At 37.7% G+C, this 92,049-nt stretch carries 103 protein-coding genes, 1 tRNA gene and 1 pseudogene; 67 read left to right on the forward strand and 38 right to left on the reverse strand.

Going from position 1 to position 92,049, the window contains the following annotated elements; all coding sequences use genetic code 11:
* The first annotated feature begins 72 nt into the window (after positions 1 to 72).
* From tsaE to tsaD, 4 genes are read left to right on the forward strand one after another with little or no spacing between them, the layout of a single operon-like run.
* Positions 73 to 534 (forward strand): tRNA (adenosine(37)-N6)-threonylcarbamoyltransferase complex ATPase subunit type 1 TsaE, encoded by a 462-nt coding sequence (gene tsaE, locus QNJ52_RS09315; protein WP_283722409.1) that lies wholly within the window; start codon positions 73 to 75, stop codon positions 532 to 534.
* Positions 515 to 1,177 carry a tRNA (adenosine(37)-N6)-threonylcarbamoyltransferase complex dimerization subunit type 1 TsaB gene (gene tsaB / locus QNJ52_RS09320; protein WP_101035871.1) on the forward strand — a complete coding sequence of 221 codons (663 nt, stop codon included), beginning with the start codon at positions 515 to 517 and terminating at the stop codon, positions 1,175 to 1,177. The genes tsaE and tsaB overlap by 20 nt, the downstream gene beginning before the upstream one ends.
* Before the next feature lie 11 nt (positions 1,178 to 1,188).
* Positions 1,189 to 1,611, forward strand: coding sequence for a ribosomal protein S18-alanine N-acetyltransferase (gene rimI, locus QNJ52_RS09325; protein ID WP_283722463.1), 423 nt, complete (start codon positions 1,189 to 1,191; stop codon positions 1,609 to 1,611).
* Positions 1,608 to 2,615, forward strand: a complete 1,008-nt coding sequence (gene tsaD, locus QNJ52_RS09330; RefSeq protein ID WP_283722410.1) for a tRNA (adenosine(37)-N6)-threonylcarbamoyltransferase complex transferase subunit TsaD — start codon at positions 1,608 to 1,610, stop codon at positions 2,613 to 2,615. The genes rimI and tsaD overlap by 4 nt, the downstream gene beginning before the upstream one ends.
* A 394-nt stretch (positions 2,616 to 3,009) precedes the next feature.
* On the opposite strand, the gene QNJ52_RS09335 is transcribed toward tsaD, so the two are convergent.
* Positions 3,010 to 4,929 (reverse strand): ABC-F family ATP-binding cassette domain-containing protein, encoded by a 1,920-nt coding sequence (locus QNJ52_RS09335; protein ID WP_283722411.1) that lies wholly within the window; start codon positions 4,927 to 4,929, stop codon positions 3,010 to 3,012.
* Between the two features lie 151 nt (positions 4,930 to 5,080).
* Between QNJ52_RS09335 and QNJ52_RS09340 the strand changes: the two genes are divergently transcribed.
* The 5 genes from QNJ52_RS09340 to QNJ52_RS09360 all read left to right on the forward strand — a co-directional run bounded on the left by QNJ52_RS09340 (position 5,081) and on the right by QNJ52_RS09360 (position 8,493).
* Positions 5,081 to 5,713, forward strand: coding sequence for a redox-sensing transcriptional repressor Rex (locus tag QNJ52_RS09340; RefSeq protein ID WP_041636186.1), 633 nt, complete (start codon positions 5,081 to 5,083; stop codon positions 5,711 to 5,713).
* A gap of 12 nt (positions 5,714 to 5,725) precedes the next feature.
* Positions 5,726 to 5,914 (forward strand): twin-arginine translocase TatA/TatE family subunit, encoded by a 189-nt coding sequence (locus QNJ52_RS09345; RefSeq protein ID WP_099482721.1) that lies wholly within the window; start codon positions 5,726 to 5,728, stop codon positions 5,912 to 5,914.
* 60 nt (positions 5,915 to 5,974) lie between these two features.
* On the forward strand, positions 5,975 to 6,730 hold the full coding sequence (tatC, locus tag QNJ52_RS09350; protein ID WP_015912219.1) for a twin-arginine translocase subunit TatC: 756 nt from the start codon (positions 5,975 to 5,977) through the stop codon (positions 6,728 to 6,730).
* 68 nt (positions 6,731 to 6,798) lie between these two features.
* Complete coding sequence (locus QNJ52_RS09355; protein WP_283722412.1) at positions 6,799 to 7,500, forward strand: GH32 C-terminal domain-containing protein; 702 nt, start codon at positions 6,799 to 6,801, stop codon at positions 7,498 to 7,500.
* 135 nt (positions 7,501 to 7,635) lie between these two features.
* The gene (locus QNJ52_RS09360; RefSeq protein WP_101140835.1) at positions 7,636 to 8,493 is read left to right on the forward strand and encodes a MurR/RpiR family transcriptional regulator; all 858 of its coding nucleotides are present in this window, start codon (positions 7,636 to 7,638) and stop codon (positions 8,491 to 8,493) included.
* A 154-nt stretch (positions 8,494 to 8,647) separates the two neighbouring features.
* On the opposite strand, the gene QNJ52_RS09365 is transcribed toward QNJ52_RS09360, so the two are convergent.
* Entirely contained in the window at positions 8,648 to 9,496 is an 849-nt protein-coding gene (locus QNJ52_RS09365) for a VOC family protein (RefSeq protein ID WP_283722413.1), read from the reverse strand.
* A 219-nt stretch (positions 9,497 to 9,715) separates the two neighbouring features.
* On the opposite strand from QNJ52_RS09365, the gene QNJ52_RS09370 reads away from it, so the two are divergent.
* Complete coding sequence (locus QNJ52_RS09370; RefSeq protein WP_283722414.1) at positions 9,716 to 10,639, forward strand: LPXTG cell wall anchor domain-containing protein; 924 nt, start codon at positions 9,716 to 9,718, stop codon at positions 10,637 to 10,639.
* Positions 10,640 to 10,703: 64 nt separating this feature from the next.
* On the opposite strand, the gene QNJ52_RS09375 is transcribed toward QNJ52_RS09370, so the two are convergent.
* On the reverse strand, positions 10,704 to 12,395 hold the full coding sequence (locus QNJ52_RS09375; RefSeq protein WP_283722415.1) for a M3 family oligoendopeptidase: 1,692 nt from the start codon (positions 12,393 to 12,395) through the stop codon (positions 10,704 to 10,706).
* A 134-nt stretch (positions 12,396 to 12,529) separates the two neighbouring features.
* Between QNJ52_RS09375 and QNJ52_RS09380 the strand changes: the two genes are divergently transcribed.
* Positions 12,530 to 13,969, forward strand: coding sequence for a phosphate--AMP phosphotransferase (locus QNJ52_RS09380; RefSeq protein WP_219493124.1), 1,440 nt, complete (start codon positions 12,530 to 12,532; stop codon positions 13,967 to 13,969).
* Between the two features lie 195 nt (positions 13,970 to 14,164).
* On the opposite strand, the gene mroQ is transcribed toward QNJ52_RS09380, so the two are convergent.
* Positions 14,165 to 14,920 carry an intramembrane glutamic endopeptidase MroQ gene (gene mroQ, locus QNJ52_RS09385; RefSeq protein WP_283722416.1) on the reverse strand — a complete coding sequence of 252 codons (756 nt, stop codon included), beginning with the start codon at positions 14,918 to 14,920 and terminating at the stop codon, positions 14,165 to 14,167.
* A gap of 213 nt (positions 14,921 to 15,133) precedes the next feature.
* Here mroQ and groES point away from each other — a divergent pair, with 213 nt between their 5' ends.
* The 10 genes from groES (at position 15,134) to QNJ52_RS09435 (ending at position 26,274) form a co-directional block, all read left to right on the forward strand.
* Positions 15,134 to 15,418: a co-chaperone GroES gene (groES, locus tag QNJ52_RS09390; RefSeq protein ID WP_015912210.1), complete on the forward strand. Its 285-nt coding sequence runs from the start codon at positions 15,134 to 15,136 to the stop codon at positions 15,416 to 15,418.
* Between the two features lie 59 nt (positions 15,419 to 15,477).
* Entirely contained in the window at positions 15,478 to 17,097 is a 1,620-nt protein-coding gene (gene groL, locus QNJ52_RS09395; protein WP_219493121.1) for a chaperonin GroEL, read from the forward strand.
* Positions 17,098 to 17,417: 320 nt separating this feature from the next.
* Complete coding sequence (locus QNJ52_RS09400) at positions 17,418 to 18,365, forward strand: ABC transporter substrate-binding protein (protein WP_283722417.1); 948 nt, start codon at positions 17,418 to 17,420, stop codon at positions 18,363 to 18,365.
* Complete coding sequence (locus tag QNJ52_RS09405) at positions 18,355 to 19,350, forward strand: FecCD family ABC transporter permease (protein WP_256447892.1); 996 nt, start codon at positions 18,355 to 18,357, stop codon at positions 19,348 to 19,350. The genes QNJ52_RS09400 and QNJ52_RS09405 overlap by 11 nt, the downstream gene beginning before the upstream one ends.
* The gene (locus QNJ52_RS09410; protein WP_283722418.1) at positions 19,347 to 20,336 is read left to right on the forward strand and encodes a FecCD family ABC transporter permease; all 990 of its coding nucleotides are present in this window, start codon (positions 19,347 to 19,349) and stop codon (positions 20,334 to 20,336) included. The genes QNJ52_RS09405 and QNJ52_RS09410 overlap by 4 nt, the downstream gene beginning before the upstream one ends.
* A 104-nt stretch (positions 20,337 to 20,440) precedes the next feature.
* The gene (locus QNJ52_RS09415; protein ID WP_283722419.1) at positions 20,441 to 21,982 is read left to right on the forward strand and encodes an IucA/IucC family protein; all 1,542 of its coding nucleotides are present in this window, start codon (positions 20,441 to 20,443) and stop codon (positions 21,980 to 21,982) included.
* Entirely contained in the window at positions 21,967 to 23,610 is a 1,644-nt protein-coding gene (locus tag QNJ52_RS09420; RefSeq protein WP_283722420.1) for an IucA/IucC family protein, read from the forward strand. Before QNJ52_RS09415 ends, QNJ52_RS09420 begins: the two co-directional genes overlap by 16 nt.
* Entirely contained in the window at positions 23,588 to 24,769 is a 1,182-nt protein-coding gene (locus QNJ52_RS09425) for an MFS transporter (RefSeq protein WP_283722421.1), read from the forward strand. Before QNJ52_RS09420 ends, QNJ52_RS09425 begins: the two co-directional genes overlap by 23 nt.
* Entirely contained in the window at positions 24,741 to 25,856 is a 1,116-nt protein-coding gene (locus QNJ52_RS09430) for an alanine racemase (protein ID WP_283722422.1), read from the forward strand. The genes QNJ52_RS09425 and QNJ52_RS09430 overlap by 29 nt, the downstream gene beginning before the upstream one ends.
* Positions 25,857 to 25,929: 73 nt before the next feature.
* A complete protein-coding gene (locus QNJ52_RS09435) occupies positions 25,930 to 26,274 on the forward strand; it encodes an NUDIX hydrolase (protein WP_219493114.1) in 345 nt (114 codons plus the stop codon).
* Positions 26,275 to 26,282: 8 nt separating this feature from the next.
* Here the strand turns inward: QNJ52_RS09435 and QNJ52_RS09440 are convergent, their stop codons facing one another.
* From QNJ52_RS09440 to QNJ52_RS09460, 5 genes are all read right to left on the reverse strand, one after another.
* Positions 26,283 to 26,801 carry a hypothetical protein gene (locus QNJ52_RS09440; protein ID WP_219493113.1) on the reverse strand — a complete coding sequence of 173 codons (519 nt, stop codon included), beginning with the start codon at positions 26,799 to 26,801 and terminating at the stop codon, positions 26,283 to 26,285.
* On the reverse strand, positions 26,801 to 27,322 hold the full coding sequence (locus QNJ52_RS09445; RefSeq protein WP_219493112.1) for a DUF3278 domain-containing protein: 522 nt from the start codon (positions 27,320 to 27,322) through the stop codon (positions 26,801 to 26,803). Before QNJ52_RS09445 ends, QNJ52_RS09440 begins: the two co-directional genes overlap by 1 nt.
* The gene (locus QNJ52_RS09450; protein WP_144781759.1) at positions 27,319 to 27,528 is read right to left on the reverse strand and encodes a helix-turn-helix transcriptional regulator; all 210 of its coding nucleotides are present in this window, start codon (positions 27,526 to 27,528) and stop codon (positions 27,319 to 27,321) included. Before QNJ52_RS09450 ends, QNJ52_RS09445 begins: the two co-directional genes overlap by 4 nt.
* A 447-nt stretch (positions 27,529 to 27,975) precedes the next feature.
* The gene (locus QNJ52_RS09455) at positions 27,976 to 28,521 is read right to left on the reverse strand and encodes a hypothetical protein (protein ID WP_283722423.1); all 546 of its coding nucleotides are present in this window, start codon (positions 28,519 to 28,521) and stop codon (positions 27,976 to 27,978) included.
* A gap of 6 nt (positions 28,522 to 28,527) precedes the next feature.
* Entirely contained in the window at positions 28,528 to 28,896 is a 369-nt protein-coding gene (locus QNJ52_RS09460; protein ID WP_283722424.1) for a hypothetical protein, read from the reverse strand.
* Positions 28,897 to 29,022: 126 nt separating this feature from the next.
* On the opposite strand from QNJ52_RS09460, the gene QNJ52_RS09465 reads away from it, so the two are divergent.
* From QNJ52_RS09465 to QNJ52_RS09510, 10 genes are all read left to right on the forward strand, one after another.
* Positions 29,023 to 29,112: transfer RNA gene (locus QNJ52_RS09465), tRNA-Lys, on the forward strand.
* A gap of 69 nt (positions 29,113 to 29,181) precedes the next feature.
* A complete protein-coding gene (locus QNJ52_RS09470; protein WP_198550632.1) occupies positions 29,182 to 29,688 on the forward strand; it encodes a GNAT family N-acetyltransferase in 507 nt (168 codons plus the stop codon).
* A 237-nt stretch (positions 29,689 to 29,925) separates the two neighbouring features.
* The gene (locus QNJ52_RS09475) at positions 29,926 to 30,279 is read left to right on the forward strand and encodes a TIGR04104 family putative zinc finger protein (protein WP_283722425.1); all 354 of its coding nucleotides are present in this window, start codon (positions 29,926 to 29,928) and stop codon (positions 30,277 to 30,279) included.
* Positions 30,276 to 30,542, forward strand: coding sequence for a hypothetical protein (locus tag QNJ52_RS09480; protein WP_101035858.1), 267 nt, complete (start codon positions 30,276 to 30,278; stop codon positions 30,540 to 30,542). The genes QNJ52_RS09475 and QNJ52_RS09480 overlap by 4 nt, the downstream gene beginning before the upstream one ends.
* Before the next feature lie 105 nt (positions 30,543 to 30,647).
* Complete coding sequence (locus tag QNJ52_RS09485; RefSeq protein ID WP_101035854.1) at positions 30,648 to 30,851, forward strand: helix-turn-helix transcriptional regulator; 204 nt, start codon at positions 30,648 to 30,650, stop codon at positions 30,849 to 30,851.
* A complete protein-coding gene (locus tag QNJ52_RS09490; RefSeq protein ID WP_283722426.1) occupies positions 30,848 to 31,579 on the forward strand; it encodes a DUF3169 family protein in 732 nt (243 codons plus the stop codon). Before QNJ52_RS09485 ends, QNJ52_RS09490 begins: the two co-directional genes overlap by 4 nt.
* Before the next feature lie 177 nt (positions 31,580 to 31,756).
* Positions 31,757 to 32,446, forward strand: a complete 690-nt coding sequence (locus QNJ52_RS09495) for a response regulator transcription factor (RefSeq protein WP_283722427.1) — start codon at positions 31,757 to 31,759, stop codon at positions 32,444 to 32,446.
* An 87-nt stretch (positions 32,447 to 32,533) separates the two neighbouring features.
* Positions 32,534 to 33,442 (forward strand): ABC transporter ATP-binding protein, encoded by a 909-nt coding sequence (locus QNJ52_RS09500; RefSeq protein ID WP_283722428.1) that lies wholly within the window; start codon positions 32,534 to 32,536, stop codon positions 33,440 to 33,442.
* A complete protein-coding gene (locus QNJ52_RS09505; protein WP_283722429.1) occupies positions 33,439 to 34,188 on the forward strand; it encodes an ABC transporter permease in 750 nt (249 codons plus the stop codon). The genes QNJ52_RS09500 and QNJ52_RS09505 overlap by 4 nt, the downstream gene beginning before the upstream one ends.
* A 14-nt stretch (positions 34,189 to 34,202) precedes the next feature.
* Entirely contained in the window at positions 34,203 to 35,093 is an 891-nt protein-coding gene (locus tag QNJ52_RS09510) for a sensor histidine kinase (RefSeq protein WP_283722430.1), read from the forward strand.
* A 10-nt stretch (positions 35,094 to 35,103) separates the two neighbouring features.
* Here the strand turns inward: QNJ52_RS09510 and QNJ52_RS09515 are convergent, their stop codons facing one another.
* The 3 genes from QNJ52_RS09515 to QNJ52_RS09525 are packed head-to-tail and all read right to left on the reverse strand — an operon-like array spanning position 35,104 to position 37,026.
* Positions 35,104 to 36,132, reverse strand: a complete 1,029-nt coding sequence (locus QNJ52_RS09515; protein WP_283722431.1) for a sensor histidine kinase — start codon at positions 36,130 to 36,132, stop codon at positions 35,104 to 35,106.
* Positions 36,122 to 36,787, reverse strand: a complete 666-nt coding sequence (locus QNJ52_RS09520; protein WP_219493099.1) for a response regulator transcription factor — start codon at positions 36,785 to 36,787, stop codon at positions 36,122 to 36,124. The genes QNJ52_RS09515 and QNJ52_RS09520 overlap by 11 nt, the downstream gene beginning before the upstream one ends.
* A gap of 14 nt (positions 36,788 to 36,801) precedes the next feature.
* A complete protein-coding gene (locus QNJ52_RS09525) occupies positions 36,802 to 37,026 on the reverse strand; it encodes a hypothetical protein (RefSeq protein ID WP_101152050.1) in 225 nt (74 codons plus the stop codon).
* A gap of 579 nt (positions 37,027 to 37,605) precedes the next feature.
* On the opposite strand from QNJ52_RS09525, the gene QNJ52_RS09530 reads away from it, so the two are divergent.
* Together QNJ52_RS09530 and QNJ52_RS09535 are read left to right on the forward strand one after the other, a co-directional pair.
* Positions 37,606 to 38,811, forward strand: coding sequence for a DUF5780 domain-containing protein (locus QNJ52_RS09530; protein WP_283722432.1), 1,206 nt, complete (start codon positions 37,606 to 37,608; stop codon positions 38,809 to 38,811).
* Between the two features lie 389 nt (positions 38,812 to 39,200).
* Positions 39,201 to 39,560 (forward strand): hypothetical protein, encoded by a 360-nt coding sequence (locus tag QNJ52_RS09535; protein ID WP_101152052.1) that lies wholly within the window; start codon positions 39,201 to 39,203, stop codon positions 39,558 to 39,560.
* A 62-nt stretch (positions 39,561 to 39,622) separates the two neighbouring features.
* Here the strand turns inward: QNJ52_RS09535 and QNJ52_RS09540 are convergent, their stop codons facing one another.
* Entirely contained in the window at positions 39,623 to 40,381 is a 759-nt protein-coding gene (locus QNJ52_RS09540; RefSeq protein ID WP_283722433.1) for a GNAT family N-acetyltransferase, read from the reverse strand.
* Positions 40,382 to 40,486: 105 nt separating this feature from the next.
* Here QNJ52_RS09540 and QNJ52_RS09545 point away from each other — a divergent pair, with 105 nt between their 5' ends.
* Both QNJ52_RS09545 and QNJ52_RS09550 read left to right on the forward strand, forming a co-directional pair.
* Positions 40,487 to 41,020 carry a hypothetical protein gene (locus tag QNJ52_RS09545; RefSeq protein ID WP_101143840.1) on the forward strand — a complete coding sequence of 178 codons (534 nt, stop codon included), beginning with the start codon at positions 40,487 to 40,489 and terminating at the stop codon, positions 41,018 to 41,020.
* A gap of 35 nt (positions 41,021 to 41,055) precedes the next feature.
* The gene (locus QNJ52_RS09550; RefSeq protein ID WP_133433332.1) at positions 41,056 to 41,478 is read left to right on the forward strand and encodes a hypothetical protein; all 423 of its coding nucleotides are present in this window, start codon (positions 41,056 to 41,058) and stop codon (positions 41,476 to 41,478) included.
* 68 nt (positions 41,479 to 41,546) lie between these two features.
* On the opposite strand, the gene QNJ52_RS09555 is transcribed toward QNJ52_RS09550, so the two are convergent.
* Together QNJ52_RS09555 and QNJ52_RS09560 are read right to left on the reverse strand one after the other, a co-directional pair.
* Complete coding sequence (locus QNJ52_RS09555) at positions 41,547 to 42,383, reverse strand: hypothetical protein (RefSeq protein WP_283722434.1); 837 nt, start codon at positions 42,381 to 42,383, stop codon at positions 41,547 to 41,549.
* Between the two features lie 32 nt (positions 42,384 to 42,415).
* Positions 42,416 to 42,979, reverse strand: a complete 564-nt coding sequence (locus tag QNJ52_RS09560) for an STM3941 family protein (RefSeq protein ID WP_219521317.1) — start codon at positions 42,977 to 42,979, stop codon at positions 42,416 to 42,418.
* A gap of 138 nt (positions 42,980 to 43,117) precedes the next feature.
* Between QNJ52_RS09560 and QNJ52_RS09565 the strand changes: the two genes are divergently transcribed.
* The 6 genes from QNJ52_RS09565 to QNJ52_RS09590 all read left to right on the forward strand — a co-directional run bounded on the left by QNJ52_RS09565 (position 43,118) and on the right by QNJ52_RS09590 (position 49,022).
* Entirely contained in the window at positions 43,118 to 44,836 is a 1,719-nt protein-coding gene (locus tag QNJ52_RS09565) for an ABC transporter ATP-binding protein (protein ID WP_219493088.1), read from the forward strand.
* A 118-nt stretch (positions 44,837 to 44,954) separates the two neighbouring features.
* Positions 44,955 to 45,929, forward strand: a complete 975-nt coding sequence (locus QNJ52_RS09570; protein WP_283722435.1) for a hypothetical protein — start codon at positions 44,955 to 44,957, stop codon at positions 45,927 to 45,929.
* On the forward strand, positions 45,919 to 46,422 hold the full coding sequence (locus QNJ52_RS09575; protein WP_219493086.1) for a DUF805 domain-containing protein: 504 nt from the start codon (positions 45,919 to 45,921) through the stop codon (positions 46,420 to 46,422). The genes QNJ52_RS09570 and QNJ52_RS09575 overlap by 11 nt, the downstream gene beginning before the upstream one ends.
* Before the next feature lie 143 nt (positions 46,423 to 46,565).
* Positions 46,566 to 47,204, forward strand: a complete 639-nt coding sequence (locus QNJ52_RS09580; RefSeq protein ID WP_219493085.1) for a DUF2975 domain-containing protein — start codon at positions 46,566 to 46,568, stop codon at positions 47,202 to 47,204.
* An 11-nt stretch (positions 47,205 to 47,215) separates the two neighbouring features.
* Positions 47,216 to 47,431: a helix-turn-helix domain-containing protein gene (locus QNJ52_RS09585; protein WP_219493084.1), complete on the forward strand. Its 216-nt coding sequence runs from the start codon at positions 47,216 to 47,218 to the stop codon at positions 47,429 to 47,431.
* 190 nt (positions 47,432 to 47,621) lie between these two features.
* Entirely contained in the window at positions 47,622 to 49,022 is a 1,401-nt protein-coding gene (locus QNJ52_RS09590; RefSeq protein WP_101035889.1) for a dihydrolipoyl dehydrogenase family protein, read from the forward strand.
* Positions 49,023 to 49,486: 464 nt separating this feature from the next.
* On the opposite strand, the gene QNJ52_RS09595 is transcribed toward QNJ52_RS09590, so the two are convergent.
* On the reverse strand, positions 49,487 to 49,687 hold the full coding sequence (locus tag QNJ52_RS09595; RefSeq protein WP_133445756.1) for a hypothetical protein: 201 nt from the start codon (positions 49,685 to 49,687) through the stop codon (positions 49,487 to 49,489).
* Between the two features lie 73 nt (positions 49,688 to 49,760).
* Between QNJ52_RS09595 and QNJ52_RS09600 the strand changes: the two genes are divergently transcribed.
* Complete coding sequence (locus QNJ52_RS09600) at positions 49,761 to 50,069, forward strand: hypothetical protein (protein ID WP_041636178.1); 309 nt, start codon at positions 49,761 to 49,763, stop codon at positions 50,067 to 50,069.
* Complete coding sequence (locus QNJ52_RS09605) at positions 50,053 to 50,235, forward strand: hypothetical protein (RefSeq protein ID WP_050742452.1); 183 nt, start codon at positions 50,053 to 50,055, stop codon at positions 50,233 to 50,235. Before QNJ52_RS09600 ends, QNJ52_RS09605 begins: the two co-directional genes overlap by 17 nt.
* Before the next feature lie 68 nt (positions 50,236 to 50,303).
* Here the strand turns inward: QNJ52_RS09605 and QNJ52_RS09610 are convergent, their stop codons facing one another.
* Entirely contained in the window at positions 50,304 to 51,620 is a 1,317-nt protein-coding gene (locus QNJ52_RS09610) for a TrkH family potassium uptake protein (protein ID WP_219493082.1), read from the reverse strand.
* Positions 51,621 to 51,753: 133 nt separating this feature from the next.
* Here QNJ52_RS09610 and QNJ52_RS09615 point away from each other — a divergent pair, with 133 nt between their 5' ends.
* Positions 51,754 to 52,077: a TIGR04104 family putative zinc finger protein gene (locus QNJ52_RS09615; RefSeq protein WP_219493081.1), complete on the forward strand. Its 324-nt coding sequence runs from the start codon at positions 51,754 to 51,756 to the stop codon at positions 52,075 to 52,077.
* A gap of 37 nt (positions 52,078 to 52,114) precedes the next feature.
* On the opposite strand, the gene QNJ52_RS09620 is transcribed toward QNJ52_RS09615, so the two are convergent.
* On the reverse strand, positions 52,115 to 53,662 hold the full coding sequence (locus QNJ52_RS09620; protein ID WP_219493080.1) for an SLC13 family permease: 1,548 nt from the start codon (positions 53,660 to 53,662) through the stop codon (positions 52,115 to 52,117).
* A 155-nt stretch (positions 53,663 to 53,817) separates the two neighbouring features.
* Here QNJ52_RS09620 and QNJ52_RS09625 point away from each other — a divergent pair, with 155 nt between their 5' ends.
* Positions 53,818 to 54,462 (forward strand): metallophosphoesterase family protein, encoded by a 645-nt coding sequence (locus tag QNJ52_RS09625; protein WP_219493079.1) that lies wholly within the window; start codon positions 53,818 to 53,820, stop codon positions 54,460 to 54,462.
* A 40-nt stretch (positions 54,463 to 54,502) separates the two neighbouring features.
* On the opposite strand, the gene QNJ52_RS09630 is transcribed toward QNJ52_RS09625, so the two are convergent.
* On the reverse strand, positions 54,503 to 54,733 hold the full coding sequence (locus QNJ52_RS09630; RefSeq protein ID WP_101153292.1) for a hypothetical protein: 231 nt from the start codon (positions 54,731 to 54,733) through the stop codon (positions 54,503 to 54,505).
* A 156-nt stretch (positions 54,734 to 54,889) separates the two neighbouring features.
* Here QNJ52_RS09630 and QNJ52_RS09635 point away from each other — a divergent pair, with 156 nt between their 5' ends.
* The 6 genes from QNJ52_RS09635 to QNJ52_RS09660 all read left to right on the forward strand — a co-directional run bounded on the left by QNJ52_RS09635 (position 54,890) and on the right by QNJ52_RS09660 (position 60,346).
* Entirely contained in the window at positions 54,890 to 55,240 is a 351-nt protein-coding gene (locus QNJ52_RS09635) for an ArsR/SmtB family transcription factor (protein ID WP_041636518.1), read from the forward strand.
* Complete coding sequence (locus tag QNJ52_RS09640) at positions 55,230 to 57,293, forward strand: heavy metal translocating P-type ATPase (protein ID WP_283722440.1); 2,064 nt, start codon at positions 55,230 to 55,232, stop codon at positions 57,291 to 57,293. Before QNJ52_RS09635 ends, QNJ52_RS09640 begins: the two co-directional genes overlap by 11 nt.
* Positions 57,294 to 57,619: 326 nt before the next feature.
* Complete coding sequence (locus QNJ52_RS09645) at positions 57,620 to 57,889, forward strand: hypothetical protein (protein ID WP_086039170.1); 270 nt, start codon at positions 57,620 to 57,622, stop codon at positions 57,887 to 57,889.
* Positions 57,890 to 57,918: 29 nt separating this feature from the next.
* On the forward strand, positions 57,919 to 58,641 hold the full coding sequence (yidC, locus tag QNJ52_RS09650) for a membrane protein insertase YidC (protein WP_101035894.1): 723 nt from the start codon (positions 57,919 to 57,921) through the stop codon (positions 58,639 to 58,641).
* Positions 58,642 to 58,754: 113 nt separating this feature from the next.
* A complete protein-coding gene (locus tag QNJ52_RS09655) occupies positions 58,755 to 59,240 on the forward strand; it encodes a GNAT family N-acetyltransferase (protein ID WP_283722442.1) in 486 nt (161 codons plus the stop codon).
* Positions 59,231 to 60,346 (forward strand): FAD-dependent monooxygenase, encoded by a 1,116-nt coding sequence (locus QNJ52_RS09660; RefSeq protein ID WP_283722443.1) that lies wholly within the window; start codon positions 59,231 to 59,233, stop codon positions 60,344 to 60,346. Before QNJ52_RS09655 ends, QNJ52_RS09660 begins: the two co-directional genes overlap by 10 nt.
* 318 nt (positions 60,347 to 60,664) lie before the next feature.
* Here the strand turns inward: QNJ52_RS09660 and QNJ52_RS09665 are convergent, their stop codons facing one another.
* A complete protein-coding gene (locus QNJ52_RS09665) occupies positions 60,665 to 61,516 on the reverse strand; it encodes a helix-turn-helix domain-containing protein (protein ID WP_219493075.1) in 852 nt (283 codons plus the stop codon).
* Positions 61,517 to 61,875: 359 nt separating this feature from the next.
* Between QNJ52_RS09665 and QNJ52_RS09670 the strand changes: the two genes are divergently transcribed.
* Complete coding sequence (locus QNJ52_RS09670; protein WP_219493074.1) at positions 61,876 to 63,408, forward strand: M4 family metallopeptidase; 1,533 nt, start codon at positions 61,876 to 61,878, stop codon at positions 63,406 to 63,408.
* A gap of 172 nt (positions 63,409 to 63,580) precedes the next feature.
* A pseudogene (locus QNJ52_RS11570) lies at positions 63,581 to 63,718 on the forward strand (sigma factor-like helix-turn-helix DNA-binding protein); the annotation flags it as partial.
* A gap of 61 nt (positions 63,719 to 63,779) precedes the next feature.
* Here QNJ52_RS11570 and QNJ52_RS09680 read toward each other — a convergent pair.
* Both QNJ52_RS09680 and QNJ52_RS09685 read right to left on the reverse strand, forming a co-directional pair.
* Positions 63,780 to 64,154, reverse strand: coding sequence for a hypothetical protein (locus QNJ52_RS09680; RefSeq protein WP_283722446.1), 375 nt, complete (start codon positions 64,152 to 64,154; stop codon positions 63,780 to 63,782).
* Positions 64,155 to 64,261: 107 nt separating this feature from the next.
* Entirely contained in the window at positions 64,262 to 64,816 is a 555-nt protein-coding gene (locus QNJ52_RS09685) for a thioredoxin family protein (protein WP_283722447.1), read from the reverse strand.
* Positions 64,817 to 64,956: 140 nt separating this feature from the next.
* Here QNJ52_RS09685 and QNJ52_RS09690 point away from each other — a divergent pair, with 140 nt between their 5' ends.
* Positions 64,957 to 65,439, forward strand: coding sequence for a hypothetical protein (locus QNJ52_RS09690; RefSeq protein WP_101037597.1), 483 nt, complete (start codon positions 64,957 to 64,959; stop codon positions 65,437 to 65,439).
* Positions 65,440 to 65,580: 141 nt separating this feature from the next.
* Positions 65,581 to 66,810 carry an aminopeptidase gene (locus QNJ52_RS09695; protein ID WP_283722448.1) on the forward strand — a complete coding sequence of 410 codons (1,230 nt, stop codon included), beginning with the start codon at positions 65,581 to 65,583 and terminating at the stop codon, positions 66,808 to 66,810.
* A 64-nt stretch (positions 66,811 to 66,874) separates the two neighbouring features.
* On the opposite strand, the gene QNJ52_RS09700 is transcribed toward QNJ52_RS09695, so the two are convergent.
* Complete coding sequence (locus tag QNJ52_RS09700) at positions 66,875 to 67,516, reverse strand: HAD family hydrolase (protein ID WP_283722449.1); 642 nt, start codon at positions 67,514 to 67,516, stop codon at positions 66,875 to 66,877.
* Entirely contained in the window at positions 67,516 to 68,556 is a 1,041-nt protein-coding gene (locus tag QNJ52_RS09705) for an NADH:flavin oxidoreductase/NADH oxidase (RefSeq protein WP_219493069.1), read from the reverse strand. Before QNJ52_RS09705 ends, QNJ52_RS09700 begins: the two co-directional genes overlap by 1 nt.
* Positions 68,557 to 68,724: 168 nt before the next feature.
* On the opposite strand from QNJ52_RS09705, the gene QNJ52_RS09710 reads away from it, so the two are divergent.
* On the forward strand, positions 68,725 to 69,483 hold the full coding sequence (locus QNJ52_RS09710; RefSeq protein WP_211517740.1) for an NUDIX hydrolase: 759 nt from the start codon (positions 68,725 to 68,727) through the stop codon (positions 69,481 to 69,483).
* Between the two features lie 204 nt (positions 69,484 to 69,687).
* Here the strand turns inward: QNJ52_RS09710 and QNJ52_RS09715 are convergent, their stop codons facing one another.
* Together QNJ52_RS09715 and QNJ52_RS09720 are read right to left on the reverse strand one after the other, a co-directional pair.
* The gene (locus QNJ52_RS09715; RefSeq protein ID WP_283722450.1) at positions 69,688 to 70,722 is read right to left on the reverse strand and encodes a C45 family autoproteolytic acyltransferase/hydrolase; all 1,035 of its coding nucleotides are present in this window, start codon (positions 70,720 to 70,722) and stop codon (positions 69,688 to 69,690) included.
* Between the two features lie 15 nt (positions 70,723 to 70,737).
* Complete coding sequence (locus QNJ52_RS09720; protein WP_219493065.1) at positions 70,738 to 71,112, reverse strand: hypothetical protein; 375 nt, start codon at positions 71,110 to 71,112, stop codon at positions 70,738 to 70,740.
* 136 nt (positions 71,113 to 71,248) lie between these two features.
* Between QNJ52_RS09720 and QNJ52_RS09725 the strand changes: the two genes are divergently transcribed.
* Positions 71,249 to 71,419 carry a hypothetical protein gene (locus QNJ52_RS09725; protein ID WP_099483475.1) on the forward strand — a complete coding sequence of 57 codons (171 nt, stop codon included), beginning with the start codon at positions 71,249 to 71,251 and terminating at the stop codon, positions 71,417 to 71,419.
* Between the two features lie 56 nt (positions 71,420 to 71,475).
* Positions 71,476 to 71,997: a type 1 periplasmic-binding domain-containing protein gene (locus tag QNJ52_RS09730; protein ID WP_219493063.1), complete on the forward strand. Its 522-nt coding sequence runs from the start codon at positions 71,476 to 71,478 to the stop codon at positions 71,995 to 71,997.
* A gap of 10 nt (positions 71,998 to 72,007) precedes the next feature.
* Here the strand turns inward: QNJ52_RS09730 and QNJ52_RS09735 are convergent, their stop codons facing one another.
* The 6 genes from QNJ52_RS09735 to QNJ52_RS09760 all read right to left on the reverse strand — a co-directional run bounded on the left by QNJ52_RS09735 (position 72,008) and on the right by QNJ52_RS09760 (position 77,387).
* Positions 72,008 to 73,045: a hypothetical protein gene (locus QNJ52_RS09735; RefSeq protein WP_219493061.1), complete on the reverse strand. Its 1,038-nt coding sequence runs from the start codon at positions 73,043 to 73,045 to the stop codon at positions 72,008 to 72,010.
* Positions 73,046 to 73,223: 178 nt separating this feature from the next.
* Positions 73,224 to 73,637 carry a YolD-like family protein gene (locus QNJ52_RS09740; RefSeq protein ID WP_120785993.1) on the reverse strand — a complete coding sequence of 138 codons (414 nt, stop codon included), beginning with the start codon at positions 73,635 to 73,637 and terminating at the stop codon, positions 73,224 to 73,226.
* 104 nt (positions 73,638 to 73,741) lie between these two features.
* Entirely contained in the window at positions 73,742 to 74,593 is an 852-nt protein-coding gene (gene speB, locus QNJ52_RS09745) for an agmatinase (protein ID WP_283722451.1), read from the reverse strand.
* Positions 74,577 to 75,437, reverse strand: coding sequence for a polyamine aminopropyltransferase (gene speE / locus QNJ52_RS09750; RefSeq protein ID WP_283722452.1), 861 nt, complete (start codon positions 75,435 to 75,437; stop codon positions 74,577 to 74,579). Before speE ends, speB begins: the two co-directional genes overlap by 17 nt.
* A 13-nt stretch (positions 75,438 to 75,450) precedes the next feature.
* Positions 75,451 to 75,876: an adenosylmethionine decarboxylase gene (gene speD, locus QNJ52_RS09755; protein WP_283722453.1), complete on the reverse strand. Its 426-nt coding sequence runs from the start codon at positions 75,874 to 75,876 to the stop codon at positions 75,451 to 75,453.
* A gap of 2 nt (positions 75,877 to 75,878) precedes the next feature.
* Positions 75,879 to 77,387: an aminotransferase class I/II-fold pyridoxal phosphate-dependent enzyme gene (locus QNJ52_RS09760; RefSeq protein WP_283722454.1), complete on the reverse strand. Its 1,509-nt coding sequence runs from the start codon at positions 77,385 to 77,387 to the stop codon at positions 75,879 to 75,881.
* Between the two features lie 209 nt (positions 77,388 to 77,596).
* On the opposite strand from QNJ52_RS09760, the gene pglS reads away from it, so the two are divergent.
* A complete protein-coding gene (pglS, locus tag QNJ52_RS09765; protein ID WP_219493054.1) occupies positions 77,597 to 78,616 on the forward strand; it encodes a 6-phosphogluconolactonase in 1,020 nt (339 codons plus the stop codon).
* A 95-nt stretch (positions 78,617 to 78,711) separates the two neighbouring features.
* Entirely contained in the window at positions 78,712 to 79,485 is a 774-nt protein-coding gene (locus tag QNJ52_RS09770) for a carbon-nitrogen family hydrolase (protein ID WP_283722455.1), read from the forward strand.
* 32 nt (positions 79,486 to 79,517) lie between these two features.
* Here the strand turns inward: QNJ52_RS09770 and QNJ52_RS09775 are convergent, their stop codons facing one another.
* The gene (locus QNJ52_RS09775; RefSeq protein ID WP_219493051.1) at positions 79,518 to 80,888 is read right to left on the reverse strand and encodes an aldehyde dehydrogenase; all 1,371 of its coding nucleotides are present in this window, start codon (positions 80,886 to 80,888) and stop codon (positions 79,518 to 79,520) included.
* Between the two features lie 66 nt (positions 80,889 to 80,954).
* Between QNJ52_RS09775 and QNJ52_RS09780 the strand changes: the two genes are divergently transcribed.
* Positions 80,955 to 81,911: a Gfo/Idh/MocA family protein gene (locus QNJ52_RS09780; RefSeq protein ID WP_283722456.1), complete on the forward strand. Its 957-nt coding sequence runs from the start codon at positions 80,955 to 80,957 to the stop codon at positions 81,909 to 81,911.
* A 117-nt stretch (positions 81,912 to 82,028) separates the two neighbouring features.
* Here the strand turns inward: QNJ52_RS09780 and QNJ52_RS09785 are convergent, their stop codons facing one another.
* The 3 genes from QNJ52_RS09785 to QNJ52_RS09795 are packed head-to-tail and all read right to left on the reverse strand — an operon-like array spanning position 82,029 to position 83,828.
* Entirely contained in the window at positions 82,029 to 82,295 is a 267-nt protein-coding gene (locus QNJ52_RS09785; RefSeq protein ID WP_331466782.1) for a GNAT family N-acetyltransferase, read from the reverse strand.
* Positions 82,296 to 82,307: 12 nt separating this feature from the next.
* Complete coding sequence (locus QNJ52_RS09790; RefSeq protein WP_283722457.1) at positions 82,308 to 83,228, reverse strand: manganese-dependent inorganic pyrophosphatase; 921 nt, start codon at positions 83,226 to 83,228, stop codon at positions 82,308 to 82,310.
* Positions 83,229 to 83,273: 45 nt separating this feature from the next.
* Positions 83,274 to 83,828 carry a cysteine hydrolase family protein gene (locus QNJ52_RS09795; RefSeq protein ID WP_283722458.1) on the reverse strand — a complete coding sequence of 185 codons (555 nt, stop codon included), beginning with the start codon at positions 83,826 to 83,828 and terminating at the stop codon, positions 83,274 to 83,276.
* A 69-nt stretch (positions 83,829 to 83,897) separates the two neighbouring features.
* Here QNJ52_RS09795 and QNJ52_RS09800 point away from each other — a divergent pair, with 69 nt between their 5' ends.
* Positions 83,898 to 85,040, forward strand: coding sequence for a glycosyl hydrolase family 28-related protein (locus tag QNJ52_RS09800; protein ID WP_283722460.1), 1,143 nt, complete (start codon positions 83,898 to 83,900; stop codon positions 85,038 to 85,040).
* A 107-nt stretch (positions 85,041 to 85,147) separates the two neighbouring features.
* Here the strand turns inward: QNJ52_RS09800 and QNJ52_RS09805 are convergent, their stop codons facing one another.
* Positions 85,148 to 86,194 carry a nitric oxide synthase oxygenase gene (locus QNJ52_RS09805; RefSeq protein ID WP_120786003.1) on the reverse strand — a complete coding sequence of 349 codons (1,047 nt, stop codon included), beginning with the start codon at positions 86,192 to 86,194 and terminating at the stop codon, positions 85,148 to 85,150.
* Between the two features lies 1 nt (position 86,195).
* Positions 86,196 to 87,362, reverse strand: a complete 1,167-nt coding sequence (locus QNJ52_RS09810) for an MFS transporter (RefSeq protein ID WP_120786004.1) — start codon at positions 87,360 to 87,362, stop codon at positions 86,196 to 86,198.
* 107 nt (positions 87,363 to 87,469) lie between these two features.
* Here QNJ52_RS09810 and QNJ52_RS09815 point away from each other — a divergent pair, with 107 nt between their 5' ends.
* The 5 genes from QNJ52_RS09815 (at position 87,470) to purB (ending at position 92,021) form a co-directional block, all read left to right on the forward strand.
* Positions 87,470 to 88,927, forward strand: coding sequence for a nicotinate phosphoribosyltransferase (locus QNJ52_RS09815; RefSeq protein ID WP_219493039.1), 1,458 nt, complete (start codon positions 87,470 to 87,472; stop codon positions 88,925 to 88,927).
* Positions 88,928 to 89,746 (forward strand): ammonia-dependent NAD(+) synthetase, encoded by an 819-nt coding sequence (gene nadE, locus QNJ52_RS09820; protein ID WP_283722461.1) that lies wholly within the window; start codon positions 88,928 to 88,930, stop codon positions 89,744 to 89,746.
* Between the two features lie 67 nt (positions 89,747 to 89,813).
* A complete protein-coding gene (locus QNJ52_RS09825; protein WP_096075896.1) occupies positions 89,814 to 90,380 on the forward strand; it encodes a DUF2179 domain-containing protein in 567 nt (188 codons plus the stop codon).
* Positions 90,370 to 90,543 carry an NETI motif-containing protein gene (locus QNJ52_RS09830; RefSeq protein ID WP_099483455.1) on the forward strand — a complete coding sequence of 58 codons (174 nt, stop codon included), beginning with the start codon at positions 90,370 to 90,372 and terminating at the stop codon, positions 90,541 to 90,543. Before QNJ52_RS09825 ends, QNJ52_RS09830 begins: the two co-directional genes overlap by 11 nt.
* Positions 90,544 to 90,725: 182 nt before the next feature.
* Entirely contained in the window at positions 90,726 to 92,021 is a 1,296-nt protein-coding gene (purB, locus tag QNJ52_RS09835; protein WP_283722462.1) for an adenylosuccinate lyase, read from the forward strand.
* The last annotated feature ends 28 nt before the right edge of the window (positions 92,022 to 92,049 follow it).

A 92,049-nucleotide genomic window follows, 5' to 3' on the forward strand; every position in this document is an offset into this window, starting at 1 on the left:
ATGTCTTAATTTAAGTAAATTAAATGTGTTACAATAATAGATATTTAAAATAAATTGAAGTGAGTGTGTTACATGAAAATAACGATAAATTCAATTGAAGATACAGAGCGTCTCGCACAAACAATTGCGACGCTTGTTACGCGTGGGGACGTGTTGTTGCTCCATGGTGATTTAGGGGCTGGTAAGACGACTTTCAGCCAATTTTTTGGGAAAGCACTTGGTATAGAACAGAAGATTACTTCTCCTACATTTAATATTATAAAATCGTACGAAGGTAAGCTTCCGTTTCACCATATGGACTGCTATCGTCTTGAAGGTGCGGAAGATGATCTTGGATTTGATGAATATTTCTACGGAGATGGTGTCACAATTGTTGAATGGCCTGAGATGATTGAAGAATTCCTTCCAGAAGATTATATTGAGCTTAATCTTAAGTATATTGAAGATGCAAAACGTGAAATAGAGATTCAGGCGATGGGTTCTAGAGGAAATCGCTTAAAGGAGCAGATTATTGATGAAGTTACTGCATATTGATACGAGTAATCAGCCTTTATCCGTGAGTATTACTGATGGTGATAGTGTACTTGCTGAATTTAACAGTGGTATGCGTATTAATCATTCTATTACATTAATGAGTCAGATCGAGCGTTTATTAAAGTATACACAGTTAACGATGAAAGATATTGAAGGCATCGTCGTTGCTTCAGGACCAGGATCTTATACTGGTCTCCGTATCGGTGTGACAGCTGCTAAGACGTTGGCGTATACTTTGAATGTCCCTTTATATTCAGTATCTAGCTTAGCTGCGTTAGCGGCAACTGTAAGGATGCATGAATTCCTGTTAATTCCTATATTTGATGCGCGTAGAAATCATGTGTATACAGGAATGTATCGTTATAAAGGTGTTAGATTAGAACGTGTTGAAGAGGATTGTTATATTTCTATAGATGAATTAAATGCTAAATTAAAGGCCCAGCACTTACCTTATATATTCTTAGGGATGGATGCTGTGAAACTTGAAGATACGTTAAAGGGTCCTGTATTTTATTGTATTCCTAGAAGTGCTGAAATGCGTCGTTTAATTGATATAGATCATCCAGTGAATGTTCACACATTTGAACCGACATATTTAAGGATATCGGAGGCAGAACGTAATTGGCTGAACAAACAGGATTAGTTATTAGAAAGATGGAACCGGGAGATGTCCCGTCAGTATATGATATTGAGCAAAAGGCCTTTCCGAGTGGATCGTGGACATTGGATGCTTTCTATCATGAACTGGAGAAAAATGAATTTGCGCACTACTTTGTACTTGTTCTGGATGGAGTAGTGATTGGCTATCTAGGCATGTGGATTGTGGTAGATCAGGCGCAAATTACGACTGTTGCAGTGAATGAACAGTTTAGAGGATTTGGTTATGGAAAGCTATTACTAGAGTATGTAATGAACTATGCACGAATAACATGTGAAATGATGAGTTTAGAAGTAAGAGTAGAGAATAATGGAGCACGAGGACTGTATGAAAGTCTTGGCTTTACCTATGGAGGCATTAGACGCGACTATTATGGTCCTGGTGAGGATGCGAAAGTGATGTGGGTGAAATTACGATGAATAGTGAGAAAGATATAACGATTTTGGCAATAGAAACAAGCTGTGATGAGACTGCAGCAAGTGTTGTACGTAATGGCTATGAAGTATTAAGTAACGTCGTCAATTCTCAAATTGAATCACATAAGCGATTTGGTGGTGTCGTACCTGAAGTAGCGAGTAGACATCACGTTGAGAATATTACGATGGTTATTGAAGAAGCACTTGTTGAAGCGCATATGACTTGGGATGACATTGATGCTGTAGCTGTGACTGAAGGACCAGGGTTAATTGGTGCATTGCTTGTCGGTATAAATGCGGCGAAGGCATTGGCACTCGCACACAGTAAACCTCTGATACCAGTACATCATATTGCAGGACACGTCTATGCGAATCATATTGAAGAACGATTGACATTCCCGATGCTTGCACTTGTCATTTCCGGAGGACATACAGAACTTGTGCTCATGAAGGATCATATGGCTTTTGAAGTGATTGGCGAAACTCGAGATGATGCAGTTGGCGAAGCATATGATAAAGTAGCAAGAACGATAGACTTACCTTATCCGGGCGGGCCTCATGTCGATAGACTTGCTGCAAGTGGGGAAGATGTACTAGAATTTCCACGTCCGATTATGGATGATTATGATTTTAGCTTCAGTGGACTTAAAAGTGCAGTCATTAATAAACTGCACAATTTAAATCAAAAAGGGATCAGCTACAACAAAGAAGATGTTGCTGCAAGTTTTCAAGCAAGTGTTATTGATGTATTAACTACACAGACGTTTAAAGCGCTAAAAGATTATGATATTAAACAGTTACTTATATGTGGAGGTGTGGCGGCAAACCGTGGCATCCGTGCACGTATGGAAACGATGTGTGATAGCAATGATGTTAAACTATTAATACCACCGTTAAATCTATGCACAGATAACGCGGCAATGATTGGAGCAGCAGCTTATTATCAATATATTGCAGGCAAGCTTGGAACGATGGACTTAAATGGACGTTCAAATATCGATCTATAGTTACAAAGTTGATAGTAAAGTAACTGTCAGAATAAAAAGGAAGTCATCGTAATGGATGACTTCCTTTTTATTGTAAAATCATAGCATAGAAATCTAATAATTTAGAAAGAATAATGCTTCCCATACATGCACGCTATGCCTGATTTATTATAAATTAACCGATAGAATATATATTGATTAAAAAACACGAACATACGTACTTGTACACAAGTTGTTAACAAAATGTGCATAACTATATGTCAATAGTACTTTTTACACATTAAAAGCGATATGTTTTTGCTGCAAATCTGTGGATAAGTATAATAACTTTGTGGATTACTTATAATATAACATTTTTATTGTGTATAACTGTGTGAATATCTGTTTTCAGAAAATAGCGTGTATTAATGAAAAATTATCCTTCTAATGCCATTTCGATGTCTGACCATTTTTCAAGTAATTTTTCATTTTCACTATTGAGTATAATAAGTTCTTCATTGAATGTGTTTGCTTTTTCGATATCACTGAATACTTCTGGCTTTGTAAGTTCGAGTTCAATTTCATTGATACGCTCTTCGTTTGTTTCGATTTGCGTTTCCAGCTTTTCTTTTTGTCGCTCTAGCTTTCTGATCTCTTTTTGGTTCGCTTTGAATGCGTTATAGTCGTTCTCTTTATTTACGGATTTCGTTTGTTCTTCTGCTTGATGTGCAAGTATGGCCATACGTTCTTCTTCTTTTTCAATGAAGTAAGAATAGTCGCCTAGGAACATACGCCCGCCCTCTTTATCCATATGGAATACTTTCGTTGCGAGTTTGTTGATAAAATAACGGTCGTGACTGACAAAGAGCAATGTTCCTGGGTAATGGATGAGTGCATCTTCCAGTACTTCTTTCGCATCGATGTCTAAATGGTTCGTCGGCTCATCGAGTATGAGCACGTTATGATTTTCAAGGCTAAGCTTTGCGAGCTGGAGTCGAGCTTTTTCGCCACCGGATAAGTCATTGATGATTTTCTTGACATCATCTTGTACGAATAAGAAACGTCCAAGCACAGTTCTGATTTCTTTCTCAGGCATTGCAGGATAGTACTGCCATAATTCTTCCAACACGGTATTGTTCGATGAGAATTCAGCTTGTTTCTGATCGTAATAACCAATCGACAAGTTTGCACCGTAATGAACCTCTCCGGAAAGAGGCTTTAATAATTTAGCAATTGTTTTGATGAGCGTTGTTTTGCCGATGCCATTCGGGCCGATAAATGCGATTGCGTCTTGTTTAGAGACATCAAAGTTGATATTGGTTGCAAGAGGCGTTGAATAGCCGATTGCAAGATCAGTACAACGCAGTACGTCATTTCCTGTTTCTTTATCTATAGTAAAGCGCAGGTTCATTGAGTGGTCGTCTTGTTTTGGCATATCGATCTTTGTCATCTTCTCTAATACTTTGCGGCGGGACTTTGCCATGCCACTCGTCGATGCACGTGTAATATTCTTCTGTACGAATGTTTCTAGTCGTTTGATTTCAGCCTGCTGACGCTCATATTCGGCCTGCATCTTATCATAGAATTGATCACGCAGTTCAATAAATTTTGAATAGTTACCGGCATATTTCGTTACTTGTCCGAGCGCGACATCATATACTGTATTCGCAACCTTATCTAAGAAATAACGGTCATGTGAAATAATGACGATGGCACCGTTGTACGTCGTTAAGTAATTTTCCAGCCATGCAGTTGTATCCATATCAAGATGGTTCGTCGGTTCATCAAGTAATAGTAAGTCGGGATTATGAAGTAGCATCTCAGCAAGTGCGAGACGTGTCTTCTGTCCGCCAGAGAAGTTATCTATTTTCTTATGGAAGTCTTCTTCTGTGAAGCTTAATCCTGTTAAGACAGATTTGATCTTCGTTTCATATAAATAACCATCTTGTGATTCGAACTTTTGCTGCAGTCTTTCGTATTCTGCTAATTTCTCTTGATATGCATCACTCTGTGCATCTTCACTCTGTTCACTTAAGTAAGTGGCGATGTTATTTAACTCCTGCTGCATGCGCTCTAAATGTAAGAAGGGTTTCTTCATAGCCTCATAGACTGTACCTTCAGCATTTAAAGTCATCTGCTGTGTTAAGTAACCAACATTTACATGTTTAGCAATAGACAGATGACCTGAATCGTAGTCTTCAGTTCCAGCAAGAATCTTCATTAATGTCGTCTTTCCGGCACCATTTCTGCCGACAATGGCTATACGGTCATTGGATTTAACTTCAAATTTTACATTTGAGAATATATTTTCACCTGAATAGGATTTTGTTAAATTACTAGCTTGTAATAGTATCACTTTGTTCACCTCTCTTTTATTGTACAGTAGTGTGATATCAGTGGGAATCATTTATCGTTAATTCATAATTTCACATAGTCATTTATTAGTATAGATGTTATAATTATATCGATGTGAAAGTTATCACAAAAAATAGAAACGGGTGAATAGGATGTCGAAGGACCAAATCAAGATTCCTAAAGCCACTTTGAAACGACTTCCTTTATATTATCGTTTTGTTAATACGTTATATAATTCAAATGTTGAACGAGTGAGCAGTAAGGAATTAAGTGAAGGATTACAGATTGATTCTGCAACAATACGCAGAGATTTTTCTTATTTTGGAGAACTTGGCAAGAAAGGATACGGATATAACGTTAAATTCCTGCTAAATTTCTTTAAGACGACGTTACAGCAAGATATGATTACGAAGGTCGCGATTATCGGTGTCGGTAATTTAGGGACAGCACTAGTGAACTACAACTTCTCGATTAATGATAGAATGAAGATAACAGCAGCATTCGATGTGAATGATGAAGCGATTGGTCGTAAGATTGGCAAGATTGAAGTTCAGGATATGAAAGAGTTTGAGAAGGTTGTAGAAGCTACAGGGATTCAAGTCGTTATCTTAACGGTTCCAGGTAGTGTTGCTCAAGACGTCGCAAATAGAGTGACAAAAGCACAAATAAAAGGTATATTAAACTTTACACCAGAACGTTTAAATGTACCGAGCGGAGTACATGTACATCACATTGATCTCGGCGTAGAATTACAATCATTAATTTTCTTTATGAAAAATCATTAGGGGGATAAATATATGTTTTTAGGTTTAGCATTATCAGGACCAGTTGTTATATTTCTAGGAATTATCGCTTTAATTATCTTTGGCCCTAAGAAATTACCAGAGTTTGGTCGTGCCATGGGAACATCTCTTAAAGAATTCAAAGATGCAACAGATGGCATCATGAAGGATCACGAAGATAAAGATAACAAAGATATCAAATAAATTGAAATTTTAAAGCGGCGATGTAGTGCCGCTTTTTGTATGAGGAGGTCAATTCCTTACATGAATAAAGATGATTTAACAGTAGTTGAGCATTTAGAAGAACTGCGTAAACGAATTATGACAGTCTGTTACTTCTTAGTAGCAGGCGTTATCGTCGGATTCTACTTCGGAAAGCCGGTCACAAAGTACTTGACCAAGGATGATGTGCCAAAAGAAATTACTTTACATTACTTTAAAGTAAGTGATCCGCTGACAATTTATATTACAGTGATTATGTTAATTGCACTCATCTTAATCTCGCCTGTTATTCTGTATCAAATATGGGCGTTTATCTCACCCGGACTGCATCCCAAAGAAAGAAGCGCTACGTTAGCATATATTCCGATCAGTATTATATTATTCCTTGCTGGGCTATTGTTCAGTTATTATTTAGTATTTCCTTACCTCATCTTCTTTACATTAGGGCTCGCAAGCGAGATTGGTGTCAACCAGATGATTGGTGTAAGAGAGTACTTTAACGAAATGCTGCGCTTTACGCTGCCTTTCGGGTTTGTCTTTCAGTTACCGATTCTTTTACTGTTCTTAACACGACTTGGTATCGTCACACCGATGTTCTTAAGTAAGAACCGTAAGTATGCTTATTTTATTTTATTTGTCTTTGCAGCATTAATTGCACCTGCTGACTTTATGACGTATTTAATGTTCGCTGTGCCGATGTTACTGCTGTATGAAGTGAGTATCCAAATAAGCAAGATCGGCTATAGACAATATTTAAAAGGTGAACAGAAACTGATTGAAGAAGAACTTGAGAAGTAGTGACAAAGCTACTTCTTTTTTTATATTTTCTGATAGAATATAAGTAATATATTTCAAGGAGAATTATGATGAAGGAATCCCAGATAGTGCCATTAACAGAGCAGGAATTAGAGGAACTTGAAGCGCAAGTCGGCAGCAAGTTAGATATGTATCCATCACAATTGAATTATAATATTGCTGACCATGGATTCGATTATCAGCCCGTCACCTTTATGCTGGATGAACAAGACCGTTGCCTATTAATCGGCAGAATTGGTGATGTACTTGCTACACCAAGGATTGTGTCAATCGAGGACGGACAGCTAAGACAACGGCCACTGCTTTCTTCTAGTAGGCAAGGCAAACTTGAAACAGCAGAAGGTTACGCCACAAGGAAGAATGTTCGCCTGCATCCTTATGAAGGCAATAATTATGAACTTGTCGCTGAGATTATAGAGAATAATGCCTTAGAATATATACTTGAATTACGTGTTTCAAGAAAAGAGCGCACGGTATTGATCTATGACACAGAGAAAAGAATATTTACTGTGGATCGTTCGGATAGTGGTTTGATTGATGAACCCTATACAAAGTTTATTACGTTGCACGAACCATTGACAAAGTTACACTGCATTGTTCATAAACAGACGATAGAGATATTTATCAATGATGGAGAAGCAGTAATGTCCACGCGTATTAATACATCAGAATCAGCAGATGGCATTAGAACATCGGCGGTTCATGGGGATGTTTATTTGAAGCTATGGAAGTATGATTTAAAGGATGCATAAAAACATCCACAAATTTTAGAAAATTTTTGTTTTAATTGTTTTCAGCAAATAGTATATTTATACTGAAGTGAAGCTAGCGAATTGAAATTAAATAGGGCATAACATTAATTGAATAAGATGTAAGGAGCTGAAATTATGTATTCAGTATTAGGTCAAATTACAAAGATGTACGATAGCTTTACACCAGTTGAAAAAAGGATTGCCGACGTTGTCATTGAGTACCCTGAAAAGGTGGTCAACTTACCAATCAAAGAAATTGCACATCTTTCAAATACAAGTGAAGCAGCCATTGTACGCTTCAGTAAGCGTCTTGGATTATCTGGGATTAAAGTGGTTAAGGTGGAGCTCGCACGTGAACTTCACACAATTGCAGATAAAAAGGTACCGACGAAGATTGAATTAACAGACGATGAAGAAGTAATGAAAGAGAAAGTCTTCAACAATACAATTCAAGCACTTTATAATACAGAGAAGGTCATTTCTGCTAAAGTGATTGATGAAGCGGCCCAGGCAATTACAAGTGCAAAACGCGTTATGATCTTTGGCGTCGGGAACTCAAGAGTTGTTGCGACAGATTTGCATGTAAAGCTGATGAATATTGATCAGTCTGCAATTCTGGCAACAGATCTTTTATCTGCGATTACATTATTAGGACACTATGAAGCAGGAGATGTATTATTCATTACATCTGAAACAAGTAAGAATAAGGTTATTACAGATATTTGTAAATATGCAAAAGAGAAAGGGATTAAGATTATATTATTAACACAAAAGTTCTCATCTCCTGCTATTCGTATGGCGGATATTGTACTTGCGATGGCGAAAGAAGAAAATGAAATCAATTTAGGATATATGACAGTACGTACAGCACAACTTACAATTGTGGACGTACTTTATTTAAGAGTTTGTGCGTATTTAAAGGATACAGTATTATCTAATATGCAGAATTTAAATGAAACACGTAAAATTACGCACGAACAAGAGAACTTATAATATAAAAAGCTGCATGTATGTACCGAATTATCGGTGCTATACCTGCAGCTTTTTATAGATGCTTTTATTTTTTATGATGAAACGGTCCTCATTCTTCTCATAGTGCCTAAAAAGCTTGCTATATTTTTCTTAAATAATCCCATAGTTTACACTTCTAATTTTTTGTCATTATTCTAATTCCAATGCCGCTAGGGTCATATATAATATTTGAATTCTCGTCTTTTGACTGAGTTAATCCTTTTTCTGATAATGTTTCTAAAAAGTGCTGGAGGTCTTCTTCGTTCGGGATATTCAGATCAAATTTCCTTAATCCTGGATAGTCAAGACGCGCGCGCTCGGTCTGATGTTGCCATGTATTTAATCCGAGATGATGATGATACCCGGCTGTTGCCATAAATGCCGCCTGACTACCATAGCGAGTCATTACATCTAATCCAAACAATTCATTATAGAATGCAATGGACTGATTTAAATCAATGACTGATAGATGCATATGTCCGATGATTGTGTCCTTCGGCATACCATCGAATGGACGGTTATGATTCGCTTCAATAACAGCTGCATAATCCATCTCAGATGTACCCATGACGATATCACCATTTGGTTCAAACTGCCATTCATTGCTTGGCACATCTCTGTAAATCTCTATCCCATTACCTTCCGGGTCCTGCAAATAGATGGCTTCTGAAACATCATGATTGCTCGCACCTGCTAACGGATATTCAGTCTTAATGAGGTGGTAGAAAATATTGCCGAGCGCAGCACGAGAAGGAACTAATAGTGCAAAGTGAAACAGCCCTGCAGTTTGAACACGCGCATGATTCGTCTGATATAAGTAGATTAGAACGCTATCATTAACCCCAAGTGCTGAAAATGAAGGGGTATGCTCGATAATATCCATACCTAATATTTCATGATAAAACTTTACGCTGTTATCCATAAAGTTAACGTTAAGATGTACAGCACCAATATGTGTGTCTTTCGAAAAGAATTGTTTCTCCATTATTATCCCTCTTTACAATGTATTATATATATTTTATATTTGATATATTAATTATACTAAAATTTGTTAGAATTGCAAAACATTCATTTCTGGCATTAGATTTTGATATGTTTCATTTATATATGAAATGTTAAATGTGTGTAACAATGCATCCTCATCATAGAAAAAGTGTACATTCTCCATTATAATTAATCTAAGTGGAAATTGGAGGAATTAAAAATGCACAAATTTAAGGTGAAAGCTGTTGCGGCATTGGTATGTACGTTCGGTTTAACGTCGTACCATGCAGCGCTGACTGAAGCAGCAGATAACTCAGTGACAGTAGAACAGCCATCAAGTGAGCAAGTAGAATCTATAAATACCGAATCTTCATTGAAATCGACTGAAGACAAAAGTTCAGAAAGCCCGGTAATTGAAATCTTGTCTACTGAAATTATCAAGGATGATGAGACGACAGAAATGCCAACAACAGAGGCACCAACAACAGAAGCACCAACAACAGAAGCAATGACCACAGTATTACCATCCAAAGAACAGACATTAACGACAGAATTACCTTCAGTTGAAGTCGATCAACCGACTGAACGCCTAACAGCAGAATATCCCGTTACAGAACATCCAACAGCAGAACATCCAACAACAGAGGATCCAGCAATCCAAGAACCGATAGAATCACCTACAGGTGAAGAGTTTACAGATTCAGTAATAACGCCTCCACAAGATAGTGATAATCAATCGGTGAGAGAGAAGTCACCTTTAAATGAACCGTCAGCAGGCACAGTTGATATTCCTGAGTTGCCTGATACTCCGGTGAGTCCAGTAGAACCTAGTGATAGTGAGCCGGAACATCCTTCTCTTGAAGAAGATGATGATTTGCTTGGCATTAAGCCGGGAAAGTTTAAACCAACAGATGGCGAAGCGTATTATGCAGTGCTTGATAAACAAGTGTGTGACCTCGTGACACGTGAAATTGGTAAATCTAAAAAAAACCATCAAGACGAGGATTCAAAAACGACTTCAAAGCAAAAACAAAAAGTAAAAAAGCATTCTGAGCTGCCCGATACAGGTGAAAATGTCTTCATGTATGTATTAGCATCTGTGAGTTTGTTGTTATCAGGATTAATCTTATTAAGAAGATTATAACGTATCACAATGAAATAATATCCCCATCGATACAATATATCGATGGGGATATCTTTATAGTGAACTAAAAATTGCTCGTATCGATTTCATCAAGATAATCTTCAAGGAAAGTCATCGTATCTTCTAATGCACCATCTTGGAATGGAGAGCGTAAGTTTGCCGCTTCAACAATTTTATTGAATGGTAATGACCCACCAATATCACAGATGTGCAGATAATCTTTCCATGCCTCTTCAAAATCCTCTGTTGAACGTTTGAAGAACTGGAAGGCACAAACTTGTGCAAGCGTGTAGTCAATATAATAGAACGGCGACCCAAAGATATGACCTTGACGATGCCAGAATGCACCGCTTTCTAAAGACGCGATTCCGTCATGATCTTTATGCGGCAGATACTTCTGTTCAAGCTTCGTCCATTCAGCACGACGTTCTTGCGGCGTTAATTCAGGATGCTCATAGACGATATGCTGAAATTCATCAACGGCCACACCATAGGGTAAGAACTTGATGGCATCCCCGATATGTTTATATTTGAACTTATCTGGGTTGTTAAAGAAGAGATCCATCCATTTATATGTGAAGAACTCCATACTCATTGAATGAATTTCACATGATTCGTGCGTCGGCCATAAATAGTCCGGAATTAAGTCCTGTGAACGGTATACTTGAAATGCATGCCCAGCTTCATGTGTAAGTACGGTAATATCATGATCTGTTCCATTAAAGTTAGAGAAGATAAACGGCGATTTATAGTCTTGAATAAACGTACAGTAACCTCCAGCCTCTTTCCCTTTCTTCGCTTCTGCATCAAACAGTTCGCGGTCCATCATGAACTGGTAGAATTCATCTGTTTCTGCACTGAGCTCTTTATACATTTTACGACCGTTCTCTAAGATTGTTTTCCCATCATCTTTTGGTTTCTCGTTCCCTGATAAGAACACAATGTTCTCATCGTATGGCTTTAAGCTATCCCATCCATTACGCTTCATTTGAGACTGATACAAACTTTGTGCAACTGGGACAACATGCTTATGAATCTGATCACGATATCTCTTTACCATGTCGGGTGTGTAATCCACTCGGTTCATACGCACATAACCAAGTTCGATAAAGTTTTTAAAGCCCAGTTTCGTTGCGATTTCATGACGTACTTTAACGAGTCGATCATAGATTGCATCGTACTGCTCTAACTGCGCAGCACGATATTCTTCCATTGCAAGTTTCGCTTCCTTACGTACGGATCTGTCTGCAGAATCGAGAAATTGTCCCATCTGAGCGAACGTGTATGTTTCACCTTTAAATTCAATTTCTGCTGAAGCAACGAGCTTACTATATTCAGATGAGATTTTATTTTCTTTGTTCAAGAGATCCTTGATTGAATCATCGTACTGTTTCACGAACAGCTCAGCAAGATCAAACAGCTGGTCACCATAGGTTTCACGCAATTCATCTTTAAATTTACTATTTGCAAGTGCATTATAGAACTTGGATTCAATCTGAATGACTTCTCCACCATGTGCATCCAGATAATCTCGCTCTTCAGAATAAAATGCATCATTTGTATTAATTGAAGCACGCACGTAAGCAAGATTCATTGCAGTATCAAGATGCTTTCTTACTACGTTAATCTCATCAATCAGCTTTATTTGTGCTTCAGCAGATGATGCTGCTTCAAACTGTTCAAGTAACTGATTGATAGATTGGTCAACTGCATGCAAGTCAGGTCGCTCATATTTATAGTTTTGGAATGTTGTCATATAGCTGCTCCTCATTGTCTAATTTTTCTTACTATTCTAATAATAATTCAATAATCGAAATAATGAAATACAAAAATTCTTAAAAATCTGTTATTTAATAGTATAATTAAATTAATACGCTGAGGAGGGGTCATATGACGAAAATAGATAAACAGTTACAGCTTACGACAGCAGAGCTCGTAAGAAAGACACATGAAGCAGGCATTCCGGTTATGATTGTATTTGAGGGGATACCAGCTTCAGGAAAGTCACGACTATCTAACGAACTCTTGCTGACGCTTGATGCAAAATATACAAACTTCTATGCGACGAAACGTCCGGATGAAGAGTTATTACGCTATCCATTCCTGTACCCATATTGGAACAACATTCCGAAAAAAGGCGGGGTAACGCTGTTCTTTAGGAGTTGGTATGCCCAGAAGCTTGATTTTGAAGAGCATGGCTATAAGAAAGATATCATTAAAGACTATGATTTATTAACGCAGGAAATTAAAGGGTTTGAATCGATGTTGTCAGATGATGGCTATGTGATTATTAAATTTTATCTATCAGTAAATGAACAAAAGCGTCAGGAGCATATAGAGCAGACGAAGAAGAATCCATTGACACGCTGGAAAGCTCAGGAATATGAAACGAGTATTCCGACCAAAGTCTACCAGGACGGCATGATTGATTTGATGAAAGCGACAGAAGAGATTGCACCATGGACACATATCGACTATACAGAACGTGGTAAAGCAGTCAATGAAATGTACGAAGTCATCATTAAGCGACTTGAAAAAGCGCTTAAAGCTAAAGAGAAATCTAAGCAAGATGAACGAGACGGCGCCTTTACAGAAGACTTCTCAACAGACATGTTCGAGGATACGTCGGATGATATGTCTAAAGCAGAATATAAAGAACTATTACCGAAATTACAGGCGCGTATCCGTGAACTTCAATATGCACTGTATGAACGTAAAATTCCTCTGATGCTCGTATATGAAGGCATGGACGCTGCAGGTAAGGGCGGTAATATTAAACGTGTCCGTGAAAGTCTGGATCCAACAGGATACGAAGTGAATGCCATCAGTGCACCAACTGAAACAGAACTGAGCTATCACTATTTATGGCGCTTTGCGACAGATGTGCCGAGAAGCGGGCATATCGAAATCTTCGACCGCAGCTGGTATGGACGTGTACTCGTTGAACGTGTGGAAGGCTTCGCAACGAATAAAGAATGGCAGCGCGCATACGATGAGATTAATAAATTTGAGAAAGCATTGACGATAGAAGGTGCCATTGTGATTAAGTTCTTCCTTGTTCTGGATAAAGATGAACAGTTGAAACGCTTTGAAGAACGACAAGTTACCCCTGAGAAGCAATGGAAGATAACGGATGAAGACTGGCGTAACCGTGAGAAGTGGGACCTATATCTTGAAGCAAGTAAAGATATGATTGATAATACGACAACCGAACATGCACCGTGGGTAATTATCCCGGCAAACAACAAACGAGCCGCACGAATTAAAGCACTGAAAACCATCATCTCCGTATGTGAAGAACGACTGTGGAATGTGAAGAAGCTTTGGTAGTAAAAGGACGTGACACGCGCGTCCTGACCCAAAGCATAATGTGAACAACGCAAAGAAAAAGTTCTTTGTTTTCTGTGTTGTTTGCATTATGCCGAAAGGGTCAGCGAGTGGAACGCCGTAAAAAGGACGTGACACGCGTTTAGCCACGAGCAAAATCCTAAAAAATAAGCTTGAGACATTTGTCTCAAGCTTATTTTAGTTAAATAAATGCCATATAAAGTTTGCTTGCTCTAATTGTTTCTGTGCTTCAATCACTTTATCAGCGAATACAACTTGCATTAAGACGACGAATCCATTCATCAGCATATGTGCTGCGATTGGCACGATGATACGATTCGATAATACATATAAACCACTGAATACGACTGACATGCCCATATAAATGAGTGTATGATTGAAATCACTGTGCGCTGCTGAGAAGATAAAGCCGCTGATGAGTACGCTGATTGTAAAAGCAACGGCGCGGTTTCCTTTAATTAGTTCATAAAGCTCCCCGAATATAACTTTTCTGAATACGAATTCTTCCAATATCGGTCCGACAATTGCAATCAGTATAATGAATATAGGAGCTTGTTTCGCGATACCCATAATCTGCGTCGTATTCTGACTTTCCATAGGTTGATTTAATATATATGTATTGACCATGCCGAGCATCATCTGCGTAAATAATGAAATGAATAATCCTCCGATGATTAACCCGATTGTTGATAACGTATCAGTCTTAACTGAACGTTCAAGGTGTGTCTTATTTTTGATTTTCGTATTGATATAGATAACAAGAATACTTGCTACGACAAATGACCCGACGTAATATGGGATGGATTTTAAGAACGCTGCATCGTTATCAAGCCCTTGCTTAAGAAAGATACTGGTCGGTATTAATACGAATAATTGTGATCCGATATAAAGTAATACGGTAAGGATGTTAATCCATTTTCTATTATGCTTCACTTTAAAACTCCTCTAATAAATAATATCCTTATTCATTGTACCGTAACTATCCATTAATTAGAAAGCAATAAGAAAGCAATCAAATATTATTAATAAAAATAAAGTAAAATGTTTGCAATTTTGACCTTCTTTGATTATTATGAAATTATATTAGCACTACATATAAGAGAGTGCTAATATAATCATTAATGTGATTATAAGGAGGAAAAAATCGTGTTAAAACCATATGGAAATCGTGTTGTAATTCAAAAGACTGAAAGAGAGACAACGACAGCAAGTGGAATCGTCTTAACAGATTCTGCGAAAGAGAAGACAAATGAAGGGACTGTAGTTGCAGTAGGTACAGGACGCATCCTGAATAATGGTGAACGCGTTGAGATTGGTGTTAGCGTTGGTGACCGTGTCGTGTATGAGCCATTCGGCGGTACTGAAGTTAAGACTGGTGATGAATCTTATATCGTATTAAAAGAAGAAGATATTATTGCAATAGTAGAATAGCAGATAGAAGTATAGAAGATATAATTCACAAATTTATTAATAAATGGAGGAATTAACTAATGGTTAAAGAGATTAAGTTTTCTGAAGATGCAAGACGAGCAATGCTTGCAGGTGTAGATAAATTAGCAGACGCAGTTAAAGTAACACTTGGACCTAAAGGACGTAACGTTGTATTAGATAAGAAGTTTGTTGCACCTTTAATTACAAATGATGGTGTAACAATTGCGAAAGAAATTGAATTAGAAGATCCTTATGAGAACATGGGTGCAAAACTTGTTGCTGAAGTAGCGAACAAGACAAATGAAATTGCTGGTGACGGTACGACAACTGCAACGGTACTCGCACAAGCCATGATTCAAGAAGGTCTGAAGAACGTAACGAGTGGCGCTAACCCAGTTGGTATTCGTCAAGGTATCGATAAAGCAGTAGCAGTAGCACTAGAAGAACTTGCAGCAATCTCTAAAGCAGTATCAAGCAAAGAAGAAATCGCGCAAGTAGGTAGCATCTCAGCAGCTGACGAAGAAATCGGTCAGTTCATCTCTGAAGCAATGGAGAAAGTCGGTAACGACGGTGTCATCACAATCGAAGAATCTAAAGGATTCAAGACTGAACTTGAAGTCGTTGAAGGTATGCAGTTCGATCGTGGCTATGCTTCACCTTATATGGTAACAGATTCAGATAAGATGATTGCAGACTTAGAGAATCCTTACATCTTAATTACAGATAAGAAGATCTCTTCATTCCAGGACATCTTACCGATCTTAGAACAAGTCGTTCAAACATCACGTCCAATCTTAATCGTAGCTGAAGACGTTGATGGCGACGCACTGACAAACATCGTATTGAACCGTCTACGCGGAACATTCACTGCAGTAGCAGTTAAAGCACCAGGATTTGGTGACCGTCGTAAAGCGATGTTAGAAGACTTAGCGATTCTTACAGGTGGACAAGTGATTACTGACGACCTTGGATTAGAATTAAAAGACACAACAGTAGAAATGTTAGGTAACGCTAGTAAAGTTCATGTAACGAAAGATAACACAACAATCGTTGAAGGACGCGGCGATGCTTCAAACATCGATGCACGTGTTGGACAATTAAAAGCTCAAATCGAAGAAACAACTTCTGAATTCGATAAAGAGAAGTTACAAGAACGTTTAGCGAAGCTAGCAGGTGGTGTTGCAGTGATTAAAGTCGGTGCTGCAACTGAAACAGAACTTAAAGAACGCAAATTACGTATCGAAGATGCATTAAACTCTACACGCGCAGCAGTAGAAGAAGGTATCGTTGCAGGTGGAGGAACAGCATTAGTATCTATCTACAACAAGGTTGCAGCAGTTGAAGCAACAGGCGACGTTGCGACAGGTGTGAAGATCGTACTGAAAGCACTTGAAGCACCAATCCGTCAAATCGCTGAGAATGCAGGACTTGAAGGCTCAGTGATTGTTGAGAAGATTAAACACGCTGAAACAGGTGTCGGCTATAACGCTGCAACGGATGAGTGGGTAAACATGATCGACGCAGGTATCGTTGACCCAACAAAAGTAACGCGCTCAGCATTACAAAACGCAGCAAGTGTTGCGGCAATGTTCTTAACAACTGAGGCAGTAGTAGCAGAAATGCCAGAAGATAACCCAGCACCAGACATGGGAATGGGCGGCATGCCAGGAATGATGTAATTTAAACTATACCGATCATCAGAAATGATGGTCGGTTTTTTTGTTTATGGATAGTGGTTCAAGTTGGCTCGTAAAAAATAAACATGAGCCAAGATGCCCCTAAGACCAGAGTAGAGCTGCTCAAGTTGGCTCATAAAATAAAAACATGAGCCAAGTCAATCAACATCTTCCTCGCTCAAAGCTACTTCCTCAGACAACAGCCTAATCATTTGAACATGTACTTAAAAAATGTACAATTTTCGTTGACAATTTTATTTATCATCTTTACAATTGAGAAGAATTATCAATGATAATAATTCTCAATTACAGGAGGTTAAGGAATGAAAAAGTTATACATATTATTCATCACATTTATCACATTACTTGCTGCATGTGGTAATCCATCTGCATCAAAGGAAGAGAAGAAAGACGGTTCAAAGGATACAGTTTCTGTTAAACATGCTATGGGTACAACTGAAGTACCAAAAGATCCGAAGCGTGTTGTCGTGTTAACGAACGAAGGTACTGAAGCGCTTATTGCATTAGGTGTAAAACCTGTCGGAGCAGCAAATTCTTACGCTGGAGATCCATGGTATGATCACTTAAAGGATAAATATAAAGGTATCGAACCAGTCGGTAATGAAAGTGAAATCAATATTGAGCGTATTGTTAAGCTAAAACCAGACTTAATTATCGGAAACAAATTCAGACAAGAAGCACAATATAAAAAGTTATCAGCGATTGCACCAACTGTATTCTCTGAAGAGTTACGTGGTGACTGGAAAGAGAACTTCAAATTATACGCGAAAGCTGTAAACAAAGAAGATAAAGGGAAAGAAGTATTAGCTGATTACACGAAACATGTTGATAAAACACGCGAAGCTTTAGGAGACAAGATTAATTCAGAAATCTCAATGGTTCGTTTCATGCCGGGTGACGTAAGAATTTACCATAAAGATACATTCTCTGGTGTTATTTTAGATGAAGTAGGTTTAAAGCGTCCTAAAGGTCAGGATAAAGATGATTTTGCAGAAAAAGGTTTAACGAAAGAGCGTATTAGCGCAATGGATGGCGATTACTTATTCTACTTCACATTCAATACACCGAAAGAAGATGTTACAGCTGTAGAGAAAGAATGGGTTAATGATCCTGCATTCAAAGCATTAAAGGCTTCAAAACAAAACCATGCAATGAAAGTTGACGACTCAATCTGGAACACTTCAGGTGGTGTATTATCAGCACATATGATGCTTGATGATTTAAAGGACAAAATTTTAAGTGCAAAGTAATGGCATAAAGTTAGTTTTACTTTCATTGCTGTTAATTGTCAGTATGATATGCAGTTTAATGTTTGGTTATAAAGTTTTTACTGTGTCAGATGTGTTTCATGCATTATTTCAAAACCAGCACATCGACGATCACAATATTCTAATGAACTTAAGATTGCCAAGAACACTTCTTGCAGCACTGATCGGGTTGATGCTCGGGATAAGTGGTGTACTCATTCAGACCGTGACGCGTAATCCGTTTGCGAGTCCGGGGATTATGGGTGTTAATAGTGGTGCGAGTTTATTCGTTGTTACTGCAATCGTCATATTTAATATTAATGGAACATTTCAATTAAGTGTTATCGCATTTATCGGTGCATGTGTTGTTGCTGCGATGATTGTCGGAGCAACGACATTACCGGTAAGACCATTATCAATAATGGAACTAACGTTGTTTGGTGCAAGTATTAGTGCTTTTTGTATGGCAGTAACACAAGGGTTACTCATTTACAATGAATCAGCGATTGAACAAGTAATCTACTGGTTAAGTGGTGCAGTTAGCAATAAGAAATTATCGATACTCACACATTTATGGCCTTTTATTGTTATTGGAATAACGCTCACGATTTATAACATTAAAAATTTGAATGTTTATTATCTGGACGATACGGCATTAAAGTCGGTCGGTGGGAATATACTGCGTATTAAGTTTATTACTATGCTGAGTGTTGCTTTACTCAGTGGTGCATCTGTTGCAATTGCAGGTCCGATTGCATTTATTGGTCTGATTACACCCCACATTACGAAAATGATGGTTTCAAGTCATAATCATATTGTGCTGTTACCAGCTGCAGGACTGATCGGTGCAGTACTACTCGTTACAAGTGATATACTGAGCCGTTATCTGTTATTTCCTCAGGAGATACCGGTTGGAATTGCAACAGCGATGATAGGTTCACCGATATTCTTCTATTTGATTCTTAAGCGTAAGGAGCAGATGTCATGAAATATATCGTGAATATTATATTGCTGCTGCTTGTAATGATGATAGGACTAATGTTTGGTGATGGTTTCATTCATCCGGTTGAAATTGTAAAAAGTTTTGCGGGTCAGAGTGATACGTATACGAATTTAATTATTCGCTCGCTGCGTTTACCGAGAGTACTGCTTGCTATAATAGCAGGTGCGGCGCTTGGTGTAGCCGGATGTTTGCTGCAGCGAATTACTAAAAATGAACTGGCTTCACCTGACGTTATCGGGATTTCACAAGGAGCGGTCGTCGGTAGTTTATTCTTCTTGATTATACTGACAACTGCGACAGAACAATTACTATTTCCGATAGCGTTTCAAAGTATCGCATCTATTGTCGGTGCAATTCTCGTCACATTCGTGTTATATCACTTCGCATTAAAGTGCACGTTCTTAAAGGAACGTCTTATACTGCTTGGTATCTGCATGAATATCTTCTTTCAGGGGATAATAATGTTTCTCATTATGTCTTCTAATAAAAGAAGTGCGCAGGCTCAAATATGGATTACAGGTTCCGTACATCTTGCTGAATATTATCAAGTTATTGTCATAACGCTGATCATCATCATCGTTATGATTGTGATGGCATATTATACGAGGCATCTGGATATTCATCAGTTAGGTTACAGCATGTCACATGGATTAGGATTAAGTTATCAAAGCATGACAATATTAACGCTTGTTTGTGTCAGTATCCTTACGGCAATAAGTGTAAGCTTCGTAGGTGGTATTCAGTTTGTTGGTTTAATCGCACCACACATCGCGAAAAAAATAAAGCATCATTCATTTACGCAGTTTGTATTTACGAGTGGTGTCATCGGTGGTGTGATTTTACTGTTAAGTGACTTGATAGGTAGAACAATATTTTTACCAGTTGAAATTCCAGCAGGTGTATTCACTGCTCTTATCGGTGCACCATTCTTTATGTATTTGTTGTTTAGTAAACGATTTAAGCAACGTTAATTGATAGATTGGAATCCGGCACAATGACAAGAAAATGATTTTATGATTTTCTTGTCTTGTGCTGGATTCTTTTATTTTTCATTTACAAAAAAAGGAGTTTATTTATGCATTTAATTCCGGAAACATTAAAAAATAAAGCATTGCATTACTTTAAACATTTGGATGAACAGACATTAAAGAAATATTACTCGGAAGCTGAGCGAGAGATCAATGGTCGAATTCAAGCATGCAGTATTGTTGAACGCATTGAAACAGAAGACTTTGGAGAGATTGAAAAAGAAATTACAGATTCAATACATAATTTGACGTTAAGTTTGATTCAATACGAAGAAGACAGACAGCAATTTGGTGGACAATTTAAAAATATATTCGAATTTGCGCATCATTTTAATGTGAAAGCAACGATATTCGAACAATGTGTTACGTTAGGACATCCTTTTCATCCTATGACGAAAACAAAACTTGGATTAACTTATGAATCAGTACTCCGTTATGCACCAGAATTCAGAAATTGCGTAAAAATTATACCTCTGATTATCGATAAGTCATTAGCAGGACACTTCGGAACTGTACAACTCCCAGTTAGCTATATGGAACAGATTTACGAAATAGCAGCACAATATAATATAAAGCACCCAGAGATTATATTCATTCATGAATGGCAGCTTAACCATTACTTCAACGAACATACCTCGTTATTAAATAGCAAAACATGTATCCCGATTGAAAGTTTATCAGTAACGGGCTATCCGTTGTTATCATTTCGAACGTTATACGTACCAATGTTCAAGTGTGTCATTAAAGCTGCTGTAAATGCACAGGCGACAAGCGCAGTGCGTAACGTATCCCCAGCATCAATTCATAACGGTGTATTACTTGGGAAATATGTCAGCAAATTGTACGAGCAATATGATGGATGTTTTATACAGCAGGATCTGGGCGGTACTTATTTGGAGCAATCACCACACGAAAATAAATTAAGTTATATGATGAGAGAAACCATTTCTTATGAAAATCATCAGTATGCGGTTGTTTGTGCAAGCTTAATTTCAAAGAGCTTTATTACTGATCAGGCAATTGTGATTGAGGCGATTGATATTATAAGGCATCATCAGCGTATTTCACGTGAAGCGGCAGCAATGATATTCTTCGAAAAGTACACGCACATACTACTTAAAGCAACTTATCGACTCATGCTCGAACATCAGATCAGTCTGGAAGCGCATATGCAGAATAGTTCTATCGTTTTAGAATACGGTGTGCCGAAAGCGATATATATTCGTGACTTTGGAGGTATTAGAATATCCGATGATTCTGTTCATATTGATAAGCGTACAGGATTATTTACTGATGATTTTGAAGATTTACTTTCAGTATTCACACATGCAGTACTATACAATCATCTGTTCCAGCTCATAAAACCTTTATCAACTTTCGCAAATGAACAAAAACTCTATGACACTATCTATCAGGAGATTGCCACGATTAACGACACTTATAAGCCACCTGTGAATGTTCTGAAACAAAGAAAACTTAAAGTGAAATCACTACTTAAAATGCGTCTGTACGGAGATAGTTATGATTATAAATATTCAGAAATAAAGAATCCTTTAATGAAGGAGGACTTTCGATGTGGGAAAGCATAGTACAATCTCATAGCAATGAAATAGGTTCTAAAATTATACATGATATACAGCGTGCAAAACATTTAACGATGGATAAGATTATCCGTGCAATTATAGAAGAACAAATTCACCCGTTTACACTCGTTTCAAATCATGAGGACAAAGCTGCATTTATGACCAGTGATGCTTTCTTTTATTATGATAAAGTGACAGGAAGTGTAACTGTTAATGACGAAACAATTACTGATCCGCTTGAATTTCTGAAATGGTGTGCTGCGCAATCAACAGCTTATGACTATACCTCATTTATAGCAGAGATTGAAAATCATCTCATTAACCAGTCATTAAGTTTCATTCATTGCGCACATATAGAAAAGGCGGATCATCCTCTTTTAAAAGGAGAACAATGGGTCGTTACAGGTCACAATATTCATCCTTGTGCAAAGACGAAACTCGGCATGTCATATGAAGCGGTCATGCGTTATGCGCCTGAGTATAATCATACATTTGAATTGAACTGGATACTCGTTAAAAAGGACATACTGTTCAATAATTTAGAAGATGATCAAATAGAGCAGTTGATTGCATTCAGTGGGTATCAGAATGCTATCGACGATGCATATCATTTGATCCCTGTACATCCGTATCAATATGAGCATATATTGCCGGAAGTGTACAAAGAAGAGATTGCAGCACAAGATATTATTATGCTTGATTACGAAGGTGGACGCGTGAAAAGTACATCATCATTCAGGACGGTATGCCCAATTGATGCACGTTATCCGATTGTGAAGTTACCTGTTCATTCACAGATGACATCAACGATTCGTTCCATCAGTAACAATAGTGTCATCAACAGTAAAGCGATTAGCGACTACTTTAAGTGGATATATGAGAGTGATGATGCACTTGCGCAGTTGAGTACGCCGATAATGGAATATGGTGGTATGACATATGAACATGAAAGTGAAGCGAAACAACGTAATTTATCCTTCATATTAAGAGAGAACAGTACTCAGGAATTCAAACAGTATGATGATGTATTCGCTGCGACTTGTCTGTTTGAGCGTGATGAGACAGACGATAAAATTTATAAGCGCTTAATCTATCAGTCCAATCAAAGTGCTTCAGCATGGTTTTATCGTTATACGAAATTGCTGCTCCATACGGCGATCCCTTTAATGGCGACGTATGGAATTGGTCTTGAGGCACATATGCAGAATATTTCAATCGCATTTTTAAATGGTAATACGGTCCATCTATATTATAGAGACTTTGGTGGATTACGAATTGATATATCAAGAACAGCAGGTAAATTACAGTTAAATGAAGGACTAACATGCACGACAACAGAAGGAATGCACGAAAAGGTCGTCAATACGTTGATAGCGAATCATTTAACGACCGTTATCGATCACATCTCACAAGATTATGAACTGCACCCCGATGAACTATGGCGCATTGCAGCAGAATTGCTTATGCATACATTTGAAATGCTGAGTGGTAATGATATTCAGCAGGACTTTGAAAGCTTTACGTCAGCGCATCTCAAACAAAAAGCATTGATGACGATGCGTTTATCGTCCGACAAAAATGATTTATACATCTATAAGGAAAACCCGCTACATGCGCAGTTTATTAAGAAATAATCAGCCGCTGCAGCGTTTTTTCCTAGGACAGCTCATACAGCGGACGAGTGACTGGATTGATATTATTGTACTTAACTGGGCGATACTACAAATAACACATGATCCGATGGCGCTCGCATTGCTGAATATGATGCGCTTATTACCACAATTAATCTTCGCGTTTATTACCGGAAAAGTAGTGGACTGTATGCAGGCCATTAAGCTGATGTATACTGTTCATGCTTGTAACATTTTGCTGACGGTGATACTTTGTTTTAGTTTTTATGAACGACAGCTTTATATGATTTATGCGGTTATTGCTGTACGTGCTTACGTTCAGTCAATTGATAATATACAGAGAAATAAAGTATTGCCGAACTTTACAGCAGCAGACAAATTAAAACAAATTATCAGCATGAATGCATTACTCATTAATATAACGCGAATTATCGGTCCGTTCATCGGTGGAATATTGCTCGCGTACACGACATATGAACTATTGCTGCTCATACCAGTATTAAGCAGTGTGTGCGTTATATTACTCAATAAAACATTGCCACACCAAAACGTCCAATATAAGGAGCATAATATTGTGCAATATTTTAAAACACATAAAGTCATCCTGCATATTATGATTACGAGTATGATATCGATGTTTTTCGGCTTTTCCTTCACAATTGTCCTGCCGATTATAGTGAAACAAACATTAAATCAAGGTGCGCTGATGTATGCGGTGTACACAGCGGTACTCGCACTCGGTTCTGTTACCGTACTGATGTGCTTTATGGATCAGCATAAACAGACAACGATATGCGCATTAAATCAGTGGTCGGTACTCTTTTCACTGTCCATCGTGATGATGCTGGTGCAGCACACCTATATATTTATGATTGCAATTTTTATAATGGGATTTGCATCGCAAGGATTCAGAACGACGCACCGCGTTTTAGTGCAGCAATATACTGAAGAACAATATAAAGGAACAGTACTCTCCGTTACGATGATGGACCGAGGATTTATACCACTTGGTGGGATGATGCTTACGTATCTATATACTACATTCGGTATTAATGTTATGTTTACAACAATGTTCATCGGATTAGTGTGTGTGACGTTACTATGCATCTATATGAAATGGGAGGAGAAAAGGGATGGAACATATATACAAAGTGTTAAGTAATACGAATAAAGATTACTACATTTACGACTTACAAGCATTAGAAGAACGTATCGAAAGCATTACATCAATGCTCAATCACGATGTATATTATGCTGTGAAAGCGAACAGTCATCATCGAATACTCAATACACTGTTACCATATGTAAAAGGTTTTGAAGTCGCATCCATCGGTGAAATTGAAAAAGTAAGACAAATATCAAGTGATGCAGCAATTATATACGGTGGACCGGTTAAAACAAGTGAAGATCTGGAATTTGCAATTACAAGAAATGTCTCATCTGTTCAGGTGGAAAGTTTGATTGAACTTGATACACTCAGCACATTAACAACATATTATGAATATGACCTTAATATAAGTCTACGTATCAATTTAGCAGCAGTGAACACAAATGCAACATTAAAAATGTCAGGCGCAACGCAATTTGGATTGCCGGAAGAAGAAATATTTGAAGCAATGTACATTATTCAGGATGCGCCACATCAGCACTTTGAAGGACTGCACTTTCATGCGATGAGTAACAATCTCGATGCACAAAAACACGTGGCGTTTATTGAACAGGCATTAAACTATCAGCATTCTGCAATTGATGGCGACGTAATTATTAATGTCGGTGGCGGAATTGGAATAGATTATCAGGAAATTGAAACGTTTAATTTTGGACAGCTTTGTGAAGCGGTAAATGAATTACCACGCATGAAATTTGAACTCGGACGTTATATCGTCGGACCAGTTGGATATTATGCTGCAAATGTATATGACATAAAAACGATGCATCACGAAAACTTTGTACTACTAAATGGTGGGACACATCATTTCAGATTTCCAAAAGCATGGAACCATCACCATGCACATAGTATATATCAAACTGATAGTCAGCAAAAACGTAAGAAGACATTGAGTAACGCCTCTACGTATTACGTAGGAAAACTATGTACACCAAATGACGTTTTCGGACAAAAGTATGAAGTAGACACAATAAACACAGGAGACTGGGTCATATTCCATAATGCCGGCGCATATGGATACGACATCAGCCATATAAACTTTTTGTCACACCCACAACCAGAAATCGTGTTTGTAGGGTGAGGAGGAAACCCGAGTATGAAGAATACTCGGGTTATTTTTGTGTTAATGTATAATAGAAAAGAGGAGGATGACGATGATACATTACAAATGCGCGAATTTAGTACATATGAAAGATGGTAAGTTATTACTCGTAAAAGTTAGAGAGAATGAGCATTACTATTTACCGGGAGGAAAAATTGAAACGGGGGAAGATGACCGTACATCATTAGAAAGAGAGTTGCGAGAAGAGTTGAGCTTACAACTTGATAGAGAAAACATGCTGTACTTATATACCGTGACCGGTCTAGCATATCCGGATACAGATAAAACAGTGGAATTACGTTGTTATCGTTATGCCGATGATATTGGAGAAATTCACATGAACAGCGAAATTACTGATGTGAAGTATATAGATATTAATGAAAAAGAATCATTTTAAAGACTCCTTTAATATTTTTTGTTTATCATTAGTTTTCCTAAAAAATATAATGCTACAGTCAATATAGATGCTTGAGCCATAGCGCCTAGAACGTCGAAGAAATCAAGCATAATAGGTTGATTGAAAAATAAGTGGCCTACATATAATTCGTATATAAGACTGGATAAAACGAGCAATAGAAATATATGAACGCTTTTTAACTTCAAAGAATTGATAGAAAGTTTATAATGTGCCTCATCATATACTTCCACATATTGATTATGAATTGTTTTCATCAATTTATTGCTTAAGACGGAAGTATATAAAAAGATAAAAAGGAATAACAGGAATAATAAAGGTGTTGCAATTGATAGTTGCTTAAAGATTACATCACTAATTAAACTGATGTAGCAAGATGTAAGTAATAAATAGAAACTAATTACTGCAGCTTTAGCTAAAATCTTGATAATAATTGACTTTTGATATTCATCACGAGCATTGACATAGCCTACATGATATTTCATTACTTTTTCATTGATGGTATACATTACTCCACCTCATCTTCTGTTACTTTTTTTATTTTTGTTCGAGCTACAAAATACATCATTGTACCAAAGAAAGCACCACCGAGAACCCATATAAGCAGGTTAAACCAACTGAATTCATACTTTTCTCCAGAAATTAATTTGAATAAAACTTCCATAAGCAGATACATCGTACTACCCCAGTATAATCCGATTTTAACGCTCTGTAATTTCACCTTTTTTAATTCAACTTTATAGTCATCATGTGTATAATATTCTGATATATCAACCTTGGTTTTTCTAATATGATTAAGAACAAATATGCTTAAAACTTGCTGTGTAATAAAAAAAATTATCGTTCCGGCAGAGATAATTTGATGATATAAATCCCAAGCTAAACTGCCTAACAACAAGATAGGAATGAGTAAAAAAATATAATTAAAACAGTTAGTTAAAATTATATATCCTTGCTGGCGTTGGTATTCGTCATTTGTCATATCTAACCCAGTAAATGCGGAAAGATAATCGCAATCTAATTTTTTCATTCTGAATCTGCTCCTTCGATGTTTACCCAGAATAGGGTGTTTAAATCAGTATTTAAAGCTTTCGCAATTTTGATGCACAAATCAAGTGAGGGATTGTACTTATCATTCTCAATTAAATTAATAGTTTGTCTTGAAACTTGAACCTTTTTTGCAAGATCCAATTGTGAAAGTTTAAGCTCTTTTCTGTATGTACGTACATTGTTCATATTATTTTCTCCTAGAAATGTCGTATATATATGACATATACAATATATAACATATTTTTTAGAGTGTCAAATATATGTGACATTTTATTTAGTTATGAAAAAAGTGACGAACTATGTGAAAGTTCGCCACCTAGCAGTCGAGATATGTGCGACGGCCATGTATAAGTGCCGAACAATGTGAAAGTTCGGCACCTAGCAGTCAAAATATGTGCGACGGCCATGTGTAAGTGTCGAACAATGTACAAGTTCGTCACCTAGCAGCCCAGATATGTGCGACGGCCATGTGTAAGTGCCGAACAATGTGAAAGTTCGGCACCTAGCAGTCAAAATATGTGCGACGGCCATGTGTAAGTGTCGAACAATTTGCAAGTTCGTCACCTACACCCCAACACGCGACACCCTCCATACGCTGCAACCCCTCCTACGCTACAAACTCCCATACCTACCTTACTCTTTCAATGTCACGACACCATTTTTAATATGCACCGTATCGCCACTTTCTATACGATCATAAATTTCTTTTGACACGACATATAAGCGTTCTCTTCCATTTCGCTTAACGCTTATCGTATACGCTTTTCGGTTGCCGAGTTGTTGTCTGATTAAAGCTTGCTGTCTTTGCACGTTTGAAGAATGTCCGTACATAGCACCGTAAAATATTTGATTGTTCACGAACTGATTATGAGCAGCTTGATATTTCATTGGTCCAGAAAATTTACTGCGCATAGGAGGTGCAAAGGTTACTGCGTTTGATTTTGCACGCTGCATATTTCTCGAAGAACTCATACGTGATGTACTGTTCATTCGACTCATTGTGTTGATGCGTGATGCATTCATTGCCGCTCTTGAAGTCGTTGAAGCACGGGCTGCACTGCTGCTCGCACTCGAACTCGTTGACGATGAACCCGACGAACTCGTCGTACCCCCTGCATCAATGGTTTCGGGTATTAGCATCAATAACATCACAATCGCAAATATTTTTAATAACTTCATAGTCATCTACTCCACAACAGATTTTTTCTCGATCTTAGCATCGAATTCGCCTTCGTTGTCAAAGATGATATAAGGCTGTCTGAAGATATGGATATCATCTTTTTTCACTAAAATATAAGGCTTCGCATTCTCATCTTTAAGAATATGTTCTACGACATTCTCTGTATCAAATCGCTTAGATTTTAACTTGTTGTTGTCCTTGTAACCGACTTCCATGGACATCTTGCTCTCACTGCCGTTATTCAGCACTTCTGCATAGACGAGGTCATACTTCTTAACATTCTCACCAGATGCATCTGGTGCCTCTTTTTCTTTCGCATTCCCACATGCTGCAAGTAATAATGTTAATATTACGATATAGCTTAATCGTTTCATGTGTCCACTCCTTTATATACTGTTAATTTCACTTTATAATAACATTTTAAATTAGACAAAGAAAATTTAACAATAAACTTGAAATATGTCTGTTTTTATCATATAATATTCAGGTAATTGAATTTTGGAGGGATACCCAAGCCTGGTTAAGGGGACCGATATTTATATCGGTTAGAAGCTTTATAGCTTGCGTTGGTTCAAATCCTTCTCCCTCCGTAGACCGAGATCAGAACATGATGTTCTGGTCTTTTTTTTGTGTTATATTTTAACAAAAGGAGTGATGACATGATTCAACCATGTACAATAGAGGACAAGCAAGCATTGCAGCATATCGCATATCAGACATTTGATGAAACGTTTAGAGCTCAAAATAAAAAAGAAAATATTGATCATTACTTGAAGACGGCTTTTACAGATGAAAAAGTAGAACGAGAACTTTCAAATCCACATTCATTCTTCTATTTTATATTTCATGAAGAACAGCTTGCCGGCTATTTAAAGTTAAATATAAAGGACGCACAGACTGAACCCTTTGATGAACATCATCTGGAAATTGAGCGTATCTATATTCTGAAGCAATTTCAGAAACATGGATTAGGAAAAGCACTATACCAGCATGCACTTCAAAAAGCACGTGCATTATCATGTGAACACATCTGGCTCGGTGTGTGGGAGAAGAATACAAACGCCATTGATTTCTATCAGAAGATGGGCTTTACGAAAGTCGACCAACATGCATTTTTCATGGGCGACGACGAACAGATAGATATTATCATGTTAAAAAATATATAGAATTTTATCCTCGATATGGTATATTTTAGGTAAGAGGTGATCTAGGTGCTCAGTGACCAATTCAAAAAGGCGATGATGATCTATTTATCAATTTCTGTATTGATGTTAACTATAGCAATCTATCTCTACGAATACCTATAAAATCTTTCATCGCCTAGATACTGATAAAGGTAAAATTGGTCTTGCCATGATGTGTATGCACAAAATAAACAGCAGAAGATAATAGGGGGCTTAAAGATGAAATGCGTACACTGTAATCACAAATTCACTTTTAAAGAACGCATGAAAGCGGCATGGAAACCTTCTATGGATACTATCGTCATATGTCCGAAGTGTGGCGGTAGACAATATATCTCAAACAAAAGAATGGCGAAATCATATGGATTAATGCTGTTAGTGGAACTCATACTGATCATAGCAGCGCCACTAATTAAAATACCCATACCCCTCCTTACAGTCTTGATGATTATCGCGCTTGCTTTAGTCATCGTGCTATTTCCGTTATCACTGAAACTCGTCGCTGAGAAAGATGGATTGCTTGAAGAACAGTTTCGGGAGATGGAGGAGAAACAAAAGAGGAAATCGCTATGACAAAACAATATTATTTGATCACTACAATTATTATGTTCATAATTAATACCATCGTTATTTCAACGATGGTGATTTTGCAATACATTTTAGGGTTTGCAAATGAATATATAGATTATATGTATAGTGATGGAAATACATATCATTCATTAAATCACAATAATATCTTCTTAAGCTATGTCAGCTTTGTACCTATCACACTTGCTGTAATTTCGTTAGTTACACTTTATGAATACAAAAATTACGATAAAAATAATCCCGCATGACAATGTCATGTGGGATTTATGATAGTCATTTTGACTAATATAATTGTCAAAATGACTATCATAAATTACAATTAGATTATAAATGATTGAAAGGAGCTGCGCCTATTGAAGAATCGATTAAAGGAACTCCGTGCAAGAGAGGGATATAATCAAACCCAGCTTGCCAAACTTGCGCATGTTTCAAGGCAGACGATTTCACTTATCGAACGCGATGATTTCATGCCATCTATACTAACCGCTGTTAGAATCGCTAGAATATTTAATGAACGGGTAGAAGATATATTTATATTTGAGGAGGATGAGTTATGAGTAAGAAAAAGAATAGTGGATTTCTAAAAATAATGATTGGAATGGCTTTCGGTGCTATCGCAGGATACAGTATTCCTGCACTCTACGATGCAGTAACATCACTTCAAGCAACATATAATATAAAAATCCTTTGGTATATCGTGCCCATATTATTTGTGATTGCTTTATACTTATATTTTAAGTCTATCCATCAATTTAAAGCGATGAACAGTGATATCAATTTATCTGAAGATGATCGGTTTATCTACCAAGTGACCCATCATAATAAAGCATCAGCAAATGTAGTGAATGCCTATCATATATTGTTATTATCGCTTTGTTTAAGTATAACGATATTAATTGAACCTGAGACGTCACATATTATCATATTCGCTGTATACTTTATTGCGTGTGCAATATTTTATACATTCATCAGTAAACAGACGGCTAAAGTGTTAGCGGCATATCCGATGATAACAAACAGTGACGTGTCGATCGAGTTTGGAGATCCAAATTTGATGGAGAAAGTGATTGATGGCATTGATGAAGGTGAACGCTTAGTAATGTTACGTTCATTATCAAAGACATATGAGATTATGATACTCATGCTTTCAGTGATACTCATGCTTCTCGGAATATATCAAGCAGCTACTGGGGAAAATCAGTACTTGGCCATGTTTGCAATTGCTGCAGTACTTATTTACTCAACAGTTGTATACTATAAGAAGAACGAGGAATTTAACCGTTAAGGAGCTATGGACAAATAATCTTCTGGATACCAATGTCGAAGAAAAAAGTATTGCTGAAAAAATTAAAAGGTATGGAACCGGAACAAGAATAAAGTAACTTTAAAGAGTATAAATAATCCAGCACACATTCACGTGTACTGGATTATTTTTTGGTATCATCGTATTTGATGTTAAACTATGAGTAAAACTTACTTAAAAGGTGAAGTCATGGCACATATATTAATTATTGAGGACGACAGGGATATTGCGGATTTATTAGCACTTACATTAAGCGGACATTATGATGTGACGTTGGCACATGATGGTAAAGAAGGTTATATGTATATTAAGGAACAGGCGTTTGATCTGATCTTGCTGGATCTGATGATGCCTTACATGAATGGTAAAACGTTGCTAGGCGAGATAAAGCATCATACAAATACGAAAGTGATTATTATTACGGCTAAGCATGAACTTGAACATAAGGTGAACTTGCTGACTCTTGGTGCGGATGATTATATTACAAAGCCTTTCTATCAGGAGGAGGTGCTGGCGCGTGTTATGGTACAGCTTAGGAATGTGGAGAAAGGGGGCAGTCTTATCACGCATAGAGCATTGGAGCTGGACACTGAGAAACGTGAAGTGACTCTGAATAATAAAGGGATTCAGCTTACGAATTCTGAGTTTGATATATTGACGATATTAATGAAGCATCCGGAAGTACCGTTATCAAAGCAGAAGATATTCAACGCACTCGGGAATGGGACGTATGTTGGTGATGATAATACTGTCAGTGTGCATGTGTCGAATATACGAAAGAAATTCAGTCAGATTACTGATGAACCATATATTAAGACGGTATGGGGGATTGGATTCATGCTCATATAAATCTTTATGATTTCTTTAAACTTTTCTTAAAGGATTTTAACAGTCGTTTCATTACAATGATATTAATTAATCTTTAAGGAGGGTATTATGGAATCCATCATCAGAACACATCAGCTCGAGAAGACGTTTAAAACGAATAAAGGCTTAAAACCAGTGGATTTCCAGTTATTCAAAGGTGAAATCTGTGCGATTATCGGTAAGAACGGTGCAGGAAAATCGACTTTCTTCAAACTGCTGGCAGGACAATTACAGCCAACTGGTGGAGAAATGGCTTTCTTCGATTATGCAGCAGCAGAGTCGAATCGTGCGCGTAAACGTATGGGATTTATGATTGAAAGTCCTGAATTCTTTGCAGATCTTACAGCTTATGAGAATTTGAATTACTTTAGATTACAACGCGGTATTAGCAGTAAGGATGCGGTTAAACGCGTGATTGAAGCCGTGGATCTCTCAAAATATCCTGCAACACGCTTTAAGGAATATTCAATGGGAATGAAACAAAGGCTTGGCTTGGCACTTACGTTAATGGCAGGCCCAGACTGTCTTGTACTCGATGAACCGACAAATGGGTTAGATGCTGAAGGGATTTCAGATATTCGTAAATTACTGCTCAAGTTAAATAAAGAACAAGATATCACGATTCTAATATCAAGTCATATCTTGTCAGAATTACAACTCGTCGCAACGCGTTTTCTCTTTATCGATAAAGGTCAGGTTATTGAGGATATCTCGAGAGAAGAATTACATAACAGAAACCGTAAATCACTGAAATTAATTGTCGATCATCCATCACGCGCAGCACGTGTATTAGAAGAAAGCTTCGCGGACTTAAAGTATACAGTATTGCCGGATAATACGTTAAAGCTGGATAATCATGTAGAACATGCAGCACAGATCAACAGAATATTGATGCAGCATGATATCGATGTGAAAGAAATTATGACAGAGACGAATAGTCTGGAAGATTACTTCTTAAACTTAGAGGTGACGCCATGATGAACTATATGAGAAGTGAAGCGTATAAGTTACTTAGAACAAAAGGGATATATATCACTTATGCACTCTGTATTATGCTGCTGATAATTGCCGCACTGACGCTTTATTATTTTGGGCATAACGGGGAGTACTTCCCATACTATAGAGCAGACTTCTACTATAACAATGTGTTTGGAATGTGGCTTTTCATTGTGATGATAGGTGCAGTAATCAATTCATTCCTGACGAATAAAGAGAGTAAGCGTGTATTAAAACAAAGTATATCGTTTGGGATTTCTAGAGCAACGATCTACTTCAGTAAATATTTAGTAGCGCTTATCGCATTTACAATCCTATGTATACTAGGTACTATTGTGCTGCTGACATGTGGACAGCTGTTCTTTCCGAAAGACACGCGTGCAGTAGAGGAGTTCCTGCTCTCACTCATTAACTTCTCACCGATAATACTCGGCGCATTTAGTCTCGTACATGCACTTAATATGGTGATTCGAAGAGAAACAACAGCAATTGTATCATTTATATTCATCCTGCTTGGCACATCTACAGTAGCTTATATTCTCACTAAGATAAATAAAGCTTTTGACGTATTCTACAACCTCACACCAAAAGTGCTGAGTGATAGAGTGCTGTCAGAATTTATGAATCATAATGTAGAATTAAGTGCAGACTTCTGGATATCTAGTCTCATTATCACAACTTTGAGCTTATTCATTGGCTATCAACTATTTAAAAAAGAAGACTTCTAGAAAAGAGGAGAAATATGGGTATCGCATTCATTATTATAACGCTTGTATGTATCGCATCTGTAGTACTGAATGCGATGTACTATTATGACCTGAAGCGTATTGCACGGCAGTTAACGGAAGTGAGTCATAGGGCACACACAAACGAACGCATCCGCACGGAGACGCATTTGAAAAGAGTGAACGACGTAACAGATGGTATTAACGGACTGATTGATAAACAAATATCAGAACGTGTACACTATCAGAAGGATCTGCAGGCTCAAAAAGAAGAGTGGGCGAACGTGTCACATGACCTTAGAACACCACTGACATCACTTCGTGGATATATGGAAGTGATACAGAAAGAGACAATGACAGAAGCGGAGCGTACGCATTACTTAACGATAATGGAACGTAAAATAGATGATCTGATAGAACGTATCAATACATTCTATGATGTGTCGTTAATAGAATCTGAAAGTATTCAATTAGAGCGTGAATATATAGCAATTAACAGTATTATCAACGATGTCCTGCTGCTCTACTTCAGAGAAATCGAACATAAAGACCTCGACATACAAATTACAGAAACAACGCACGAAATCTATATTGATAAGCAAGCAACCCTCCGTATTATTAACAATGTTATTGTTAATGCGCTCAGATTTGCAGAGCGCTATATCCATATATACTATGAGCACTCTGGAGACAAGCTTACTGTAACGATTGAAAATGATATGAAAGAGAAAGTAACCAACCCAGCTAGACTATTCGAACGTTCTGTAATGGGAGATTCGAGCAGACAAGGGACACATAACGGACTAGGGCTATATATCGTGAAGAAACTGATGGAACTGCAGGACGGCACTGCACATATTGAAGTGAATGAACAAGTATTTAAGATACAGCTCGTGTTTGAAAATTAATTAAAACAAGTCAGGAGTATGATACTTCTGACTTGTTTTTTAAATTAATCACATACTTTGTACCTTGTTTAGAAGACGTAACAAATAACCCTAAATTCATCCGTTCACAGATACTATTGATAATACCGCTACCTGATTTTTGAGGAGGATTACTGATAACAGTAAATCCAATACCATAATCTTCGATAATGAGCTGAGAGTTATTCAATTTAATTGAAATTTCACCTGTTTTAGAATGATGAGTAATATTTGAAAGGATATTATCAAATAAACGCTCATATAAAAGCTGGTCTCCATTCCAGATAATATTCTGGTCAATATTTGTTATTATTGTGATTTGTTTTTTCTCAAGTAAGTATTGCCATTTATCTAAAGATTTATTTAAAAGCTGGCTAATATTTATATCATCCAGAAATAAATATTGGTTCTGTAAATCTACTTCTGCAGCCTCGCTCACCTTTTTAACAAGCTGACTTGTGTAATTGATCCTAGAGTATATATGCTCTATTTTTTCATCAGGGATGTGATAGTCGTCTGCAAGTTCATAAAGTTCAAGTGTAATAGCTGTCAAAGGTGTATTAATATCGTGCGATAGTTGCTGGATATGTTCGTTTTTTGTTTTTAAATTTGTATCAAGCAGCATTTCTTTATGTCTTAAGCGATCAATTAATTTATTGATAGTTTGAGCGAGTAAGTTGATTTCATCCTGGCTATTCTTTGATACTTCAATTTTATTTGGATAAATATCTTTGTAAATAATTTCTTCAAGTGTATTATCCAGCGCGGTGATTCTTTTGATTGTATTTTTGAAGAATTTAGCACCAATAATAACAAAAATGAAAAGTAATAAAAAATAAAATAAATAAAAGTTTACATATAAAAATGAACTGCTAAACTTTTTATCTACATTTAGCATTGAAAACAATGTGGTGTGTATAAACAGGAACATATAGTTAAGTAAGATAAAGCTGATAGGAATAAGCACAATACATACAGACATAACGAAGTAATATTTGCGAATAAGACTTTTATTCTTCATGTGACACCATCCTATAGCCAATTCCGTAAATTGTTTTAATTATTTTAGCATCATGATCCTGTAGCTTCGAACGTAGTCTCTTAATATATGTATTTAATAGATTATCGAATTTATCTTCATCAAACCAAATATAGTCAAATAACTGCTCTTTCGTTAGTACAGTGTTCAAATTACTGAATAAATAAAAGAAAAGCTTATGTTCAGTTTTGGTTAATTTAATAACCTCATCTGATGCGTCATATATAATGTGATTAACAGTATCTATTTTAAAATTATGGAATGTAGTAACATCGTCAATATAATGTTTATCTAATAAATTTTGAACTCTAGCTATAAGTTCTAGTGGATGAAAGGGTTTAGTGATGTAATCTTCACCGTTACTCAAACCTTGCAGTTTTGTGTCAATATCATTTCTGGCAGACATGAAGATAATAGGGATATTAGAGAACTTCCGAATGTCTTGCGTAATTGAAAGCCCATTATCATAAGGGAGCATAATATCCATTATGATTAAATGCATATCAACCAGTTGTTGAATAACATTTTCTCCGGTTTGATTAATGAATATATTTAAACCTTTTGATTCTAAAAGCCTCTTTAAACTATGAAGTATTATTGTATCATCTTCTATGATTAGCACATTAAACCCTTTCATTTCACTATCCCTCGCTACTTATTAATCAATACAAATCCGATTCCATAAAACACGATATATCCTAAGAACAATAAAAGAACTGGTAGATACTTTTTATTATTTTTAGTCCTATCTTTAGGTTTAACTTCATTGAGTAATGCAATGATAAAATTAAAGATATAAACGAACGCGATAACTATTGCTGCACCTAAACAAAGCATTGCAATGATAATAAACCCTACTCCAATATTATTTTCCATTAATATCTCCTCCTTTATGATAACAATATATAATCCAAATCTGAATAAATTATGAATTTCATATAAAAATCGCAATTGAAATAAAAAAAGTTAAATTTTTTTAAAATATATTGAAACGGAAAATCATATATTATTAACAGATATCCGCAATGTTTAAAATTGAAGTGGAACTTTGATATTTTTTATTGAGCTAGGTCAACTAGAATCTATTGAGAGTGAATATCCTGAATATTTGTTAGCGTTAAATCAATTTAATAAGACAGCGAATTGCGAAAGTATACAGAAACTGAACGCACTGAATTGGATATTGGACAAATACATTAAAGGAGAGCGATGATATATTAAATTTAGAAAAAATATATACACACTTTAAATAGCACATGGAAATAGTTGATGAAGTTAATAAAATGAGGAAATAAATCCATAAGAAAATATAGTGCCCCCCTTAAAGTTGAACCTTAAAATTCAGCTTTAGGGGTGTTTATTTTAATAATTGAAATATTTTCCTTGAATTAATATTCCATACAAATGACCATTATTTTATAATATTAATTAAATAAAATAAAAGGGGAATGGATAATGTTTAGTTTTAAGAGAATTATGACAGTAGTCATCGCTATCGCATTGTTAGGAATCTTTGGGATAATTTCAATTCCATATGTAAAAGGCGAGCGAGAAGTATTTAAGAGTGAGAAAGTAAATGAACAGAAATCTAAAACAAGTGAAACAAAGAAGGAAGAAAAATCAGCTGCTAGTAAATTAGAAGAAGCGCTCAAGAAGCAGGATGTTTATGCGTTTGATGCAAAGTATGTCGTGCAGCATGATGACTTGAAAGCTTTATACCCTGATATGTTACAAGCGCTTGTTAAAAATAATACGAATAAGGATATTCGTGATATACAGTATGGTTTTGTAGCGTGGGACAAGAACGGATTACCAATTAAGATTAAAGGAAGTATTGATTTCGGAAAGAGCTACTTACGCGGTGTGAACGGAGATGCTGTAAATATTCCTGCGAAAGGTGAGTTCGGGAAGGCACATGGGTTTGAGATTGAAGCGAACCTTGGGATCGATACCTTTAAACCGGTAGTCGTCAGCTATACAGACTTTGAAGGGAAGAAATGGGATAATCCAAGTTTAGATGAATTTATGAAAGTATATGAAGGTAAACGATTGAAAGATATTAAAGATGGTAAGGAGTACGTGTTCTATCGAAACGGAAAGACGAAACAACCAGAAAAGTCTGAAACAGCGACTTTACCGGAAGATTTAGACCAGAAGAAGCTTGATGAGATCAGTAAGAACATTGAAGAAAAAAGCAAAATCTCTAAAGAAGAATTAGAAGCATACTTAGCATACCTTAGACTTATGGGATTCATTGCATACCTTGATGCCTATGAAGCGCTGTACGGGATAGATGACATTTATGGTTATTACGAAGTAGAAGAAACAGATCCGAGTGACTACAATTTCGACGACTACGACTTTGAAGACTATGAGGAGGAAGATGTCGACAGTTCAGAAAGTGATACAGAAGAATGGACTGACACGGAAGAAGATTATGACACGGAAGAAGATTATGACACGGAAGAAGATTATGATACTGAGAGTGAAGAAGAGGACACGGATGAACCTGTGACGGAAGAATCAATTGAAGAATCGATTGAAGAAGAAACAATCGAAGACGAGACGATTGAAGAAGAATCAAGTGAAGAAGAACCAGAAGAGCCATCAGAGGAAACATATGATAGTGAAACGAGTGTTGAAGAAGATACAGTGGAGTAGAATGGAAATCACAGTCTTCAGAGACTACTATTTTTGATTTTACGAATAAAGTCAATCTATAAAAAATAATTGAGAAAATAAAAAACCTCACTGACACAGTGAGGTGTTGGTATGAGTACCACTTTAACGCTTTAAGCTTATTTTAACTTAACCATGATCTTTTAGGATGAAGTGAAACACGTGTTCTTCTATAATAACGATAATCAGAATACACTCATATTCCTCACACCTATTATTGGGATAGTTGGCACATTCTTCGGTTTCATGATAGAAAAAGGATAGCTAAGAGCATTTATTCTTTTATTAAATATTCTTGTTGCTTCCAGTACCGGGTTAGTGATATTTTTCGGTACATTAATATTTGGTCTATAGCAGAAAGGTGGAGCTCCATGAATTTGCGTTCAGGTTTATTAATTTTCTTTTTTATGATGTTCGTTCTATCAACTATCTATAACATTTATACAGAGATAATGAGTGACAATATCGCTGATTCATTAGGTGGCTTCTATAGCTTATCAGTGCCGATGCTGGCATTAGCATTTTATCCTGATTTAATAGATAAATCCTCTCGAAGTATCCCGGTGTTTGTATATAGATTATTGATATTTGTTTACGCTATTGTATTATTTAGTTTTATGATTAAATACCATGCATCTTGGTTCTTATTATTCTTTGAAGGTGTCATGGTTCTAGTGACGGGAGTATTAGTATATAGTACGTTCAGAAGGCTGATACAAATTGAGAAATAAAAAGACGCAGGGGACTGCGTCTTTTTACGTAGTATATGATTTCAAGTTTTACTGAATCAATTTTAATCACTTGAATGCGGCGCCAGCAACAGTTCATAGCGCTCAGCTATCTTTTCATAACCTTGTCGCTGATACATATCGCGTGCGGTATCGTTTCCATCTGCAATAAGGAATACCTGCTTGCCATGTGCCAAGTCATACACCGCTTCTTGCAGGCGACTCCCGATACCACGTTTACGATACGTTTCAATCACATAGAAGTCATCGATTTCTACCGTCTTGTCTTCTATAATTGCTTCTATCTTACCGGCAGGCATATTGTCTATGTATGCGACAATCTGTAGTATGTTATGCTTTAACAAATCACGTCTATGTGTCTCGTCTTTCAACTTTACAAAGTCTTCTCCGTACTCGATTTCTCCTGTAGCACAGACCTTTAGGAAGTCATCGAATATTGGTCCGTCCTGTGTAACTACCTCGCAAACGACCTCATCGTTACGTCTTAACTGCTTCGGATGCTTTAGCTCATACAATTCCATCATCTCTAGGTTACAACCATGTGATTTCGCATAAGCGATAATTGATTCCGGAATCACTTCGTTGTCAGGAAAGATGAATAATAGATGCTGTTGATGATGTTTCATATGAAAATCATGCTGATACGATAGATCTTCTTTAAATAGTTCTAGCGTCGGCATCTCTTTATATTCGAAGTAGTTTGCGTAATACTTAATCAACTGACTCGGCGTATGGTAGTGAATATAACGAGCGTTTTCTTCTAATATGTCCGCGGTATTATGTGTATCTTTAAATGACAGCATGTTATTACCTCGCTTTTTATTATTTATTATACATGATTTTATATACACTATATATATTACAGTAATTGTATTAAAATGGTATTAATATGATAAAAGAGGTGCTACATGGATAAAACGGATTTCAAGAGAACGTTTCAATATTTTATAAAGAATTTATTTAACTTTAAAGGGGAACTGCCGTTTCATCTGTATAAGAAGCTGATGACTATCCCGTTTATTCTTTCGCTTGTTATGATTGTCTTATTTTTTATCTACATATTCCAAGATTTTAGCTACCCCTATGACGATTATTCGATGGAAGAAGCAGCACGTCGTGAAGGCTTGGATCAGTTCAAGCGATTTAGTTTTTTCATAGGATTATTCTCCTTACTGTATTTATCATCTTTATCTACAGAGATAAAACGATTCAGATTTCTAAGGAAGTCACCAGCTGTGTATTTATTACTTGGATTCATAGGTTTACCTATAATCTATGCGTATAGTTATTATTCTAACGTTATTATGCATAGTACGAGTACCGTCGGCATATTACTCATCATTTTAATACCGTGGTTTGCGAACAATAAAAATAAACCGACCGACCGCGACAAATTGTATGAAGACTATGATTTTGAGGATATCGAAAAGTTGGAACAGTGAAGTTATATTAAAACATATAGAAAGGATGTCATGATATGACGAAGAAACTATGGCTAAATTATCTTATCTATGGAACCATTGTAGTGATGTTATTATGGTTATTGATTGATAGTGGCGTGCAGCAGGAACCGTTTATATTTACTTTTCTTATAGTAGTTTTAATTGGACCATTCTTTATCATTCCTCACGAAACAAGGCTCAGACAGTTACTTCATACAGATCGACTGGCAGGGTTAGAGCAACGTGTAGCACAGAAGAAGTACGAATATACAGTGCTTGCAGTGATGTTGATTATCTCTTTGTTATTGCATATGTATTACAAGATGAATGATATGGATACATCAGGGTTGTTCGGTTTTACGGTTGCTATTTTCGGTGCAGCAGTAGGTACGAACATGAGGCATATTGTTGATAGACAGGAGATAAAAGAAATAAAAGAGAAATCCATGTTGAAGTGAATAAACTGCACCCGAAAGTTAGATTTTAAGGCAAACGTTCAGGGTGCAGTTTATTTGTATTAAGCCTTTTATTTCTTGGGTAATGACTTAATCTCATCACGCTTACCATTTAAAACATCGTCTAAATATTTACCGTATAACCCTTCATCATCGTTAGAAATTAAATGACCATAACCTTCCAGCACGATACGTTTTGTATCCCATCCCTGACTTCGATAGAAAGCCTCACTTTCCTTACTTTTCTTTAATGTATTAAAGCCTTTTGCGTATTTGTCAGTACCGTCATCATGTTCTCCTGCAATCCATGTTAATGGGAATGATTCCTGGATGACGTCACTTTTGGGTAATGTATCTGTAATACCTTCAGACTTCGGTGAGCCTCCACCACCAAATAATACGGCACCACCGCGTTGCACACCTGCTTTCTTCAAATCATGAAGCAACCAGTATGCCACTTCTTCAGAACCTCCCGAGAATGACCCGATCCATAAGTTGTCGTGAGCTGGTAATGTGCGAATAAGCTCGACGAGATATTCATTATTCTGCTCCCCGTTTGTCCACCAAGTCTTGTCCTTACTTGGCGTCTTCGGTACAATGAGCGTTAATTGATGTGCTGCAGCTGCCTGTTTTATACCGTGTGGTCCTTCCAGATAATACTTTGTATCAGGTTCATAAAATTCTGCTGCCCCGTCACCATGTAGCCAGAGCAACGTTCCTTTTGCGTGTTTTGCAGGGTAGATAAGATAGTTAATCTGCGTACCATCACTCGTAGTGAAGTGTTCAGGATTATTTGCTTTGTGGGTTACAACATGCGTCTTTTTATTCGCGATGATAATGAATAGAGTAATCAGAACGATTAAGCTGAAGCATATAATAATAAGTTTATTTCGTGATGTATTTGTCATAGCGCATCCTTTCGAACATTAATATGTATATATTATAAGTCTTTTAGGTGTTTAAGTTCGCCAGCTTCGTAGTTAATCGCATTACCATACTTTGCATGATAGTCCTGCATTATAATCGCCAGGTCATTTGCGTCCATACCTTTTGCATTTTGCGTCGTAATATTGATATGTTTGTATCCAATCTTATTATTCAGACGCATCGCTTTTTTTGACATCGCGTTTTGACTTTTAAGCAATTCATGAAAATTTTCAACTTCAATCGACACGAATAATTTCCCGCCCATAGTTGTCAATGCAATGTCTCTGACATCTGTCCATTTAATGAGTTGATCTTTCGTTGAGATCGCACTGGAATAATCATAGAAACCTTCGTTGTTCAGTATCACGAGGTCATGGCCATCAATAAGTAATTTAATATGATGGAAAGAAAAGAAACCGAATATTAATAAAATGAAAATACCAAATAAAATGGCGAACAATGTATTATATTCGATTCCTATGTATAGAAAAAAAGCGCCTAGTGCAGTAAGGCCGAGGGACATAAAGGTTACAAAAGCTTGTTTTACGATACTTTTTCTGACTATTAATTCATCCATGTTCTGCATCCCTTCCTATATTTGTGTATTATTATACCCTAATCTTTGCAAATAAAACTTAAAAGGACATCTATATCAAATACCTGTCTGTCCTATGTTAAAATATACATATTATATTAAAGGGTAGAGGTAACTCATATGAAATCATTCTTTGAATACTACAAGCCGTATAAGGGTTTGTTTATGCTGGATTTTGGTTCAGCGGTATTTGTCGGCGTACTGGAGCTCATCTTTCCATTAATGACGAGTTTGTTTATTGATAAGCTGTTACCGTCGAAAGACTGGCCGAATATCGTGCTTGGTGCGGTCGGCTTGTTTTTAGTGTTCGGGTTTGTCACGATCCTTAAATTTATCGTGACTTACTGGGGGCATAAGCTCGGGACAAATATTGAACGTGATATCCGGAATGAACTGTATCAGCATATGCAGCGTCTGAACTTCGGATTCTTTGACCGTAATAAGACAGGAAAGCTCATGGGTCGGCTGACGAATGATCTGATGGATATCGGTGAACTTGCGCATCACGGTCCTGAAGAGGTGTTCGTTGCCGTGATGACGGTCATTGGTGCGCTGATTATTATGCTCACGATTGATGTAAAGCTTGCGTTAATCACGTTTTGTATCGTACCGCTCATCTTCGCTTTAACGTTATACTTTAACCGTAAGATGACGACGCAGTTCCGCAGATTGTTTGGCAATGTATCTGCGTTCAACGATGTCATCAGTGAGACAATCGGTGGCATTCGTCTAGTACAGGCATTCACGAATGAACGTTATGAGAACGAACGTTTTAAAGAGACGAATGAAGACTTTAGACGTACGAAATTAAAGGCGTATAACTACATGTCGTGGAACACATCGATTGGTTATATCTCACAGAAGTTTACATTGATCATTGTATTGATATTAGGCTGTTACTTCGTATTACAGAACATGATGAGCTATGGAGAGTTTGTTGCATTTATTATGATTACGGATATATTATTCAAGCCGCTACAGTCGATTAACCTGATCATCGAACTCTTCCCGAAAGGTATTGCTGGATTTAGCAACTTCAAGGAAATTATGGCGACAGAACCTGCTGTTAAGGATAGCGCTCATGCCGTAAGCTTCGAACAAGTACCGGAAGAGATTGTCTATGACCATGTGACGTTCAAGTACGGCGAACAGACGATTCTTGACGATCTATCGTTTTCAATTCAGCGCGGGGAACATATCGCACTTGTCGGACCGAGTGGTGGCGGCAAGACGACAATCTGTTCATTGCTGCCGAGGTTCTATGATCCATCGCACGGCAAGATTACTATGAATGGACAGAATATAAAGGACTATACGTTAGCATCTCTGCGTAAACAGATTGGTATCGTGCAGCAAGATGTATTTCTCTTTAGCGGCACATTAAAAGAGAATATCGCGTATGGGAATTTGGAAGCGACAGATGAGGAGATTATGTGGGCAGTAGAACAAGCCCAGCTGAAAGCGTTTGTTGATACGTTGCCAGAGGGTATAAACACGATTGTAGGAGAACGCGGTACGAAGTTATCGGGGGGGCAGAAGCAGCGTGTTTCTATTGCGCGTATGTTCTTGAAGAACCCGCCGATTATTATACTGGATGAGGCGACAAGTGCGCTTGACGTTGAAACAGAGAATCGTATACAGGCAGCATTTAAACGCTTATCAGAAGGGCGTACAACACTGACGATTGCCCACCGTCTGTCAACGATAAGAGATGTGGACCGAATTCTTTTTATAGAGAATGGGCGCATCGTTGAAAGTGGCAGTCACGACGACCTCATCGCACAGCAAGGTAAATATTATCGATTACAGCAGGCACAATATGCACAAGTCATGTCTTAAGCAAGAACCGACGAATCATTCGTCGGTTTTTTTGATAATAAAGATTAAATTGACACTTAATCCTATTTAGAAGTATCATGTAAATAATGGAAGAAAATACAAATGAAGTGTGGGATGGATGATGAAGAAAATATTGCTCGGTTTATTTATTGTGTTCTTAGCAATTGGCGCGATAAGGGATACGAAAGATTATGTGTTAGGTAACGACCTCACAGATCTAGAAGTGGAATCAGGGTTATATAGTGGACAATATTTAGATTATGAAGAGGCGTCAAGTGCAATGAGTGATGCAATGGGTGAGAAATTTAGCGTCAAAGCAAATCACGCAGATCGCACTTTCAAACTGCCGAACGGTCATTATTATTCATGGAAGATGATGGACGGAGATTACAAACGTTCACAATACTTATATACCGGATTTATCGAAAACATCTCAAAGGACACGACGGAACTGACATTTCCAGAGAATGAATTTAATCTGGTCAGTGTAAATGGAAAGTTCGAACAAAAAACATGGGATATCAAGAGTAAGGCTGGAGTGCATCATTTTCAGTCAGGTGCATTCAGTAAAGCGACAAAACTTGAAGATCGCATCATGACAAATGACGATGAATCAGAAGGGGTTACTGTAGCAACAGAGCTGAAAGATGGCGTTATTCAGATGAACGAAAAGGGTATATGGCTCAATAAAGCGAACAATAAGGTTGGTATGAATGAACCGATGAAAGCATTCGATACAGAAGAGGCAGCAGTAAGTGCTGCTACGCAGGAAGTATTCGGTAAGTCAGTCGGCGTAATTAAATCTAAGAATATGAACTTCCATATCTATCAGAATAAAGTAGATGCATTTAATGAATATACTGTCATATCTGTACGTCTGAAAGAGCAACAATATTATGCAGGTCAGTATGAACGCTTTACATTTATAGCAGATACAGTGGTTGATACTCACACAGAAGAAGCGGTGGAAGGGATAACTTATAAACTTCACTTCCAGCATGATGTAGACAAACTGAAGCAATATAAGAAACAGTTGAAAGATGGCCATATGTACATTGGTGTAGAAGTAAGAGGTGAAGATTATGGAAAATAATATGTCGATTAAAGATGCATTTATAGCATTCTGGACGAAAGGATTCACATTCACAGGACGCGCACGCCGCAGAGAAGTCTGGCTGAATATACTTGCGAACATCATTATTGGATTGATTCTTACAATCGTAGTCTTGTTGCTTGAGATAATGACTGGCGGACGTTATCATGTGATGGATCATTACGGATTTGTAGCAGGTACGATATTTCCATATATCACTACTATACCAACGATGGCACAGGCAAGCCGCCGATTACATGATATTAATATGAGCGGTAAAATTGCAATCGTCATCACAGTATTATCAGCAATCTTAAGTTTTATCACAGAACAAATGACAGGCACGTTTCCGGTAAACTTAGATACAATATCATTACCAATTATATTAATTACGCTATTCACAGTTCTTGGAGGATTGTTCTTATTTATCATCAATTTCATTAAAGGTAATGAAGGCGATAATAAGTATGGCAAAGACCCGAAACGCATGTAGAAGATGCACCCAACTCCATGCAGTTGGGTGTTTTTTATGTTAATAGTATATTATTTATTGATAAACGATAAATAATTATTGAATTTCATAAATAGTAATGGTAATATGTAAGTGAACAAAAATAGAAGTAAGAGGTGTCGATTATGAATGAAAATAGTGTGGGTCGTTTTAAAGGATTGTTAAAGGTGATGGATATCATTTATCTCATTGGTATCGTGCTGGCAGCCATAGGAACTGTTGTCTTAGCTGGACTCACGATACTTATTTCTACTTTATCAGAAGAAACTTTAAACAAGTTCCTACAAGCAGATAACTCCAAAATAATGCTGAGTATTGGCGGTGTGGATTATGAGTTCACTAAAAGTTTTATAGGAGAGCAACTCGCAGTTAATAAAGGCCTTCTGATTAGTTTATTGATTATTGCAATATTAAATGCTGTTATATTCTTATTGATGATGTGGTTTGCAAGAAAATTAATCCATGCGTTTAGTAAGAATGAAGTATTTAGTAATCGTAATGGCAAATTTATTGAGACAATCGCGATACTGTTTATATTCGTAGGGCATTCATATAAAATGATGGTTACACTGATCAGTGTATTTATTGATAAATCACTGAACTTATCTCATTATTTAATAGATACAGATGTCATCAATAAAGTGAGTTATAATTTATTTAATTTAGATTGGAATGTTATATTAATTGCAGTGACAATCTGGTTTATCGGAAGAGCGTTCAGATACGGGGCCTACCTTCAAGGTGAATATGATGCAACAGTTTAGGAAGTGACGATATGATAATAGTGAGATTGGATAGAGTGATGGCAGATCGTAAAGTGAAGTTAAATGAACTATCCGAGATGGTAGATGTGAGCGTTGCAAATCTATCGAACTTAAAGACCGGAAAGGTGAAAGCCGTGCGTTTCTCTACGCTTGAAGCTATATGTAAAGCGCTAGATTGTCAACCGGGAGATTTGTTTGAGTATGTGGAAAATGATTCAGGTAAATAATTTATAAAAGACTATATCGCAAGCGAGCTTGTGGTGTAGTCTTTTTGTTGGGATTAGCATTTGATATAAATGAGACGGTGCGTAGTGTTATTGCGAAACAATGAATCATACCCTTTGTTTTAACTTAATCGTAAGTGTTATTATATTAGTATGATTAAGAACAATAATATAAAGTTGAGGTGGGGAATATATGAACAATAAACATTATGATGTGATTTATATCGGAAGTGGTCATGCAGCATGGCACGGCGCACTTATCTTGAACCAGATGAAGAAGCGTGTAGCGATAATTGAAAAAGATAAGATTGCTGGTACGTGTACGAACTATGGGTGTAATCCTAAAATCTTATTAGAAGGGCCATTTGAAGCGATTGAGTCTCTCAAGCATTATGGTGATATTGTAGATACGCTCCCTCAAGTGAACTGGTCGAAGTTAATGGATTATAAACGCGAGACGATTAATCCGATGCATGAAGGATTGGAACAAATCTTCAAAGATCAGGGCATTGATATTATCAAAGGTGAAGGGCTGCTGAAAGATGCACACACGGTGAGCGTTGATGGAACAGAATACCACGCGAAATTCATCGTGCTTGCAACGGGACAGCGCAGTCATGTACTAGATATTGAAGGTAAGGAACTCATGCACAACAGTACCGACTTTATGGAGCTGGATACGTTCCCTGAACGCATCACCTTCCTGGGCGGTGGTTATATCAGCATCGAGTTCGCTTCAATTGCTGCGAAGATGGGCAGTGAAGTATCGGTGATTGGTCATTCTGATACTGTGCTGAAGCAGTATCATCAGCCATATGTACAGAAACTGGTCAAGAAGCTGGAAGATGAAGGTGTGACATTCCATCTGAATATTGATGTCAATAAGCTTGAACAGACAGAGGATGGTTTGAAGTTCACTGACGACAAAGGCTTTGAACTGTATACAGATTACGTTGTAGATGCAACAGGACGTGTACCGAATGTGGAAGGTATCGGATTAGAGCAAGTGGGTGTGGATTACGATAAGCACGGTATTAAAGTCAACAAGTTCATGCAGACATCTGTGCCAAATATCTATGCAAGTGGAGATGTCGTTAGTAAGAAAACACCTAAATTAACACCGACGGCAACATTCGAATCAAACTATATTGCGCTCAATATACTAGGTAACGATGCGGATAAGAAGAAGTTCCCGTTAAAAGCATTGAAACTCTTACCGATTAAATATCCTGCAATCCCGAATGTGGTGTATTCGCTGCCAAGAATCGCGCATGTGGGGATGACCGTCGAGGAAGCGGAACGTAAATCAGGGTATAAAGTGAAAACTATTAAATTTGGGGAACAGCTGGAATTTCAGTATAAACACGAACGTGATGCGGAAATGAAGGTTATCCTTGATGGAAGAAATAGATTAAAAGGTGCGGTTATCTATGGCAGTGCCGCAGACGATCTTATTAATATGCTCACACTGATTATCGAGAAGAAGATGAGTGGTCGAGAAGTAAATAAGCTGATTGTTGCATTCCCGAGTGCATCAAGTGGTGTTATCCAACTACTAGGTATGCATATGATGGGCGTTGATATCGATTTATAAGAAGTGAACCTCACTCAATTTTGAGTGAGGTTTTTTAAGGACCACTTTGAGAGATAAAGCGGTTGTTTGGTGTGCAAGATGGCCCGTGTTTATTATTTATGAGCCATTTTGAGAGATAAAATGGTTGTTGAGTGTGCAAGATGGCCCGTGTTTATTATTTATGAGCCACTTTGAGAGATAAAGCGGTTGTTTGGTGTGCAAGATGGCCCGTGTTTATTATTTATGAGCCACTTTGAGAGATAAAATGGCTGTTTGACGTGCAAGATGGCCCGTGTTTATTATTTATGAGCCATTTCGAGAGATAAAGCGGCTGTTTGATGTGCAAGATGGCCCGTGTTTATTATTTATGAGCCACTTCGAGAGATAAAGCGGTTGTTTGGTGTGCAAGATGGCCCGTGTTTATTATTTACGAGCCACTTTGAGAGATAAAGCGGCTGTTTGGTGTGCAAGGTGGCCCGTGTTTATTATTTACGGGCCACTTTATCTTGGTCAGGTTCATTGCGCATAAATCTTCGCATATTTAAGGTGAAAGCTACAAGTAGAATGATTGCCATAGAAGCCCAGCTGATGATACCACGTATCTCATAGTCCATAAGGATTAAGATGATATTCACGATAGCCAGAATGATGACAAGCATGATAAATGATTTTTGAGATTTTTTCATAATATCTCTCCTTTCCCTATATTTTACTATAATTATACATCTGTTAAAATAAATGAGAAAGGGATGATTGATATTGAAAGAGAATATTGTATATCATATTCTTGCTATTATTTTAAGCATTGCCTTCTTGGCGCTATACTTTTATGTTATGGGTACACTATATTCTGCCGATGTATGGCGATTTCCGTTGATAATCTTAACACTCTACTTTATCGTTGCGTTCTTTAGCTATCCTTTTATCGCTCTTGATGCCAGTGCATTTGCACTCAAGATAAAACCGATTCGTTCTTTAGTGCAGGTGGGTGCTTTTATCATTGCGCCAATACTACTAATCAGAAAAATCATTGTTAGGAGAGGACATTCTTATGAAAAAGATATTTAAGACGATGACCAATAATGCCTCAATTCCACTGAAGTTAAAACTAACGAAGGGGTTGTTTCCTCGAACAGCCGAAGTACTGGCAGAAGTTGATCTTGAAACTGGAGAGGTAACGTTTAAAGTGTCAGAAGAAGATTTAATAAGAATTAAGAAAAATATTGAAGATTAATTTTTAATGTTAAAAAAGAGAAGAATTTTGAAGTTCTTCTCTTTTTTGATGCAAATTTATAATATTATCTACCCCGTCAGTACATCTTCTTTCGGATACGTATAGAGCGCTTTCTGTGGTTTAGAGAATGTCAGCACGATGGTTAATACACCGATCTTACCAATCATCATCATCAGAATAATGAGCAGCTTTCCGATAACAGAGAGTTTCGCTGTGATGCCCATCGTCAATCCGACTGTGCCGAATGCTGATATGACTTCGAACATTACTGCAAGGAATGGCAGATCAGGCTCTGCGATAACAAGCGCCAAAGTGATGATAAATATAAAGGTAGAGCTCAATACGACAATTGCGAAGCTTTTAAAAAGATTTTTAGTATCGATGGCTCTTTTGAATAAATTGATTTGTTCACGTTGTTTAATATAACTGATTGTCCCGAAGAAGATAACGACAGCTGTCGTCAACTTAATCCCGCCGGCAGTTGATGTCGATCCGCCTCCGATAAACATGAATAGCATCATCAGTAAGATGGTCGGTGTTTGTAGTGCACCAATATCTATAGTATTAAATCCTGCTGTTCTTGTCGTAATAGCCTGGAAGTAAGCCATCTGAAACTGATCGAACGTATTATGGCCACCGAGCGTCTTAAGGTTATTCATTTCAAGTAAATAGATGGACAGTGTCGCGAACGCATTAATAATGATTGTGCCGAATATCATGATTTTCGTATGCAGCCTAAGATGACTAAACTTTTTTTTCTGGTAGAGATCAAGAATAACAGTAAATCCTAATCCTCCAAGAATGATCAATGTAGTGATAATAAAGTTAGTTAAAGGATTTGTCTGATATTGCACGAGATTATCACTGTGAAGTGCAAATCCGGCATTGTTAAATGCGCTTACCGCAGTAAAGAAACTATTGAATAATCCACGTCTAATCCCGAGCAAAGGGACCCATTCAAGTGCCAGCAGTACAGCGCCGATTGACTCGAATAGAAGACTGATCAGTAACAGTGTAAGAACAAGACGTAATATGCCGCCTAAGTTTTGCTGGTTCAAAGCTTCCGTAGCCAATGAACGGCTTTTCAGTCCTACCTTACGACCAAGCATGATAAAGACGATCATCGCTAATGTGATGATCCCGAGTCCGCCAGCCTGTACAAGGATCATAATGATAATATGACCAAATGTATTGAAATTTGCTGTAATATCTATCGTTGCAAGTCCTGTCACCGTAAATGCACTGGTTGCAATAAACAGACAGTCAATAAATGATGTTGGCTGTCTTTGTGCTATCGGAAGTGCCAGCAGCAATGTCCCGATAGCTAAGAAGATGATGAACGAACTGATAATCACGAGATATGGATTACTTTTTTTCTTTTTCACTTAGAAACCTTCTTTAATATTTGATAGCAATAGAGTACATGATAAAGATATAAATTACAATATACATCTATCTTTATTTATTGTAAAAAATTAGATATAATACAACAGCTAGTAAGTAGAGAGGGAGATTGATTTGAATCGATGTAAGAAGTGCAATTATCCTTATCGGTATGAGGATATGTTTAAAGCATCATGGCAGCTCTTTACCAATGTTAAAGTGCCGTGTCCAAAATGTGCGCATACTCATTATATATCTGAGAAACAGATTGCTAAGATTTATCTGCATCTTTTTGTAGTAAATTTAATAATAATGATGGCAGTTAATCTATTTCATCTGCATTCGTATGTATTACTTACGTTATATATCGTTTCTCTTGTTTTATTGATCATCTTCTTTCCGTTACTTCATAGAATTACAGAATATCCTGATAGTTTCTCAAGTAAGTCTATTCAATAGAAGAATAAAAAATAAGGAACGGAATTGCTTCCGTTCCTTATTTTAATGAAGCTGGAAATGGTGTAATATCGAAGCCGAAGACGATTGGCAGCAATACCATCACAGCAATAACGATAATGACACAGCTGATTAGGTTTAACCAGAAACCGGTAGTTGCCATCTCTCGAATCGTCACTTTACCTGTTCCAAACACGATAGCATTTGGAGGTGTACCTACTGGTAACATAAATGCACAGTTCGCACCCATCGCAGCTGGGACCATTAATGCGAGTGGATGTACATCTATTGATATTGCAAGTGCAGCAAGTAATGGCAAAATCATTGTTGCAGTTGCTGTATTTGATGTGATTTCGGTTAAGAACAGTACGAATAAGACAGTGATCGTGATGATCAGGATAATCGGTAATCCTTTTAGCAAAATCAGCTGATTGCTCAGCCACGCATCGAGTTTACTTGTGGTAATTGCATTTGCTAGCGCTAATCCTCCACCAAACAATAGCAGCACACCCCATGGGATTTCCTTTGCAATCGACCAGTCAACGATGCGGCCTTGCTGGCGTTTTGTCGGAATTAAGAATAATAATATCGATATGAACATTGCAATTGAACCATCCTGAATCATTTTGAGGGCAGGGATATTCACGAATACGAACCCTCTAATAATCCATAAGAATGCTGCAAACAAGAAGATACATAAGATGATAATTTCTTCTCGTGTAATCTTTCCTAACTTGTTCAGTTCACGTTCAATGACCGCTTGACCTCCTGGTAATTCTGTCATATCTGTCTTAAACGCTACATAGTTTAAATATGCCCACGTAAGTAATAAGAGGACGATAACTGAAGGGACACCAACGAGCATCCATTGTCCGAAGCTGACTTCATATCCGAATATTGCTTTCATCTGACCCGTAAGCAAAATAAGTGGCGGTGTTCCAATCAATGTCCCCAGTCCACCTATCGTACCTGCATAGCCGATTGCGAGCACAAGTGTCTTCTCGAACTTCTGTAATGATTCTGATGCATTATTCTGACTGAGCACTTCGGCTTCTTTGATCAATGCCAGTCCAATCGGTATCATGATCATAACCGCTGCGGTGTTAGAGACGAACATACTCATTACGCCCGTTGCCATCATAAATCCAAGTATAATTTTAGAAGTTGTTGTCCCGATTTTATTGATAATATTCAGCGCGAGCCTCGTATGCAGATTCCATTTCTCCATAGCAATCGCTAAAATAAAACCTCCTAGGAATAAGAAGATAATATCATTACCATAGTTTGCCGCGACTTTGTTACCGTCCATAATCTGACCCATCGGAAATAAGACAAGTGGTAAAAGTGAGGTTATTGGAATTGGAATCGGTTCAGTAATCCACCACGTTGCAATCCACAGTGTTGAGGCAAGGACAAAGCGTGCAGCAGGTGTTAAACCTTCTAACTGGATAAGAAAATTAAATAAGAGGAATAACAATGGACCGAAAATTAAACCAATCAGTTGAACTTTCGTATACCCTGGTGTTTGATTTTTCTTAGAAAAGAATTGCAGATAGCTTGCAGATACGATACTTTCTCTCATAATCATTCACATCCTTCTTTGTTTATTCAATTCCAATTGTATCAAAATCGGAAAGAAAATTGTAAGGGGTTTCATAATTTATTTCAATATTTTCTTTAGATTTTTCGGCGATTGAATTATAATCAGTAACTACTAATCTTTTTATTATGGGGATGGCAAAGATGAATTATTTTATTGTTGGAGATGTACACGGTTGTTTCTTTACCTTGAAGAAAATCATGAAGCACTGGAAAAAAGGCGAAGAACAGCTTATCTTTGTCGGAGACTATATTAACAAAGGCTGCAATTCGAGAGATGTAGTCTATTATATTAGAAAGCTGTGCAATATGTATCCGGATACGGTGTGTATTAAAGGGAACCATGAATATAAGATGGTACAGTATATGATGCAGCATACACCAAAGTCAGAGATGAAAGAAAACTACAGAAGGACGCTCACACATTATCCATTGAAAAAATTCGACAGGGATATTGAGTGGATGCATCGTTTACCGCTTTATTATGAAAATGAGGTACTGTATGTATCACATGCCGGCGTAAACTGGCTGAACTTTAGAAAGTTTAGCACAGAGAGCAGTTGGTGTGTACTGCGCTACCGTGGAAAGTTGAAGCATATGCATAAGCTGCAGGTGATAGGACATACGCCGACAGAAAGTGGTAAGCCGGAGTATGATAAGAAACGTAATATACTCAACATCGATACAGGTGCGGGGAACTATGAGCACCTATGTGCAGTGCGTATTAATAAACACGGCAAACTGGTAGATAGTTATTTGGAGAAAATTATGGATGAAGATAAATATTAAATAGTAAAAAGCACCTGACGTGTCAGGTGCTTTTTACTATTTAAATATTCGTTCTTTCAAGCGGAGTAATTTTGACGATTTTATTTAGATTGATTGCACTATTATGTTCCCCGTCATTGATTGGAAGGAAACCTGTTTCGTTACGGTCACATTTTGTGATGAAGTTATTGTACGCAATCTTCTCATCTGTTGAGAAGAACTCGTAATGATAAACCGTTTCATTGTTGTCCAGCTTAATCTCAATCTTTAAATAATTACTACTTGATTCCATTATGGATAAAACTCCCTTATTTATTATTTGTTCATCAATAAGATTCCCGTAGTAAAAAGATATAAACATAACATTCAAATCATTGTTTGAATGTTACGTTTGTTATATAATATATTCAAATATATATTTGAATGAGGTGGATGTGTGAGTAATGATATGTGTGATGTTTACTTATTTGATGAACATAAAGTATCACGTGTAAAAGCGAATATGGAGGTTGTTGACTTAGCGCCAATGCTTTCGATTTATAAGGCATTAGCTGATAAAAATCGTTTGTCAATCTGCTATAGTTTGCTGCTTGAAGAGAAATTATGCGTGTGTGATCTGGCAAACATTATCGGCGCGACTGTCGCTACGACGAGTCATCATCTCAGATATTTGCTTAAATCACATATTGTAAGCGTCGAAAAAAAGGGTAAGAATGCATTTTATGAACTGAAAGATGATCATATTAAGACGTTGATAAGAACAGCGTTAGCACATGGAGATGAGGACGATGAAGAATAAAGAAGTGTATCGCTTAGAAGGTTTGTCATGTACAAATTGTGCAGCGAAATTTCAGGATAACGTGAAGGCAATTCCAGGTGTAGAGGATGTCACTTTAAACTTTGGTGCGGCCAAGCTTGAAGTTACTGGAGATGCATCCATTGAGGCGTTAGAAGCGGCAGGTAAATTCGATAACATCAAAGTGAGACCGGCCCATATTAAACGTGTTAACAAAGTTCCTTTCTATAAGAAGAGAGAGAATATACCGTTTATATTATCGGCAATTATATTTTTGATTGGGATGCTATGTAGTCTGAACTTTGGTGAGGATCATACAGTAACGCGTGTTGTGTTCATCATTGCGATATTGGTTGGGGGTTACCATCTATTTATCGAAGGAGTAAAAGGTCTGTTTAAATTGAACTTTGATATGAATGTACTGATGACGGTTGCTATCATTGGTGCAGCGCTAATTGGTGAATTACAAGAAGGCGCGATGGTCGTTGTACTCTTTGCGATAAGTGAAGCGTTAGAAGGGTACGCGATGGAGAAATCCCGTGCAGGTATCGCTTCGCTTATTGATATCTCGCCAGACGTTGCGCTTATAGCACGTGAAGGTAAGTTTATTGAAGTGGATGTAGACAGCATTATGCCTGGTGATATCGTCAAAGTACTGCCTGGTAAGAAAATACCAGTAGACGGTGTTGTAACCGATGGACAAAGTAATATTAATCAGGCGAGCATCACTGGAGAAAGTATTCCTGTACATAAGCAGGAGGGAGACACTGTGTATTCAGGTACGCTGAATGAATCCGGTCAGTTGACAGTCCGCGTAACTAAACGAAATGATGAGACGAAACTTGCACAGATGATTCATCTTGTAGAAGAAGCGCAGAGCGAGAAAGCGCCGACCCAGAAGTTCGTCGATAGATTTGCGAAATATTACACTCCGATTATTATGCTGATTGCATTAATGGTTATTGTGGTACCACCGCTCTTTGGAGGCGATTTTAATCACTACTTATATCAAGGGTTGTCAGTGCTTGTTGTTGGATGTCCTTGTGCACTTGTAATATCCACGCCAGTAGCAATCGTAACAGCGATTGGACGCGCAGCAAAAGAAGGGATGCTCATTAAAGGTGGCGTGCATCTCGAGAACGCTGGACATATTAGCACCGTTGCTTTCGATAAGACAGGAACTTTGACGAAAGGAACACCTGCTGTTGTATCAAGAAGAGATTTTGAAGCAGATCAGAAGGATGACATTATCTATACACTTGAAAAAGAGGCTGGACATCCACTCAGTCGTGCCGTCGTCGACTCGCTTGAAGTGCGCACGCTCGTTCCTGTAACCGATTATGAAGTGGTTACTGCTAAAGGTGTAAAAGGCGTATTCGATGGTATTGAATACCGAATTGGGCAACGTTCTTTCTTTGATTTATCTGATGATGCACAAAAAGAAATAGAAAACATGCATGAAACAGGTGCAACGATGGTGCTCTTTGGAACAGTCAATCGAATTTACAGTGTGTTCTTTATTAAAGATACACTGAGAGAAGAAGCAGAATCAGTCATTCGTACCCTTGAACAAATGAACATTGATACTGTCATGTTAACAGGGGATCATAAGTCAGTTGCTGAAACAATCGGCAAAGAAATCGGATTAACACAAGTACATGCGGGATTATTGCCTGAAGATAAACTGGATATCATTAAAGATTATCAGCAACATGGACGTGTTGCGATGGTTGGAGATGGTGTTAACGATGCGCCCGCACTCGCTCAAGCTGACGTCGGTTTCTCGATGGGCGGGGCCGCAACAGATACCGCATTAGAAACAGCGGACATTGCATTTATGAAAGATAATCTTGACGATTTACCCCGTGTGATTCAACTGAGCAAACGTACATTGAAGATTATTAAGCAGAATATCACGTTCGCACTTGGCTTAAAGCTACTTGCGATACTACTCGTGATTCCAGGATGGCTCACATTATGGATCGCAATATTCGCGGATATGGGTGCAACGATATTAGTGACCCTGAATAGTTTGAGATTGTTAAAAAGAAAATAAGAAGAACGTGCGATCTTAGGTGATCGCACGTTTTTTATATTGAGTGAGTGTTTGAGGAGAACTCGAATGTCCCATTATCGGCCACTCGCGTACAAAAGTGAGTCTGAATGTCCCATTATCGGCCACTCGCGTACAAAAGTGAGTCTGAATGTCCCATTATCGGCCACTCGCGTACAAAAGTGAGTCTGAATGTCCCATTATCGGCCACTCGCGTACAAAAGTGAGTCTGAATGTCCTATTATCGGCCACTCGCCGATAACATAACTATCACCTTTCAACCAAATTATGATATTCTATCTATACTAATATAAAGAAGGGGTGAAGTGATGGAGTTATTGATCAACTTATTAACTGAAGATTTACTGTGGAAGTATATTTTCTTTAAATTACTCTATTTAATTCCATACTTCACTGCCTTTTTATTCTTACTGATTCACACGATTGCACATGTTAAAGTAAGTGCAGAGTGGATTGAAGTCAGAAAGATTAAACATAAAGTAACGTATACGTATCTATTGATTTCCAAAACGCTAATATGGCGTATTAAGTGTCTGTCCAGACAGTCCGATGAGGTAGCGGCATCTCCTATATATTAATTTCACATTAATATATAGGAGGACATAAATTGAAAAAATTCACAGTTTTACTCACAGCATTATTATTACTACTTACAGGGTGCGCGCCAAAAGAGGATGGTCTATTTCATCAGTCGCTGGTGGAGCCATTTGCGCAGTTGATAAAATATTTTGCGAGTTTCTTTGATGGAAGCTACGGTATGGGGATTGTACTTGTTACGGTCTGTGTACGGCTTGTACTCATGCCGATGATGCTGAACGCAACGAAACGTCAGAAGGTTATGCAAGGCAATATGAAGCTTGCTCAGCCTGAGATTAAAAAATTGCAGGATCAGATCAAAGTTGCAAAAGATGAAGAGGAGAAAGCACGACTATCACAAGAACTTTTAAAAGTTTACAGCAAATATAATGTAAATCCATTAAACATGGGCTGTCTTCCGGTCATCGTACAGATGCCGATATTGATGGCGTTATATTTTGCGATAACGCATAGTAAGGATATTGCAACTCAAAGTTTTCTCTGGTTTAATCTGGGGAGTCCAGATATCATGATGATGGTGATTGCAGGCGCATTATATTTCTTGCAGTCTTGGATATCATTGCAATATATGCCGGAAGCAACGCGTAAACAAATGCGACCGATGATACTGATGAGTCCGATGATGATTATCTTCGTCAGCTTCCATTCACCAGCAGCACTGCCATTATATTGGTCTGTCGGTGCAGTCATCTTAATCACCCAGCAATATATATCGAATAAACTTTATAACTAAGTAACTTAAACGTCGTCTGATTCCATTTCTGGCGACGTGTCTCTTTGCTCAAAAAAGCATTTATATAATGGATGATGTATAATGAAATTATATTATGAGAATCAGGTGAGCGTATGAACAGTGCTATGACAATCAGTTATCAATTACAGTCAGAGCGGTTGATAATTGATGCTTTATGTGCACAAAATTTAGAAGAAGTGCTGTCGAACTATAAGTACGATAGCAAATATATTCAAGAAGTTTACAAACAGCATATGATGCCAGGACGTATCGGTTATGGGACGTGGTTATTGAAGCTGGAGGATACTTTCATTGGTGAAATCTCCCTCAGTGGACCACCGAGATGGCATCATGAGATAGAAATCGGCTACCACATACGCTGTAACTATAGACGTAACGGCTATGCTTATGAAGCGATAAGCTGTCTTATAGCGCATTTAACACAACATCATGACAAACTGACGATTAAAGCATCGGCACTAATCGATAATACAGCATCTCAGCGCTTGCTTGAGACGTTAGACTTTATATGTACGAGTATAGATGATAGCTATTATTATTATGAATATGAATTTAATGGAGTGATGACATGCGTATAGGAATCATTGGTGCGGGTATCGGTGGTTTAACCGCAGCGATATTACTAGAACGTCTTGGACATAGCGTAGAAGTACTAGAAAAGAGACACGTATTAAAACAAGAAGGTGTAGGTCTTGGTATCGGTGAAAACGCGATACGTGCACTTGAACGTTATGATATTGCTGAAGATATAAAAAGAGACGGCAATATTTTGATTGAAGCTCAGCTAAGAGATGCGAACGATACATATTTAAATCGTGTGATCTTTAATAAAGCTGGAGAAGATAATATTACGATACAGCGCAGTTCACTGCATAATATACTACGTTATCATTATAAAGGGAATGTAAGATTGATTAAAGAGGTCGTCAAGATTACAGACTTTGATGCAGGAACAATTAAAATGAATGATGGTACTAGCAACCAGTATGATCTCATTATTGCAGCGGACGGGCTGCACTCTCAAGTGCGCAGACAGATGTTTCCAGGTAGTGAGGCGAAGTATCAAGGATATACATGCTTTAGAGGAACGAGCGTGAATCCAGGGCTGAACGACAAGACAGCGTTAGAATACTGGGATGCGCGTGGCAGATTCGGGATTGTTCCTCTGGGAGATAATGAAGTCTACTGGTTTTTATGCATTAATGCCCTTGAACGGGATACAGAATTCAGAAACTATAATCTGAAGAAGTTAAAGCGATACTTTAAAGAATTTCCTCATGCAGTGACTAATGTTTTAGACAACACAGTCGGAGATCCATTACATCATGATATATATGATATTGAACCGCTTAAGACATTTGTAAAAGGACGTGTCGTATTACTAGGGGATGCAGCACATGCAGCGACACCTAATATGGGACAAGGTGCATCGCAGGCCATTGAAGATGCAGTATGTCTCGTCAACCAGTTAGAACAATACCCATTGAAAGAAGCACTTGCAAATTATGACCGATTAAGTGTTCCGCATACGAAGAAAGTCATACTGAAGTCCCGTAAGATAGGGAAAGCTGCTCAAAGTGAATCGCAGCTGTTTATTCAATTACGTAATAAAGTCGTAAAAAATATTCCTGAATATGTCTTGAATAAGCAGACAGAATTTCTGAATAGAAGACCATTAAATTGAAATAAGAACGTCGTGTTACAAAGATGTGAGCAACACTCCAGAAGTTAGATTTGAAAATCTTAACTCTGGAGTGTTTTGTTTGTAATCACACGTTATTTGTATAATAAATAAGGCTAATTAAACGATTACCGATTGAAATCTAAAAAATGATAACAGTTAATAATTTAGAAGATATTTTGAAATATTATATGTTTGAAAATATATCTGATGTAAGGACAGTATATCCTCTATCTATTTTGACTGAGCAAATAGTATTGAATTCCATGACATGGTTGGTAGCGTTTATTATTTTCATTTCAATTATATTGAAGGTGCAAATTATAATCTTTTCAAATTACATATAATTTTTTCAAGATTTTCTGTAGTTTTATTTTCACCTTTTTTTATGCTGAAAAATAAGGCCGTCTCTATCTCTTTCATATCTACGAGTGATAACAAATTAAGTTTCATTAAAGCAAAATATTTATAGAAAACTAGTTGAGGATAACAATAGGTATTATTATTCACGAAGACAAATTCTATAGCTGTGCATGAAATATCATACATCTCTTTGTATTCTTCAAGCTGAAAGAGAAGCCTTAGGTAATTATATGCAACCTTGAATAACAAATCCTCATATACATTACTTGTTATCGCAATTCTATAACCTTTCAAGAAATACTCTTTAGCTTTCTCTGGTTGATTATTTTCCATTGACATAATCCCCAAGCTATTTAGAGTTCTTATCTTAAGATTATCCTCCATAGTGTCACTGTGTTCAGAGTAAAAAATATTTAATTTTTCTAATGAATTACTATTTCGTGTATAGTTTTCTGTTACTAATGATATATACATAATATATATAGAGTCATTAAAGCTTAATTTTTCTTTATCTATCACGCTAATAAGATTTTGTATTTTACCATATTCTCTAATTTTCAATAAATAGTCTATACGTTCCTTATCTATTAAAAATTCATTTTCTATTCTTTTTGTTCTATTTTCATAGACTAGATCATCTAAAGAAACTTCCAATTTCTCAGCAATCTTCACTAGAAGACTTGCTAAAGGTATAATCTCGTCTTTCTCTATCTTGCTGATTTGACTTTGAGTGCATATCCCATCTGATAGCTCATGTTGAGTCATATTAAGTTGTTGACGGCGATTTTTAATTCTTTTTCCTATTTTCATAAATTAACCCTTTCTTATTATATAGATATACATTATATTATATATTATATGAATATATACAATATTACTTAGAATTTTACTTTAAAATATTAGAAAGGAGAATAAAAATGAAAAAAGTCTTTAAAAATACAAGTTCTTTACTTATATTTGCAAGCAGCGTAATAATTTTAAACTTTGATAACCTTCCTGAGTGGCATCTTTGGTAGGAACCCTTTGGAAAAACTCTCTAATAATCTATTAGTTCTATTATAGAATTAATAGATTATTTTTTATATTCAAAAAATATATTGAAATATTCAAGTTTGAATATATAATAAAGTTAGTAATAAATTTTATAATTTAAAGAAGAGGTGTTTTTAATGAAAAAGAGTAAACTAGGTACTATTGTTCTTTCAACAGCAATAATTTCATCTGCTCTAGGCATCGCTGATACACATGAGGCTCAAGCTAAGAATCAAAGTTTTAAGCAACTTGACGTAAATGGAAATATTCAATCAAAGAAAGAAGTAAAAACAATTCTCAAAGATCTTCCGGGTTATAAAAATTTGAAGAAGAATTATAAACAATATGAAGTAACAAATGTAGAAAAAGATAATTTAGGTTATGTACATTACACTTTACATCCCAAATCAAAAGGAAGATTTGCTACAGACCAAGAAATTAAAGTACATACAAATGACAAAGGTGAGGTTGTACTTGTCAATGGTGCTATAGACGCTAAGACTATTGCACCTACAAATAATGTTAATATCGACAGTAAGACTGCTATCTCTGAAGCATTTAAATCACTTTCTATCAATGAAGATAAAGCAGATAACCTTGGAGATAAAGTCATTAAAAGCTCCAATGTTGTTATTGATGGAGATAAAAATAAACTAGTATATGATATAGAAATTACTACTGTATCTCCTAAAGTTGGACATTGGAAAGTGAAAATCGATGCAGATAACGGACAAGTATTAGAGAAGCTGAATCTAATTCAAGAAGCTGCTGCTGTAGGAACTGGTCGTGGCGTACTAGGAGATACTAAAAGTATCAATATCAATAGTATCAGTAAGGGTTATGCTTTACAGGATGTGACAAATAAAGGACAAATATCTGCTTATAGTCTGAATCAGTATAATGGTAGTGCCAATCTTATTACAGACTATGACAAGGTTTTCGATAGCAATAATCAGCGTGCGGGAGTAGATGCTAACTATTATGCTGCTCAGACCTATAAATTCTACAAAAATAGATTTAATCGTGAATCTTATGATAATAATGGTAGTCCAATTAATTCTATTGTCCATGTGAATAATTATGGTGGCCGAGATAATACAAATAATGCCGCTTGGATTGGCGATAAGATGATTTACGGTGATGGGGATGGTAGAACTTTCACAGCCTTATCAGGAGCAAACGATGTTGTTGCACATGAGATTACGCATGGTGTTACTCAACAAACTGCGAACCTTGAATATTATGGTCAGTCAGGTGCATTGAATGAAAGTTTCTCTGATATCTTTGGTTATTTTGTAGATCCTAACGACTGGTTGATGGGAGAAGACGTATATACTCCAGGACAATCAGGAGATGCATTGAGAAGTCTGTCAAATCCAGGTGCCTTTGGACAACCTGAAAATATGAGTCAATATGTCAATACGCAGTCAGATAATGGTGGTGTCCATATCAATTCAGGAATTCCAAATAAAATTGCATATAACACCATCCGACAACTAGGGAATCAAAAATCTGAACAAATATATTATCGTGCACTCACACAATACCTAACATCTAATTCTAATTTCTCTGATGCTAAAAATGCACTTGCACAGTCTGCATATGATCTTTATGGTCAGAATGATGCTGATATCGTTTGGAATGAGTGGAGTAAAGCTGGAGTACAGTAGGATAACAGTATTTTATCGAGTAGAAAAACACTTCATTTTTTTAAATAAAGTGTTTTTTTAGTTTAATTTTTCTAAACGTTGATTGTAAACTAAGCTAGATAACTAAAAAAGTCCTCTGTGCTAAACTCATTGTGTATTTCCGACCAAAGAAAACATAAGGAGTGAGTACAGAATGACCTCTAACCATCTTAACACGGATGAATTCACATTCATAGAATCATATTATCATCAAAATCTTTCGGCAAAAGAAATCGCAAATAGATTGAAACGCTCAAGACAGACGATTCATAGTATTGAAAATTATACAAAAATCACTTTACGTACAAAATTTAATAATCCCCCAAATTTTATTTGGGGGATTATTATTTTCATTATTTCAACACTTCAAAGAATGTTATCAGAAACTTAATCTTACCGCGATACTCATAGTCGTTAAAGATATAAGGCATCACTGTTTCTGGAGGCACTGGGTTTTGTTCGATTGCATAATCAATATTATCGAAATAGTTCTCGATATCGATAATGTTCAGTTTGGGTCCGTTCTCTTTAAATAAGTCATAATCACCAATCTGGTCCTTATATTGATCCAGTCCTTCGTGATATGCATATGCGATTTGCAGTAAGTTATATTTAATGCTCTTGAATTTGCTGCCGAAGTTATAGTTAAGTTCAGATGTACTAAGCTGTTTAACTTGTTCTAATAGTTCGTTTCGTGAGTTCTTTACTTCATCATATAAATTATTCATAGCTTCACCTCTTTTAATATATATCTATATTCCTATATACCCTCGAATTCAATATTTATTACACAAAAAAACAGTTTGAGTATTATTTTCTCAAACTGTTGTCGTGATTATAGATGAATGAGGCGTTCTACGATAGAGTTGTAGATTTCCTCCCAGAATTCTGGTGTGCTTTTATATTTTTCGTGGATTGTGTGGTGCACTGTTTTTTGTTTCTCTTCAAAGTCTGGTGCATCTTTACTAGGTAGGTCCTGGCGTACTTCTGTGACATAGTCCTGGACAACTTGTGCTCGTGGACCCCACACAGCATATTGATGGTCTGTAGCGTCAAGGAATACGAAGATTGGAATCGAACGTGCAGTGCCATTTGTTAAGTATTGATCCATGAGCTCAAGATTATCATCTCGTAATGAGAAACGCAGATCAATACTTGCTGCTTCAGCGATGCGCATGAGTACTGGAATATTGACCATTGCATCCCCGCACCAGTCTTCTGTAATGACGATTGCCTTTAAATCTTTATCTTTAATTTCTTGTAGACGTGCATCATCTGGTACTTGAAAAGCATTATATATCTCAAGCATTTCATCTTTATTGACCTGCATATGCGCTAAGTATTGTTCAAGTGTTAAACTATTATCGTAATGCGTTTTAAGTGTTGTCATGACGTTCATCCCCTTTAGTTATTATAATTGTATTATAACAATATAAGAATTGTCAGACAAAACTAACGCTCTAGAAGTCGAAAGAATAAACTAATATTTTATGTTATTATAAAGAAAATAAATGAGGAAAGTGGGCGCTCATGAAGAAATATATATTTACAATTATTGGACTGTTTATTATCTTCGTTTCCGGCATGCTCGTTTATAATTATTGCACGACTCCAGATAATGATCTAAGTCAGGAACGCATCGGAAACTATATGTTACATCAGCATCGTAATGTACTACTAGAAAGTTTTAAAGAAGATGATAATGCGAAAGTGGAAGGTAAATCATTTTATCGATCAGATGCATTGCCTGGTCTGATTATTAGCGTATCGAATAAGAAGCAACAGATAAGTGCGCTTATCTTATATCGCAATGATAAATTGTACACGGAACGTAATATTGGCATCGGTGACTCGAAAGCACAAGTGATTGAGGCTTACGGTACGACATATAAGAAATCAATACTGAATAACCGTCAGACACAGTATCATTATATGGATAAAGAAAATCACATAGGTATGAAGTTTATCTTTAAAGATAATAAGGTGAAACGTATCGAATTATTTGATGCTTAATATAAGTATACCGGAACAGCTGTTGGTGAAAAAACTCATAGTTGTTCCGGTATTTTTGTTAATAATCGATACTTTTCTTTTTTGTTTATCTTTCATTCGGAAACCGATATAATGGAAATAATAGAATGGAGGAGACAGGTTATGAATTATATTGAAACAGTAGAGAAATATGCACAGACCGTTGTGACAGTAGGTCTGAATGTACAACCAGGGCAGACATTGGTCATCAATTCAGATATCGATGCGATCGACTTTGTCAGAGCAGTAACGAAAGCGGCATATGAACGTGGGGCGCATAACGTCATTCAAAAGCTGACAGATGGGCCATCACGTCAGCTAGACTTTGAATATGCACCTGTAGAAGTATTCGAAACGGTGAAGCAGTATAAGATAGACGAAGTAAACGACTTTATCGAGCAGAAGGTCGCACATCTACGTATTTATTCACAGACCCCTGAGTTATTGAAAGATGCAGCACCTGATAAGATTGCAGCGCTTGCTAAAGCGAGTGGTGAGATGAACAAAGACTTCGCACGTGCAGTAGGGCGTTATGAGTTCTCATGGTGCATCGTGGCATTCCCGAATGACAAGTGGGGAGAACTTGTATTTCCAAAAGAAAAAGGAGAGGCAGCAAAACTTAAGCTGCTTGATGCGATGATTAAAGCGGTACGTGTGGACAAAGAAGACCCTGTTCAGGCATGGAAAGAACATAATGATAATTTGAATGCACGTGCAGAAAGGTTAAATGAACTGAACTTCGATAAGCTTCATTATTATTCTGAACGTACGGATGTTGAAATTGGTTTGACGAAAGGACATCGATGGTTAGGTGCGAGCACGAAGAATGCAGATGGTGTTGAAATTCAAGTGAATATGCCGACAGAAGAAGTATTTACATCGCCGGATTATCGCCGTGTTAACGGGGTTATCGGAAATACTAGACCTCTTGCATATCAAGGTGCAATTATTGATGATTTTAAATTAACGTTTAAAGACGGTGTCGTGACAGACTTCGAAGCTGGACAAGGTTATGAAGTGCTGAAGAACTTATTGAATAACGATGAAGGTGCCAGACGATTAGGAGAAATTGCGCTTGTGCCAGATGATTCTCCAATCTCAAATTCTGGAATTCTGTATTATAATACGTTATATGATGAAAATGCATCGTGCCACGTTGCATTAGGACGATCATTTCCGAATGCGATAGAAGGCGGAAAAGATTTATCAAAAGATGAGTTATTTGATAAAGGATTGAATCACTCACTCGTACATGTAGACTTTATGATGGGCAGCAGTGATCTGAATATCGATGGTGTCTATGAAGATGGATCAACAATTCCTGTCTTTAAAGATGGGAACTGGGTTATCTAATACGAAGAACCCGAACATTGCATTATGCAGTGTTCGGGTTCTTTTTGGAATAACATTATTTAGTTTAGAGAAGCACATCCAGCAAGTAATCCACCGTTGCAATTGTGTGTGTTGGCTTTGCCGCCTTTATTTCTTCTGCACTCCCATAACCATAGAGGACACCGATACTATCGATATTATTTTGATGAGCACCATTGATATCATACATACGGTCACCAATCATCACTGTCTTATCTGGATTTAACTGATGGGTACTCATAACTGTCGCAATCACTTCTGCTTTATTCGTGCGTGTGCCATCCATATTGCTGCCGACAATTTCATTAAAGTAACCATCAAGTTTGAAGTGCTGTAATATCGGAATTGCGAAATCAGTCGGTTTACTTGTCGCGATGAAGAGTTGCTTCCCTTGTGCTTTAAGTGCCTGCAGCACAATTTCAATTCCTGCATATACTTCATTTTCGTACATGCCTTTATCGCTGAAATAAGTTCTATAATGCTTAATTGCAGTAGCGTTATCTTCATCTTGCAGGTTATAGACCGTTCTATAGCTTTCATGTAGAGGTGGTCCGATGAATGGGATAAGCGCACTGTTATCTGGCGCTTCAATATTCATCTGTTGTAAAGAATAGATGATGCTGTTCGTAATTCCGATATAAGGATCGGTTAATGTACCATCCAGATCAAAGAGTACATAATCGTACATTAATGAATCCCTCGTTCGTATTGTTTTGGAATTTCGACATCATCTCTTAAAGATTTCACCGCATGAATTGCCCAATAAGGATCATTTAGCATGCCACGTCCGATGGCAACCATATCGATATCATCATTGTTCAGCACCATTTCAGCAGTTTCTGCATTATCCAGCATGCCTACTGCGATGACAGGTATGTTGAATCTTTCTTTAAATGCACGTGCGAATGGCACTTGATATCCTGGATAGTTGCCTGGCTTTTCTTTGCCAGCGGGTGCCTCTCCACCTGTTGAAATATGGAAAACATCGACACCTGCTGCTTGATAAGCTTCAGAAATGTGCAGTGCATGTTCTAAGTCATAACCGCCATCCATATATTCACGAGCAGAAATTCTGAAGATGAGCGGCATTCCTTCAGGCATAACAGACTTAACCGCTTGTATTACTTCGCATCCGAATAGAGATAAGTCTTTACCGTATTCATCCGTTCGCTTGTTAATTGAAGGTGAGTGAAACTGGTGAATGAGATATCCGTGTGCACCGTGAACCTCAATCGCATCAAATCCCGCTTCAACCGCACGTCTCGCACTTTCTTTATACTTATCCACCATAACCTTTACTTCTTCCGTTGAAAGCGCGCGAGGGTAACGTATTGGACCGAACTTTGTCGGTTCATCGAGCGGTGTTTCTGAGCTTGAGACAGGTGTCTCTATATGTGTCGCTTTACGTCCTGCATGTGCGATTTGAATTGCGGCTTTAGCACCATTATCATGAATTCCCTGGACGATACGTTGATAAGCTGGAATTTGAGCATCATCCCATAATCCAAGACAGTGATCGGTAATTCTGCCGTCGGGTTCAACATTTGTCATTTCCACAATAATCAGTCCTGTGCCTCCAACAGCACGAGAAGCATAATGTATATGGTGCCAATCTGTCGGTGTGCCATCTTTCTTTTCAACAGAATATTGGCACATCGGAGGCATAACGATACGATTTTTAAGTGTCAGATCTTTTATTTTTATATTTGTATTTAATTTTGTGTTCATTTGAATCACTCCTTATATGTGTATTTTATACTGAATAAATATAGAATTCGAATATTTGAACTGTTAAATATATATTTGATGCCGTAAAAATTTCACTTGTGAAATGAAATTTTATATGGATTAATGTATGATAATGGTAAACGAAGAAGCAGGTTAGGAAGTGTAGCGATGTTTGAAGTAAAGACTGAAATTAGAATTATTCCTGATGGTTATGAATCTACGAATGCTTATTTTCATAACCACGTACTTAACAATTATCTAGAACTCGGTGTCAAACTGATCGGTAGATGGGTGAATGATGATTATACTGTAATCACCGAAATATGGGGTTATATTGATGAGCAGCACTACCGTGAATTCTTTGAAATGCGCAAGAAAACAGTGCACTACAAAAACAGTCTTCCAGAAAAGCTTGCAAACGATAAGTGGATCATCTCTAAGAAGGAAATGATCATCCATCCTACAGGAGATTACAAACAAGATTTACATCTCGTATCAACCAATGTTTATGTAACAAATGATAAGAATGAAGTACTCCTTGTAAGAAGCTTACATCGTAGTGATACATTAGAATTACCAGGGGGACGTCTGGATAAGGGTGAAGATGTAATCCAAGGTGCAATACGGGAAGTCAAAGAAGAAACGGGACTCGATGTAGAGATTACAGCGTTGCTTTACACATCACATAACAAAACAACAGGTGTAATCAATTTTACATTTCAAGGGCGAGTGACAGGAGGCGTACTAAAAGACGCACCAGAAGAGACGGTAGACGTCGCGTTTTATCCTGTGACAGCAGCCAATATCGATCAGTATGTCACACTTCCATTTCAGAAGCAGCGTCTGCTGAAGGCGATGGACTTACGCCAGCAGCAATTTGATCTATTTGAGAATAGACCATTTAAGGTACTTACAGCCTTTCAATAAAATCAAAAAGACACCCGGAAACAAACCCCGTTTCCTAGTGTCTTTTCATGATTTTATTTGTGTCTGAGCGCTCGTGTCACGACCTGTTGACGGCGTTCCACGAGCAGACACTTCTAAAAATCAAAAAGACACCCGGAAACAAACCCCGTTTCCTAGTGTCTTTTCATGATTTTATTCGTGTCTAAGCACTCGTGTCACGACCTATTATTCACTTGCGAATGTTAAATGCGTATCGATTTGTCCAGTTATCTCGTAGTGAGGTAACGGTTTGCCATCTAGCCAATCCTGCAAGTTAAGGGTCACGGGGGTTCCGTTACTGCCAAGCGTGATGTCGCATGCCATATCTTTCGGGTGATAACAGCTCGTATGAATCGTACCACTCCAGCTAGAATAGAGGTTGCTGAAGACACCTTGGCTGGGATCATTCATTAAGCGAAAGGCAGTGTGCGCATCAATGTGAGAAGTGAGCTGCTTCAAGTGCTTCATACGCATATGTGAATCATCAAGCACTCGTCTATTCTCGTGGGTGAGTACTTCGAAATGATTTGTGCAGTAATGATGATTACGCACCGTTTTTTCTCTCGGTGTTGCTTCGACAATCTTAGTGATACCTGATTTATCCAGCAATATGTAGCTGAAGCTGGAACGATGTGGAATTTCTTTCAAGAAGGCGACTGCTTCTTCAATGTCTTTACAATATTCTAAAATCATACGTCCGATCATATAGCAGACGAAGCCATCTCCAGGTGCCTTACGATGCATAAAGTTATAGCCCATTACAAGACCATGCTCATTCATTCCATCCATACGACCTGTAATACGTGAAACAGGTGCCATCGTTGCATAGCCGATATCACTCGGCTGATAGAACGTAAATCTACCATCATATGTTGCAGGATGATAATCATAGTTCCTTACCATATAATCTTCTGTTGTAAACACGCTGCATCCACTTGGCTTCGCATACACTCTATAGTGGCCGAAATTAAGCAGCACCTGTGTCATATCCATGTGGAGTCCATCCTGTAATCCGATGAGTTCCTCCCATATACCGGGTGCATACTCCATGAATGCATCCATTGATTCCTCGATATTAATATCAAATCGGGGACGACGAAGACGCCACTCTCTCGCTCTGTTTTCCATCATGAGTGTCGTCTTCAGCCATTCAGCCTGATGCCGCCCGAAGTCATAATGGTTACCTCTAAACTCCGTGATCATACTTTTAACTTGTTGCATGATTTCCCAGCTTTCCTAATTGTTTGTTACATTATCTTCAATATATGCATGAATAAGCCTTCTTGCATCACCATCATCATCAAATGTTAATATACATAACCTGGCTTTTTCTGATGATTCGAAGTTACCGCTACTCATAGAAATTTTTATCACAACAATATTCTCAGATCCACGTTCCGTTTTATGCATTACGTCAAACTGCCAGTCCCAGTCGTTTTTTTTAGCGACTTCAATTGCTTGTTGCATTAAGGCGATCAGTGTCTCATAATTCATTTCAATTGTTACACCATTTTCTTTAGTTAAGAAAACGTGCACACGTTTAGATATAAGCTGTTTTATTTTATCGATGTCGTTATGCTGCCAGGCAGCAAGTAAATGTACATGAGCCATCCTGTTCATCCTTTAAATGTATTTGTTTTATTATATATATAATCGTTTTAATTTGAAATAGTTAATGTCAAATATTTTTATGATGAAATTATTTATGATAAACTAAGGACAAAAGTAAACTTAGGAGTGGATATGGATGGAATTGATCAAAGGATTATTTAAAGCAGTATTTATCTTTGCCTTAGTATTAAGCGTTATTTTGACAGCAGGCGCTGCATTATTTTTCATCAGCTTTAAGAAAGATTTTGAAGATATCGAACGTCGTACGAAAGAAATCGTTTCACAAATTGAATCAGAACACGCGTAGAACTCAATTTTTTGAGTTCTTTTCTTTTTGAATAAATTAATAGACGAGGTGCTTATTTGAATACAGTTCAGCATGTTTTAGACATTAATCCGAGATTAGAATCCGAGATGCTTACATTGATTGCTTTGATGAAACAGAATAAACCTGCTATCCGCGATATTGTAATCGGGTGTAGCAGGCATGACTCTCATATCCGTACAGCATATCAGTTTAAAACATTATGGGAAGCATACGGCGGACCATTTGGTGATGGAGGACAAGTACTCGCTGTTGTGGACTGGAATGAACGCGCTAAGTCATTTAATAAATACATAAGAAGGATAAATAGACATAACCCTGATGCCTTTGTAGCGCTAGGTGCAACAGAAGGCTTTGAACAGGTGATGCGCAGATTACATCGTCTGACGGATATAAAGGCGCACCGCACATACGTCATGTCGACACTTGCTTCCCAAAGCATGATTAGTAGTGGTGGTATGTTTATATTTGAAGGGATGCGTGGCATAACACCTTTTGGTCATGACTTTGTTGTAGAAAGTGGCATGTTGCAGGTAAATGGTCATAGTCGTGCCGTATAGACGCTGTGATTCAAATTAATCGGCTGATATAAAGAATACAGCCGCCATACGCGGTAAATAATACAGATAATAATAGTGGATTAGTATATGCATCTCCTGTATCGGGCAGTGTTTTATCCACGGTCTGTTTTACTTTATATTCGGAGTCAATATGGTCTTCAGGGTGCATAGAGGTTGTTTCTTGAGTCGTTATTTCTTTCGTACCGCTTTCTTTTTGAATAGGTGATTCATATTGTTCTGCAACATTATAGGAAGAACTTTCGTCATCTTTTACAGGTGACACCGGAATCTGTGGCATTACGCCCTTATACGCTTTATTGTTGTTTTCTTGTGAGGTGACTGAGCGTTTCGTATACGTATATTTCTTTTGCACCTGCTGCTCTTTGTTTGATTGTTCCTCATCTGCCTCGTCGTTCAGCTTAATATTGAGCTTCTGTTTCTCAGGTGCGTTTTGTGGCATTACACGTGCTGCTCTTACTTTCGGAGGCGGGTCGTCTGTCTGCACTGTAATACGACGTGTTTCTCCTTGCTTGATACGAATGGGTTCTACTGCTTCGTCAGTAGTCGCCGTATATACCGTGTCACGCTTTAAGTTATCGAAATGAGCGGTCCCGTCTTTTGCTTCACTTGTCGCGATACGTTTATGTCCTTCGTTAAGATATACATGGACAGCTTCAGATGGAGTAAATGCAGGTGTGAATACTCTAACGGTTGTGTCGTTATTTGACGGTTGTTCGGTCTCATCATCATGTGGACGAGGGACTTCTTCAAGGATGCCATCTACCGGTTCATCTACATGAATGATATGCTTATGACCTACTTTAATAGGGATAATCTGCCCATCCACTTCAATTTCATTGACAGTATTATTGAAAATATAGTAACCATCGTCGTCTGTTTCGTAGTAGAGGTCATCATTTACTGTAAAGTGATATTTTAGCGGCTGGGCATGTTCATTTTCAAAGTACAAGATTGTAGGGGGTAACTCGTTAGCATATAGTGGCAATGGAATGATCAGCAACAATAATAGTATTATAATTGTTCGCATTATAGACTCCTTTAGTTGATTTGCTTATATTATGCCATGTGCTACGCGTTTGCTGTGATGAATTACCGAATCTTATCATTCATTTAGCTTCAGTTCACAATGCTTGTTTGAACTTTAATAAATTGTAATAAATCCGTTACTTTATCAATATTATTATGCAAATTCTGGATATTAATTGTTAAATGGTTTCTGTAATAATCTCAAGATTTACAATATCTAAAAATGACACAAAATACGTGTGCCCTTCGTTTACCGTCGTGCCGATAATAATGGCAGCCCACTGATCAACCTTCTCGATATACATCATTGTATGCTGAATTGTGCCGTCGATGTAATAATCAATGTAAACTGGCTGCTGCTTACTGAGTGCGCTATGTAGTATCTCATTAATTTCCTGTAAGCGGTCTTCTGATAGTTCTGGACGTTCAATCTTCGCTTGTGCATCAATCTGGCGCTTAACATCTAGAAATTGTTCGGGCATCGTCGCAAAGGGTGCCCACTTAATCATGCCACGTCCTCTTGGAATATTTCTGTTCAATTGTGCAGGATCGATTTTACGGTAATCTGTTTCACCATAGATTGGATGAATCATTTTTATCCCTACTTTCAAGCTTTTCTTTCATTATACGAACATACGTTCTGTTTTTCAACAAAAAAATAATCTGAAGTTGTGAAACCTTCAGATTATAAAATATTTTACTTCGTAATCGCAAGCATCAGTTCACGTGCAACTTTCGCTGCAACTGCATTAGAAACGCCACTATGGTCGTATGGTGGTGACAATTCTACAATATCTGCTGCAACAACGTTCAGTTGTTCGAATACTCTAAATGCGGGTTCAAGTTCTCTATAAGTTAATCCGCCGGGTTCAGGTGTTCCTGTACCAGGGAAGATAGATGGATCTAGGCAATCCAGGTCAATTGTGAGATATACGGGCGTATTACCGATAATACCGGGTAAATTCTTTAATGTATCAATTGAAAACTTCTCAAGAATTGTATGTGTATCGCTCCAGTCAAACTCTTCTTTCGTACCTGAACGAATACCGTATTGATAGATTCTGTTATCACCAATAAGGTCATGTATGCGGCGTACGACTGTTGCGTGAGACAATGGTTCTCCCATATAGTCATCACGTAAGTCTGTATGTGCATCAAGCTGCACAAGCATCGCATCCGGATACTTTTCTAGGACGGCACGCATAGGGCCGAGCGTCACTAAATGTTCGCCACCGATCATAAACGGCAGTTTGCCTGCATTTAAGATTGTACGCGCAGTCTCTTCAAGTTCTTCTAGTACTTTCACCTTATTACCGATTGTAATATCGACGTCGCCTGAATCCATAATGCGGACGTCTTCTAAGTCTTTGTTTAAGAATGGGCTATACGTTTCAAGGCCATATGATTCAGAACGAATAGCATCAGCTGCAAAGCGTGTACCAGGACGATTTGAAACCGTACCGTCAAATGGCGCACCGTATATCACTGTCGTGGCTTCTTCAAATGAAGATTCGCAGCTCATATACACATGTTTATTCGGTTGCATCATCGAGCATCTCCTTAACGAATGTTGGAAGGGCGAATGCACCTGTATGAATATCTGTGTTATAGTATTTAGTTTTTAAGCCAAGTTTGTTCCATGCATCTAAGTCAGCATCTTTTAATGGGTCGAATTTCTTAGAAGCAAATCCAAATAACCAATGTCCTGATGGATAAGTCGGCATATGGAATTGATACACACGCGTAATCGGGAATAATCCTTTGATCTTAGAGTGTGCACGCTTCATTTCATGTGCGTAGCTTGGATAATAAGGAGATTCATGCTGATTGATTAATATACCGTCATCTGCTAACACACGGAAACAGTTGTTATAGAAATCATGTGAGAATAACCCTTCACCAGGACCGATTGGATCAGTAGAGTCTACTAAGATAAGGTCATAGTAACCATCTTCTTTGTTCTTCACGTATGCCAAACCGTCTTCGAATAATAAAGTAACACGTGGATCTGAGAGCTTTCCTGCTGTAATCGGAAGATATTCTTGAGATAAACGTACAACGCGCTCATCAATTTCTACCATATCAATTTGTTCGATTGATGCATAGCGTGTTAACTCACGTACAGTACCCCCATCACCACCACCGATAACGAGTACTTTCTTAATATTAGGGTTTGTTGCCATAGCAACATGCGTAATCATATCGTGATACACGAATTCATCTTTTTCGTTAACCATCATTAAACCATCTAAAGTAAAGAACGTACCAAATTCTTCAGACTTGAAGAAATCAATTTGCTGGAATGGTGTTTTTTCGGTTAAGATATGTTCCGTTGTTTTAATAGAAAATTTTACGTTATCCGTGTGATTCTCTGTATACCATAAGTCTAACATGTACAATTCCTCCTTATTTAGCTGCTACTTCCACAGGTTTGAATGATTCTACAACGATTTCACCTTTAGAATATTTGTGGATCTTGTCAGCCATACCACGACCGATTTCATATGAATCTGAAAGTTCAGCTTTCAGTGCTTTTTGCAGGAAATCTTCAGCACGCCAAGGATCAACTGTATCTCCGCAAGTGAATACATCAACTGATGCATAGCCATATTCAGGCCATGTATGAATTGTTAAATGTGACTCTGAGATGATAACAGCACCACTTACACCGTAAGGATTGAATGTATGGAAACAGCTTTCAACGATTGTCGCACCACTTACGCGGGCAGCTTCATTCATGATTGCTTCTACCTTATCATGGTCTTTTAAAATATCTTTGTCACAGTTATAGTATTCGATTAAAACGTGTCTTCCAAGTGTTGTTAACTTCATTATTAAGTATCTCCCTTATGATCAATTATAAATACTTCATTTTTGTTTTCTGCGCCAATCTTGATGATGGGCTGATCGTTAATAAATTTCCAGTAGTCGATGACTTCCTGGGTAATCATTTCACCGGCCATCAGGATTGGAATACCTGGTGGATAGATCATTAAACTTTCTGCACATATTTCATTAAGTGCATCTTCAATCTGGACAACTCTAGTCTCTGAATAGAAGACATCTCTTAAACCCATCTTCTGCATCGGAATCGACATCTGCTTCAGAATCGGTGGAACGAAAGGTTTGTCAGGATTAAAGTGTTTAATGCTGATGTGTGCGAGTGCATCATAGAGCTTATTGAGTTCAGCTTCATTATCCATAAATGAAACAATCCCCATCACGATATTAGGTTCTGCAAGTTCCATCTGAATATCGTAAACGCTACGCAGCGTGTGATACACTTCAAAACCTGATAAATCAAGACGATGATCAATATAGATTGTGAGTTTAGTTTCGTCTAACTGCTGCTGATATTTGTTGCTAAATTTCTCTGGTTCTAACATGTAGAATCCGGGAATTTTATTGATTCTTTCTCTGAATGACTGAACAAGTGACAATACATTGTTGATCTTCTCTGCACCGTGCAGCGCTAAATGCTGACGTGCAATATCAAGTGATGACATGAGCAGGAATGATGCGGATGTGGACGTCAGCATATTGATGATGCTCTTTACTTTATGCTTATCAATCAGCTTGCTGTTAAATAATAATGCGCTCGTCTGAGTGAACGAACCGCCTGTCTTATGTAAGCTCGTTGCTGCCATATCTGCACCAGCTTCCATACTGGACAGTGGTAAGTGTTCTGAGAAGCGGTAATGTGCGCCATGTGCCTCATCCACAAGAACAGGTATCCCAGCGCTATGCGCAATAAAGACAATCTCCTTCAAGTCGCTTACTGCACCGAAATAAGTCGGATTCATAATGAATAGTGCCTTTGCATCAGGATGCGCAGCAATCGTTTTGCGTACTGTATCAACACTGATGTTGTGTGCAATCCCGTATTCTGTATCGAACTCAGGCACCATATATACAGGTGTGACATCAGCGAGTGCCATCGCATTCAGCACAGATTTATGAACGTTTCTAGGAAGTAGCAATTTATCTTTGGGTTTGAGTGCTGACAGAATCATCGCCTGAATGCCAGACGTTGTACCATTTAATAAAAAGTGTGCTTCATCTGCTAGAAATAGATCAGCCATTAAGGCTTGCGCATCATGTATCACGCTTGTCGGATGATCAAAGTTATCTAAAGTCGGCATAGAATTCACGTCATGACGTAATGTGCGCATGCCATAATAGTTGAGTGCATAATCAGAATCGATGCCACGCTTATGACCAGGTACATCAAAGCTTGTGACGTTTTGTGCTTCATATTCTTTTAAGGCAGTAAATAAAGGTGTAACGTTATGTTTGCCTTTGTCGATACTGTGTAAAACCTTTTGGGAATGTGTATGAATCATTGGACACTCCTTAAAATTGGTAAAGATTTAAATATTAGTTTTACTTAACAAATAGTTATGTAAGACTGTCATTTATTAATACCAAACAAATTGTAATGTATTACTAAACTTAACGCAACAAAAATTTTTAGATTTTCGAAAGTTTTTTGTGTGTTCTCATAAGCAATATTATATAGGATTTGTTAATATGACTATGAGGAGGCGTTAACATGACTAAAATTAAAGGGTTATTAGGTTCTTATACAAAAAATGATGGCAAAGGGATTTATACCTTTGAAATAGATACTGACCTGAAAAAGATTACATCAGTAGAAACAGGCTATGAAGTAGGGGCATCGACTTACATCCAAAAGCATGGTGATAAGTTATATGGCATTAAAAAAGACGAGCAAGGTGCAGGGATTCAAAGCTATCAGATCGGTGAAGAACTTACAGTAATCAATGATTTACTGGAATCTACAGACAGTGGTTGTCACTTATGGATCAGCCGTGATGGGAAGTATCTATTAGAAGCGGTGTATGGATCAGGAATAGTGAGACTTTATGCATTAGATGACAATGGAGCAGTAGTACAACTTATCGATACACATCAGCAGCAAGGTAGTGGACCGAACGAAGAACGTCAAGATAATGCACATACGCACTATATTCAGGAAACACCGGATGGATATGCAGTTGCTGTAGATTTAGGAACAGATGAAGTGATTACATTTACGTTCGGTGATGAAGGATTTAAGCAAGTCGGCGTATTAGATGTAGAACCGGGCATGGGGCCAAGACATTTAATCTTCCATGAGAACGGGAAGTATGCGTACTTATTCACTGAGTTAAGCAATGAAGTTGTGGTGTTGTCTTATAATGACGGCAAGTTTGAAATGAAAGAGAAATATTCGGCGCTACCTGAAGACTTTACAGGCCATTCACAAGGTGCAGCAATAAGAATGAGCCACGATCAGCAATTTGTTTACGCATCAAATCGCGGACATCAGTCGATTGCAGTGTATAAAGTACAAGGTGAAGGTGAAGCGCTAGAACTGGTTGAAATTATATCTACACAAGGCGATTGGCCACGTGACTTCAATATTGATAACAGCGATAAATATTTAGTATGTGCACATGAAAGAGACGGTGTGTTAAGTTTGTTCGAGCGTGACGAGCAGACAGGACGCTTAACATTATTGGATGATAGTGCACGTGCACCAGAAGCAGTATGCGTGCAATTTTTATAAGGAAGATGATACCGGATGAGAATGTCCGGTATTTTTTGCAGATGAAATTGGCACGGCGCCAAATTCAAACTGGCAGAAACGAGAGGAGTTTTAAAATGAAGTGTGCAATCTATCAAATGGAGATTATTCCTGGAAATCCTGATGAAAACATTGCAAAGATAAGAAAATGGATCATTGCACTGGATGAAAGTATAGAGATTGTCATTCTTCCTGAGATGTGGAATACTTCTTATGTGCTGGATGAATTAAATGAGCTTGCGGATGAAGATGGAACTCGCGAGATTCGTGTGTTACAAGAGATGGCGAAGGTGCATCATGTGCATATTGTCGGGGGTTCAATAGCTGTAAAGTCTCACGGCCGTATCTTCAATAGGAGTGTTGTTATTGATCACGATGGCGAAATTGTGCACCAATATGATAAAGTGCATCTCGTACCGATGCTGGATGAACCGAAATATTTAACAGCGGGGAATCATATTCAAACTTTCACATTAGACGAGATAAAGACGGGTGTTATCATCTGTTATGACCTGCGTTTCCCTGAGATTTCAAGGAAGCTTGCTTTAGAAGGTATAGAAGTCCTCTTTGTCGTTGCGGAGTGGCCAGCTTCACGCATTGATGCTTTCAATAAGCTGCTCTATGCACGTGCGATTGAGAATCAGGTCTATGTTATCGCGTGTAATAATGTCGGTTACTGCGGAGAAGAGCAGTTTGGCGGACAGTCGAAAGTAATCAATCCACTTGGCACGTTAGTAGAAACACTTGAAACAGCAGAGGCAACGTTAAAGGTATCTGTTGACCTGGATTATAGTAAAGAAGTGAAGTCGTCTATACCAGTGATGAACTCAAGACGTCCGGAACTATATTAAAAGCAGTCGGGAATTGATGTCCCGACTGCTTTTTATTTAAACAATTGTTTTACATATTTGAATTTTCCTTTGTAGGGTGGGAAGAGTAAACCAGATTCAAGCTTTGTACTCTTTGTAATATAGCTCTTTTCATGGCTGAATAATTCAAATGAATATTTCCCGTGATAGCTTCCGATACCTGAGTGCCCAACACCACCAAAAGGAAGGTTTGGATTTGCAAGATGCAAGATTGTGTCATTAACGCATCCTCCGCCAAATGACAGACGATTAAATACTGCTGTTATTTGATCACTGTCTTCAGTGAAGAGATAAAGTGCAAGCGGCTTCTCATACTGCTCAACGATATCATACACTTCATTGAACGTATCATAGCCGATAATCGGTAATATTGGACCGAAGATTTCCTGCTGCATCACGCTGTTGCTGAGCTCAGGATCAAGAATAATGGTAGGCGCAACAAACAGTTCATCAGCATTGCTCTCTCCACCATAAATGACTTGTTGACGACTGTCTTCTATTATATTGACTAAGCGGTTGAAGTGATTATCATTAACGATGCGACCGAAGTCTTCACTCTGTTCTATTTGAGCACCATAAAACTCCTGGATTGTTGTCTGTAATGCCTTCACGAACTTCATCTTCACTGTGTTATCTATTATAACGTAGTCTGGAGCGACGCACGTCTGACCCGCATTCATAAACTTACCGAATGCGATGCGTTCAGCAGCCACTTTAAGATTAGCAGTATCATCGATAATGACGGGGCTCTTGCCACCAAGTTCTAGTGTTACTGGTGTTAAATGTTTACTCGCTTTCTCATAGACGATTTGTCCGACTTTGGTGCTGCCTGTAAAGAAAATATAGTCGAAGCGCTCATCGAGTAACTGTGACGTTACTTCTTTCTCGCCTTGGACAACTTTTACGTAATCTTCAGGGAATACTTCTTCTAATATTTCCTGAACGACCATGCTTGTCTGCGGTGTCATTTCTGAAGGTTTCACGACTGCACAGTTCCCCGCAGCAAGTGCGCCGATAAGCGGTGACATCACGAGCTGAAATGGATAATTAAATGGACCGATAATAAGCACGGTGCCGTATGGTTCATATTTGATAAAGCTCTTTGCTGGAAACTGCATCATCGGGGTTGTAACAGACTTTGTCTTTGCCCAGTTTTTAAGTTCTTTAATAATATATGATAACTCTTTCATAACAAATCCAACTTCTGTTGCATATGCCTCCACCTTATTCTTTCCAAGGTCACTTTTCAGTGCGTCTAGAATATCAGGTTCATGTTTCTTTATAGATTTCTTCAAAGCTTTCAAATATTTCTTTCTGAATTTTATATCTTTTGTCGATTGTGTTTGAAAGAAATCGCGTACATTTTGAATTTCTGAATTTAACATAAATTTAGCCTCCATCTATTTAGAAATAGGGTATACTATAAAAAAACTTAATTACGAGGTGTTACTATGAAATTTGGAATTATCGGAACGAACTGGATAACGGATCGTTTTATCAAAGCGGGCAAAGTGACGGATGGATTCGAACTCCATAGCGTGTATTCTAGAACGCTGGATAAAGCAGAGATGTTTAGCGAGCGCCATCATATTCCGAACTTTACTGATAACTTTGATGCATTTCTAGAAGATGAAGCACTCGATGCCGTATATATCGCTACCCCCAATATACTCCATCATCAACAGGCGATTCAAGCAATGAATCATAAAAAGCATGTGCTATGCGAAAAGCCAATAACAACTTCTTTAAAGAACTTCAATCTAATGGTGCAGGCACAAGAGAATAATGGCGTATACTTTATGGAAGCCATGAAAAGTATCTATTCTCCTGCCTATTTAAAACTAAAATCATGGATTGAAGAGATTGGCACGATTAGACGTGTTAACTTTCATTATAACCAATATTCATCACGATATGATAAGTACAAGGAAGGAATCATCGAAAATGCCTTTAAACCCGAACTTGGAAATGGTGCATTGATGGATCTTGGTGTGTACACAATCAGCCCGCTCGTTGATTTATTTGGCTATCCTAAAAGCGTGCAGTCAACTGGGAAAATTTTATCGACTGGTGCAGATTGTCAAGGAACCGTAATTTGTAACTATCATGATATGACAGCGTTATTAAGCTTCTCAAAAATTATCGACAGCCACCAGCCTTCAGAAATCATAGGAGAAGAAGGTATTATTACTATAGATAAAATCTCCGCACCCTCTCAAATCGTAAAAATGAAGCGCAGTGGCGAAGTCATAGAGACATTTAGCTGTGATGGTCAGCCGATGCAATATGAGATTGAGCATTTTATTAAATGTGTCACTGCGCAGCAGGATGATATGAGCAATAAGACATCACGTATGACGATGCAGTTAATTGATGAACTAAAAGCACAGATGGATTTATTATTTTAATAAAGATACAAAAATAATATTGATTATTCAGATAATTCAGTTTATAATAAATGCATACCATTTTTTCATTCTTTCAAATCGAAAGCGCGATTCGTATTTACGAATCGCGCTTTTGTGTTATTTAATGAGTGACTGCATCTCAGGGTCTCTTTCCATTACGACACGTGCATAAGGGCAGAGTGGTACAACCTTCAAGTTATGCTCGCGCGCGTAATCTACTGCACGTTCAACAAGCTGTTTCGCGATACCTTGTCCACGCAACTTAGGGTCTGTATATGTGTGATCAATTACAATCGCATCGCCTGAGGGCTGGAACGTAATTTCAGCGTCAGGTGAGGCTTCATTACCAACATAGAACTTATTATTTCCTTGTAATATTTCCATCATTATCACTCCTTATTCAGTAAGTGCTGCAGTTAATTGTGGTACAACTTGTTTCTTACGAGACACAACGCCTTCTAATAATGCTGTGTTTTGATCAAGTGCTACGTTAAACGCTTTCTCTACTGCAGGCTGTTGTTGTCCTAGTGCTAAAACTTTAGAGTTTGAGTTTAAGATATCAGTGACTACAAGAACGAATAATGCATAGCCTTCTTGTGCAGTTTCAGCGTTGATTGCTTGTTCTAATTCATCTTGACGTGCGAGTACTTCGTCGATATCAACAGTGTTAACTTGTGCTACGCGTACTTCGTGATTTCCCATCGCAAATGACTTCGCATCGATGTTTAATAATTCCTCAGCAGTTTTGTCTTTCGTAGATGCACCTGCTTTTAACATTTCAAGGCCGTATGACTGGAGGTCGATATTCGCGATCTCTGCTAACGCTTCAGCTGCTTTTACATCTTCATCTGTACAAGTTGGAGACTTGAATAATAAAGTATCTGAGATGATTGCAGAAAGCATTAAACCAGCGATTTCAGGTTTGATTTCTACATCGCTTTCTTTATACATCTTATGTAAGATCGTTGCAGTGCATCCTACGGGCTCAGCACGGTAGTGAAGTGGACCAGCAGTTTCAAAGTTCGCAATACGGTGGTGGTCTACTACCATTAAGATTGTTGCTTCTTCAATTCCCAGTGCTGATTGCTGGAATTCGTTATGGTCAACTAAAATAACTTCTTCTTTGTCTAGACTCTCGATTAATCTTGGTGCTTCTACGCCGAATTTGTTTAATGCATATTCAGTTTCACCGTTAATATCACCTAAACGTACAGCTTCGATATCTTTACCTAAAGCTTTTTGCAAATCAGCCATTACTAAAGCTGAAGTAATAGTATCTGTATCTGGATTTTGATGTCCGAATGTTAAAATTGTCATAGTTCTTCTCCTTTAATCATGTTTGTTATTAGTTTATCACGATTGTTATTCGCTATCTACAGTCATGCCCAGTACATTTTTGAAATGTTCTAGCGCATACGTATGACCGATGGGGTTAAACGATGCAACTGCACGTTCGTCAACGTACATTTCATAACCTAAGTTATAACCGTCCATTGCAGTATGTAATACACAAATATCTGTACATACGCCAGCGAGCTCAATATTGTTAATATGACGTTCTGTAAGCAGCTGATGTAATGGTGTACCACTGAATGCGCTATAACGACGTTTGTCTAACCAGTAGACATTGTCCTTCTCTTCATCTCTTTGATATAACGCATCAAGCTTTCCATATAGCTTTCTGCCATCCGTACCTTCAATGTTATGTGGCGGGAAGAGTTTCGATTCGGGGTGATGTATATCATTTTCAAAATGTAAATCCATCAGCACATATACCGGTTTTCCGGCATTCACATAGTGTTCCCACTTAGAAGCAAGTGATGATTCTAAAGTGATTGCGGGCTCACCACAAGTCAATTTACCATTAAGCGCAACGAAGTCATACGAATAATCTACAATAATTAAAGCATCCTTCAAAACAATCACTCCTTAACATAATTTACGTAAAACGGGTATACTCAACATTATAATATAAAAGAGATGTAGGTGGAATTATTGAAAAAAGTAAACGTGTTAAATTATGGCGCAAAAGGTAAAAATATTATCTTTGATACGATAGGATTTCAGCGCGCACTTAATATAGCAAAGCAACAACCCGTAAAAATATATGTTCCAGAAGGTAAGTATTACATATCAAAGGAACTTGTTATTTATAAACATACGCACTTACATCTGCATAAAGATGCAGAAATTATCAGGATGAGTCCGTTTGCGCTGCTTAAGAATGGGAATAAAGGTGATCAGTTTAAAGGATATGATGGCAACAGTTTCATTACAATTGAAGGAGGCACATTCAACCAGAACGGACACGTGCTGAACTTTAACAACACGATTATGTCGCTTGGGCATGCGCGAGAAATAACGATTAAAGACGTTACATTCAAAAACGTTGTACAAGGACATGCCATCGATGCGTGCGGCCTTGACGGATTTAAAGTAACAGGATGTAAGTTTCTCGGATTTCGCGATGACAGTGGAGCGCGTGCGTTCAGTGAAGCGATTCAGATTGACCTGCAGCTGAAAGACTCGTTTCCAAAGTTTGGTGCATACGATGCAACGCCGACGAAAAATGTTATTATCGAAAATTGCTATTTCGGAAACTCTGGAGATCCCTTAATGAAACCATGGAACCGTGCGATTGGCTCACATGCGAGTCATCACGAAGTTTACTATGAAAACATAACAGTGCGAAATAATATATTCGAAGGCATGGGTGACTATGCACTGACATTCCTAAAATCAAAAGTACTGCATATTCACGACAATGAATTTATCGACTGTGCAGGCGGTATTCGATACCGTTCAACAAAAAGTGGTAAGTATACGACAGACTTAACCGGTCATGTGCATAAAGGAGCAGCGGGAGAGCTTACAGTTATTAGACGAAACACATTTAAAGGCATTAAAGAAAAACATGCAATACTCTTCCAAAGCTATGAAGGAACTAAAAATAAAGATATCTATATCGTCGACAATGACTTTGAAAACGACGCATGCTCTGTGAAAATAGGACACGCAACCCACGTTGTCTGTGCACAGAATAAAAACTTGAAAAATATTAAAAAAGAAGAAGTGGATGACTTCTTTGATGTGATTGAAGTCGCATCAGAGAATGTAGGGGAGAAGTAGGTCGTGACACGCCGTTAATCAAAGGTCGTGACACGAGCGTTTAGACACGAGGAAAAAAGTAAAAAGATAGTGAGAAACGATTGTTTCTCGCTATCTTTTATTGTTCTCTACGTACTGAAAGGGCATTTGCCAACCTTTTTCTTGTAATAGAAATTCGGGGTGTTGTATATATTCTTATAACCTTTATGGAAGTTGTGCACGATTGATGGAGAGATCGGTGGTATGAGCCAAGTCCAGTCTCCCGTTACACTTCTGCCTTCGTCCGCTTCATTTTGTTCGAAGCGTGCGAATTGTCTACTTGCGGTATAGTGATCCACAATTGAGACACCGTGCTGTTTGAATGAGTGATATACCGCATAGTTCATCTCTACAACGGTTCTGTCTCTCCAGTAACTTGTTGTTGTCGTCGTATCGAATCCGAATGCTTCTGCGATTTCTTTCATCTTGTCATAACGGTAGTCATCGAGGAAGTTCCTGCTTGCGATTTCGCTTTCCATATACCAACCATTAAATGGAACTAGCGGGTATGTGATTCCGCCAATTTTTAAGTCCATACTTGAAATAATCGGTACCGCATACCATGCGAGATTTAATTGATTGAATGCTTCGTGTTCCGGGTGTGTGATAGTAACTTCTTTAATGATGTCCGGGTTGATTTCATATGTCTTAAATGTGCCATCAATCGAATACAGAAGAGGTAAGAACTTACCGAAATTTGTATACCCTGTATGTTCGATGAGTGCTTTCGTCTCACGCACAATCGGGTCATCACTATAACGGATGAGCTGGTCGTTATAGAGGTTTATTCGCTGTTTATTTGCATCAGCAAATATTGTAATTGTCGGTATGATCATTCCATCGTTCGTTGCGCTATCAATATGATGTTCGATTGCTTCGATAAATGCTGCTTCACTTTCAATATGTCTGTTATCTATAACTTTCAACTTATCCCAGAATAGTCTGCCGATACAGCGATTGCTGTTACGCCATGCAACGCGTGCGCCGTATTCCAGTTCTTCAAATGTATGTGTATATGTACCTGTTTCTTCTATTTCTCTTTCTACTTCTTTAATACGTGCTTTCATTAATTGTTCGCTGAAGCACTGTTCTTTATAGAATTGTGTAATGAAAGCTTTTGCTTCATTGATGACCATGTCATCCCTCATTTCTAATTGTCAGTCGTTTTCTGTAATCATAAATTGTAGCCATACTGATGAGTAGGAGTATGACAGCAATAAAGCTGAAAAATTGTGTGTTGTGCGAGAACTGAATCGTCATCCCGCCGATAATCGGTCCTGTAATACTACCGACACTGAATATGAGCCCGCACATTAAATTTCCTGCTGGCAAGAGTACTTTCGGTGTGATTTCTGTCATCAATGTCACGCCTAGTGAATAAAGTGACCCGATAAAAATTCCGGCGATAAAGAAAAGAGCGAGTAATACATAACCATTACTTGTAAAGAATTGACATAATATAAAGATACACGCACCGATAAATGTCACGATGGATAACAGCACATTACGATTTACTTTATCTGAAATCATACCTAGGGGTATTTGAAACAGAATCGCACCTAAACTATACGCAGGAATGATTAAGATGATTAAGTTTACATCGACGCCATTTTTCATGGCGAACACCGGGAAATTGCTGTTTAAACATGCTTCCAGCACACCATACATCATAGGGAATAAGAATGCGACCCAGCTCGTCTTCATCACCTTGCCGAAGTTTGCAGTTGTGTTCTTTAGTGAAATGTTCGAGGTCTGAACTTCAGGATACTGGTTTTTCAGTAATAATATTAAACTGCAGGCACATAACGTGAGTAAACTGCTTGCAACAAAAGGCAGTGCTTCATGTATGTCATACAGTTTAGATAATAACGGTCCGACCATAAAACCTGCTGAAAAACTAAGACCATAAATGGAAATGATACGTCCGAGTTTATGTCTCGGTGTTGATTCTGTAAGCCATGATTGCGTTGAGAAGTGCAGCATATTATCCCCCACCCCGACAAGCAATCTTAATATGAACCAGATCGTCATATTCTTAAGTATCGGAAAGAGTCCGAGCGACAAGAATATGATGGCTCCTCCTATAATAATAAGGTTCTTATAACCGAACTTTCTGAGTAATCCTTCTAAGAATAATGAGGCTAAAAAGACGCCGATGTATATGGATGAGGCATGAAGTCCGTTGACGAATGTCGATACATTATCGTGCTCGAAGATAATCGCGATGAGTGGCAACAGCATCCCTTGAGTCATGCCGGAAATTGATACGATGATAGATAAAATGATGAAATTTTTCTTGAACATATGATGCCTCCTTGCATTAATTGTAACAGAATGTTAAAGCGATGCCTAAATGAATTCACTATGGTAATATGAAATTAATATGAGCTTATTGAATAGGGGAGAAGAGGATGTACAACTACCAAGATGATAGCTTGATGTTACACACAGATCTATACCAGATTAATATGGGAGAAACATACTGGAATGATGGTATTCATGAGCAGACTGCAGTATTTGATGTCTATTTTCGTAGCATGCCGTTTGATAATGGATATGCAGTGTTTGCAGGTCTTGAACGCGTGATAGAGTATGTGAAAGGTTTCAAGTTCTCAGAAACAGATATCGCATATTTGAAGACTCTCGGCTACAAAGAGGACTATTTATCTTATTTGAAGGATTTGAAGTTTACAGGTAATATCCGTGCGATGCAGGAAGGGGAAGTATGTTTCAACAATGAGCCGTTATTACGAATAGAAGCACCTTTAATTCAGGCGCAGCTACTTGAGACAGCGATATTGAACATCGTCAACTTCCAAGTATTGATTGCAACGAAGGCAAGCCGTATTAAACAGGTTGTTGGCGATGAAATCGTCATGGAGTTCGGAACACGCCGTGCTCAGGAATTAGATGCAGCAATCTGGGGAACACGTGCAGCGTATATCGCGGGGTTTGACTCAACAAGTAATGTGCGTGCGGGCAAATTGTTCGGTATTCCGGTTGCCGGAACACACGCACATGCGATGGTTCAAGCCTATGATGATGAGTATGTGGCGTTTAAGAAATATGCAGAACGTCATAAAAACTGTGTGTTCCTGGTGGATACTTTCCATACACTGAAATCAGGTATGCCGAATGCTATTCGTGTTGCTAAAGAGTTAGGCGATAAGATTAATTTCGTCGGAATTCGCCTTGACTCAGGTGACTTAGCATATCTTTCAAAGGAAGCACGTCGCATGCTCGATGAAGCAGGTTTTCCTGATGCTAAAATATTTGCATCTAATGATCTAGACGAAGAAACGATTATTGCACTCAAACAGCAAGGGGCTAAGATTACAGCGTGGGGTATCGGTACGAAACTCATTACAGCATTCGATCAGCCGGCACTTGGTGCAGTATACAAACTTGTTGCAATAGAGAATAAAGCAGGGCAACTAGAAGATCGTATCAAAATTTCAAATAATGCAGAAAAGGTGACGACTCCTGGTAAGAAGAAGGTATATCGTATTATCAACAATCAGACAAATAAGTCTGAAGGAGATTATATTACACTGGACTTTGAAGATCCCTCTAAAGAGAAACCATTAAAGATGTTCCATCCGATTCATACGTATAAGCAAAAGTGGATCAATGATTTTACTGCGAGAGACTTGCATCAGGACATCTTTGTAGGTGGAAAACTTGTATATGAAGTGCCGTCACTGGAAGTGTCACGTAAGTACTTACAGGATAATTTGAATCTTCTGTGGGAAGAGGCGATTCGTTATTTGAATCCCGAAGAGTATCCAGTAGATCTGAGCTTATTATGCTGGGAAAATAAAAATCAGGAAATTTATGAAGTTTCCAATAAGGTGAAAGAAGTGAAATAGATGCTCCAACAACAAATTATTGAAATATTAAAGACAAAGCCATCCATTGATGCCGGAGAAGAAACGCGTGAAATCATTGACTTTATCAAGACATATGTTCAGCGCTATCCTTTTATAAAATCACTAGTGCTTGGAATTTCAGGAGGACAGGATTCAACACTTTGCGGTAAGCTTTGCCAGATGGCGGTGGATGAACTCAAGTCAGAGCGCGATATCGAATTTATTGCAGTGCGATTACCATACGGTGTTCAAAAAGACGAACAGGATTGCGAAGATGCAATAGCTTTTATTCAACCTGACAAAGTAATTACGATTAATATTAAAAAAGCTGTAGATGCTAGTATTGAAACATTGAAAAGAGCAGAAATTACGTTAACAGATTTCCAAAAAGGTAATGAAAAAGCACGTGAACGTATGAAGGCACAGTACTCGATCGCCGCTGCAACGGAAGGCATAGTTATCGGAACAGATCATGCAGCAGAAAGTATTACAGGGTTCTACACGAAATTTGGAGATGGCGGAGCCGACATATTCCCCCTTGCCGGCTTAAATAAGCGTCAAGGTAAATCTATCCTGAAGTATTTAGGTTGTCCGGTTCATCTATATGAAAAAGTTCCGACAGCTGACCTGGAAGAAGATAAACCACAATTGCCTGACGAAGTCGCACTCGGTTTGACTTATGAAGCAATCGATGACTACCTTGAAGGTAAGACAGTAGATGCTGAGTCTCGAGAAAAGATAGAAAGTCATTATATAAAAACTCAGCATAAGCGTATGCTTCCGATCACACGTTATTCAATCGAGGAACTCATAAAATAAATTACCATTGCAAACCCTTATCTTCAGTAGTAGAATTTAAGAATGATTTTTTATAGGGGGGATTACAGTGCCGGCAATAGATAACCCATGGATTACCGTGCTATTAATATTTGTTATCAATATTTTTTATGTATCGTTCTTAACGATGCGTATGATTCTGACACTTAAAGGTTATAGATATCTCGCAGCCTTTGTTTCAGTATTAGAAGTACTTGTCTATATCGTAGGATTAGGTATGGTAATGAATGGTCTAGATAAGATAGAAAACATCATCGCTTATGCATTAGGATTTGGTGCAGGGATTATTGTAGGGATGAAGATTGAAGAAATGATTGCATTAGGCTATATCGTTATCAATGTGACGACTGCGGAATATGATAAGGAAATTCCGAAAACTTTGCGTGACCTAGGTTACGGTGTAACGCACTATGCAGCACATGGCCGTGATGGTGATCGTCTTGTAATGCAAATTTTAACCCCACGTCGTTTTGAACTTAAATTAATGGACACAGTGAAGCAGCTTGATCCGAAAGCATTTATCATTGCATATGAGCCTAAGAATATTCATGGTGGATTCTGGGTTAAAGGTGTGCGCAGTAAAAAGTTAAAGGCGTATGATACAGATGAAGTTTGAAGTTAAAGACAATGAAACAATTACACAATGTTTAGAACGCATGAAGCAAGCAGGTTATGCACCAGTAAAAAGATTTCAAAAGCCAATTTTTCGTGAAAATGAAAAAGGTGAAATAGAAGTGTATAAAGAACAGATTATTTTTACTGGTAAAAAGATTCAATAATGAAAATCGGTCCGTTCAGGGCCGTTTTTTTTAATGAGAATTTTATCTCATCGAAATATCTGTTAAAATAGAAGGTGTAGCATAAAATACACGAACTTTATAAATGAATAAATAAAAAATGTACGGAATTTTAAAAGTTTGTTATACTGATTAAGATAAAACATTTACGGAGGAATCTATTCATGATTGAACGTTATTCAAGAGAAGAGATGTCAAACATCTGGACGGAACAAAACAGATTTGAGGCTTGGTTAGAAGTTGAGATACTTGCAAGTGAAGCTTGGGCAGAATTAGGATATATCCCTAAAGAAGATGTGAAGTTAATCCGTCAGAATGCTCGTGTTGATGTTGAACGCGCAAAAGAAATTGAGATGGAAACACGTCATGACGTTGTTGCTTTTACACGTCAAGTATCTGAAACATTAGGAGAAGAGAAGAAATGGGTGCACTACGGTTTAACGAGTACAGATGTAGTGGATACAGCGTTAAGCTATGTGATTAAACAAGCGAATGACATTATCGAGAAAGATCTTGAAAGGTTCATCGAAGTATTAAAACAAAAAGCATTAAAGCATAAAACAACACTCATGATGGGTAGAACGCACGGTGTACATGCTGAACCGACAACATTCGGTTTAAAGATGGCGTTATGGTACATGGAAATGCAGCGTAACTTAAAGCGTTTTAAAGAAGTGCGTAAAGAAATCGAAGTTGGTAAGATGAGTGGCGCAGTAGGTACGTTTGCAAACATTCCACCTGAAATTGAAAGCTATGTTTGTGAGAATTTAGGATTAGGATATGCTGAAATTTCAACGCAGACGCTGCAACGTGACCGTCATGCTTACTACATTGCTACATTAAGCTTAATTGCTACATCAATTGAGAAGTTTGCAGTAGAAGTACGTGGTCTCCAAAAGACTGAAACACGTGAAGTTGAAGAAGCATTTGCTAAAGGTCAAAAAGGATCTTCTGCAATGCCGCATAAGCGTAATCCAATCGGTTCAGAGAATGTTACAGGTATCGCACGTGTTATTCGTGGCTACTTAACAACAGCTTACGAAAATGTACCATTATGGCATGAACGTGATATTTCACATTCATCTGCTGAACGTATTATGTTACCGGACGTAACGATTGCGTTAGACTACATGTTAAATCGTTTCACGAACATCATCGATAACTTAACAGTTTACGAAGATAACATGAAAGCAAATATGGAGAAGACATTCGGCTTAATCTATTCACAACGCGTCATGCTTACGTTAATCGATAAAGGTATGGTTCGTGAAGAAGCATACGATACAGTTCAACCGAAAGCGATGGAATCATGGGCAACGAAGACGCCATTCCGTGAGCTAGTTGAGCAAGATAGCAAGATTACTGGCTTATTATCGAAAGAAGAACTTGATGAGTGTTTCAACGAGAATCACCATTTAAATCAAATCGATACATTGTTCCGCCGCGCTGGATTAGAATAAATCACACTTTATTAAACCGCTTACGATT

Origin of the sequence: Macrococcus sp. S115 (assembly GCF_030067655.1) — a bacterium.
Taxonomy (GTDB): Bacteria; Bacillota; Bacilli; order Staphylococcales; family Staphylococcaceae; genus Macrococcoides; species Macrococcoides psychrotolerans.

Coding starts and splice junctions, on each gene's coding strand:
- purB (WP_283722462.1), top strand. CDS start 90,726: ATGATTGAACGTTATTCAAGAGAAGAGATGTCAAACATCTGGACGGAA.
- tsaE (WP_283722409.1), top strand. CDS start 73: ATGAAAATAACGATAAATTCAATTGAAGATACAGAGCGTCTCGCACAA.
- QNJ52_RS09505 (WP_283722429.1), top strand. CDS start 33,439: ATGATGAACTATATGAGAAGTGAAGCGTATAAGTTACTTAGAACAAAA.
- QNJ52_RS09540 (WP_283722433.1), bottom strand. CDS start 40,381: ATGCTGTCATTTAAAGATACACATAATACCGCGGACATATTAGAAGAA.
- QNJ52_RS09790 (WP_283722457.1), bottom strand. CDS start 83,228: ATGACAATTTTAACATTCGGACATCAAAATCCAGATACAGATACTATT.
- QNJ52_RS09525 (WP_101152050.1), bottom strand. CDS start 37,026: ATGGAAAATAATATTGGAGTAGGGTTTATTATCATTGCAATGCTTTGT.
- QNJ52_RS09710 (WP_211517740.1), top strand. CDS start 68,725: ATGTTTGAAGTAAAGACTGAAATTAGAATTATTCCTGATGGTTATGAA.
- QNJ52_RS09700 (WP_283722449.1), bottom strand. CDS start 67,516: ATGTACGATTATGTACTCTTTGATCTGGATGGTACATTAACCGATCCT.
- QNJ52_RS09450 (WP_144781759.1), bottom strand. CDS start 27,528: ATGAACAATGTACGTACATACAGAAAAGAGCTTAAACTTTCACAATTG.
- QNJ52_RS09420 (WP_283722420.1), top strand. CDS start 21,967: ATGTGGGAAAGCATAGTACAATCTCATAGCAATGAAATAGGTTCTAAA.
- QNJ52_RS09435 (WP_219493114.1), top strand. CDS start 25,930: ATGATACATTACAAATGCGCGAATTTAGTACATATGAAAGATGGTAAG.
- QNJ52_RS09380 (WP_219493124.1), top strand. CDS start 12,530: ATGACGAAAATAGATAAACAGTTACAGCTTACGACAGCAGAGCTCGTA.
- groL (WP_219493121.1), top strand. CDS start 15,478: ATGGTTAAAGAGATTAAGTTTTCTGAAGATGCAAGACGAGCAATGCTT.
- QNJ52_RS09680 (WP_283722446.1), bottom strand. CDS start 64,154: ATGAATAATTTATATGATGAAGTAAAGAACTCACGAAACGAACTATTA.
- QNJ52_RS09565 (WP_219493088.1), top strand. CDS start 43,118: ATGAAATCATTCTTTGAATACTACAAGCCGTATAAGGGTTTGTTTATG.
- QNJ52_RS09760 (WP_283722454.1), bottom strand. CDS start 77,387: ATGATTCATACACATTCCCAAAAGGTTTTACACAGTATCGACAAAGGC.
- QNJ52_RS09430 (WP_283722422.1), top strand. CDS start 24,741: ATGGAACATATATACAAAGTGTTAAGTAATACGAATAAAGATTACTAC.
- QNJ52_RS09500 (WP_283722428.1), top strand. CDS start 32,534: ATGGAATCCATCATCAGAACACATCAGCTCGAGAAGACGTTTAAAACG.
- QNJ52_RS09370 (WP_283722414.1), top strand. CDS start 9,716: ATGCACAAATTTAAGGTGAAAGCTGTTGCGGCATTGGTATGTACGTTC.
- QNJ52_RS09810 (WP_120786004.1), bottom strand. CDS start 87,362: ATGTTCAAGAAAAATTTCATCATTTTATCTATCATCGTATCAATTTCC.
- QNJ52_RS09625 (WP_219493079.1), top strand. CDS start 53,818: ATGAATTATTTTATTGTTGGAGATGTACACGGTTGTTTCTTTACCTTG.
- QNJ52_RS09670 (WP_219493074.1), top strand. CDS start 61,876: ATGAAAAAGAGTAAACTAGGTACTATTGTTCTTTCAACAGCAATAATT.
- QNJ52_RS09445 (WP_219493112.1), bottom strand. CDS start 27,322: ATGAAAAAATTAGATTGCGATTATCTTTCCGCATTTACTGGGTTAGAT.
- QNJ52_RS09495 (WP_283722427.1), top strand. CDS start 31,757: ATGAGTAAAACTTACTTAAAAGGTGAAGTCATGGCACATATATTAATT.
- speE (WP_283722452.1), bottom strand. CDS start 75,437: ATGTTAGACTTATGGTATACAGAGAATCACACGGATAACGTAAAATTT.
- QNJ52_RS09645 (WP_086039170.1), top strand. CDS start 57,620: ATGGAGTTATTGATCAACTTATTAACTGAAGATTTACTGTGGAAGTAT.
- QNJ52_RS09365 (WP_283722413.1), bottom strand. CDS start 9,496: ATGGAGAAACAATTCTTTTCGAAAGACACACATATTGGTGCTGTACAT.
- QNJ52_RS09585 (WP_219493084.1), top strand. CDS start 47,216: ATGATAATAGTGAGATTGGATAGAGTGATGGCAGATCGTAAAGTGAAG.
- speD (WP_283722453.1), bottom strand. CDS start 75,876: ATGAAGTTAACAACACTTGGAAGACACGTTTTAATCGAATACTATAAC.
- QNJ52_RS09580 (WP_219493085.1), top strand. CDS start 46,566: ATGAATGAAAATAGTGTGGGTCGTTTTAAAGGATTGTTAAAGGTGATG.
- tsaD (WP_283722410.1), top strand. CDS start 1,608: ATGAATAGTGAGAAAGATATAACGATTTTGGCAATAGAAACAAGCTGT.
- QNJ52_RS09695 (WP_283722448.1), top strand. CDS start 65,581: ATGAATTATATTGAAACAGTAGAGAAATATGCACAGACCGTTGTGACA.
- nadE (WP_283722461.1), top strand. CDS start 88,928: ATGCTCCAACAACAAATTATTGAAATATTAAAGACAAAGCCATCCATT.
- QNJ52_RS09715 (WP_283722450.1), bottom strand. CDS start 70,722: ATGCAACAAGTTAAAAGTATGATCACGGAGTTTAGAGGTAACCATTAT.
- QNJ52_RS09740 (WP_120785993.1), bottom strand. CDS start 73,637: ATGATTCATCCAATCTATGGTGAAACAGATTACCGTAAAATCGATCCT.
- QNJ52_RS09630 (WP_101153292.1), bottom strand. CDS start 54,733: ATGGAATCAAGTAGTAATTATTTAAAGATTGAGATTAAGCTGGACAAC.
- QNJ52_RS09535 (WP_101152052.1), top strand. CDS start 39,201: ATGAATTTGCGTTCAGGTTTATTAATTTTCTTTTTTATGATGTTCGTT.
- QNJ52_RS09460 (WP_283722424.1), bottom strand. CDS start 28,896: ATGAAACGATTAAGCTATATCGTAATATTAACATTATTACTTGCAGCA.
- QNJ52_RS09425 (WP_283722421.1), top strand. CDS start 23,588: ATGCGCAGTTTATTAAGAAATAATCAGCCGCTGCAGCGTTTTTTCCTA.
- QNJ52_RS09830 (WP_099483455.1), top strand. CDS start 90,370: ATGAAGTTTGAAGTTAAAGACAATGAAACAATTACACAATGTTTAGAA.
- QNJ52_RS09620 (WP_219493080.1), bottom strand. CDS start 53,662: ATGATTATGAGAGAAAGTATCGTATCTGCAAGCTATCTGCAATTCTTT.
- QNJ52_RS09515 (WP_283722431.1), bottom strand. CDS start 36,132: ATGAAGAATAAAAGTCTTATTCGCAAATATTACTTCGTTATGTCTGTA.
- QNJ52_RS09555 (WP_283722434.1), bottom strand. CDS start 42,383: ATGACAAATACATCACGAAATAAACTTATTATTATATGCTTCAGCTTA.
- tsaB (WP_101035871.1), top strand. CDS start 515: ATGAAGTTACTGCATATTGATACGAGTAATCAGCCTTTATCCGTGAGT.
- speB (WP_283722451.1), bottom strand. CDS start 74,593: ATGATGCAACCGAATAAACATGTGTATATGAGCTGCGAATCTTCATTT.
- QNJ52_RS09410 (WP_283722418.1), top strand. CDS start 19,347: ATGAAATATATCGTGAATATTATATTGCTGCTGCTTGTAATGATGATA.
- QNJ52_RS09360 (WP_101140835.1), top strand. CDS start 7,636: ATGTATTCAGTATTAGGTCAAATTACAAAGATGTACGATAGCTTTACA.
- QNJ52_RS09475 (WP_283722425.1), top strand. CDS start 29,926: ATGAAATGCGTACACTGTAATCACAAATTCACTTTTAAAGAACGCATG.
- QNJ52_RS09595 (WP_133445756.1), bottom strand. CDS start 49,687: ATGAAAAAATCTCAAAAATCATTTATCATGCTTGTCATCATTCTGGCT.
- QNJ52_RS09690 (WP_101037597.1), top strand. CDS start 64,957: ATGAAGAAATATATATTTACAATTATTGGACTGTTTATTATCTTCGTT.
- QNJ52_RS09470 (WP_198550632.1), top strand. CDS start 29,182: ATGATTCAACCATGTACAATAGAGGACAAGCAAGCATTGCAGCATATC.
- QNJ52_RS09780 (WP_283722456.1), top strand. CDS start 80,955: ATGAAATTTGGAATTATCGGAACGAACTGGATAACGGATCGTTTTATC.
- QNJ52_RS09805 (WP_120786003.1), bottom strand. CDS start 86,194: ATGGTCATCAATGAAGCAAAAGCTTTCATTACACAATTCTATAAAGAA.
- QNJ52_RS09355 (WP_283722412.1), top strand. CDS start 6,799: ATGAAGGAATCCCAGATAGTGCCATTAACAGAGCAGGAATTAGAGGAA.
- QNJ52_RS09665 (WP_219493075.1), bottom strand. CDS start 61,516: ATGAAAATAGGAAAAAGAATTAAAAATCGCCGTCAACAACTTAATATG.
- pglS (WP_219493054.1), top strand. CDS start 77,597: ATGACTAAAATTAAAGGGTTATTAGGTTCTTATACAAAAAATGATGGC.
- QNJ52_RS09530 (WP_283722432.1), top strand. CDS start 37,606: ATGTTTAGTTTTAAGAGAATTATGACAGTAGTCATCGCTATCGCATTG.
- QNJ52_RS09605 (WP_050742452.1), top strand. CDS start 50,053: ATGAAAAAGATATTTAAGACGATGACCAATAATGCCTCAATTCCACTG.
- QNJ52_RS09570 (WP_283722435.1), top strand. CDS start 44,955: ATGATGAAGAAAATATTGCTCGGTTTATTTATTGTGTTCTTAGCAATT.
- QNJ52_RS09705 (WP_219493069.1), bottom strand. CDS start 68,556: ATGAACACAAAATTAAATACAAATATAAAAATAAAAGATCTGACACTT.
- QNJ52_RS09735 (WP_219493061.1), bottom strand. CDS start 73,045: ATGCGAACAATTATAATACTATTATTGTTGCTGATCATTCCATTGCCA.
- QNJ52_RS09440 (WP_219493113.1), bottom strand. CDS start 26,801: ATGTATACCATCAATGAAAAAGTAATGAAATATCATGTAGGCTATGTC.
- QNJ52_RS09785 (WP_331466782.1), bottom strand. CDS start 82,295: ATGGAAATATTACAAGGAAATAATAAGTTCTATGTTGGTAATGAAGCC.
- QNJ52_RS09560 (WP_219521317.1), bottom strand. CDS start 42,979: ATGGATGAATTAATAGTCAGAAAAAGTATCGTAAAACAAGCTTTTGTA.
- QNJ52_RS09510 (WP_283722430.1), top strand. CDS start 34,203: ATGGGTATCGCATTCATTATTATAACGCTTGTATGTATCGCATCTGTA.
- QNJ52_RS09480 (WP_101035858.1), top strand. CDS start 30,276: ATGACAAAACAATATTATTTGATCACTACAATTATTATGTTCATAATT.
- QNJ52_RS09345 (WP_099482721.1), top strand. CDS start 5,726: ATGTTTTTAGGTTTAGCATTATCAGGACCAGTTGTTATATTTCTAGGA.
- QNJ52_RS09400 (WP_283722417.1), top strand. CDS start 17,418: ATGAAAAAGTTATACATATTATTCATCACATTTATCACATTACTTGCT.
- QNJ52_RS09655 (WP_283722442.1), top strand. CDS start 58,755: ATGAACAGTGCTATGACAATCAGTTATCAATTACAGTCAGAGCGGTTG.
- QNJ52_RS09725 (WP_099483475.1), top strand. CDS start 71,249: ATGGAATTGATCAAAGGATTATTTAAAGCAGTATTTATCTTTGCCTTA.
- QNJ52_RS09635 (WP_041636518.1), top strand. CDS start 54,890: ATGTGTGATGTTTACTTATTTGATGAACATAAAGTATCACGTGTAAAA.
- QNJ52_RS09775 (WP_219493051.1), bottom strand. CDS start 80,888: ATGTTAAATTCAGAAATTCAAAATGTACGCGATTTCTTTCAAACACAA.
- QNJ52_RS09520 (WP_219493099.1), bottom strand. CDS start 36,787: ATGAAAGGGTTTAATGTGCTAATCATAGAAGATGATACAATAATACTT.
- QNJ52_RS09490 (WP_283722426.1), top strand. CDS start 30,848: ATGAGTAAGAAAAAGAATAGTGGATTTCTAAAAATAATGATTGGAATG.
- QNJ52_RS09815 (WP_219493039.1), top strand. CDS start 87,470: ATGTACAACTACCAAGATGATAGCTTGATGTTACACACAGATCTATAC.
- QNJ52_RS09375 (WP_283722415.1), bottom strand. CDS start 12,395: ATGACAACATTCCAAAACTATAAATATGAGCGACCTGACTTGCATGCA.
- QNJ52_RS09550 (WP_133433332.1), top strand. CDS start 41,056: ATGACGAAGAAACTATGGCTAAATTATCTTATCTATGGAACCATTGTA.
- QNJ52_RS09575 (WP_219493086.1), top strand. CDS start 45,919: ATGGAAAATAATATGTCGATTAAAGATGCATTTATAGCATTCTGGACG.
- QNJ52_RS09545 (WP_101143840.1), top strand. CDS start 40,487: ATGGATAAAACGGATTTCAAGAGAACGTTTCAATATTTTATAAAGAAT.
- QNJ52_RS09720 (WP_219493065.1), bottom strand. CDS start 71,112: ATGGCTCATGTACATTTACTTGCTGCCTGGCAGCATAACGACATCGAT.
- QNJ52_RS09455 (WP_283722423.1), bottom strand. CDS start 28,521: ATGAAGTTATTAAAAATATTTGCGATTGTGATGTTATTGATGCTAATA.
- QNJ52_RS09770 (WP_283722455.1), top strand. CDS start 78,712: ATGAAGTGTGCAATCTATCAAATGGAGATTATTCCTGGAAATCCTGAT.
- rimI (WP_283722463.1), top strand. CDS start 1,189: ATGGAACCGGGAGATGTCCCGTCAGTATATGATATTGAGCAAAAGGCC.
- QNJ52_RS09590 (WP_101035889.1), top strand. CDS start 47,622: ATGAACAATAAACATTATGATGTGATTTATATCGGAAGTGGTCATGCA.
- QNJ52_RS09660 (WP_283722443.1), top strand. CDS start 59,231: ATGCGTATAGGAATCATTGGTGCGGGTATCGGTGGTTTAACCGCAGCG.
- QNJ52_RS09340 (WP_041636186.1), top strand. CDS start 5,081: ATGTCGAAGGACCAAATCAAGATTCCTAAAGCCACTTTGAAACGACTT.
- QNJ52_RS09415 (WP_283722419.1), top strand. CDS start 20,441: ATGCATTTAATTCCGGAAACATTAAAAAATAAAGCATTGCATTACTTT.
- QNJ52_RS09640 (WP_283722440.1), top strand. CDS start 55,230: ATGAAGAATAAAGAAGTGTATCGCTTAGAAGGTTTGTCATGTACAAAT.
- QNJ52_RS09685 (WP_283722447.1), bottom strand. CDS start 64,816: ATGACAACACTTAAAACGCATTACGATAATAGTTTAACACTTGAACAA.
- tatC (WP_015912219.1), top strand. CDS start 5,975: ATGAATAAAGATGATTTAACAGTAGTTGAGCATTTAGAAGAACTGCGT.